Origin of the sequence: Micromonospora sp. WMMD967, from assembly GCF_029626165.1 — a bacterium.
GTDB lineage: Bacteria > Actinomycetota > Actinomycetes > Mycobacteriales > Micromonosporaceae > Micromonospora > Micromonospora taraxaci.
In genome coordinates this window covers 1660996-1775398 of record NZ_JARUBK010000001.1, presented here as the reverse complement: position 1 = coordinate 1775398, position 114403 = coordinate 1660996, and the positions used below count along the sequence as shown (strand labels likewise).

106 protein-coding genes, 1 tRNA gene and 2 pseudogenes (2 of these 109 running past the window's edge) are annotated in these 114403 nt (G+C 70.9%); 38 read left to right on the top strand and 71 right to left on the bottom strand.

Going from position 1 to position 114403, the window contains the following annotated elements; all coding sequences use genetic code 11:
- Positions 1-485: the 3' portion of an O-methyltransferase gene (locus O7631_RS08415; RefSeq protein WP_269683692.1), read on the top strand. The gene continues 166 nt to the left of window position 1, outside the view; only the last 485 of its 651 coding nucleotides appear in the window; its start codon lies off the left edge, out of view; it ends in the stop codon at positions 483-485.
- Between the two features lie 12 nt (positions 486-497).
- On the opposite strand, the gene O7631_RS08410 is transcribed toward O7631_RS08415, so the two are convergent.
- A complete protein-coding gene (locus O7631_RS08410) occupies positions 498-1952 on the bottom strand; it encodes a leucyl aminopeptidase family protein (protein WP_278143762.1) in 1455 nt (484 codons plus the stop codon).
- A 148-nt stretch (positions 1953-2100) separates the two neighbouring features.
- Positions 2101-2268 (bottom strand): DUF3117 domain-containing protein, encoded by a 168-nt coding sequence (locus O7631_RS08405; protein ID WP_007455245.1) that lies wholly within the window; start codon positions 2266-2268, stop codon positions 2101-2103.
- Positions 2269-2458: 190 nt separating this feature from the next.
- On the opposite strand from O7631_RS08405, the gene O7631_RS08400 reads away from it, so the two are divergent.
- Genes O7631_RS08400 through O7631_RS08385 form a run of 4 tightly spaced genes read left to right on the top strand, consistent with a single transcriptional unit; the run spans position 2459 to position 6687 of the window.
- Positions 2459-3277, top strand: a complete 819-nt coding sequence (locus O7631_RS08400; protein WP_278143761.1) for a PaaX family transcriptional regulator C-terminal domain-containing protein — start codon at positions 2459-2461, stop codon at positions 3275-3277.
- A 4-nt stretch (positions 3278-3281) separates the two neighbouring features.
- Positions 3282-4073, top strand: coding sequence for an enoyl-CoA hydratase-related protein (locus tag O7631_RS08395; protein ID WP_278143760.1), 792 nt, complete (start codon positions 3282-3284; stop codon positions 4071-4073).
- A 59-nt stretch (positions 4074-4132) separates the two neighbouring features.
- Complete coding sequence (locus O7631_RS08390) at positions 4133-5431, top strand: DUF1800 domain-containing protein (RefSeq protein ID WP_278143759.1); 1299 nt, start codon at positions 4133-4135, stop codon at positions 5429-5431.
- A 14-nt stretch (positions 5432-5445) separates the two neighbouring features.
- Positions 5446-6687 carry a DUF1501 domain-containing protein gene (locus O7631_RS08385; protein WP_278143758.1) on the top strand — a complete coding sequence of 414 codons (1242 nt, stop codon included), beginning with the start codon at positions 5446-5448 and terminating at the stop codon, positions 6685-6687.
- Here the strand turns inward: O7631_RS08385 and O7631_RS08380 are convergent.
- Together O7631_RS08380 and O7631_RS08375 are read right to left on the bottom strand one after the other, a co-directional pair.
- On the bottom strand, positions 6684-7307 hold the full coding sequence (locus O7631_RS08380; RefSeq protein ID WP_278143757.1) for a hypothetical protein: 624 nt from the start codon (positions 7305-7307) through the stop codon (positions 6684-6686). The genes O7631_RS08385 and O7631_RS08380 overlap by 4 nt on opposite strands.
- A gap of 13 nt (positions 7308-7320) precedes the next feature.
- Positions 7321-7902: a DNA-3-methyladenine glycosylase I gene (locus tag O7631_RS08375; RefSeq protein WP_278143756.1), complete on the bottom strand. Its 582-nt coding sequence runs from the start codon at positions 7900-7902 to the stop codon at positions 7321-7323.
- A 137-nt stretch (positions 7903-8039) separates the two neighbouring features.
- Between O7631_RS08375 and O7631_RS08370 the strand changes: the two genes are divergently transcribed.
- A complete protein-coding gene (locus O7631_RS08370) occupies positions 8040-8933 on the top strand; it encodes a sterol desaturase family protein (protein ID WP_278143755.1) in 894 nt (297 codons plus the stop codon).
- Here the strand turns inward: O7631_RS08370 and O7631_RS08365 are convergent.
- Both O7631_RS08365 and O7631_RS08360 read right to left on the bottom strand, forming a co-directional pair.
- Complete coding sequence (locus tag O7631_RS08365) at positions 8878-9375, bottom strand: SRPBCC family protein (protein ID WP_269681273.1); 498 nt, start codon at positions 9373-9375, stop codon at positions 8878-8880. The two genes, O7631_RS08370 and O7631_RS08365, sit on opposite strands and share 56 nt — an antisense overlap.
- On the bottom strand, positions 9372-9977 hold the full coding sequence (locus O7631_RS08360; protein WP_269681274.1) for a DivIVA domain-containing protein: 606 nt from the start codon (positions 9975-9977) through the stop codon (positions 9372-9374). Before O7631_RS08360 ends, O7631_RS08365 begins: the two co-directional genes overlap by 4 nt.
- A gap of 153 nt (positions 9978-10130) precedes the next feature.
- Here O7631_RS08360 and folP point away from each other — a divergent pair, with 153 nt between their 5' ends.
- On the top strand, positions 10131-11000 hold the full coding sequence (folP, locus tag O7631_RS08355) for a dihydropteroate synthase (RefSeq protein WP_278143754.1): 870 nt from the start codon (positions 10131-10133) through the stop codon (positions 10998-11000).
- A 67-nt stretch (positions 11001-11067) separates the two neighbouring features.
- On the opposite strand, the gene ndhC is transcribed toward folP, so the two are convergent.
- Positions 11068-11445, bottom strand: a complete 378-nt coding sequence (ndhC, locus tag O7631_RS08350) for an NADH-quinone oxidoreductase subunit A (protein WP_088986508.1) — start codon at positions 11443-11445, stop codon at positions 11068-11070.
- A gap of 130 nt (positions 11446-11575) precedes the next feature.
- On the opposite strand from ndhC, the gene O7631_RS08345 reads away from it, so the two are divergent.
- The 3 genes from O7631_RS08345 (at position 11576) to O7631_RS08335 (ending at position 16148) form a co-directional block, all read left to right on the top strand.
- On the top strand, positions 11576-12985 hold the full coding sequence (locus tag O7631_RS08345) for a hypothetical protein (RefSeq protein ID WP_278143753.1): 1410 nt from the start codon (positions 11576-11578) through the stop codon (positions 12983-12985).
- Positions 12986-13273: 288 nt separating this feature from the next.
- Positions 13274-15121 carry a 2-oxoacid:acceptor oxidoreductase subunit alpha gene (locus O7631_RS08340; protein ID WP_278143752.1) on the top strand — a complete coding sequence of 616 codons (1848 nt, stop codon included), beginning with the start codon at positions 13274-13276 and terminating at the stop codon, positions 15119-15121.
- Positions 15114-16148, top strand: a complete 1035-nt coding sequence (locus tag O7631_RS08335) for a 2-oxoacid:ferredoxin oxidoreductase subunit beta (protein WP_269681278.1) — start codon at positions 15114-15116, stop codon at positions 16146-16148. The genes O7631_RS08340 and O7631_RS08335 overlap by 8 nt, the downstream gene beginning before the upstream one ends.
- 69 nt (positions 16149-16217) lie before the next feature.
- On the opposite strand, the gene O7631_RS08330 is transcribed toward O7631_RS08335, so the two are convergent.
- A complete protein-coding gene (locus O7631_RS08330; protein WP_269681279.1) occupies positions 16218-16862 on the bottom strand; it encodes an NAD(P)H-dependent oxidoreductase in 645 nt (214 codons plus the stop codon).
- An 82-nt stretch (positions 16863-16944) separates the two neighbouring features.
- Between O7631_RS08330 and O7631_RS08325 the strand changes: the two genes are divergently transcribed.
- Positions 16945-17424 (top strand): MarR family winged helix-turn-helix transcriptional regulator, encoded by a 480-nt coding sequence (locus O7631_RS08325; protein ID WP_278143750.1) that lies wholly within the window; start codon positions 16945-16947, stop codon positions 17422-17424.
- A 46-nt stretch (positions 17425-17470) separates the two neighbouring features.
- Here the strand turns inward: O7631_RS08325 and O7631_RS08320 are convergent, their stop codons facing one another.
- Positions 17471-18484, bottom strand: coding sequence for a potassium channel family protein (locus O7631_RS08320; RefSeq protein WP_278143749.1), 1014 nt, complete (start codon positions 18482-18484; stop codon positions 17471-17473).
- Positions 18485-18660: 176 nt separating this feature from the next.
- Between O7631_RS08320 and O7631_RS08315 the strand changes: the two genes are divergently transcribed.
- The 4 genes from O7631_RS08315 to O7631_RS08300 all read left to right on the top strand — a co-directional run bounded on the left by O7631_RS08315 (position 18661) and on the right by O7631_RS08300 (position 21308).
- Positions 18661-19248 carry a helix-turn-helix transcriptional regulator gene (locus O7631_RS08315; RefSeq protein WP_278143748.1) on the top strand — a complete coding sequence of 196 codons (588 nt, stop codon included), beginning with the start codon at positions 18661-18663 and terminating at the stop codon, positions 19246-19248.
- A gap of 136 nt (positions 19249-19384) precedes the next feature.
- A complete protein-coding gene (locus O7631_RS08310) occupies positions 19385-19984 on the top strand; it encodes an ATP-dependent Clp protease proteolytic subunit (RefSeq protein ID WP_278143747.1) in 600 nt (199 codons plus the stop codon).
- Positions 19985-20068: 84 nt separating this feature from the next.
- On the top strand, positions 20069-20836 hold the full coding sequence (locus O7631_RS08305; RefSeq protein WP_278143746.1) for a hypothetical protein: 768 nt from the start codon (positions 20069-20071) through the stop codon (positions 20834-20836).
- Positions 20837-20957: 121 nt separating this feature from the next.
- Entirely contained in the window at positions 20958-21308 is a 351-nt protein-coding gene (locus tag O7631_RS08300) for a DoxX family protein (RefSeq protein ID WP_278143745.1), read from the top strand.
- 94 nt (positions 21309-21402) lie between these two features.
- On the opposite strand, the gene O7631_RS08295 is transcribed toward O7631_RS08300, so the two are convergent.
- The 9 genes and pseudogenes from O7631_RS08295 to O7631_RS08255 form a co-directional block, all read right to left on the bottom strand.
- Positions 21403-21475 (bottom strand) — tRNA-Arg (locus tag O7631_RS08295).
- A 451-nt stretch (positions 21476-21926) separates the two neighbouring features.
- The gene (locus O7631_RS08290) at positions 21927-22706 is read right to left on the bottom strand and encodes a GNAT family N-acetyltransferase (RefSeq protein ID WP_278143744.1); all 780 of its coding nucleotides are present in this window, start codon (positions 22704-22706) and stop codon (positions 21927-21929) included.
- 19 nt (positions 22707-22725) lie between these two features.
- On the bottom strand, positions 22726-24009 hold the full coding sequence (locus O7631_RS08285) for an MFS transporter (protein ID WP_278143743.1): 1284 nt from the start codon (positions 24007-24009) through the stop codon (positions 22726-22728).
- A gap of 105 nt (positions 24010-24114) precedes the next feature.
- A complete protein-coding gene (locus O7631_RS08280) occupies positions 24115-25692 on the bottom strand; it encodes an FAD-dependent monooxygenase (protein ID WP_278143742.1) in 1578 nt (525 codons plus the stop codon).
- A 65-nt stretch (positions 25693-25757) separates the two neighbouring features.
- On the bottom strand, positions 25758-27371 hold the full coding sequence (locus tag O7631_RS08275; protein ID WP_278143741.1) for a TlrC/CarA/OleB/SrmB family ABC-F type ribosomal protection protein: 1614 nt from the start codon (positions 27369-27371) through the stop codon (positions 25758-25760).
- Between the two features lie 170 nt (positions 27372-27541).
- Positions 27542-27796, bottom strand: coding sequence for a hypothetical protein (locus O7631_RS08270; RefSeq protein ID WP_278143740.1), 255 nt, complete (start codon positions 27794-27796; stop codon positions 27542-27544).
- Between the two features lie 11 nt (positions 27797-27807).
- A pseudogene (locus O7631_RS08265) lies at positions 27808-28287 on the bottom strand (ATP-binding cassette domain-containing protein); the annotation flags it as partial.
- On the bottom strand, positions 28284-28718 hold the full coding sequence (locus tag O7631_RS08260) for a hypothetical protein (protein WP_278143739.1): 435 nt from the start codon (positions 28716-28718) through the stop codon (positions 28284-28286). The gene O7631_RS08260 and the pseudogene O7631_RS08265, both read right to left, overlap by 4 nt.
- A gap of 194 nt (positions 28719-28912) precedes the next feature.
- Entirely contained in the window at positions 28913-29713 is an 801-nt protein-coding gene (locus O7631_RS08255; RefSeq protein ID WP_278143738.1) for a GNAT family N-acetyltransferase, read from the bottom strand.
- A gap of 100 nt (positions 29714-29813) precedes the next feature.
- Between O7631_RS08255 and O7631_RS08250 the strand changes: the two genes are divergently transcribed.
- Together O7631_RS08250 and O7631_RS33265 are read left to right on the top strand one after the other, a co-directional pair.
- The gene (locus O7631_RS08250; RefSeq protein ID WP_278143737.1) at positions 29814-30791 is read left to right on the top strand and encodes a LysR family transcriptional regulator; all 978 of its coding nucleotides are present in this window, start codon (positions 29814-29816) and stop codon (positions 30789-30791) included.
- Between the two features lie 156 nt (positions 30792-30947).
- A pseudogene (locus O7631_RS33265) lies at positions 30948-31202 on the top strand (hypothetical protein); the annotation flags it as partial.
- Here the strand turns inward: O7631_RS33265 and O7631_RS08245 are convergent.
- From O7631_RS08245 to O7631_RS08130, 24 genes are all read right to left on the bottom strand, one after another.
- Positions 31153-31320, bottom strand: a complete 168-nt coding sequence (locus tag O7631_RS08245; protein WP_278143736.1) for a hypothetical protein — start codon at positions 31318-31320, stop codon at positions 31153-31155. The pseudogene O7631_RS33265 and the gene O7631_RS08245 sit on opposite strands and share 50 nt — an antisense overlap.
- A 372-nt stretch (positions 31321-31692) precedes the next feature.
- Complete coding sequence (locus tag O7631_RS08240; RefSeq protein ID WP_278143735.1) at positions 31693-32571, bottom strand: hypothetical protein; 879 nt, start codon at positions 32569-32571, stop codon at positions 31693-31695.
- On the bottom strand, positions 32568-33842 hold the full coding sequence (locus O7631_RS08235) for a cytochrome P450 (protein ID WP_278143734.1): 1275 nt from the start codon (positions 33840-33842) through the stop codon (positions 32568-32570). The genes O7631_RS08240 and O7631_RS08235 overlap by 4 nt, the downstream gene beginning before the upstream one ends.
- A gap of 67 nt (positions 33843-33909) precedes the next feature.
- Complete coding sequence (locus O7631_RS08230; protein ID WP_278143733.1) at positions 33910-34992, bottom strand: ketoacyl-ACP synthase III family protein; 1083 nt, start codon at positions 34990-34992, stop codon at positions 33910-33912.
- Positions 34989-37727, bottom strand: coding sequence for a PEP/pyruvate-binding domain-containing protein (locus O7631_RS08225; RefSeq protein WP_278143732.1), 2739 nt, complete (start codon positions 37725-37727; stop codon positions 34989-34991). Before O7631_RS08225 ends, O7631_RS08230 begins: the two co-directional genes overlap by 4 nt.
- A gap of 3 nt (positions 37728-37730) precedes the next feature.
- A complete protein-coding gene (locus tag O7631_RS08220; RefSeq protein ID WP_278143731.1) occupies positions 37731-38372 on the bottom strand; it encodes an isoprenylcysteine carboxylmethyltransferase family protein in 642 nt (213 codons plus the stop codon).
- Positions 38369-39244, bottom strand: coding sequence for an AfsA-related hotdog domain-containing protein (locus O7631_RS08215; RefSeq protein ID WP_278143730.1), 876 nt, complete (start codon positions 39242-39244; stop codon positions 38369-38371). Before O7631_RS08215 ends, O7631_RS08220 begins: the two co-directional genes overlap by 4 nt.
- Positions 39241-39918: a nitroreductase family protein gene (locus O7631_RS08210; protein ID WP_278143729.1), complete on the bottom strand. Its 678-nt coding sequence runs from the start codon at positions 39916-39918 to the stop codon at positions 39241-39243. The genes O7631_RS08215 and O7631_RS08210 overlap by 4 nt, the downstream gene beginning before the upstream one ends.
- Positions 39919-39996: 78 nt before the next feature.
- The gene (locus O7631_RS08205; RefSeq protein WP_278143728.1) at positions 39997-41064 is read right to left on the bottom strand and encodes a hypothetical protein; all 1068 of its coding nucleotides are present in this window, start codon (positions 41062-41064) and stop codon (positions 39997-39999) included.
- Between the two features lie 187 nt (positions 41065-41251).
- A complete protein-coding gene (locus O7631_RS08200) occupies positions 41252-41863 on the bottom strand; it encodes an NAD(P)H-dependent oxidoreductase (RefSeq protein ID WP_278143727.1) in 612 nt (203 codons plus the stop codon).
- Positions 41864-41913: 50 nt separating this feature from the next.
- A complete protein-coding gene (locus O7631_RS08195; RefSeq protein WP_278143726.1) occupies positions 41914-42378 on the bottom strand; it encodes a nuclear transport factor 2 family protein in 465 nt (154 codons plus the stop codon).
- A gap of 26 nt (positions 42379-42404) precedes the next feature.
- Positions 42405-42611 carry an acyl-CoA carboxylase epsilon subunit gene (locus O7631_RS08190; protein ID WP_278143725.1) on the bottom strand — a complete coding sequence of 69 codons (207 nt, stop codon included), beginning with the start codon at positions 42609-42611 and terminating at the stop codon, positions 42405-42407.
- Between the two features lie 13 nt (positions 42612-42624).
- Positions 42625-44172: an acyl-CoA carboxylase subunit beta gene (locus O7631_RS08185; protein ID WP_278143724.1), complete on the bottom strand. Its 1548-nt coding sequence runs from the start codon at positions 44170-44172 to the stop codon at positions 42625-42627.
- Positions 44166-45086: an alpha/beta fold hydrolase gene (locus tag O7631_RS08180; protein WP_278143723.1), complete on the bottom strand. Its 921-nt coding sequence runs from the start codon at positions 45084-45086 to the stop codon at positions 44166-44168. Before O7631_RS08180 ends, O7631_RS08185 begins: the two co-directional genes overlap by 7 nt.
- Positions 45086-46582, bottom strand: coding sequence for an FAD-dependent monooxygenase (locus O7631_RS08175; RefSeq protein ID WP_278143722.1), 1497 nt, complete (start codon positions 46580-46582; stop codon positions 45086-45088). Before O7631_RS08175 ends, O7631_RS08180 begins: the two co-directional genes overlap by 1 nt.
- Positions 46583-46585: 3 nt before the next feature.
- Complete coding sequence (locus O7631_RS08170; RefSeq protein ID WP_278143721.1) at positions 46586-47263, bottom strand: antibiotic biosynthesis monooxygenase; 678 nt, start codon at positions 47261-47263, stop codon at positions 46586-46588.
- 7 nt (positions 47264-47270) lie between these two features.
- Positions 47271-48767 (bottom strand): FAD-dependent monooxygenase, encoded by a 1497-nt coding sequence (locus O7631_RS08165; RefSeq protein WP_278143720.1) that lies wholly within the window; start codon positions 48765-48767, stop codon positions 47271-47273.
- 2 nt (positions 48768-48769) lie between these two features.
- Entirely contained in the window at positions 48770-49714 is a 945-nt protein-coding gene (locus O7631_RS08160; protein ID WP_278143719.1) for an aromatase/cyclase, read from the bottom strand.
- A 49-nt stretch (positions 49715-49763) separates the two neighbouring features.
- Positions 49764-50549, bottom strand: coding sequence for a 3-oxoacyl-ACP reductase FabG (gene fabG / locus O7631_RS08155; protein ID WP_278143718.1), 786 nt, complete (start codon positions 50547-50549; stop codon positions 49764-49766).
- Positions 50546-50821, bottom strand: a complete 276-nt coding sequence (locus O7631_RS08150; RefSeq protein WP_278143717.1) for an acyl carrier protein — start codon at positions 50819-50821, stop codon at positions 50546-50548. Before O7631_RS08150 ends, fabG begins: the two co-directional genes overlap by 4 nt.
- 22 nt (positions 50822-50843) lie before the next feature.
- Positions 50844-52103 carry a ketosynthase chain-length factor gene (locus O7631_RS08145; protein WP_278147877.1) on the bottom strand — a complete coding sequence of 420 codons (1260 nt, stop codon included), beginning with the start codon at positions 52101-52103 and terminating at the stop codon, positions 50844-50846.
- Positions 52104-52123: 20 nt separating this feature from the next.
- Complete coding sequence (locus O7631_RS08140) at positions 52124-53395, bottom strand: beta-ketoacyl-[acyl-carrier-protein] synthase family protein (RefSeq protein WP_278143716.1); 1272 nt, start codon at positions 53393-53395, stop codon at positions 52124-52126.
- Positions 53392-53721: a TcmI family type II polyketide cyclase gene (locus O7631_RS08135; protein WP_278143715.1), complete on the bottom strand. Its 330-nt coding sequence runs from the start codon at positions 53719-53721 to the stop codon at positions 53392-53394. Before O7631_RS08135 ends, O7631_RS08140 begins: the two co-directional genes overlap by 4 nt.
- 64 nt (positions 53722-53785) lie before the next feature.
- Complete coding sequence (locus O7631_RS08130) at positions 53786-55540, bottom strand: biotin carboxylase N-terminal domain-containing protein (protein WP_278143714.1); 1755 nt, start codon at positions 55538-55540, stop codon at positions 53786-53788.
- Between the two features lie 594 nt (positions 55541-56134).
- Here O7631_RS08130 and O7631_RS08125 point away from each other — a divergent pair.
- Positions 56135-57526 carry a multicopper oxidase family protein gene (locus O7631_RS08125; protein WP_278143713.1) on the top strand — a complete coding sequence of 464 codons (1392 nt, stop codon included), beginning with the start codon at positions 56135-56137 and terminating at the stop codon, positions 57524-57526.
- 251 nt (positions 57527-57777) lie between these two features.
- Here the strand turns inward: O7631_RS08125 and O7631_RS08120 are convergent, their stop codons facing one another.
- Both O7631_RS08120 and O7631_RS08115 read right to left on the bottom strand, forming a co-directional pair.
- Positions 57778-58395, bottom strand: coding sequence for an NAD(P)H-dependent oxidoreductase (locus O7631_RS08120; RefSeq protein WP_278143712.1), 618 nt, complete (start codon positions 58393-58395; stop codon positions 57778-57780).
- A gap of 34 nt (positions 58396-58429) precedes the next feature.
- A complete protein-coding gene (locus O7631_RS08115) occupies positions 58430-58729 on the bottom strand; it encodes a hypothetical protein (RefSeq protein ID WP_278143711.1) in 300 nt (99 codons plus the stop codon).
- 159 nt (positions 58730-58888) lie between these two features.
- Here O7631_RS08115 and O7631_RS08110 point away from each other — a divergent pair, with 159 nt between their 5' ends.
- The 3 genes from O7631_RS08110 to O7631_RS08100 all read left to right on the top strand — a co-directional run bounded on the left by O7631_RS08110 (position 58889) and on the right by O7631_RS08100 (position 61733).
- Positions 58889-59737 (top strand): TetR/AcrR family transcriptional regulator, encoded by an 849-nt coding sequence (locus O7631_RS08110; protein WP_278143710.1) that lies wholly within the window; start codon positions 58889-58891, stop codon positions 59735-59737.
- Positions 59738-60086: 349 nt separating this feature from the next.
- Positions 60087-60827 (top strand): response regulator transcription factor, encoded by a 741-nt coding sequence (locus O7631_RS08105; protein WP_278143709.1) that lies wholly within the window; start codon positions 60087-60089, stop codon positions 60825-60827.
- Between the two features lie 87 nt (positions 60828-60914).
- The gene (locus O7631_RS08100) at positions 60915-61733 is read left to right on the top strand and encodes a M23 family metallopeptidase (RefSeq protein WP_278143708.1); all 819 of its coding nucleotides are present in this window, start codon (positions 60915-60917) and stop codon (positions 61731-61733) included.
- Between the two features lie 151 nt (positions 61734-61884).
- On the opposite strand, the gene O7631_RS08095 is transcribed toward O7631_RS08100, so the two are convergent.
- The 8 genes from O7631_RS08095 to O7631_RS08060 form a co-directional block, all read right to left on the bottom strand.
- Positions 61885-63228 carry a glycoside hydrolase family 6 protein gene (locus O7631_RS08095; protein WP_278143707.1) on the bottom strand — a complete coding sequence of 448 codons (1344 nt, stop codon included), beginning with the start codon at positions 63226-63228 and terminating at the stop codon, positions 61885-61887.
- A 208-nt stretch (positions 63229-63436) separates the two neighbouring features.
- Entirely contained in the window at positions 63437-64726 is a 1290-nt protein-coding gene (locus O7631_RS08090; protein WP_278143706.1) for a cellulose binding domain-containing protein, read from the bottom strand.
- Positions 64727-65064: 338 nt separating this feature from the next.
- The gene (locus O7631_RS08085; protein ID WP_278143705.1) at positions 65065-66210 is read right to left on the bottom strand and encodes an alanine racemase; all 1146 of its coding nucleotides are present in this window, start codon (positions 66208-66210) and stop codon (positions 65065-65067) included.
- Positions 66207-67805 carry an IucA/IucC family protein gene (locus tag O7631_RS08080; protein WP_278143704.1) on the bottom strand — a complete coding sequence of 533 codons (1599 nt, stop codon included), beginning with the start codon at positions 67803-67805 and terminating at the stop codon, positions 66207-66209. The genes O7631_RS08085 and O7631_RS08080 overlap by 4 nt, the downstream gene beginning before the upstream one ends.
- Positions 67802-69430 carry an IucA/IucC family siderophore biosynthesis protein gene (locus tag O7631_RS08075; RefSeq protein WP_278143703.1) on the bottom strand — a complete coding sequence of 543 codons (1629 nt, stop codon included), beginning with the start codon at positions 69428-69430 and terminating at the stop codon, positions 67802-67804. The genes O7631_RS08080 and O7631_RS08075 overlap by 4 nt, the downstream gene beginning before the upstream one ends.
- Positions 69427-70596, bottom strand: a complete 1170-nt coding sequence (locus O7631_RS08070) for a siderophore biosynthesis protein (protein ID WP_278143702.1) — start codon at positions 70594-70596, stop codon at positions 69427-69429. Before O7631_RS08070 ends, O7631_RS08075 begins: the two co-directional genes overlap by 4 nt.
- 28 nt (positions 70597-70624) lie before the next feature.
- Positions 70625-71881 (bottom strand): MFS transporter, encoded by a 1257-nt coding sequence (locus O7631_RS08065; protein ID WP_278143701.1) that lies wholly within the window; start codon positions 71879-71881, stop codon positions 70625-70627.
- Entirely contained in the window at positions 71878-72588 is a 711-nt protein-coding gene (locus tag O7631_RS08060) for a siderophore-interacting protein (RefSeq protein ID WP_278143700.1), read from the bottom strand. Before O7631_RS08060 ends, O7631_RS08065 begins: the two co-directional genes overlap by 4 nt.
- 83 nt (positions 72589-72671) lie before the next feature.
- Between O7631_RS08060 and O7631_RS08055 the strand changes: the two genes are divergently transcribed.
- Entirely contained in the window at positions 72672-73232 is a 561-nt protein-coding gene (locus O7631_RS08055) for a GNAT family N-acetyltransferase (RefSeq protein ID WP_278143699.1), read from the top strand.
- A gap of 19 nt (positions 73233-73251) precedes the next feature.
- On the opposite strand, the gene O7631_RS08050 is transcribed toward O7631_RS08055, so the two are convergent.
- Genes O7631_RS08050 through O7631_RS08040 form a run of 3 tightly spaced genes read right to left on the bottom strand, consistent with a single transcriptional unit; the run spans position 73252 to position 76511 of the window.
- Positions 73252-73953 carry a hypothetical protein gene (locus O7631_RS08050; protein ID WP_278143698.1) on the bottom strand — a complete coding sequence of 234 codons (702 nt, stop codon included), beginning with the start codon at positions 73951-73953 and terminating at the stop codon, positions 73252-73254.
- Complete coding sequence (locus O7631_RS08045; RefSeq protein WP_278143697.1) at positions 73954-74643, bottom strand: DUF305 domain-containing protein; 690 nt, start codon at positions 74641-74643, stop codon at positions 73954-73956.
- Positions 74640-76511, bottom strand: a complete 1872-nt coding sequence (locus O7631_RS08040; RefSeq protein WP_278143696.1) for a sigma-70 family RNA polymerase sigma factor — start codon at positions 76509-76511, stop codon at positions 74640-74642. Before O7631_RS08040 ends, O7631_RS08045 begins: the two co-directional genes overlap by 4 nt.
- Before the next feature lie 370 nt (positions 76512-76881).
- On the opposite strand from O7631_RS08040, the gene O7631_RS08035 reads away from it, so the two are divergent.
- The gene (locus tag O7631_RS08035) at positions 76882-77688 is read left to right on the top strand and encodes an RNA polymerase sigma factor SigF (protein ID WP_278143695.1); all 807 of its coding nucleotides are present in this window, start codon (positions 76882-76884) and stop codon (positions 77686-77688) included.
- 6 nt (positions 77689-77694) lie between these two features.
- Here O7631_RS08035 and O7631_RS08030 read toward each other — a convergent pair whose 3' ends face one another.
- The 5 genes from O7631_RS08030 to O7631_RS08010 form a co-directional block, all read right to left on the bottom strand.
- Entirely contained in the window at positions 77695-78762 is a 1068-nt protein-coding gene (locus tag O7631_RS08030) for a DUF2855 family protein (protein WP_278143693.1), read from the bottom strand.
- A gap of 68 nt (positions 78763-78830) precedes the next feature.
- On the bottom strand, positions 78831-80072 hold the full coding sequence (locus O7631_RS08025) for a PP2C family protein-serine/threonine phosphatase (RefSeq protein ID WP_278143692.1): 1242 nt from the start codon (positions 80070-80072) through the stop codon (positions 78831-78833).
- 133 nt (positions 80073-80205) lie between these two features.
- A complete protein-coding gene (locus O7631_RS08020; protein WP_278143691.1) occupies positions 80206-81237 on the bottom strand; it encodes a medium chain dehydrogenase/reductase family protein in 1032 nt (343 codons plus the stop codon).
- A gap of 90 nt (positions 81238-81327) precedes the next feature.
- On the bottom strand, positions 81328-81870 hold the full coding sequence (locus O7631_RS08015; protein WP_278143690.1) for a TetR/AcrR family transcriptional regulator: 543 nt from the start codon (positions 81868-81870) through the stop codon (positions 81328-81330).
- Positions 81871-81962: 92 nt separating this feature from the next.
- A complete protein-coding gene (locus O7631_RS08010) occupies positions 81963-82844 on the bottom strand; it encodes a helix-turn-helix transcriptional regulator (protein ID WP_278143689.1) in 882 nt (293 codons plus the stop codon).
- Positions 82845-82975: 131 nt separating this feature from the next.
- On the opposite strand from O7631_RS08010, the gene O7631_RS08005 reads away from it, so the two are divergent.
- Complete coding sequence (locus tag O7631_RS08005; RefSeq protein ID WP_278143688.1) at positions 82976-83842, top strand: oxidoreductase; 867 nt, start codon at positions 82976-82978, stop codon at positions 83840-83842.
- 171 nt (positions 83843-84013) lie between these two features.
- On the opposite strand, the gene O7631_RS08000 is transcribed toward O7631_RS08005, so the two are convergent.
- The gene (locus O7631_RS08000; RefSeq protein WP_278143687.1) at positions 84014-85558 is read right to left on the bottom strand and encodes an MFS transporter; all 1545 of its coding nucleotides are present in this window, start codon (positions 85556-85558) and stop codon (positions 84014-84016) included.
- Between the two features lie 104 nt (positions 85559-85662).
- Here O7631_RS08000 and O7631_RS07995 point away from each other — a divergent pair, with 104 nt between their 5' ends.
- Together O7631_RS07995 and O7631_RS07990 are read left to right on the top strand one after the other, a co-directional pair.
- Positions 85663-86142 (top strand): helix-turn-helix domain-containing protein, encoded by a 480-nt coding sequence (locus O7631_RS07995; protein WP_278143686.1) that lies wholly within the window; start codon positions 85663-85665, stop codon positions 86140-86142.
- 180 nt (positions 86143-86322) lie between these two features.
- Positions 86323-87573 carry an HNH endonuclease signature motif containing protein gene (locus tag O7631_RS07990; protein ID WP_278143685.1) on the top strand — a complete coding sequence of 417 codons (1251 nt, stop codon included), beginning with the start codon at positions 86323-86325 and terminating at the stop codon, positions 87571-87573.
- A gap of 75 nt (positions 87574-87648) precedes the next feature.
- On the opposite strand, the gene O7631_RS07985 is transcribed toward O7631_RS07990, so the two are convergent.
- On the bottom strand, positions 87649-88389 hold the full coding sequence (locus tag O7631_RS07985; protein WP_278143684.1) for a serine/threonine protein kinase: 741 nt from the start codon (positions 88387-88389) through the stop codon (positions 87649-87651).
- A gap of 242 nt (positions 88390-88631) precedes the next feature.
- Here O7631_RS07985 and O7631_RS07980 point away from each other — a divergent pair, with 242 nt between their 5' ends.
- Together O7631_RS07980 and O7631_RS07975 are read left to right on the top strand one after the other, a co-directional pair.
- Positions 88632-91646, top strand: coding sequence for a S8 family serine peptidase (locus O7631_RS07980; RefSeq protein WP_278143683.1), 3015 nt, complete (start codon positions 88632-88634; stop codon positions 91644-91646).
- Between the two features lie 96 nt (positions 91647-91742).
- On the top strand, positions 91743-94244 hold the full coding sequence (locus O7631_RS07975; RefSeq protein WP_278143682.1) for an AAA family ATPase: 2502 nt from the start codon (positions 91743-91745) through the stop codon (positions 94242-94244).
- 32 nt (positions 94245-94276) lie between these two features.
- Here the strand turns inward: O7631_RS07975 and O7631_RS07970 are convergent, their stop codons facing one another.
- The 6 genes from O7631_RS07970 to O7631_RS07945 form a co-directional block, all read right to left on the bottom strand.
- Positions 94277-94705: a hypothetical protein gene (locus tag O7631_RS07970; protein ID WP_278143681.1), complete on the bottom strand. Its 429-nt coding sequence runs from the start codon at positions 94703-94705 to the stop codon at positions 94277-94279.
- 144 nt (positions 94706-94849) lie between these two features.
- Positions 94850-97123: a glycoside hydrolase family 27 protein gene (locus O7631_RS07965; protein WP_278143680.1), complete on the bottom strand. Its 2274-nt coding sequence runs from the start codon at positions 97121-97123 to the stop codon at positions 94850-94852.
- A gap of 45 nt (positions 97124-97168) precedes the next feature.
- Positions 97169-99247 (bottom strand): alpha-galactosidase, encoded by a 2079-nt coding sequence (locus O7631_RS07960; protein ID WP_278143679.1) that lies wholly within the window; start codon positions 99245-99247, stop codon positions 97169-97171.
- Complete coding sequence (locus tag O7631_RS07955; RefSeq protein ID WP_278143678.1) at positions 99244-100065, bottom strand: carbohydrate ABC transporter permease; 822 nt, start codon at positions 100063-100065, stop codon at positions 99244-99246. Before O7631_RS07955 ends, O7631_RS07960 begins: the two co-directional genes overlap by 4 nt.
- Positions 100065-100979: a sugar ABC transporter permease gene (locus O7631_RS07950; RefSeq protein WP_278143677.1), complete on the bottom strand. Its 915-nt coding sequence runs from the start codon at positions 100977-100979 to the stop codon at positions 100065-100067. The genes O7631_RS07955 and O7631_RS07950 overlap by 1 nt, the downstream gene beginning before the upstream one ends.
- A gap of 1 nt (position 100980) precedes the next feature.
- Positions 100981-102276 carry an extracellular solute-binding protein gene (locus O7631_RS07945; protein ID WP_278143676.1) on the bottom strand — a complete coding sequence of 432 codons (1296 nt, stop codon included), beginning with the start codon at positions 102274-102276 and terminating at the stop codon, positions 100981-100983.
- A gap of 147 nt (positions 102277-102423) precedes the next feature.
- On the opposite strand from O7631_RS07945, the gene O7631_RS07940 reads away from it, so the two are divergent.
- From O7631_RS07940 to O7631_RS07905, 8 genes are all read left to right on the top strand, one after another.
- Positions 102424-103182 (top strand): SDR family oxidoreductase, encoded by a 759-nt coding sequence (locus O7631_RS07940; RefSeq protein WP_278143675.1) that lies wholly within the window; start codon positions 102424-102426, stop codon positions 103180-103182.
- Positions 103183-103217: 35 nt separating this feature from the next.
- Positions 103218-103928 carry a FadR/GntR family transcriptional regulator gene (locus tag O7631_RS07935; RefSeq protein WP_278143674.1) on the top strand — a complete coding sequence of 237 codons (711 nt, stop codon included), beginning with the start codon at positions 103218-103220 and terminating at the stop codon, positions 103926-103928.
- Entirely contained in the window at positions 103925-105070 is a 1146-nt protein-coding gene (dgoD, locus tag O7631_RS07930; RefSeq protein WP_278143673.1) for a galactonate dehydratase, read from the top strand. Before O7631_RS07935 ends, dgoD begins: the two co-directional genes overlap by 4 nt.
- Positions 105067-105903 carry a hypothetical protein gene (locus O7631_RS07925; protein WP_278143672.1) on the top strand — a complete coding sequence of 279 codons (837 nt, stop codon included), beginning with the start codon at positions 105067-105069 and terminating at the stop codon, positions 105901-105903. Before dgoD ends, O7631_RS07925 begins: the two co-directional genes overlap by 4 nt.
- Before the next feature lie 10 nt (positions 105904-105913).
- Positions 105914-106534, top strand: coding sequence for a bifunctional 4-hydroxy-2-oxoglutarate aldolase/2-dehydro-3-deoxy-phosphogluconate aldolase (locus O7631_RS07920; protein ID WP_278143671.1), 621 nt, complete (start codon positions 105914-105916; stop codon positions 106532-106534).
- Positions 106531-107472, top strand: coding sequence for a sugar kinase (locus tag O7631_RS07915; RefSeq protein ID WP_278143670.1), 942 nt, complete (start codon positions 106531-106533; stop codon positions 107470-107472). Before O7631_RS07920 ends, O7631_RS07915 begins: the two co-directional genes overlap by 4 nt.
- Before the next feature lie 60 nt (positions 107473-107532).
- Positions 107533-108414 (top strand): SMP-30/gluconolactonase/LRE family protein, encoded by an 882-nt coding sequence (locus O7631_RS07910; protein WP_278143669.1) that lies wholly within the window; start codon positions 107533-107535, stop codon positions 108412-108414.
- Positions 108415-108585: 171 nt separating this feature from the next.
- The gene (locus O7631_RS07905; protein WP_278143668.1) at positions 108586-109689 is read left to right on the top strand and encodes an L-dopachrome tautomerase-related protein; all 1104 of its coding nucleotides are present in this window, start codon (positions 108586-108588) and stop codon (positions 109687-109689) included.
- A 280-nt stretch (positions 109690-109969) separates the two neighbouring features.
- On the opposite strand, the gene O7631_RS07900 is transcribed toward O7631_RS07905, so the two are convergent.
- Complete coding sequence (locus O7631_RS07900) at positions 109970-110725, bottom strand: dienelactone hydrolase family protein (RefSeq protein ID WP_278143667.1); 756 nt, start codon at positions 110723-110725, stop codon at positions 109970-109972.
- 163 nt (positions 110726-110888) lie between these two features.
- Here O7631_RS07900 and O7631_RS07895 point away from each other — a divergent pair, with 163 nt between their 5' ends.
- Entirely contained in the window at positions 110889-111314 is a 426-nt protein-coding gene (locus tag O7631_RS07895) for a hypothetical protein (protein WP_278143666.1), read from the top strand.
- Positions 111315-111355: 41 nt separating this feature from the next.
- A complete protein-coding gene (locus O7631_RS07890; RefSeq protein WP_278143665.1) occupies positions 111356-111775 on the top strand; it encodes an SAV_915 family protein in 420 nt (139 codons plus the stop codon).
- Here O7631_RS07890 and O7631_RS07885 read toward each other — a convergent pair.
- Together O7631_RS07885 and O7631_RS07880 are read right to left on the bottom strand one after the other, a co-directional pair.
- Positions 111676-113685: an FAD-dependent oxidoreductase gene (locus tag O7631_RS07885; RefSeq protein WP_278143664.1), complete on the bottom strand. Its 2010-nt coding sequence runs from the start codon at positions 113683-113685 to the stop codon at positions 111676-111678. The two genes, O7631_RS07890 and O7631_RS07885, sit on opposite strands and share 100 nt — an antisense overlap.
- Positions 113686-113784: 99 nt before the next feature.
- Positions 113785-114403 carry the 3' portion of a response regulator gene (locus O7631_RS07880; RefSeq protein WP_145786085.1) on the bottom strand. Its footprint extends 62 nt past the window's final position, so the window shows 619 of its 681 coding nt (coding positions 63-681); its start codon lies off the right edge, out of view — the gene reads right to left on this strand; its stop codon occupies positions 113785-113787.

Here is a 114403-nt window from a genome sequence, read left to right as displayed (position 1 = left end):
CCGCCGGCAACGCACGCGCCGTGGTCGAGATCGGCACCGGCACGGGGGTGAGCGGGGTCTGGTTGCTGCGCGGCATGCGCGCGGACGGGGTGCTCACCACCATCGACGTGGAGGTGGAGCACCAGCGGATCGCCCGACGGATCTTCGCCGAGGCGGGTTTCGCCGCGGGTCGCACGCGCATCATCACCGGTCGCGCGCTCGACGTGCTGCCCCGGCTCGCCGACGGTGCGTACGACCTGGTGTTCGTGGACGCGGAGGCGACCGGTTTCCACGCCTGTGTGGAGGCGGCGTTGCGGCTGCTGCGGCCGGGTGGCGTGCTCGCGCTCAACGGTGTGCTCGCCAGCGGCCGGATCGGTGACCCGGCCGCTCGGGACGCGGAGACGGTGACGGTCCGCGAGACCATCAAGGCGGTCCGGGAGTCGGAGCACTGGATTCCCGCGCTGCTCCCGGTCGGGCATGGGCTGCTCGCCGCTGTGAAGTGCTGAGCGCCGGCCCGGTCAGTCGACGCTGGCCAGCCAGCGCAGCAGCCACCGGACGCCCCAGCCGGTCGCGCCTCGGCTGACCTCGGCGTGGTCGCCGTCGGCCCAGGACGGGGCCGACATGTCCAGGTGCAGCCATCGGTCCCGTAGTTCGCCGGTGAACTCCCGCAGGTAGAGCGCGGCCAGCACCGAACCGGCACCCTGGGCCGGGGCGCTGTAGAGGTCGGCGATCTCGCTGCCCAGGTATTCGGCGTAGTCGTTGTGCAGCGGCATCCGCCACGCCGACTCACCGGCCGCCTCGGCCGCGGCCAGCACGTCCGCGGCCAGTTGGTCGTTCTCGCTGTACAGGGCGCCGGTGCGCTTGCCGAGGGCCACGGCGTTGGCGCCGGTGAGCGTGGCGAGGTCGACCAGTAGGTCCGGCTTGAGCTGCTGCACCGCGTACGCCAACGCGTCGGCGAGGACCAGGCGGCCCTCGGCGTCGGAGTTGGTCGTCTCGCTCGTCGTGCCGCCGTAGTGGCGGATGACGTCGCCGGGCCGGAACGCCGCGCCGCTGACCATGTTCTCGGCGAGCGGGGCCAGCGTGGTGATCCGCACCGGCAGCCGCAGCTCGGCGGCTCCCAGGGTGGCGGCGACGACTGCGGCCGCGCCCGCCATGTCCTTGCGCATCAGCTTCATCGCCGGCACTGGCTTGATGGAGATGCCGCCGGTGTCGAAGGTGATGCCCTTGCCGACCAGCACCACGTGGGTGCGTGCGTCGGCCGGGTGCCAGTCCAGCTCGACGAGCCGGGGACCGCTGGCCGAGCCTCCGCCGACGGCGAGGATGCCACCGAAGCCCTCGGCGGCGAGTTCGGCCGGCCCACGGACCCGCAGCCGCAGGTCCGGAACATCGGCTGCGGCGGCGGCCACCTGGTCGGCGAACCACTGCGGGTTCTTCACCGAGGAGGGGGTGTTGGTCAGGTCACGGGCGAGACGCGTCATCGCCGCGGTGGTTCGGGCGGTGGCGACGGTGGTCTCGAACGCGGTCGGGTCGGCGAGCAGCAGGTCGACGCTGTCGAGCGTCGGTGCGGTGCCGGCCTCGGTCAAACGGAACCGGTACGGGGCGAGCAGCAGCCCTTCGGTGAACCCGCGGACTGCGGCGGGAGTCACCTCGACCGGCAGCGCGATGGTGATATGCGTCTCATCCATGGCGGCGCGAGCCAGTGCGGCGCCGGCCGTCCGCCAGGCCGCCTCGTCACCGTCACCGACGCCGAGCAGGAGCATCCGACCGGGGGTACGCCCGGGGCGCACCTGCGTGTGGATCTCGCCGGCCCGGCCGGTCAGTCGGGCCGCCGGCACCAGTGCGGCGGCCTCGTCGGCCGTGCCGTCCAGAGGCGTCACCGCGGTCGGAACGAGTTCGGCCGAATCGGCGGCACGAACGGGCAGGACGAGGACGTCGAGCCGGTCGGGCTCGGCGATCAGACGGATGGCGAGCACGCGGGACCGTACCTCCAGGAGAGTTTCGCGGAGCGGAGCCGAACCCGCCTGCCCGCGCGGATGAAGACCCTGAGCCACCGGCGGTACCGGTGGCCCAGGGTCAGAAAGAACGCTCCGGGCGGCCTGCGCCGCCCGGACCACTCCTCACTCAGCCGGCCGCTGCCTTCAACGCGTCACCAAGCGCGTTGGCCTCGTCGGGAGTCATCTCGACGACGAGCCGGCCACCGCCCTCCAGCGGGACCCGCATGACGATGCCCCGACCCTCCTTGGTGACTTCCAGCGGACCGTCGCCCGTCCGCGGCTTCATCGCCGCCATGTTGTCTCCCCTCAGACCTACACCAGGGTCGGTGGGTTGCCCCACAGCCACTTCGTCACGACCACCCGCAACGGTCACGGGGGCGTCGACCAACGATTTTCCCTGATGAACACCGCCGGACCCAAACCGGAGCAGCATTGATGTAACAGCATCTAGCTTATCTTGAGAAGGCCTGTCACAATGTGCGGTCATGCAGGCACGGTCGGCACTCTTCGACCTGTACGGCGACCACCTCCGTCCGAGGGGTGGCCGGGCACCGGTCGCTGCCCTGGTCAAGCTACTGGCACCGCTGGGAATCGCGCCGCCCGCCGTTCGCACCGCCGTGTCGCGGATGGTGCGCCAGGGCTGGCTCGAGCCTCTCCGGTTGGTCTCCGGGCCGGGATATTCGATCACACCGAAAGCAGCCCGACGACTCGACGAGGCGGCCGCCCGGATCTACCGGACCGGCCGGGTCACCTGGGACGGCCGGTTCGATCTGCTGGTGTTGGAGGCCCCCGGCTCCCGACGGGACCGGCAACGGCTCGCCTCCAATCTGAGCTTCCTCGGCTACGGCACGCTCGACGAGCAGACCTGGGTCGCCACCCGCCCCGCCGACGACGTGGACCTGCTCCTCGCCGAGGCCGGTATCCGGTTCGAGCGGTTCACCGCCGCGCACCACTCGGGCACCCCCGGCGCAATGGGTGTGGTCCGGCGGGCGTGGAACCTGGCCGAGATCGGTCGCGCCTACGAGCAGTTCGTCGCCGACCAACGCCCACTGCTCGCGGCGGTCACAGTGCGCAGCAGCGACGAGGAGGCGTACGCGACGCGGTTCCGACTCGTGCACGCGTGGCGTACGTTCCTCTTCCGGGACCCGCAACTGCCCCCGGCGCTGCTGCCGGAGCGCTGGCCCGGCACCGCCGCGGCCAGCTTCTTCGACCGGCACGCAACACGTCTGCGTCCGGCCGCCGACCGGTACGTCGAACAGTGCCTCGACGCCGGCAACCGCCTCGTACGACAGAAGGGTCGTTAGACACGTGACCGAACCGCTGCTGGTCGACCGGACCGACGCCGTCGTGACCCTCACGCTGAACCGGCCGAACGCGATGAACGCGCTCGACGTGCCGCTCAAGGAGGCGCTGCGCGACACCCTGGCGCAGTTGGAGACCGACCGGTCCTGCCGCGCCGTGGTGCTGGCCGGGGCGGGCGGGTCGTTCAGTGCCGGTCAGGACCTGCGCGAACACGTGGACACCCTGGAAAGCTCCGCGAACGACCCTCTGGGCACCGTGCGGGCGCACTACAACCCGATCGCCGCCCGGCTGGCCAACCTGCCCAAACCGGTGATCGCCGCGGTCCGTGGGATGGCCGCCGGGGCCGGCGCGTCGCTGGCGTTCCTGGCCGACATCCGCATCGGCGGCCCCACCACCAGCTTCCTGATGGCCTTCGCCAAGGTCGGCCTCGCCGCCGACACCGGCGCCTCCTGGACGCTGCCCCGACTGGTCGGCCACGCCAAGGCGGTGGAGCTGCTGATGCTGGCCGAGCCGGTCCGCGCCGAGGAGGCCTGCCGGCTCGGGCTGCTCAACCGGCTGACGGACGACGACGAGCAGGTGTTGCCGGCAGCTCAGGAGTTGGCCGCCCGCCTCGCCGCCGGCCCCACCGTCGCGTACGGGGCGATCAAGCGGCAGCTCTCCATCGCCGACGCCGGCACCCTCGCCGACGCCCTCGCGGCCGAGGCGCAGGCCCAGTCGATCTGCGGTGCCACCGCCGACCACCGAGCCTCCACGCTCGCCTTCGTCAGCAAGCAGAAACCGGTCTTCGAGGGACGCTGAACGCGATTCGGACGCCACCCTTACCGTCCTCGAACACGAGCCGCCTAGCGTCGGCCGTCATGAGCGATCGTGAAGCGGTGGCGCACCTGCTGCGCCGGGCCACCTTCGGGCCGACCGCCGACGAGGTGGACGCGGCAGAGCGGGCCGGGCCGGCAGCGGCGTTGGACCGCCTGCTCGACCCGGCACGGGACGACCGGGGAGCGGCGGCCACACCGCCGCCGACGCTGGCCCCGGACCCGTACGCCGCGCTGACCAAGGATTCCACCCGGGAGCAGCGGCAGAAGGCCAACGCCGAGCGCCGCGAGCAACTCCAGCAGGTCACCGGTTGGTGGCTGGACCGGATGGTGGCCGCCGAGGACGGGCTGACCGAGAAGCTGCTCTTCTTCTGGCACGGGCACTGGGCGACCAGCGCCCAGAAGGTCAAGTCCGCGCGGACGATGCTGGGTCAGTTGGACACCCTTCGTCGCCACGGGCGAGGGCCGCTGGGCCCACTGGTCGCCGCGATGGTGCGCGACCCCGCTCTGATCGTCTGGTTGGACGGGCAGAAGAACACCCGCAAGGCACCGAACGAGAACCTCGCCCGCGAGCTGATGGAGTTGTTCACCCTCGGCATCGGCAACTACACCGAGGCGGACGTGAAGGCCGGGGCGCGCGCCCTGACCGGTTGGACTGTCGACCGGCGGACCGGCGTGGCCCGCTTCGAGGCCAAGCGACACGACCCCGGCGAGAAGACCATCCTCGGGCAGAGCGGCCGGTTCGACGCGCCCGCGTACGCCGGGTTGCTCGCCGCCCAACCCGCGGCGGCGGCGTTCGTGGCCGGGCGGCTCTGGTTCCGCTACGCCGGCGGCGAGATCCCGGCACCGGACGGTCTGGCCGGCGCGGACACCGTGGCGACGATGCGCGCGATCTTCTCCTCACCGGCCTTCGCGCAGACCCGGGGCACGTTGGTCAAGCAGCCGGTGGAGTGGCTGGTGGGCGCGCTACGGCAGCTCGGCATCCGACCGAAGGAGCTGCCCGAGCAGCAGCGCAAGCAACTGATGAGTGGGCTGAACGCGCTGGACCAGGTGCCGCTGCGACCCCCGAGCGTGGGCGGCTGGCCGGCCGGCGCGGCCTGGTTGACCACCTCGTCGTTGCAGGCCCGGCTGCGGACGGCCGGGATGCTCGCCGCCGCCACTGCACCGACGGTGCTGGCCCGGCTGACCGCCGCACCGGCCGCCGGCCGGCCGGACGCGTTGGCCCGACTGCTGGTGGTCGACGGCTGGGGCCCGCGTACCCGGGCCGCGCTCACGCCCCTGGCCGACGAGCCCCGCAAACTGCTGGCCGCCGGTCTGGTCAGCCCCGAATACACAGTCAGCTGAGCGGAGGAGTCGACATGGACACGGTGACCCGACGCAGGTTCCTACTGACCAGTGGTGTGGTCGGCGCGGGCGCGCTGGCCGCCGGGGCCGGCGCGTACACGATGCGGGACCTGTTGGACACCAGCGGGGACCGCGATCCGCAGGCCCGCACGCTGGTGCTGGTGACCCTGTACGGCGGCAACGACGGGCTCAACACGGTCATCCCGTACGGCGACCCGGCCTACCGGGCGGCCCGCCCCGAGCTGGCGTACCCGGACGGGGAGGTACGGCGACTGGACGACGACTTCGGTCTCAACCCGGCGCTGGAGGGTCTGCACCAGCGCTGGTCGAAGGGTGGGCTGGCGATCGTGCGCGGGGTCGGCTACCCGAAGCCCGACCGCAGCCACTTCCGGTCGATGGACATCTGGCACACCGCGCAGCCGGACCGGCCGGGCAACACCGGGTGGCTGGGGCGTTGGCTGGACCGGGTCGGCGGCGACCCCCGGCTGGCGGTCTCCTTCGAACCGGCGCTGCCACCGCTGTTGGCCGGTGCGCAGAGCGCCGGCGCCGCGGTGCCCGTGACCGACCGGAAGACGGCCAAAGGGCTGCCGGCGCAGACGCTCACCGCGTTCGAGGCCGCCGAGCCGGGTGAGTCCGCGGCGCGAGCCCGGGCCGCCGCCTGCTTCGCCGACCTGCGATCGGTGGACGAGATGATCCGTGAGGTCCGCGACTCCGCCGATCCGGACCTGGCGGACCCGGACGGCGAGCAGGCCCCGGCGACCGCCACCGGCGGGGCGAAGACACCGCTGGACGCCCAACTGGACCTGGTCGCGCAGTGCGTCGAGGCGGGAGTGTCGACCCGGGTCTTCTCGGTGTCGCTCGGCGGCTTCGACACCCACGCCGACGAGAAACAGTTGCAGGCCGTCCTGCTCGGTCAGTTGGATCGGGCGTTGACCGGCTTCGCCGACCGGATGAGTCGCACCGAGGCGGGGCGGAAGGTGGTGGTGGCGGTGTACTCCGAGTTCGGCCGCCGCGTCCGGGCCAACGCCTCCGACGGCACCGACCACGGCACCGCCTCCGACGTGCTGCTGCTCGGCGCGGGCGTACGCGGGGGCTGGCACGGGGCACCGCCGAGCCTCACCGACCTCGACGACGGCGACCTGAAGTTCACCACCGACTTCCGGGACGTCTACGCCACGTTGCTCGAACGCGTGCTGGACACCGACCCGGGCCCGGTCCTCGCCGACTGGAAGGGACGGCTGGACAAACTCCTCTAGTCGTCCTCTTCCGGGTCCTGGTTGGCCTCGGCGCCCAGTACGAACGCCTGCATGGCCAGCTCGTCGCCGGCCGGTGACACGAAGGCCGGCAGTTCACGCGGGCCCAGCTCCTGCACGTAGGACCAGAACAGGCGGACCGCTTCGGCCGGCGAGCCGGCCTCGATCGGCAAATCGAGGCTGACCAGCCAGGTGCGGCGTGCCGTTGGCGGCCCGAGCTGGTCGGCCAGTGCCCGGAAGGCCGCCGGCTCCAGTGGGCTGACCGGCCCGTCGAGGGTCAGCAGCTCGGCCGGCACCGGCTCGTCGAAGGCCCGACGGGTGTACGACACGACGAGCTCCGCCGGCTCGACGCCGGACTGCGGGTCGTCCGGGTCTTCCCGGTGACGGCGAGCCGGGGCGGCGACCCGGCCGAGGGCCACCAGCCGGGGCGGAGCGTCGACCAGCACGGCCACCTGGTCCCCCGGGCCCGGCCCGGCGACGTCGGCCAGACCGGTCAGCTCCAACGTGTCGTGGTGCACGAGCCGCTCGGCTTCGTACCGCTCGGCGGGCAGCAGCACGGCCCAGGTGCCCACCCCGTCGGCTCGGCCGGATCCGTCGGCCCGGTAGGCGGTCTCGGTCGTCATGCCTGCCATCCCATCATGTCGCCGGTGGGAGGGTGACGTGACAGCCGACGATGTGATCGTCGACCATGCCGGTCGCCTGCATCAGGGCGTACGCCGTGGTCGGCCCGACGAACCGGAAGCCGCGCTTCTTGAGGGCCTTGGCCATCGCCGTCGATTCGGCGGTGATCGGCGCGAGCTCGGCGAACGAGGCGGGACGGGCCGGCCGGCGCTCCGGCGCGAAGGACCAGAGCAGGGCGGACAACCCCTCCGGCAGCTCCAGGGCGGCGCGGGCGTTGGCGATCGCCGCCTCGATCTTGGCCCGGTTGCGGACGATGCCGGCGTCGGCGAGCAGCCGGGTCACGTCGGCGTCGTCGTATGCGGCGACGGTCGGGATGTGGAACTCGTCGAAGGCCAGCCGGAACGCGGGGCGTTTCCGCAGGATGGTCAACCAGGACAACCCGGACTGGAACGCCTCCAGCGTCATCCGCTCGTAGAGCGCGTCGTCGCCGTGCAGCGGCCGGCCCCACTCGGTGTCGTGGTAGACGGCGTAGTCGGGGGTGCTCGACCCCCACGCGCAGCGAGCCAGCCCGTCGACACCGATCACCAGGTCCGTCACGTCGTACACGCTAGGGCATCGCACCGACACCCCATTGCCACCTGCCGCTCGGCTGCCTATGGTGCTTGTTACCGACCGGTAATTCGGGGTCGCCCAGCGGCGCGTCCCGACCGGCGACGGCGAGCGGAGGCCGCGCGATGAAGGAGTTCCCGGACGTCATCGCCTGGTCGATCCCGGCCTTCGTGCTGCTCATCGTGCTGGAGCGGGTCTCCTACCTGCTGCACCGCGACGACGACGAGGTCGGCTACGGCGGCGCCGACACCGCCACCAGCCTGGCGATGGGTCTGGGCAGCATCGTCACCGACCTGTTGTGGAAGGTGCCGATCGCCGCCGCGTACGCGCTGCTCTACGCGGTCACCCCGCTGCGGGTGGCCGAGATCTGGTGGACCTGGCCGGTGATCCTGCTCGCGCAGGACTTCTTCTACTACTGGTCACATCGCGGCCACCACGTGATCCGGATCCTCTGGGCCTCGCACGTGGTGCACCACTCGTCGGAGCGGTTCAACCTCTCCACCGCGCTGCGCCAGCCCTGGACCGGGCTGACCAGTTGGGTCTTCTACATCCCGCTGATCCTGGCCGGCGTACACCCGGCGGTGGTCGCGTTCTGCGGCTCGATCAACCTGCTCTACCAGTTCTGGATCCACACCGAGCGCATCGACCGGATGCCGCGCTGGTACGAGGCGGTGTTCAACACCCCGTCGCACCACCGGGTGCACCACGCCTCGCAGGGCGGCTACCTGGACCGCAACTTCGGCGGGATCCTGATCGTCTGGGACCGGCTCTTCGGCTCGTTCGCGCCGGAGCGGGAGCGCTGCGTGTACGGCCTCACCAAGAACGTGGGCAGCTACAACCCGGTCCGGGTGGCCTTCCACGAGTACGCCTCGATCGCCCGGGACCTCCGCGCCGCAGTGACGTGGCGGCATCGGGCGGGTTATCTCTTCCGAGCGCCGGGCTGGCAGCCGGCACCGGGCGTGGTCAGGGCAGCCGGCCCTGCTCGACCAGACGGGCGAACCTCTTCAGCGCCTGGGTGAGACCGATCTTGGAGCCGGGCCAGAGCAACGGCCAGGCCACCCGACCGGCCCGACCACCGGGCAGGTGGAACCATTCGTGCCAGACCACCTGGGTGCGGGCCCGACCCAGCTGCGTGCAGCGCAGCACACCGGGGCCGCGCAGCAACTGACCGTGGTGCACCACGCCTATCTCGTACGGTTCGTCGACGCGGACGACCCGCATCTCATCGCGCAGCGTGGCCCGGCCGAGCGCGGTCACCGCCTCGATCCGGCTGCCCTCGCGCCCGTCACCCTCGACCACGCGCACACGGGTGAACGGGATCCAGTCGGACTGGCGTTCCCAGGCGAGCAGCGCGGCGAAGACCTGCTCCGCCGGGGCGGCGACGATCACCGTGGCGGTCACCTCACCGGCGCCGGGTTGGGCCGCCTCCCGGAGATCGTCGACGCCTCCGGGGTCGGTCACGCCGTCTCCGACCGGACCACCGCGTCTCGCTGCCCGGCACCGTCGGCGGTCTGCTCACGATCTGCCGGCTCGCCGTCGCCCGACGCCACCGCCGGTGCCACGCCGTCGGAGTCCGCCGGCGACGAGGTGGCGGCGGGCAGCTCCGCCGCGCCGGCCGAGCCGACGGGCGCCGAACCGGAGCCGGCGTCGCCGTCCAGCGGCACATCCCCGTCCGGCTTCGCCGCGTCCGCGTCCGTCACCTTGCTGGCGGACTGCTCGCGGGCCTGACGCAGCGCGTCGGCGTCGTCGGTGCGACCTTCACGCAACGCGGTGACCTCCGCCTCCAGCACGCCGATCAGCTCCGACTTGTAGCCGATGTCGTAGGCGGCGCGGCGCATCGCCTGATCGACCTGCGCCATCCGGTACCCGCGCAACCCGGTGTCGAAACGGACCGCCCCCACGTCGGATTCGCGCAGCGGTCGTGTGCCGGGCAACGCCACGGCCTGCGAATCCGGTTCGACGGCGACCAGGCCGGGATCACGACCGCTGACCAGCACCGTCACGCCGAAGACGACCGCCGCGACAGTCAATGCCACGACCAGGAGGAGCAGAAGCTGACCCATGCACTGATCGTGGCACGGCAACCGGCCGGGAGCGACCCCGCCACCCGTCCCGATCATGATCCGTACCGACGCCCGCGCACGGTTCCCCTCCGACGACCGACTAGCGTCGGGTTCGGCCGCCGCGGCGACGGCGCGGACTCTCAGGAGGCGGGCATGGCGGGGGCGCTTCGACTGGGTGGGCGCACGTTCGCCCCCGGCGAGCTGGTCGTGATGGCGATCGTCAACCGCACACCCGACTCGTTCTTCGACCGGGGCGCCACCTTCGCCGCCGACAACGCGTTGCGCGCGGTCGAGCGGGCTGTGGACGAGGGCGCGGCCATCATCGACATCGGCGGCGTCAAGGCCGGGCCCGGCGATGACGTCGACGTCGCCGAGGAGATCCGACGCACCGTGGACACCATCGCCGCCGTCCGGGCCGCGTTTCCGGACGTGGTGATCTCCATCGACACCTGGCGCGCCGAGGTGGCGACGGAGGCCGTGGCCGCCGGCGCCGACCTGCTCAACGACACCTGGTCGGGTGCCGACCCGGCGCTGGCCCGGGTGGCCGCGCAGACCGGCGCGGGGCTGGTCTGCTCGCACGCCGGCGGCCTGGTGCCGCGGACCCGGCCGCACCGGGCGGCCTTCGACGACGTGGTCGCCGACGTGGTCGCGACGGTGACCGGGCTCGCCGAGCGCGCTGTCGCTGAGGGGGTACGCCCCGACGGGATCCTCGTCGACCCGGCACACGACTTCGGCAAGAACACCCGGCACTCCCTGGAGATCACCCGCCGGCTGGACGAGTTGACCGGGACCGGTTGGCCGGTGCTGGTGGCGCTCTCCAACAAGGACTTCGTCGGTGAGACGTTGGACCTGCCGGTGGCCGAGCGCCTGGAGGGGACGCTCGCCGCGACGGCGGTGTCGGCCTGGCTGGGCGCTCGGGTCTTCCGGGCCCACCAGGTCGGCCCGACCCGTCGGGTGCTGGACATGGTGGCCTCGATCCGGGGTGACCGGCCGCCGGCGACGACCCGCCGGGGCCTCGCCTGACCGGTCGTCGCCGTAACCGACAGCGAACGGTCGGGCCGACCGGCACGATCGCCGGAGGTCGCGACGCTCAGGTCCAGCGGAGGATGTTCCTGCGCCAGGCGTAGAGGATGCCGAGCGCGAGCACCGCCACGAACACCGCCATCTCCACCACCGTCACCAGACCGAAGCCCGGCCGGTCGAAGACCACCGCCCAGGGGAAGAGAAACACCGCCTCGACCGCGAACAGCACGTACAGGTACGCGTAGACGTAGTAGCGGATCTGCATCTGCGCCCAGTCCGCACCGACCGGGTCGAGCCCGCACTCGTAGCTGGCCCGCTTGCCCGGCGGATCGGCCGGACGTGCCGGACGTAACACCCGGTTGGCCGAGAACGCCGTAACGAAGAACAGGACGCTGGCGAGCAGCAAGAGCCCGAGCGTCGCGTACGAGCCCAGGTATCCGGTCACAGTTCGGGAGCCTACCGCCCGGCCGGAAGTGCCGTCCCAAACACGTTACGAATTTGTTTCCAGGTGGGACTAGTGCACCAAGGCAACTGTTACCGAATACTGGACCCCCACCCATGGCACCGGAGGACAGATGGCCCGCCTGAAGGCATCGCCCGGTCTCCGGGCCGAGGGGCGGCGTACCGCACCCTGGCTGGCGACCGCGCTCGCGCTCGGCCTACTCACGGCACTCGCCGTGGGACCGGCCTGGGCCAACGCGGCGACGCCGGACCCGGTGGCGGCCACCGGTCCGGTCAGCGAGCCCGAGGCCACCACGTCCGAGGAGCCGCCCCCGACCGAGGGGCCGACCGATCCGGTGCCGCCCGGACCGGCGCCGGAGACCACCGCCCCCGCTCCCGAGACGACCCCACCGGCACCGGTGACCACCGCCCCTGACCTGCCGCCGGCGCCGACGACCGCCGCACCCGGTCCGGGCGGACCGACCACGGGGGCGCCTCCCGTGCCGCCGGTGCCTCCGGTCCGCCCGCCCGCCTCCGGTCCGGTGCCGCCGCCGAGTCCACTGGGCGTCCAGGTCACCACCCAGGACGTCACCCTCCACGAGGCGTACTGGAACACGGCCAGCACTGCCACCACGTTGCAGGTCACCATCCACAACACCGGCACGACGGCGGAGCGGATCCGCCTCTCGTACCGGCTGCCGGCCGGGCTCTCCGACGCCGGGACGAAGGGCTGCACCGCCGCCGGTGCCGGCACGTACGGCTGCGGGGCCTGGACGGCCGAGGCGGGCGCGCGCTTCAGCGCGCTGATCCGCCTGCGGGTCGACGGCGACGCGTGGAGGCGGATGCCGCTCGCCGGTTCCGTCCAGGTCGTCGCCGACGCGCCGGGGCTGCCCGGCGAGGCGTCCGACGACCAGGGCTTCGCCGTGCTCTTCCCGCCCGGCCCGCCGGTGCCCGGGATCGCCCTCGCGGCCGACGAGGTGACGTTCGACATCAGCGGCGCCGCCAGCACCCTCGTGCTCCGGTTGGGCAACACCGGGTCGGTGGACGCCGCCGGACAGGTGGAGGTCGTCCTGCCGACCGGGGTGACGGTTCCGACTCCACCGGACGGCTGCGTGGCGGTCGACCCGACGCGGACCCGCTGCGACGCGGGCGTGGTGGCGGCGGGCCGGACCGCCGAGTTGCGGTTGCCGGTGGAGGCGACGCCGGAGGCCCAACGGGAAGCGCCGTTGTCCGGCGCGGTGATCGGTCAACTCGACCCGCGCAGTGGAGCGACCCGCCAGGTGCAGATGAGCTTCCGGATCACCGCGGCGGCAGCTCTGGCCACACCGGTGGTCTCGCCGCCCGCGCCGACCGGCTCCCAGGGCGTACTCCCGGGGGGTGCTGCCGGCGACAGAGGCGGGACGACCTCGGTGCAGCGCACCGCGATCATCCTGATCGTGGTCTCGGCGCTGCTGGTGGTGCTTGCCCTCACGCTGGCCACCACCTCGCTGCGGCGTCGGCTCAACGGCCCGGCACCCGGGCCGGCGCCCGAGCCGGTCGACTGATCGACGGGGGTGGCCCCGGCCGAGCGGGACATGGCCACCGAAGCGATCCGGTGGTGATCTGAATTACGGCGGCCGGGGCGTAAGCCCGCAAACTGGGTCAATACTCCATCGAGTCTGGTCCCAGTCGGCGGACCTCCGGGGATTGTTAGGGCTCCCTTAGAAGTAGGCTCTGAGGTGAGGTACGACAACGGCCGGACCAGCCTGGGGCGGTGCGGTGAGACGTTGCGTCGAGGAGGTTCCGTGGCCGGGCAAGGCGAGAGCCCCGCAGTCGCGAACGAAGGTGGCACAGTGACCAAGCAGATCCGTCAACTCGACCGGGTGGTCATCCGGTTCGCCGGTGACTCCGGCGACGGCATGCAGTTGACCGGCGACCGGTTCACCTCGGAGACGGCGCAGCTCGGCAACGACATCTCCACGCTGCCAAACTTCCCCGCCGAGATCCGAGCCCCCGCCGGCACCCTGCCCGGCGTGTCGAGCTTCCAGGTGCACTTCGCCGACTACGACATCCTCACCCCGGGCGACGCGCCCAACGTGCTGGTGGCGATGAACCCGGCGGCCCTCAAGGCCAACCTGGCCGACCTTCCGCGCGGCGCGGACATCATCGTCAACACCGACGAGTTCACCAAGCGCAACCTCGCCAAGGTCGGCTACCAGACCAGCCCTCTGGACGACGAGTCGCTGGCCGGCTACGTCGTGCACCCGGTGGCGCTGACCTCGATGACCGTCGGTGCGCTCGCCGCGTTCGCGGTGTCCAAGAAGGACGCCGAACGGTCGAAGAACATGTTCGCCCTCGGGTTGCTCTCCTGGATGTACTCCCGGCCCTACGAGTCGACGCTGCGCTTCCTGGAGCGCAAGTTCGCGTCCCGGCCGGAGCTGGTCGCGGCGAACGTCGCCGCCTTCAAGGCCGGTTGGAACTTCGGCGAGACCACCGAGGACTTCGCGGTCCGCTACGAGGTCAAGCCGGCCAAGATGCAGCCGGGCACGTATCGGAACATCACCGGCAACGCGGCGCTGTCGTTGGGGCTGGTCGCCGCCGGCGTCCGGTCCGGGCTGCCGGTCTTCCTCGGCGCGTACCCGATCACGCCCGCGTCGGACATCCTGCACGAGCTGAGCAAGCACAAGCGTTTCGGCGTCCTCACCGTGCAGGCCGAGGACGAGATCGCGGCGGTCGGCGCGGCGCTGGGCGCTTCGTACGGCGGTTCGCTCGGCGTGACCACCACCAGCGGCCCCGGCGTGGCGCTCAAGAGCGAGACGATCTCGCTGGCGGTGGCGCTGGAGCTGCCGCTGGTGATCGTCGACGTGCAGCGCGCCGGCCCGTCGACCGGCATGCCGACCAAGACCGAGCAGGCCGACCTCAACATGGCGCTGTTCGGTCGGCACGGCGAGGCGCCGGTGGCGGTCATCGCGCCCCGCTCACCGTCGGACTGCTTCTTCGCGGCGCTCGAGGCGGCCCGGATCGCCCTGACCTACCGCACGCCGGTGATCCTGCTGTCCGACAACTACGTCGCCAACGGCTCCGAGCCATGGCTGCTGCCCGACGTGGAGTCGCTGCCCGACCTGCGGGTCGAGTTCGCCACCAAACCCAACGGCGAGGACGGCAGCACCTTCCTGCCCTACCTGCGCGATCCGGAGACGCTGGCCCGCCCGTGGGCCATCCCCGGCACCCCGGGGCTGGAGCACCGGATCGGCGGTCTGGAGAAGGCCGACAAGACCGGGGACATCTCCTACGACCCGGCCAACCACGACTTCATGGTGCGCACCCGGGCCGCTCGGATCGAGACGATCCCGGTACCGGACATCGAGGTGGAGGACCCGGACGGCGACGCCCGGGTGCTGGTCCTCGGATGGGGCTCCACGTACGGGCCGATCGGCGCCGCCTGCCGCGGAGTACGCCAGCGCGGGCTGTCCGTCGCCCAGGCGCACCTACGGCACCTGGCCCCGATGCCGGCCAACCTCGGTGAGGTGCTGCGCTCGTACGACAAGGTGGTCATCCCGGAGATGAACCTGGGTCAGCTCGCCCACGTCATCCGGGCCCGCTACCTGGTCGACGCGATCAGCTACAACCAGGTCCGCGGTCTTCCGTTCACGGCCGCCGAGCTGGAGACGACGCTGGAAGAGGTCCTGAAGAATGTCTGAGCCCGTCGCCCTCAAGCTCACCGCCAAGGACTTCAAGTCCGACCAGGAGGTGCGCTGGTGCCCCGGCTGCGGTGACTACGCGATCCTGGCGGCCATCCAGCAGTTCATGCCGGAGCTGAACATCCCCCGGGAGCGCACCGTCTTCGTCTCGGGGATCGGCTGCTCGTCCCGCTTCCCGTACTACATGAACACGTACGGGATGCACTCGATCCACGGTCGGGCCCCGGCGATCGCGACCGGCCTGTCGGTGTCCCGGCCGGACCTGTCGGTCTGGGTGGTCACCGGCGACGGTGACGCGCTCTCCATCGGTGGCAACCACCTGATCCACGCCCTGCGGCGCAACGTCAACCTCAAGATCCTGCTGTTCAACAACCGGATCTACGGTCTGACCAAGGGTCAGTATTCTCCGACCTCCGAGGTCGGCAAGATCACCAAGTCGACCCCGGCCGGCTCGGCGGACGCGCCGTTCAACCCGCTCTCGCTCGCGCTCGGCGCGGAGGCCAGCTTCGTCGGCCGGACCATCGACTCCGACCGCAAGCACCTGCAGTCGGTGCTGCGGGCCGCCGCCGAGCACGAGGGTTCGGCGTTCGTGGAGATCTACCAGAACTGCAACATCTTCAACGACGGGGCGTTCGACCAGCTCAAGGACCCGTCCACCCGGGACGACTACCTGATCCGCCTGGAGCACGGGCAGCCGATCACCTTCGGGGCCGACGGGCGGTTCTGCGTGGTGCACCCGCCGGGCGGCTTCGGCCTGGAGGTCCGGGAGACCAGCTCGGTCAGCCCGGAGGAGATCGTCGTGCACGACGCGACGGTGACCGACCCCGCGTACGCGTTCGCGCTGTCCCGGCTGCCCGGACTGGACCTGCGCAACACCCCGATCGGGGTGTTCCGCTCGGTGGACCGGCCGTCCTACGACAGCGTGGTGCAGGGCCAGCTCGCGGCGGCCAAGGCCACTGTCACCGAGACACCCGAGCAGCAACTCGCTGGCCTGCTGGGCAGCGGCGACACCTGGACGATCCTCTGATCAGTCGTTCATGACGAGAGCGGCCGTCCCCGGTTCGGGGGCGGCCGCTCTCGTCATACCGACGCCTGCTCAGCGCTGGGCGGAGGCCGGCAGCCAGAGGTTGTCGATTTCCTTCTCGGCCGCCGCGAGGCTCGCCTCGTGCAGCGGGATCAGCTCGGCCATCGCCGGCACCGACGGCGCCAGGGTCAGCTCGGCGCTGATGAACCGTGGCTGCATGCCGGTCATGGACAGGCCGTGCGGGAGCCACGGCTCGGCGTGGTCCCAGCCGTTTCGTGGGGTGCCCTCGCCGTAGCCGCCACCCCGGGTGGCCAGCACCACGAACTCGCGGTCGCCGAGCAGGCCCTGCTGGGTCGTCGGGTCGTAGGCCAACCCGGGCACGATCAGGTGGTCGACCCAGGACTTGACGCTGCTGGGCGCGCCGAAGTTGTAGAGCGGAAGCCCGAGCAGCACCACGTCGGCCTGCTTGACCTCGTCGACCAGCCGCTCGCTGAGCTCCCAGGACTCGCGCTGCGCCGGGCTGTGCTGGTCCGGGGGCGTCATCCGAGCCAGACCACCATCCGCGTCCAGGTGCGGCAGCGGGTCCTTGCCCAGATCTCGGTAGGCCACAGTGCCGCCCGGGTGAGCCGCGCGCCAGTTGGCGACGGCGCGGGCGGTGAGCTTCCGGCTGACCGACCAGTCACCCCGAATGCTTGAGTCGATATGCAGCAGATGCATTATTCCTCCTCCAAGGATCGTCTGTGCAGCACCAACTATTTATAGCAGGCCGATGTTCCTGAGAGTCGGTAGACTGGGTCACATGTCCGCGCAGCCGCTCGACACCTCGGAGCACCGCTCGGGCGCACTCCTGGACCACCTGGCCCGGCGCATGCGGCTGCGGTCGGAGTCGGTGCTGGCACCGCTCGGGCTACGCCCCCGGCACCTGGTCGCGCTCACCGTGCTGCGCGCCGGCGGCGGCACCGGTCAACAGGCGCTCGCCACCATCCTGGAAATGGACAGCACCAACATCGTCGGGCTGCTCAACGACCTGGAGGCGAAGCAGCTGATCGAGCGGCGCCGCTCACCCGAGGACCGCCGCCGACATGTCGTCGAACTCACCGAAGACGGTGCGAAACGCCTCAGCGAGGCGGAATGCGCCCTCGCCAGCGCCGAGGACGAGGTGCTGGGGGCGCTGGGCCCCGACGAACGGGAGACGCTCTACGAGCTGCTCAGCCGGGCCTCCGCCGGCACGACGGTCAACTGCACCGAGACGATCTGCGCCGGGGACGAATCGCTCTGACCGCGGGCCGTCGAGGCCACCGCGACGCCAGGGCGGCGGATGACGATCAGGCGGTCGTGGCCGACTGGGGGCGGTCGTCGCGTACGTGCACCAGCATGTCGCCCGTCTCGATCACCGCACCCGCGCGATCGGCCAGGGTGACCACCTTGCCCCGGCGCACCAGGGCGATCACCAGTGAGTCCAGCTCACGAGGCGAGCGGCCCACCTCGTCCCGCTCCGCCGAGCGCATCGCCAGCGCCATGCCCTGCCCAGGAGTGAGCAGGTCCTCCACCACGTCGATCAGCGGCGGAGCCGAGGTGGACAGACCGAGCAGCCGCCCCGCGGTCGCCGAGGAGACGATCACGTGGTGCGCGCCACTCTGCTTGAGCAGCGGGGCGTTCTCCGCCTCCCGCGCTGCCGCGATGATCCGGACCTGCCCGGCCGTGAGCTGTCGAACCGTCAACGCGACCAGGACCGAGGCGTCGTCGCTGTCGGTCGCGATGATCACGGCCTTGGCGCTCTTGACGTGCGCCTCGTTCAACACCGACGAGCGGGTCGCCGAACCCTCGATGGCCACCAGACCGGCGGAGGTGGCCTGCCGCAGCGCGGTGGCGCTGCGCTCCACCACCACGATCCGAGAGCGGTCCAGACCGTTCTCCATCAGGGCGGAGACCGCGCTGCGCCCCTTGGTGCCGTAGCCGCAGATGATGACGTGGTCCTTCACGGCTCTCCTCCACCGCGACAGGCGACGGCCGGTCCGGTACTGCTCGGTCAAGACTTCCAGAGTGGTGCCGACCAGGATGATCAGGAAGATCACTCGGGCCGGGGTGATGAAGAGGACGTTCACCATTCGAGCCGACGGCGTGGCCGGCGTGATGTCCCCGTACCCGGTGGTCGAGAGCGACACGACCGCGTAGTAGAAGCAGTCGAGCAGGGTGAGGCCGTCCTCGTTGACATCGCGGTAGCCGTCCCGGCCGAGGTAGACCGCGGCGACCACGGCGAAGACCAGGCCCAGGGCAGCGGCGAGCCGTAGGCTCAGCGCGCTCAGTGGGCCCCGACGTTGCGCGGGGAAATGGATCACCGTCGAACCTGCTCCCCCGCCGTCGCCTGCACGCCCACAACATAGCGGGTACGACGCCAGCCGCACGTCCGGGTTGCGCCGGACGAAACAACGCGGTCCCGCATGGGTCGGCCCGGACCGCCGGGGACAGGCATGATGAGGGTGTTCCCGACGACGACCGCGAAAGTGAGGCCGGCATGTCGTTGCTGCGACGAGTCATCGGCGGAGTGTTGCGCCGACTACGCCAGAGTCAGGGCCGCACGTTGCGTGAGGTGGCCGCCGCCGCCGGGGTGTCGGTGCCCTACCTGTCCGAGGTTGAACGGGGGCGAAAGGAAGCCTCCTCGGAGGTGCTGGCGGCGATCTGCCGGGCGCTCGGCATCCAACTCTCCGACCTGCTCGAAGCCGCCCGCGACGACCTGCGCCGGGTCGAACGTCGCATCCCCGCCGGGCCCCGGGCCGCTCTGGGCCGGCTGGAGCAGGTGCCCGCCCCACGCAACGAGACCGGCCCCGCACTCCGCATCGGCTTCCAGCGCGGTGGGGCGACGCCACCCGTGGCCGCCGCTGGTGCCCCCGCACGGCAGCCGGCCGGACCGGTGCTGCGGCTGGGCGGGCCGATCCTGCACGTCGGCGGTCCAGCCGACCCCATCGGGTCGACCATCTCAGGAGCGGGGCTGCGAGTTCGACTGATCGCCTCCGCACCGGCCGGGCACCCCGGTCCGCGTACCTCCAAGATGCTGGCCTGCCGCCGGGCCCGGACCGGCCGGCGGCGGCTGACCCGGGCGTAGGCAGGCCGGGGTTCTGCCCTGAGCCGATCTGCCGCCGGCAGAATCCCTCGGCCGCGACCGCCGCCGGGCGCACGCTGGAGGAGCCGGTTCCCCGGGCGGTCCCGTCGCCCGCCGGCACGGCGGAGGGTGGCGGCACATGATCTGGTACGACACGACCATGCGGGACGGCGGACAGCCGTCCTTCGGGGATCAGGTGTACGAGCGGCTGCTGCGGGAGCGGATCGTGTTCCTCGGCACGGAGGTGACGGAGGAGTCGGCCAACCAGATCTGCGCGCAGATCCTGCTGCTCGCCGCCGAGGACGCCGACTCGGACATCTACCTCTACATCAACTCGCCGGGCGGTTCGGTGAGCGCGGGGATGGCGGTCTACGACACGATGCGCTACGTCCGCAACGACGTGGCCACGCTGGCGCTCGGGTTCGCCGGCTCGATGGGGCAGTTCCTGCTCTGCGCGGGCGCGGCGGGCAAGCGGTACGCGCTGCCACACTCGCGGATCATGATGCATCAGCCCTCCGGCGGGATGGGCGGCACCGCCTCCGACATCACCATCCAGGCGGAGAACATGCTGCACGTGAAGCGGACGATGCAGGAGTTGATCGCCCAACACAGTGGACGGACGCTCGACGAGATCCAGCGCGACTGGGACCGGGACCGGTGGTTCACCGCCGAGGAGGCGCGGGAGTACGGCCTCGTCGACCATGTGCTCAGCCGAGCCGAGCAGCTGACGACCGTCTGAATCCGGCACCTACCGCCCTGGCCTCGACGCGCGGCGGCTGCCGCTCGCGAAATCGGGTAGCGGCCGCCGGTTAGGGTCACGTCTATGCGTCGACTGATCCCAGCTATTTCGATTGCCCTCGCCGCGACCCTCGTCGCCGGCTGCAACACCAACTCCGGCACCCCCGCGGCATCAGGATCGTCCGCCGCGCCCAGCGCGTCCAAGCTGGAGCCGGTAGCCGCCATCCGGCAGGGCATGGACCGCAGCCTCGCCGGCACGCTCACCATGGACGCCTCGGTGAAGGCCGGCAACCAGTCGGTCACCATCACCGGAAAGATGGACACCGCCGCCCGCACCCTCCAGGCCACCGGCAAGGCCCCGGAACCGATCGAGGCACGGATCATCGGCGACACCGCCTACATCAAGTCGGACTCCGGCGACGGCGGGAAGCCGTGGATGAAGATCGACCTCACCAAGCTCAGGCCGAACAGCTCGCTGCGCCAGTCCTTCGACCTCAAGGCGCAGACCGGCCTCATCGGCGGCGTCGTCTCCGCGCAGGAGGTGGGCGGCGGCCGCTACACCGGCGTCGCCGACCTGGAGAAGGCCGCTGCCGCCGCCAACACGGACGGCGGAATGCGCGCCGGCCTCGAGTCGACCGCCAAGCTGGCGAAGGACGCGAAGGCGATCCCGTTCGAGGCGACAATCGACGCCGACGGTCGCCTCACCGCCCTCTCGTACACGATCGCCACGAAGACCCTCGGTGACCTCGTCACCGAGATGCGGATGAGCGACTTCGGCAGGCCCGTCACGGTGGAGGCACCTCCGGCCGGCGAGACCGAGGCCGCCGCCGAGGACATGTACAAGTTCCTCTGACCGATTGGCACTGTGGGCTGCGGGTACCCGCAGCCCGCAGTGTGTCGCAGGTCACGCCGAGGTACGTAACATCAGTGCGCGCCACCCCGTCCTTGAGGCAGACAGCCACAAGGGAGGGCACATGTTCGCCACGTACGTCACCGTCACCATCCTCGCCTCGGTCTTCACCGGCATCGCCGCCGTCACCTACCTGATGGGCCACGACTACCCGAAGGCCCAGGCGGACATGAAGCGGGTGCCGCACTCCTGGTTACCGAGGTTGGGCGCGGCGCTGGCCGCCGGCTCCCTGGGACTGCTGGCCGGGTTCGCCGTTCCACTCATCGGAACACTCGCCGCCGCCGGCCTTGTGCTGTACTTCGTCGGCGCGCTCGTCGCACACCTGCGGGTCGGCTCCCGCAAACTCGTGGGATGGGCGGTCTTCTTCGCCACGTCGATCGCCGCGCTGGCGGTGAACCTCGCCTACCACTGGTGATCCGGCACCGACATCAGCGCTGGGTGGCATACCACCGCAACGGTCGACGGGGCGAGTATCCGCTGGTCCGACGGCCATTAGCTGATCTTCGAGGTGCCCCCGGCAGGATTCGAACCTGCGACACACGGTTTAGGAAACCGATGCTCTATCCCCTGAGCTACGGGGGCGCGAGGGCCCAGTCTAGCGACCTGGGGGTTCACCTGGGGTGGCAGGGAGTGGCCCACGTTCACGCACGTTCCCCGGACCGCCGTTCTCCCAGCCCAGGACCACACGCCGAGCACACGAACCCTGGTTTGCGACCGGAGGTCGACCATGGTGACCCGCGTTGGCACCGGTTGGCCCGGGTTGGCCGGTGAACGGCACCGCCAGATGCTGCTCGATCATGGTGAAAAGGCCGGCTGAGCTGTTCGTCGAAACTGTCCCTGTCGACGGTGGCCTCCTCGATCATCGCCTCAGCACGGCGGTCCCCTTCGAGGCCATCGGCGGAGGATAGCGGACCGGCGTCGGGGTGCTCGGAGTTCGATGCGCGAGGATGCGGTGGCCGAGTTCGTCGATCTTCGCCGGGAGGTGGAGCGGCTACGGGCGAAGAACGCCCGGCTGGCGCGTCTGCTCATTACCTCAGACGCTCCGTCGCGAGGACGGCGTCAGGCACTTGCCCAGGCTGATGTCGTCGACGTAGGTGCCGTCGATGAGGAACTCGTCGGCGTGTCGGCCTTCGACGGCGTAACCGTGCTGTTCGTAGAGCCGGATGGCGCCGGTGTTGGTCCCCAGGACGCGCAGTCCGATTTTCTTCGCACCGTGTGAGCCGGCGAGACGTTCGGCGGCCGAGAGCAGGGCCGAAGCGATGCTCATACGACGGGCCTGCTCGGCCACCATCAAATTCCACAGGCCGAAAACGTGAGCCCCCTCCGGGAACGGCCCCGCCCGGTGGGTGCTCACGGTGCCGACTACCTGGCCGCCGAGCGCGGCGACCAGGTGCGTTTCGGGCCTCCGTCGTTCGTTGAAGTAGGCCGTTCGCTGCTCGGCGCGGGTGGAGGGTAGTTCCGACCCGACGGTCCACGCCGAACGGTCGAGGGTGAGGAGAGCGGCGTCGTCCTCGGTTGTGGCAGGTCGCACCAGGGGCAGCCAGTCGACGGTGAGCGGGTCCCTGGTCGCGAATCGCAGCAGGTGGCGGGTGATGGTGTCCGCCACCGCCGCGATGTCGTCCACCGCGCCGGCTCTGACGATCAGGTCGAGGTGGGCGGTCGAGGCCACGAGCAGGCAGCTGCCGACGCTGAACGTGATGGACCCGCGTTCCTCGTCGATTTCGGTGGGCACCTTGCGCCCCATGTGTGAGACCAGTTGCTTGAGATAGCGGTGGGGGCGGTCGGTGACGACGCGTGCGGTCGAGTAGAGCATCTGATGCCTTTCCGGCAGTTCAGGCAGCGATGACCGCGTCGGCGGGGCGGCTGTCCTGGATCTGGCTCTCCCGGTCGGAAGAGCCACGGAGCGCCGCCTCGACCCGGCGGTTGCTGGTCATGGTCGACGTGACGGCGGTCATGGCGAGGAGGAGGCCGGCGGCGGCGTAGAGCGGCGTGCGTACGTCGAAGGTGGTGGCCAGCCAGCCGCCGAGGATGGCCCCGATGGGGGCGGCGCACATGGCCAGCATGCGGGAGGTGGAGGTGACCCGACCCATCAGGTGGGCGGGGACGATCGCCTGCCGCAAGGAGGGTGCGAGCACCATCGTGGCGCCCATGCCGGTCCCGCAGACGGCGAGCGCGAGCCCGGCCACGTACGGGTTCGGTGCGGCGGCCAGGCCCAGGATGGCAAGCCCTTCGGCGGCGGCTGTGCAGGTCAGCGCGGTGCCGGTGCCGAGTCGTCGGCCAAGGTGTACGGCGATGCCCGCACCGAGCAGGCCGCCGGTGGCCTCCGCCGTGAGGAGCAGGCCAAAGCCGTACGTGTCGATGCCGAGGCGGTCGTGCGCGAAGATGGCGAGGACGGTGCCCACGGCGAGGAAGGCGATGTTCCCGACCGCCGGGCGGAGCGCAAGCCCGAGCAGCAACCGGTTCTGGAAGACGTACGACGCGCCGGCCCGCGCCTGCCGAAGCAGCGACTCGCGGGCCTCCGGCATGGGCCGGGACACGGCGGGCAGCGACCGTACGAGCAGTGCGGAGAGTGCGAACGACACCGCGTCGGCGAGCAGCGGAACCGCTCGCCCGAGCGCGAGCAGCGCACTGCCCGCGGGCGGGCCCGCGAAGCCGGACATGGCGGTCTGCGCGCCACGCAGGCGAGAGTTGGCTCGCTCCAGGAGTGCAGGGTCGCGGCCGAGCAGATCCGGCAGGTAGGCGCTGGCGGCGGTGTCGAAGAAGAGTCCACCGAGGCCGAGCAGGAAGGCGACGGCCGCGAGCAACGGAATACTCAGCACGTCGAACGCGGCCGCTGCGGCCGGTATCGCGAGCAGCACCGCACGCGCCGCGTCCGTGACCCACATCGTGCGTCGGCGGTCCCAGCGGTCCACCAGCGCACCGCCGAGCACCCCGAAGAACAGCCATGGCAGTGTCCCGGCGGCCGTGACGACGGCGAGCGCCATCGGGTCCCGCGTCACCAACAACGCGAGCAGCGGCAGCGCGGCGTGCGACACCCCGTCACCGAGCGAGGACACCGTCTGTGCAGCCCACAGCCGCCCGAACCCGACCGGCAACCTCCGCAGGTCAGAGGTCATCCGGCACCTCCCTCGACCCGCTCGCGCGGTGCCGGGTGGAACAGAGCGATTGGCGCCTGTAACCGCGCCCCCGCTGTCCCCGCACCTTCGGTGTCCGTAGCGCCTTCACGACGCCTGCCCGTCCGAGCAGCCGTACTCGACAGCCGGCACTTCCCCGCTCATCGGCGGTGTGCCGAACCAGTGGGAGAGCGCGTCTCGCAAGGTCGTCCCAGCGGTGGCGGTGGGTTCGTCGAGCGTCGCGGCCCAGGCGACGTGCCCGTCGGGGCGGATCAGGAGGGCGTCTGCTGGCCGGATGTCGGTCTTCGCGGTGCGGATGTCGACGCGAGCGACCCAGTCGCCGGCAATCTGGCGCAGCTCGGGGCGGTCGGCAAGGTCGAGGAAGACGGGCCGCGCGGTGTGCATGAGCTCCGCGACGCTGGTGATGCCCCGATCGGTGTGCAGGGTGAGGTCGGGTGCGAAGGCGCCGGTCAGAGGGTGGTGGCCGGCACCCGGCATCGGGTAGCGGACGTCGGCATGAGCGACGAGTGCTCCCATCCGGCGTAGCGCCGGCTCGTCGATGACCAGTTCCTGGAAGACCTGCCGGAGCGCTTCCGCGGCAGGGTCGTGTCCGCGCCTCAGTGCCGCCTGGGCTCGGGTCTGCAGCTGTGCACGTGCGCCGGCGAGGTGACGCTCGTCGTGGTACGTGTCCAGCAGGCCGGCCGGCGCCCAGCCGTGGATGTCGGCGCCCAGCTTCCAGGCGAGGTTGACCGTGTCGAGCATGCCGACGGTGAGTGCCGTACCGGTGGCGGGGAACAGGTGGGCTGCGTCGCCGGCCAGCATGATCCGCCCGTGGCGGTAGCGTTCGGCCTGCCGATCCTTGAACGTGTAGCGCGACAGCCGGATCGGTTCCCCCAGGGGGAGGTCCGCGCCGAGCACACGGCGAGCGCTCTCCGCGAGTTCGGTCAGGGTCAGCGGTTCGTCGTCGTCGTACTCGGTGGTTTCGTCCTCGGTGATTTGCATGAACAGGACGCCGGCGGTGATCGCGAACGCGAACACACCGCGGTCCGTCCGGGTGAATCCTGGGCGGATCCGGCCCAGCCCGGGAACGTCGATGTCGCCGTTGTCGAGCACCGTCACCGAGTCGGGCACGGTGACCTGACCCAGCCTGTTGACCTCCGGGTAAGTCACGCCGGGGAACGCGATCCCCGCGAGGTCGCGGATCCGGCTACGCGCGCCGTCGCAACCGACCAGGTATCGAGCGGTCACTCGGTCAGGCCCGTCCGGCCCACGCACGTCCGCAGTCACCGTGGCGTCGTCCTGGGTCACGTCGACCACGTCGTGTCCACGCCGGACGTCGGCGCCGAGTTCCCGCGCGCGTTCCTCGAGCAGTCGCTCGACCTCCCGCTGCGAAATGGGCATCGCCCGCATCGGCGGATCTGCCAGGTGCGTGAAGTCCAGGTGCATGGTGCCGAACGGAAATCGAGGGGCCACCTGAGGATTGCTGCTGGCCTCCTCGAATCGCGCCAGAATTCCCCGATGGCGTAGCAGGTCCAGGATCCGCCCGCCGAGGCCGCTGGCCTTCGGGATGTCTCCCGGCTGCGGGTGGCGCTCCAGCACCACCGTTCGGGCTCCGGCCAGGCGCAATTCCCCGGCCAACATCAAGCCCGCCGGACCGGCGCCCACGATGATTACGTCAGTCTCCATTACTCGCCATTCCCCTCTGAGGTTCTCTCTTGCTCGTGGCACCGCCGTCGTGGCAGGTGCCGGCGTCAGCCGGTCCGCTCGCTGAGTTGTTCCACGTGGCCGGCACGTAGCTGTAGGTGCGCGGCGGCGAACCGAGCCCGCATCCGACGGTCGTGGGTGACGACGACCACCGCGCCCGGGTAGTCGACCAGTGCCTGCTCCAACTCCTCGACCAGAGCAGGGCTGAGGTGATTGGTCGGCTCGTCCAGCAGCAGCAGGTCGACCGGCTTGCTGACCAGGCGGGCCACTTCGAGCCTGCGGAGTTGTCCGTACGACAAATCCCGCACCCGCAACCGCAGGTCAGTCGGCCGAAACAGGCCCAGCGACAGCAGTTCGTCCGGGTCACCAGCCGGCCCGCCGGCGAACGCTTCCAACACGGTCAGGTTCGGCGACCACGGCGTCATCTGCTGCCGCAGGTGACCGATCCGGCCCTGGGTGCGTACCGTTCCATGGTCCGGGCGCAGTTCTCCTGCCAGGACCCGGATGAGGGTGGACTTGCCCGCACCGTTGGGCCCGGTGACCAGAAGCCGGTCCGTACCGCCGATCCGCAGTGACGGCACGTACAGCCGGTCGGTGACGCGAACCTCGATGAGCTCGGCAACCGTCTCCGGGGCGTCCTTGTCGACGCCGGTGATGCTGGCCGAGAACACCAGCGGGTCGGGCGGCGGCGCGACGGGGTTTGCCGTGAGACGCTCGATGCGCTCCTTGGCGTTGCGGATGCGTCCCATCGCACCGTGATCACGGCCGCGGGCACGGAAGGCGCCGTGCCCGAACTTGGCCATCGGCGCCTTCCGCGGGATCGCTTCCAGACGGAACGCGTTGGCGGCAGCGAGCTTACGGTTACGGACCAGCTGGTGGCGCCAGTCTTCGTACTCCTGTAGCCGACGGCGGCGTTCGGCGGCCGTGGCGGTCAGGTACCCGTCGTAGCCGTCGCCGTGGCGTGTCACCGTGCCCTGACCGACGTCCAGGATCGTGTCGGTGACCCGGCTGAGGAACTCCCGGTCATGGGTGACCGCGACCAGTGTGCCGCGGTGCTGCCGCAGGCGCGCCTCCAGCCAGCCCACGGCCTGATCATCGAGGTCGTTGGTCGGCTCATCGAGCAATAGCAACTCCGGCTCGGAGGCCAGCGTGGCAGCCAGCGCCAACCGAGAGCGCTCCCCACCGGACAGGATGCCCAGCGCCCGCGTACGGTCCAGATTCGGCAGGCCGAGCCGGTGCAACGCCCTCTCAACCCGGGTGTCCGCCCCGTACCCGCCCCGTGCTTCGTAACGGGAGACCAGCCCGGCGTAGTGGTCCAGGCCGGCGACGAGCTCAGCCCTCGACAAACCGTCCAGTCCGGCCTCGGTGTGCATGATCAGCGACTCGAGCTCGCGGAGGTCGGCCAGGAAGAGGTCGATCGCGTCCTGGACCGAGGCATGTGGCGGCAGCGCCAGCGACTGGGCCAGGTAGCCGACCCCTCCCGGGGCGATCACCGTCAGGTCTCCGTTATCGGGTCGGTCCACTCCGGCGATCAGGCGTAACAGGGTCGACTTCCCGGCACCGTTGTCGCCGATGATGCCGACCTTCTCGCCCGGTTTGACGCTGAAGGACACGCCGGCCAGCACGGTGCGCTCGTCGTAGCGGCGGATGATGTCATGCAACGAGAGTTGCGACGCGAGCAAGACGCCCCCTGATCTGGCAGGTGGACAAGGACATGTTGGTGACGGCCGTTCGGCCGCGACAGCCGGGTGCCGACGGAGGGCTCTCGACCGGTTGCGGCGCCGCCTCGTTGGGCTACGTTCACCGAGGTGGCGCCGCACACCGGCCGGGCTCACGCCCGCTTCGTGAAGGCGGAACGCGCCCACAGGTAGCCGGCGAGGGCGATGGCCACGCGCCAGGCGACGACGACGGCCGCGTCGGTAGTGTCAGGCGACTTCGCCGACAGTCCTAGCGCGACCGTGAACCAGCCCGCCGCGAACGCGAGCAGAACGACGACACCACCCACGGCGAGCCAGTCGGTCAGGCCCGCCTCCGGGCTGAACCCCAGCAGGAAGGCCACTCCGACGAGCGCCGCAATGGCGATCACGTTGCGCCGTCGGCGACCAGGTCACGCACGATCGACCATGGTGCGGCGGCTGCGCGGGTCCAGCCCCCGTCGTCGGCTCGTCGAGGAAGATGATCCGCGGATCGCCGACCAGCGTCATCGCCAGGTCGAGCTTGCGCCGCATGCCACCGGAGTAGGTGGAGGTCGGCTTGTCCGCCGAGGCGGTCAGCTCGAACCGGTCCAGCAGGTCCGCGACGATCCGCGGGCCGCCGCCGGCGACCCTCCGGTTGAGGTCCACCATCAGCTGGAGGTTCTCTCGTCCGGTCAGTAGTTCGTCGACGGCCGCGAACTGGCCGGTGACGCCGATGGCCGCGCGGACCGCCCTGGCGTCGGTGGCAAGGTCGTGGCCGGCGACACGGACGGTGCCGCCGTCGGCCTGCACCGGCGTGGACGTCGAAGTCGATGCCGTCGAGGACGGTCTTGTCCTTGTACGCCTTGGGCAGGCCCGAGACCGAGATCGCCGGGATGGTCACGTGGTCACCTCCGGGTTTGCCGCAGCGGCATCGAGCGCTGCGATGATCTTGTTGGTCATGTCGGCGACGGTGGGAGCGGGTGCGCCCTGCCGGGTACGGACGGCCGCGTCGAGGGCGACGACGACGGTGCGGCGGAAGTTGTCCACCTCGGACGGGGCATGCTCGGCGAGCAGGCGCATTGCCTCGGTCAGGGCGGGCAACACGCGATCGGCGATCTGGGCCACCGAGCCGCCACTCAGGTCCATGCCCGTGGACTTCTCCGCGAGCACGTGCCCGACCAGGCCGGTTGCCGAGGCCAGGGCGATGGACCCATCGGTGGCGATCCTGTGGGGAGAGCCGCCGGCGGCTCCGGCGGCCGACAGCAGCGTGACCGCGCCGTACGCGGCCGTGCGAAGCGTGACTTTGTCCTGGGTGGAAAGGTTGACGGACACGGTGGTGAGCTCCTTGATGTTGACGTGGGCAGGTGGCGACCGGCGGGTGGCGGCCCGGGGTCACCGGGCGGGTCTCGGGCTCCCGACCGGGGCGGCCCACGTCCGGAGGCGGACAGGACCTTTCATGACGAACCTCTCTTCATCGGGCATGGGTCGGCCCGGACGTGCCACTGGATCGGAGTCAGGGCCGCCGGTTACGGCAGGGTGAGCTCGTAATGGAGACGCCGCCCGAATGGGCGGAAGCCCAGGTGTCGACGCAGGGCGACCAGGTCGGAGTCCCCGTCGGCAGTGCGGGTCTCGATCTCCTCGACGTGTGGATGGATCTCGCGTAGTCGGGTGAGCAGAGCGGCGTTGACCCACAGCCCCAGCCGCCGGCCGCGATGACCGACGAGCACGGCAGGGCCGTACTGGTGGGCGCGAACCTGTGGCAGTGCACCCGTCATCGCCACGACATAGGCGACCACCCCGCCGTCCGCCTCGGCGGCGCTCACCACCGCGGCACCGGGCCTGCTCGGATGCCGGAGCAGTTGCTCGACGCTGGTCGCGCCGCACGGATCCCCGGTCCAGTGACGCAGTCGGTATCCGGGGTGCTCGACATCGACCAACTCACCCAGCCAGGCATGGTGGACATCGCAGTAGGTGAGCAGTTCATGGCTCCCGGATCCGATGCGCCGAAATCCGTGCCGTTCACAGAATGACCGCGCGGCGGAACCCGGGCTGGTCTCCACGATCACCCGCCGGCCCACGGCGTGTGCGCCGACGGCGGCCAGCAGCCGCGATCCGATCCCTCGACGACGCCACTGCGGCTGCACGTACAGGTTCAGCTCGAGGGTGTCCGGCTGCGGGGCGGTCGGTGCCGGCAGCTCGTACTCGAACGGCATGACCGGACGCAGGTCGGCGACCCCGGCCACCGCACCGGGCGACGTTACAGCGTGCCAGCGTGGGGTGCCGAGATGATCCGGCGCTGCCACGATGTCGATCACGCTTTCGCTCATGCGTCCACCATCGTCCGGCAGCCCCGGCCGATCAACGCGGAAGATCGCATCGCCGCATTAGCCAGCGGTGATCGATCGCCGACGGGCCCGGCGACGGCCGGTGGTCCGCGCCACGCTCGCGCCGCCCGTTCTCGTCGCGGCCGTAGACTGCCCAGTTCCAGGCCACGATGATCGGAGACAGGGCCGTCCGGTGGAGCTGCGCGATATCGAGATCTTCCTGACACTGACCGAAGAGCTTCACTTCGGTCGTACTGCCGAGCGTCTGCACGTGTCCCAGTCGCGGGTCAGTCAGTCGATCAAACAGCAGGAACGCCGGATCGGCGGAGGCCTCTTCGAGCGTACGAGCCGTGCTGTTCGGCTCACCCCGCTCGGCGAGCGGCTGCGCGACCGTCTCCGCGCCGGCTACAGCGAGATCATCTCCGGCATCGAGGAGGCCACCGCCACCGCCCGCGGCCAAGCCGGCACGCTGACCATCGGCACAATGGCCACCCACTACCAGTCGGTCGAGGCCGTCCTCGACCTGTTCCGGCAGCGGCACCCGCAGTGCGAGCTGCGCCTGCGCGAGATCCTGCCGACCGACCCGCTCGGGCCGCTGCGGGCCGGTTCGGTCGACATCGGGATTCTCTGGCTGCCCATCCGCGAGCCCGACCTCACGGTCGGGCCGATCCTGCACCGGGAGGAGCTGGTGTTGGCGGTGGCCGCCGGTCATCCGCTGGCCGGCCGGGGCAGCGTGGAGCTTGAAGATCTCGGCGATCATCCGGTGGTCTACCCCGAGGGACCCATTCCGGACTACGTGTGGGAGGCGCACACCCCGTCCACGACCCCGGCGGGACGGCCCATCCGGCGCGGGCTGGCCATCGTCACCCTCGAGGAGGCCTTCCGAGCGATCGCCGGCGGCAGCGTCGTTTCCCCGATCGGATCGGACGTGGCAGCCACCCGGCAACGAGGCGACATCACCTTCCTGCCCATCACCGACGGACCGGTGCTGCACTACGCGCCGGTGTGGCGCAACGGCGGAGAGAATGCCCTGGTACGCGCCTTCGTTCAAGTCGTCACAAAGGCTCAGCAAACGACGTAGTCGGGCCTTGCGTCGTCCTTCCCACCGGCAGACCGTGACTGCGGCTCGACAAGCTTCTGACTGCCGCGCGCCACAGATTGGCCGGTGCGGGAGAACCCGCACGCCCGGGCATACGTGAAGTCAGCACGCTGGGCCTAGCTTGGCAGGCCGACTGGCATGGGCGGGTTCTCCGAGGATGAGCTGCACGCGGCTGTCTCCCGGTACGAGGCGACGCGGGCGGCTGCGTTGACTGAGCGGGACGAGCGGCTACGGGCGTTTCACACGGCCGGGTGGCGGCCGGTGGATCTGCAGCGGGTCACCGGATACAGCCGGGAAACGATCCGCCAGGCGCTACGACCGAAGGTCCGGCGGACGACCGACATCAGCCGGCCGCAACGCCCTTCTCGCCCTCGCGCAGCGCGCCGACCGTGGCTTCGACCCACGCATCTTCGCCGACGCCCTCGGACAAGCCACCCAGCTCGATCCCGACGACTTCGCTTAATACCTCGTCACCGGCCCCAGCGCTGGACGCCCACAAGGCCCACAACATTCCTGCTGATCTTCGGCAAGCGATCGCAGCGAGCCCGCGAAGCGACCGGCACGCAACGGCAGAAGACAGAAAGCCGCAGGTCATCGACCTGCGGACACCGGTGAACCGTCGGGTTAGGAAACCGACGCTCCATCCCCAGCGACCTGGGGTTCACCTGGGGTGGCAGGGAGTGGCCCACGTTCACCCACGTTCCCCGGACCGCCGTTCGCCCAGCCCAGGGCCACACCCGGAGCACACCAACCCCGGTTCGCGACCGGCGGTCGGCCGGGTGACCCGCGTTGGCGCCGGTTCACCCGGGTTGGCATCCGCTGGGGAGCACACACCGCAGGCCTGAGCGGGGATCGATGCGGCAGACCCGTCGCAGATGTCAGGTCATGCTCGCAGGCCGAGCACCAGATAGCTGGCGAAGCTGACGAGCAGGTACCAGCTGGCCGCACCGGGCGACCATCGGGACTCGCGAGCATGCCAGAAGCGCCATCCCGCCACCATCACCAGGGAAAGTGGCAACAGCACGGCCACCCACCAGTACCCTGATGGCCGCGTCACGCCGAGAAACAGCACGATCGAGGCGATCGGTGCGGCGACGGCGAGCGCGATGGTGCCGCCGAGACCGAATACGGCAACGTACGTCCGCTCGCCCGGCCGGGCTGCTCGAGTAATCTTCTTGGCGAATTCCAGGTGGACGGACGCGAGCACCACCACCGCGATCGCCACAGCGCCGAGCCGTCCTGGCGTCAGCCCGGTGCCCTGCAGGAAGCCGACGTAGAGATACAGGTGCAGCAGCAGTTGCACCGGGAAGCTCACCAGGAGGTTGAGCATCAGGTTGTCCGCCGACGGCCAACGCAGCCAGTGATGGACGGCGATCACCAGGGCGCCGTACGCGAGCTGTCCGGCCAGGACGAGCGCGGCGAGCGGGTTGCCGGCGTTGAGCACGGGCAGCAGCAGCGCACCGGCGGCGTACAGGACGCAGAGATCGGTTCGGCGCACCAGACCGGCGGCCAAGGGTCGGCTGGGGTGGAGGCGACGGTCGTAGTCGAGGTCTCGTATGTCGTCGAGGGCCCGCATCAGCAGCAGGTTCACCGCCAGCGTGACCGCCGCCACGGCGGTGCCGAGATCCGGGGCCCAGTGCGCGGCGCGGGGATCAATCGCGGCGAACAAGCCGGTCACCCCGTACGCCCAGGCCCCCGCGAACAGCAGCGACGGCACCGGCGGATAGCTCCCGGCCACGAACCGGGTCAGTCGCGTGATCATGCAGCGTCGCTCCGTCCGGACCATCGGACCGGCAGGGCCCAGACCCCCCGGATGAACATCTGGTCGCGCCATTGCAGGGCCGACTCCGGCACCGCCAACTCCAGCCCGGGCAGGCGGCGAAGGACCGCCGCCAAGCCCTCCTGCAGTTCCACCCGGGCGTGCGAGGCGCCGAGGCAGAGATGCCGCCCGTGGCCGAAACCGAGATGGGCGTTCGGGTCCCGGTCGGGCCGGAACTGGTCGGCGTCCGGGAAGGCGTCCCGATCGCGGTTGCCCGCGTCGGTGAGCGGGATGACGACCTGTCCAGCAGCGAGGACTCGGCCGGCCAGTTCCACGTCCTGCATGACGACGTGCGGCTGCCCGCCGGTGCCGACGAACCACACCCACCGCAGCAGCTCCTCGACAGCCGCCGGGATGAGGCTGGGCTCGCGGCGCAGCGTCGCCGTCAGCTCCGGCCGGCGCAACAGCGCCAGGATGCACATCGCCAGGTGGGACGCCGTGGTCTCGCCCCCCGCCATCAGCAACCCGGCGGCGAAGACCGTGATCTCCTCGGTGCTGAGCCGGTCTTGGGCCCGGGCGGCCAGCAATGCGGTCAGCAGGTCGGCACCGTCCGCCGCGACGGCGGTGGCGTCATCCGGTCGGCGCTCGGCCAGCCGGTCTCGGACGTAGCCGTACATCGTCTTCTGGGCGGCGGCGACCTCGTCGGGAGGAAACCGGCCGGCCGACATCATGATCGTCACCAGTGGCAGTAGCCGGTCCAGGTCGCCGAACGGAATCCCGAGCAGGTCACAGGTGACCCGGTACGCCAGCGGGGTGGTGAACTCGGCGACCAGGTCCACCGGCTCGTCCGCCGCCTCGACACGGTCCAGCAGCTCGTCCGCGATGGCGGCGATGCGCGGTCGCGCCTGCTCCGCCCGGCGGTGGGTGAACCAGGCCTGGACGGCGCGCCGGCGGCGGGCGTGCGTGGGACCATCGCTGGTCGCCAGCGCCAGGCTGGCGGACTGGCGGGCGAACAACGTGCCGCCCTGCCACGCCTCCCGGCTGAACCTGGGATCCGCCAGCACGGTGCGCACGTCGGCGTACCGGGTGACGAGCAGGACCTGCTGCCCGCCGGCCAGCCGCACCGGGACCAGCGGTTCCTCGTGCAACAGCGCCAGGCGCTCGGGCTCCAACGCGATGCCCGGAAGGTCCGGCAGGGGAAAGTGCGGGCAGCGGCCCGCGGGGATACCGCCGGGGCCGACGGTGACGGGCGCGAGTACCGGCTCGCGGGTCACGACGGTCGTCCGAGCATCGGCGGGCGGATGGCGCCGACCTCGGCCTCAGCCCACCACTGCGGAACCTTCACACCGTCTCCCTTCGAGACTCCGGACGCCCGGTGGCCCACTCCGGCAGGGAGAGGATCTCGACGACGGCCGCCGAGACCGACACCCCCACCCCGTTGCTGATCATGAGTACGTGGTCACCCGGCGCGACCTGGCGGGTGACCACCAGGTGGGTCAGTGCGGCGAAGTGGTCGTTGACCGACAAATGGCCGAGGTCACGGCCGAAAGCGAGCATGCCGCGCGCCGGGTCGATGCCGATCGGCGCGAGCACGCTGCGCAGATAGCCCTCGCCGCCCGCGAAGACGTGGGTTGCCCGGGCGATGTCGGCCGGGCTGATCCCCGCCTCGGCGATGGTCCGCAGGCCCAGTTCGGTCCGGGCCGAGCTGATCGCTTGTTTGGCCGCCAGCGCCGCCTTCGGGAAGCGGCGGGCGAAACTCAACTGCCGTCCGGCCACGTCCACCGGCCGGTCGAAGGTGAGCGCCGGCGGAAACAACGGGCCCTCAGGCCGGTTCATCTCCTCCAGTTCGGGCAGCGACACGGAGGCCATCGCCCGCACTCGGGCGAAGCCGTCGACGGTGGACAGCACGGCGGCGGTCGCGGCATCACCCATGATGGAACCGCGGCCGGGGTTGGCGCCCGAGGCGTACCGCCACCGGTCGAAGCGCGGCACACCGAAGTTGTCGGCCCCGGTGACCAACGCAGCGGTCCGGTGACCGGCGCAGAGGTACCCGTACGCCAACTCCAGCGCGGTCAGTGCCCCGTTGCAGCCCTGGCGCAGCTCGGCCGCCGGGATGCTGCCGCCCACCGTGTGCCGTAGTACGTACTGGTGCGGCGACCAGTAGTCGGGGCCCTGGTCACCGACCGAGGCGTGCAGCAGCAGAGCGATCTCGGCACGGTCGAGCCCGGACCGCGCCAGGGCCTGGTTCGCGGCGTCGACCGCCATGTCCGGGGCGGAGATCCGGCCGGCCACCGCCGCGCCCGTCCAGCCGCTGTTGCGCCACTCGTGCTCGTCGTACCAGCCGGCGGCGACGGCGTCCTCGGCCGCGACGGAGGCGGGCAGATAACTGGCCAGCCCGGCGAGGTACAGCTGCGGTGTCCTCACGGGGTCGCCCCGTCGGTGACGCCCGCCGGCACGCGAGCACCGGGTACGACCGGCTCGGCGGAGAGAAGCCGGACAGTCCCCGCAGCCCCGTCCAACTCCACCAGCGCACCGTCCGGGATGCGGGTGCTCGCGCCCGCGACGGCGACCACCGTCGGAATGCCCAACAGCCGGCCGGTGATCGCGGTGTGCGACACCATGCTGCCGCGTTCCACCACGATGCCCTTCGCCGCCATCATCAGCGGCAGCCACCCGGGGTCTGTCTCCCGCGCGACGAGGATCCGGTCCGCGCACGATTCGGGCGGCACCGCGGCATCCAACACCACCTTGGCGCGGGCCTGGACCCGGCCACTGCTGGAGGCCAGACCCCGCAGGGTGTCCCCCTCGGCGGCCACCGGCGTCGGCCCGGTGCCGGACCGGGCGACCAGCCCGGGACAAACCGGTACGCCCTTCGGCGTGGTGAAGTACGCCGGCGGTTCCGGACGGTCCGCCGCGACGGCAAGCTCCACCCTCCGTCGCGTCACCACGGCGCGCAGGTCGGCGTCCGCGACGGTGCCGTCGAAGGCGCCGAGTACCTCCTCGACCCGCAGGTGGGCCACGTCGTCGACGGTGTCCAGCAGATCCGCCTCGACGAGCGCGGCGGCGAGCCGCCACAACACGTCCCGGGAGAGCCCGTACAGCTGGCTGCGGCAGAACCGCGTGTCCTCCCGTGCGGTGAGAAAGAACCGCAGCACACCGAGGGTGGCGCGCAGCACCGCCCGCCGGGCCGGATTCGGGCAGGCGGAGCGCAACTCCTGCCGAGCCTCGTTCCGGGCCCGGCGCGCATCGGCGAGGCTGCCGGCGACGGTCAGTCCCTGGGTGACGAAAGGGCGGATCGTGGCCAGAGTCATCGCGGGGCGTTGCCGGGGAGTGGGCACCTCGAGCTTGAGGTCGTGCAGCGCCCGGTCCCCGTACGCGTCCAGGTGGCGGACGAAGGCGGACGCGACATCCGCGCCGTACCGGCCGGCCGTGATCTCTGCCCACACCTCGGGCTCCGGTCGTTGAAGCACCGCCATCCGCAGCTCCGGTACGGCGTTGACCAACTCCGCCAGGCCGATCGCCGACCGGACCGCGGCGAGGGTCCGGTTCGGCCGGCCACCCGCCACCAGGCGGGGCAGCAGCGCTTCCCCATCCGGCACCCAGCGCCGCAACAGCACTGTGGTGGCGCCCAGCGCCGCCAGGCCGAAGTAGCTGCTCACCATTGTGGTCCCCCACCGGCGTTCGACCTCGGCCCATATCTGGCGATAGCGGTCGATCAGCTCGTCCGGGGTACGGTCGGCGAGCCCGCCGGTCTCCACCACCAGCGCGTCCCACCAGCGCAGAAATGCCCGCAGCTCTGCCGGCTGGCGGGCGAGTAGCAGCGCCAGCCGTGGGGCGGCCCGCAGCACCTCCCGCCACGCCCGGCCTGGCGATTCGGGCGGCATCCCGGTCCGCTCGGTCAGCCCGAGCGAACGCTCCCACAGCGGGCGCATCAGCGCGAAGCCGGGAATCCGCCCGTGCAGCGCGAACCAGGCGTCGAGCCGGTAGAAGACCCGCCCCTCGAGGTAGCCCACCATCCGGCTCAGATGATGACGGTGCCTCCGCAGGGAGCGTTCCGGCACCCCCATCCGCCGGTAGAAGTCCGCGAAGCCCACCTGGTAGAAGACGCACGCCTGCGAGTACGTCAGGGCGCCGGTGAACCCTGGGAAGCTCTCCGTCAGGTTGTGGTTGGTCCACGGCACGGTTGCGTGGTCTGGCCGGACACCGTCGACGGCAGCAGTCGGAATGACCGCCGGTCGAGCCTGCACCAGGTGGACGCGCCCGTCGGCGGTGAGGGTGCCCTCGATGTCCTGGGGACCGCCGAAGAGGCCCTCCACCCGGGCGGCGAGGGCGCAGATCTCGTGCACCTCGACGTCGCTCAGCACCGGTGGCTCGGCCAGCCGGGCGGGGACCGGTAGGCCGACCGGACCGTTGTCGGGCCGCGCCGGGTCCAGCCCGACCATCGTGCGCTTGGTGACCGTGTCGGCGTGCACCGCGCCGGTCGCCCCGTCGACGAAGTAGTGCTCGATGTCGGCCTTCTCCTGCACGATGCCCTCGCCGATGCCGTGCGCGGCGGCGATCACCCGACGGTCCGTGCCGGTCCGCGGGTCGCGGGTGAAGGCCACGAACGAGCGGACACCGGGCACCATGCGCTGGACGCCGACCGCGATCCGCACGGCGGCCGGGTCGACCCCCCGATGCAGCCGGTACACGGTCGCCTCCGAGTTGTACGCCGAGGCCCAGCAGTCCACGACCCGGGTGATCAGGGCGGCCCGGTTGACGTACAGGAAGCTGTCGGACATGCCCGCGAACGGCTCCTGCGCGCCGTCCTCGCCGGTGCCGTCGGCGGCGGCCACCACGCAGGCCCGCACGGCGACGAGACCGTCCGGCCCGGCCAGGTCGTCGAACGCGGCGAGCAGCCGTTCCGCCAGGCTGGTCGGCACCCCGGCGGCGCGGACGCGGGCCCGGTTCGTCTCCGCCCACCTGAGCACCTCGGATGTCTCCGCGTCCGGGCCGGGGAACGGGGTCGGCGCCGGCACCACCGCACCGAACGCCTCCCCGGTCAGGCAGAAGAACCCGGGCACCTCGAGCCCGGCCCGACGCATCACGTCCTGTCGAGAGAACTTGAATCCCACCAGCGTGGGGTCGGCCAACGCCGGCCCGGAAAGGACGAGCCGCATCGCTCACCACACCCCGGGAACGAGGCGGGCACGGCCACCGGCGTACACGGGGTAACCGGGAACGGTGAACAGCACCCGCTCCTCGACCCGGATCCGCCACACGATCACCGCACCGAGCGCGATGAGGAGGAGCAGGCTCAGCGGATTGCCGAAGAAGACCACGAAGGCGGTATTGGCCAGCAGCATCCCGGTGTACGCCGGGTGCCGGGCGAACCGGTACGGCCCGGACGTGACAATCGAGTGGTCGCGGTATCGAACGACGTGGTGCGAGTAGAACCGGCCCAGGGTACGAATCGCCATCAGGCGCAGCACCACCGCGGCGACGAACACCACCGCCGGGACGGCCAGCCATGGCGACAGGTGCTCCCGGTGCACCGGCCCCAGGATCGCCGACACGCCGGTCCCGATCCTGGCCAGCGCGTACGGCAGCAGCGTGTGGTTCTCGGCGGCCAGCTCGTCGGGGTGACGCACCGTGATCCGGGCCTCGCTCAGGAGCCACAGGAGATACCCACCACCCATGGCCGCCGCAGCCAGGTGCACCGGCTCGTCCGGCCGGCGCAGGTGACCCCCGATCCCGATGACGAACGCCACGACGGCGGCCGGCAGGAGGAAGTGCAGGCAGGCGACGGTCATCCGCTGGGTCATGCGACGCCACCGGTGGCGCGTCGGTACCGGTCGTAGGCGTGCGCGCTCAGCATCTTGACGTGGAAGCGCAGCGTGCCCAGCACCGGGGCCCGATCGTCGGGACCGATCAGGTCGAAGTCACACCATGTCCGACCGGTTCCGAGCGGGCAGTTACGCCAGCGCAGAGCCAAACCGGACGTGTCCGGCAGGTCGATGGGCAGATCGGCGGTCACCCCCAGCCACATGATCTGGGTGTCCTGCGGCCAGCGACCCACCCGGTGCACCAGCAGTGTGCAGAACTGGCGGGCAGCCTCGATCAGGCATTCGACCGCATGGGTGTCGCCACCGCGGCCCGTCAGGGCATGCCCGGCCGGTGGCACCAGTACCGGAGCCCTCAACCCGTCGTCCGTCTGCTCGGGTTCACCGATCATGATGTTCTCCGCGCGGACCCGGTGCACCAGCAGCGCCTCCGCCGGCCGCGGGCGTAAGGGTGCCGCCGGTGGCATCGTGACGGTGCCTGCGGCTTCGAACGCGAACCAGCCGTCGGCCGCTACCGCCCCACCCTGCCGGACGTACACGTCGTACCGGCCGGCGCCGCCGACCACCTCCAGCTCCGGGGCGGGTGCGAGTTCACAGATGCGACGGAAGGTCAGCGCGGTACGCAGCCGGTGGGCAGCCGGACCTGCGGCACCGGCCCGGGCCAGATCCCACGCGGCGCAGAAGAGCAGCATTCCCGGCACATGATCGAGGGGATGATCGAAGAAGAACGGATCCGACGGGTCGACGCGCAGGTCGGCTGTCCACCGGTAGCCGTCGTCGTCGTGTCGCCGGACGGCGTCCAGTAGTGCGGCGCTGTCCGCAGCGGGCTGGACGATGGTGGAGGGATAGTTCATCTCGCACTCAGCCCTTCCTGCTCGGAACGCCCGCCATCGCTACGCGACCAGCGGTCCAGGTGCAGCACTGTTTCCAGTGGTCGACGACGGGCGGGACGGAACTCCGTGCCGATGGCGTGCGCGGTGGGGATCAGCGCCGCCTGGCGGATGTGATCCGGCAGGTCCAACACCGCCGACACTTCACGCTCGTACGCCAGATGCACTGTGGTCCAAGCGGTGCCGAGCCCTCGAGCGCGCGCAGCGAGCATGTAGCTCCACACTGCGGGCAACAGGGAACCCCAGAGGCTGGCCTGATTTCCCGTAGGTAGTTCCAGGGCTTCCAGTTCCAGACAAGGAATCACCAGGACCGGCACGTCGGCGATATGGTCGGCGAGGTGCCGAGCACTGCGGATGGTGGCAGCCGGATAGGGGTCGGGGTTCGCCTCGAACCGTTCCCGCCAGGCGCGGGCATACCAGAACCCCACTGCGGCACGTTGCCGCGGATCGGTGACGACGATCCAGTGCCACGGTTGCACGTTGGCCCGTGACGGCGCCTGCAACGCGATGCGCAGACATTCCTCAATCGTGCTCGAATCGACCGGGCGGGATAGATCGAGCCGATTGCGGACGGCCCTGGTAGTAGTGAGAAGCTGATCCGGCGCCAGCATGTACCCTCCGTCGTAGTTGACGCTCACAGAAGCAGTAGCGCCAGCTGATGGTCAGAACCGCAGATGAGTGGTCGGGTGGCGTGTCGACATCGGCCTGCCGATCATTCAGTGATGAGCAACCGACCCATCGTGAGAGGCAGTTCGGACCGTCTCGAAGTTGAACGCCTTGTCGCGAATGGTGACTGTCCACGAGACGCCCGCCGTGAGTTCCAACACGATGCTCGGCATATGCCACTCGTATCTCACCAGCACGCCCTGGTCCGCACTCACGTCCGAGCCGTCGTGCGCCGACACATTGCCGTAATTGTTGACGGCGAAGATTTCGGGCGTGGCACTCATCCACCCGATCCGGGTCCGGCCGGCCTCGATGAAGTCATCTCGCCGCTCGACGCCGGACAGCAGATCCATCTGCCGCCGCTCCTCGTCGCGATAGTAGTCGCGGATTTGGATGCCAGAGCTCTGCTCAACCACGTTTCGTGGCAACGGCAGGAACTGAAGCGAGTTACCCAGGGTCAGCTTGGGCGAGTAAAGACTGTTCTTGAGAACGAACATGTTCTTGCAGTCGCGCTTGATGAAGTCGGCCCTCATTTTGTCCAGGAAGGGTCCGATCTTGGCGGGTGAGGTACAGCTCTCGGCGAACTTGACGGGGAGTTTCTTGTCAGCGCCGGAGGGCGATTTCTCGACCGGCGGCATCAAGTCCGCCAGCTCATCTGGGCGGATCCCCAACTCTTTCAGGTTCTGTGCGATCTGGAAGGCGTCCTCCCGAGTTTTCAGGGTCTTCATCAGCGCCTGGTGGAAGCGGAAGACCTTGTATCCGTCCTGCAGCGGGAACGGCATGCACGTGAAGATCCCCTGCCGGTTCGGGTCGGAGCGGTAGGTCACCGAAGCGAGCAGGAAGCTGTCGTAGAAGTCTTCGTACCTCTCGGCGAGGAGCTCCTGGAAGGAGGAGAGGGGGAATTCCTCGGGAGTGTCGAAGGTCAGCTCGATCAGGTGACACTTCGCGAAGAACGGATTGCCTGAGAAGAAGTGCGTCACGGCCTGCTCGAACTCGGCGAGGTCGAAAGTCCTCTCGACCCGGTAGGTTGAGAGGGCCGGAAAGAACTGCGACGCGTTGATGATCGGGAAAGTGGTCAGGGAGAGCCTGAGCACCTTGTCGGCGAGCAAGACAGCCATCTCTTCACTTCCATTGACTGGTGGGCGGAGGGGAGCGCAGTCAGCTATTTCCTGCCAGAACGCAAGCGCTGGAACTGGTTCAGCGATCTGATTTCGAATCAGTGGTTCCACGCCGGTGGCGGGTCGCTGAACGGGCGGAGGGCTGATGCGACCGCGAGGCGCGGAACCGGGACCATTCGACAGCAAGTCAGTGCGCGGCGGCCTCGGCGCGCAGCGGCTTCAGGGCACCGGACCACGCGATCAGCTCGTCCAGCATCTTGTGCAGTGCCGGCTCGTGGTGTGGGCCGGGGGTCACGGTGCCCGGGTCGAGAGGGTTGGTGGGGTCGGAGAACGTGAAGTCGGTGAAGATCTGCAGACCGACCGCGGTCGCCACGTCGGCCACCTTCACCTCTGCCAGCGAGGTCCGCAGGTGCTCGACGGCGCGGACTCCGCCCTGAGTGCCATAGCTGACGAAACCGGCGGCCTTGTTCGACCACTCGTGGTAGAGGAAATCGATCGCGTTCTTCAGCGGAGCCGGCACGGAACGGTTGTATTCCGGGGTCACGAAGACGAAGGCATCGTAGGAAGCGATCGTCCGCGACCACTGGTGGGTGTGCTCGTTGCGGTACTGGCCGAACGCGGCCGGCATCGCCTCGTCGAGCAGCGGAAGACCGAACTCTGCGATGTCCACGATCTCGACGGCGGCGTCACCGGCTTTGATGGCCTCATGGCTGTTCGAGGCGTCTTGCACCCACTGGGCCACGTTGGCTCCGCGACGGCCGGGACGAGTGCTGCCGATGATGACGGCGATCTTGGTCATTTCCTACTCTTCTCAGTCAGGGGCTGAATGTGGCGGGACGGGCAGGGCAGTCAGGAGTGCCGCAAGTTCGGGTCGCCCGCCGCCCACACCAGGTCGAAGACGAAGCGACGGATCCGCCATCCGGCCGGGGTGCGCACCGCCACGGCCTCGTAGTGGCCGCCGATGTCGAAATGGGTCGCCGGCTCCGCGCCACGCTTCACGTGAACAGCGGTCAAATGGGCCCGGATGTCGGCGTGGTCACCGTCGAGCTCGATGGTGTAGTTGGAGCCGATGTGGTGCGTGGTCTCGAAGGTCTTGCGAGCCATCTGCTGAAAGGCGGCGAGGCCGTCGAAACCCTTGTACTCACCCATGGGGAAGGTGAGGTGGCAGTCGTCGGTGAAAACCGCACCGAACCAGTCGTCGTTGTGGCGATCCTTGTCGAGGTGCAGGACGTAGCGGTCGCACAGCTCGGTGATCGCGGCTCGGTCGCTGAGCTGTCGGACCTGGGCGGCAAGGGCGGTGATGTCGTCAGTCATGGATTCTTTCCGGTCGTCGAAAGTGGTCAGAAGCGCCAGGTGCGCGCGCCGCCGAACTGAACCGGCCGGTCGAAACGCCGCCACCGGGCCGTCGGGCGGGTCCCGTGGCCGCCATCGGCCGGGTCGGCCGGCGCGGTGCGGGTCAGCAGCACCGCCGCGAGCGCGGCAAGTTCCTCTGCTCCTGCGGCGCCGCGCTCCACCCGGATCACCTGTCGTGTCCCGTCGCCATCCATCGAGATGCCTCCCTCATTGCGGTGGATTCCCATGCTTGCGATGCGGCAGGTCGGCGTGCTTGGTGGCGAGCATGGCCACCGCCCGGCAGAGCACTGCCCGTGTCTCGCGCGGGTCGATCACTTCGTCGACCAGGCCCCGCTCGGCCGCGTAGTACGGATGCACCAGCGACTCCCGGTACTCCTCGATCCGGTCGCGCCGCACCGCGTCCGGGTCCTCCGCGGCCGCGATCTCCCGGCGGAACAGCACGTTCACCGCGCCCTCGGCACCCATGACAGCGATCTCGTTGCCCGGCCAGGCCAGGGCGAGGTCGGCGCCGGTGGACCGGGAGTCCATCACGATGTACGCGCCTCCGTACGCCTTGCGCAGCACCACGGAGATCCGCGGCACGGTCGCGTTGCAGTACGCGTAGAGCAGCTTGGCGCCGTGCCGGATGATCCCGTCGTGCTCCTGGGTCACCCCGGGAAGGAATCCCGGCACGTCGACCAGCGTGATCAGCGGGATGCTGAAGGCGTCGCAGAACTGCACGAAGCGCGCCGCCTTCTCGCTCGCCGCGATGTCCAGCACCCCGGCGAGCGCAGCTGGCTGGTTCGCGACCACGCCGACGCTGTGGCCGTCGAGCCGGGCCAGCGTGCAGACGATGTTCGGCGCCCAGGCGGCGTGCACCTCCATGTGCTCGCCGTCGTCCACGATCTCCTCGATCACCCCGCGGATGTCGTACGCCTGTCCGCCGTCGGCCGGCACCAGCTCCAGCACCGCGTCCAGGTTCCGGTCGGCCGGATCGTCGGTCGGCACCACCGGGGCCAGCTCGCGGTTGTTCGGCGGCAGCAGGGAGAGCAGGTACCGCACGTCGGCGAGGCAGCTCTCCTCGTCGTCGTGGACGAAGTGGGCCACACCGGAGAGGGACGCGTGGACGTCCGCACCGCCGAGCTCGTTCTGCGTGACCCGTTCCCCGGTGACCGCGTGCACTACGTCGGGCCCGGTGATGAACATCTGTGAGATGCCGCGGACCGCGAAGACGAAGTCGGTCAGGGCCGGCGAGTAGGCGGCGCCGCCCGCACAGGGGCCGAGCATCACCGAGATCTGCGGGATCACGCCGGAGGCTCTGGTGTTGCGCTGGAAGATCCCGCCGTACCCGGCGAGCGCGCTCACCCCCTCCTGAATCCGGGCACCGGCGCCGTCGTTGAGCGACACCAACGGCGCCCCGGCGGCCAGCGCCATGTCCATCAGCTTGTGGATCTTCTGCGCGTGGGCCTCGCCGAGCGCACCTCCGAAGACCCGGAAGTCGTGGGCGTAGACGAAGACGGGCCGGCCCTCGACCAGGCCCCACCCGGTGACCACGCCGTCGCCGTACGGTCGCTTCGCCTCCAGACCGAAACCGGTCGCGCGATGCCGCCGCAGCGACTCGATCTCGGTGAAGCTGCCCTTGTCGAGCAGGAGCGCGATCCGTTCGTGCGCGGTGAGCTTGCCCTTCGCGTGCTGCCGGGCGTCGGCGCCCGGATCGGGGCCGGCCCGAGCCACCGCTCGCAGTTCGTGCAATCGCTCCAGCGGATCGGTCAGCATGACGTCGGTACCCTCCTCACGTTGATGTCGAGACCGGCACGGCACTCCTCGGCGAACGCGAGGGCGCGCAGGTGGTACGCGCGCGCCGCCCAGCCGAGGCTGATGTTGTGGCCGGCATCCGGCTGGCGGTCCACCTCGACCCGGGGCGCGGCGCTCAGCCGGGCGGTCAGGTCGGCGATCGCCTCGCTGTCGTGCCGCCACCAGTACTCGTGCCCGGCGAAGGTCAGCCGCACCGGCACCCGGATCCGGGCCGCCAGGTCGGGGAAGATCTCCGGCCAGCGGGCCGCCTCGCGGCGCTCCCGGTCGGGCATCGGCGACACGAGCGACTCGCTCAGGCGGAAGGCGTTCGGCGGGTAGAGACCCAGCACTCCCCAGTTGCGCCGCCATGCGCCACCCCGTTCGGTGACGTCGTTGATGTCGGTGGCGTAGAGGTGGCCGCAGCCGGAGATGTCCAGCCCGAGCAGAGCCAGGCCGTCCGGGTCGGCCGCGCAGGTCAGGGCGAGCTTGCCACCGTACGAGTGGGCGAGCAGGAGCAGCCCGGCCCCAGTGCGGAACCGGCTCGCGAAGTCCCGCAGCCCGGCACGCAGGGTGGCCGCCTGGGCGGCGAGGGTCTGGCCGTCCGGCAGGGCGGCGGCGGACGCCCCGTAGCCGGGGCGGTCCACCGCCAGCACCGTCCAGCCGAGCCGGGCGCCCAGCGTGAGCAGCGACAGATCCGGATGGGCCTGCCCGTCGAAGTATCCGGCGCTCATCCCGCCGCCGTGCAACGCCACCACCGTGGCGCGTGGCCCCGTACCGGGTGTTCCGGCCGCGTCGCGATCCTCCGCCGGGTCGGCCTCGCTGAGGAGCGCGGAGAGGGTGACGCCGGCACCGTCCAGGGTGATTCGGCGTACTCGCGGGGACAGCGCCGGTGTCATCAGGACGCGTCCGTCCCCGGTACGCCGAACCAGCGGCGCAGCGCGGCCGGCAGCGAGCCGGGCGACTCCTCGCCGGGCGCACCGGCCCAGGCCACATAGCCGTCCGGACGGATCAGCACCGCGGTGGCGCCGGCCACCGGATCGTCGCCGTCGATCGGTGCCAGGGTGCCGGTCACGGTGATCACCCGGTCCTTCCAGCCGGCCGCGAGGTCCCGGACCGCCGGGTCGTCGCCGAGGTCGAGCAGGACACCCTGGGCGATACGCAGCAGGGCGGTAGTGCCGCTCCGGCCAGCCGGACCGAGCAGCTCCCGGTCGGCCATCCGGGCACCGGCCAGCCGATGACCGCCCGCTTCGCCGAGGTCGTATCGGACCGCCAGGTGGCTGACGATGCCGGCCAGGTGGCGCTTGACGTCGTCGTACTCGACCAGTTCGGTGAGCAGTTGGCGCAGCGGTGCCGCCGCGTCGCCGCCCAGGAAGACCATCCCCTGCGCCCGGGTGGTGGTCAGCAGCCGCTCACCAACCGGGTGCCGCTCCCCGTGGTACGTGTCCAGCAGGCCGTCCGGTGCGCTGCCACGGATCACCGCAGCGAGCTTCCAGCCCAGGTTCACGGCGTCCTGCACCCCGGTGCTCAAGCCCTGACCACCGGCGGGCAGGTGGATGTGCGCCGCGTCGCCGGCGAGGAGCACTCGCCCGCGCCGGTACTCGCTCGCCTGCCGGGTGGCATCGGTGAACGAACTGACCCAGTGCGCCGAGCCGCCGTGGATGTCCTCGCCGGTGATCCGCTGCCAGGCGTCGGCGACCTCCTGATAGGTGAGCGGGCGCTCGGTCGCGTCCCGTGGCGGCGTGCCGTGCGGGCAGACGATGATCCGGTCCACGCCCGGGCCGAGCGGTGCGGCCATCACCATTCCCTCGGGCAGGGTCTCGCCCAGGAACCGGGGCTTCAGCCCGCACCCGACCACGTCCGCGAGGTACATCTCCCGGGTGGCCGCGGTGCCCGGGAAGTCGAAGCCGGCCAGCTTGCGGACCGTGCTGTGCCCGCCGTCGCACCCGACCAGGTAGGCGGCCGTCAGCTCACGTACGCCGTCCGGCGTGTCCACGCTGACCCGTACGCCGGTGCCCTCGTCGGTCAGCTCGCGCAGCGCCCAGCCACGGCGGATGTCGGCGCCGGACTCGGCGGCCCACGACTCCAGCACCGCCTCGGTCTGCGACTGCGGGATCCCGCGGGCACCGAAGTGCCCACCGGGCAGCACTGTGTAGTCGAACTGCACGCCGCCGAAGTGCCCCATCGGGCTGGTCTCCAGGTCCCCGAACCGGGGCAGCAGACCGCGCTGGTCGAACGACTCCATCGCCCGCGCGGTGAAACCGAGCCCCCGCGACTGCCCGGTCGGTGTGGCAAGCCGTTCCAGGACGATCACCCGGGCTCCGCCGAGACGCAGCTCGCCGGCGAGCATCAGGCCGGTCGGTCCGGCCCCGACCACGATGACATCAGTCTCCACGGCTCAGCCCGCCGACCGGGTGTGCACAGCTCGGAACGTGTTGGCGAACCGCGACGTGGCCAGGGCCCGGGCCCGCACCCGCGCGGCGCGTACGTCCGACGGCCGCTGCTCCTCGGGCATGGTGTGGAACGCGTCGTAGAGCTCCTTGCTGTCCCACTGCGCGTAGTTGCAGACGACAGTGCCGTCCAGACCGCGCAGGTAGGTGTGCGAGCGGTAGCCGGGTACGTCGAAGAGCCACGGCTCCGGCTGCGCCACCGTCTCCAACAGCTCCTTCTGCTGCTCCGGGTCGACGCCGAGGACGATGAAGACGGTGTAGTCGTCCCGGTCCGGCGAAATCTCCACGACGTCGCCCCGGGACGGGTGCACCTGGCTGAACGCCACTTCGGTCTGCAGCAGCCGGGTGCTGGTCGCGATCTGGTCGAACAGCGGCACAGTCTTCTTTTTGAACTTCTCGCCGGCGTACCGGGCGCGCAGGTCCTCGACGCTGCGCCACTGGACGCAGTTGAGCGTGCCCGGGGTGTCCAGCCCCTCGTGGACGGTGGACGAGATCCAGCCCGGGTAGTCGGCCGTGTCGACGATCTTCTTCATCTCGTCGACGACCCGCTGCTGGCCCTCCGGTTCGGCTATCTCGAAGAGGTTGAATACGTTGACGAACCCGTCGTTCGGTGCGAGGAATGGCATGGTCGGACTACCTTTCAGACGAGGGAGAGGGTCGGGTACCGGCCGGGCCGAACCAGCGCCGCAGCGCAGCCCGCGGGTCGTCCGGGCCGGTGGCGCACCAGGCGACATGCCCGTCCGGCCGGATCAGGAGCGCGGCTGTGCCACCGAGCGGGCCGTCCGCCGGCGTCTCGGCGGTCACCGGGTCCACCCGGTCCGCCCACGCCTCGGCGAGCACCGTGAGTGCGCTGTTGAGCGCCGGATCGGCAAGCAGGAGAAGGACGCCGCGACCGGCGCGCAGCAGTTCGGCGGGGCGGGCCGGCGCCCCGGCGACGGTCAGCGGCACGTCCGCCACCCTCCGGCCGAGCAGCTCGTGGGCGCCCGGGGCGACGCCGAGGTCGTACCGGACGTCGACGCCGGAGATCGCGCCGGCCAGGTGCCGCCGGACGTCGTCGTAGCCGAGCAGTTCGCCGACGACCGCGCGCAGCGGCTCCACCTCGACGCCACCGAGCAGCAGCCGAGCCTGCGCCTCGATGTTCGCCAGCACCCGCCGGCCAACCGGATGCCGCTCGTCGTGGTAGGTGTCCAGCAGCTCCTGCGGGGCCTGCCCGAGCACCACCGCAGCCAGCTTCCAGCCCAGGTTCACCGCGTCCTGCAGGCCCAGGTTGAGCGCCTGCCCGCCAACCGGGAGCTGCCGGTGCGCCGCGTCACCGGCGAACAGCACCCGGCCGTGCCGGTAGTGGGTCAGCTGCCGGCTCGCGTCGCCGAACGAGTTCACCCAGAGTGGTGTGCCGGCAGAGATCTCCTCACCGGTGACCCGCCGCCACATCTCGGCGATCTCACCGAACTCGGGCGGCGTGGAGCGCTCGACGAACGTACGGCCGAACTCGTGCACCATCACCCGGGTTACGCCGCCGGGCTGCCGAGCCGCGATCGCGAGGCCGGCGGGCAGCCGCTCGAACCGCCGGTCCGGGATGTCGATGCCGGCCACGTCGGCGCGCAGCAGCTCGCGAACCGCGTCGTGCCCGGGGAACGCGGCCCCGGTCAGACGGCGGACCGTGCTCTCCTCGCCGTCGCAGCCGACCAGGTAGTCGCCGCGGACGGTGCGCGGCACGCCGTCCGGGCCGGTGACCGCCGCCTCGACCCCTTGCTCCGTCGTGGTCAGAGCGACCAGCTCGTACCCGCGCCGGATCCCGGCGCCGAGCGAGCCCGCCCACTTCTCCAGCAGCTCCTCGGTGCGGGCCTGCGGCACCTTCCACTGGCCCGGGTGGCTCCCGGGCAGGGTGAGATCCATCGGCAGCCCGCCGAAGTGCCCACGCGGCAGATTCGGCGGGCCGCCCAGCGGATCCAGCAGCCCTCGGCTGTCCAGGATCTCCATCGTGCGGGCGTGCAGTGTGGAGGCCCTGGACTCGGTGGTCACCGTGTGCCGCTGCTCCAGCAGCAGCACGTCCGCGCCGCCCAGGCGCAGCTCACCGGCGAGCATCAGCCCGACCGGGCCGCCGCCGACGACGATCACGGACGCTCGCACGGTCAGCGCCTCGCCTCGGCGTACGCCTTCGCGTGCTCCAGGGTGGCCCGGCTGTTCGTGCTCAGTGCGCCGCGCACGTACTCTCGGGCGTCGGCGACGGTCGCCTCCGGCCCCAGCACCGCCGCGATGTTCCCGGCGTTGAGCACCACGGTGTGCTGCGAGGTGGCCACGACACCGTCGCTGTCGTCGGCGAACGTCCAGATCCCGGTGTGCAGCGTCATCAGGGCGGGCAGGGTGACCTGCTTGTACGCGATCCGCCGGGGCGCGAACGTGACCCGGTACGACTTGGTGGTGTGGGTGGAGCCGTCCCGGGCCCGAGTGTCCATCTCCAGGGTCTGCAGGCCCGGCGTCTCCTCGGTGAAGCCGACCCGGGCCACGTGTGGCAGCCGCTCCGGCCACCGGTCCGCCTCGTTGATGAAGTCGTAGACGTCCTTGGCCGCACCGGCGATCCGCACCGAGTCCTCGAAGGAGAACGTCAGCTCCGTGTCGGCGTGCGCCAGCTCGACGGTGGTCTTCAGGGAGGCGAGTTCGGCGCGGGAGTTACGGTCCACCGCCTGGTCGATCCAGGCGAGTCCGGCGGGGTCATCGTCGACCGCCCGGTAGTCGTGCAACAGCCGGATCCGCGACGACGTCTCGGAGAGCGCCTCGATGATCCAGGTGCCACCCATCGCGGCGACCGGCGGTGCGGAGACCTCCTGCCGGAACGTCACGCGCAGGGCGTCCGGGTCCAGGGTGCGATGCGAGGTCCAGTTCTTCGCCTCGCCGTTCGCGGTGGCCCAGATTCGGATCCGTTCCTCGCGCTCACCCCGGCTCAGGTAGTCGACGAAGATCGTCGGGGGGAAGATCCGTGGCCAGTTCTCCACCTCGGCGATCAGGCGGTACACGGTCGGGGCCGGAGCCTCGACCGTTATCTCGTGCTCCACCTCACGCGATCCGGGTTCTGCCATGTGCTGCTCCTGCTCACTCGTGACGGGGTAGAAGGAAGGCGATCCGTGGTCAGAAGTTGCCCAGGCCGCCGCAGACGTTGAGGGCCTGCGCGGTGATCGACGCGGCGGTGTCCGAGGTCAGGTAACCGACCAACCCGGCGACCTCCTCCGGGGTGGAGTACCGGCCGAGCGGGATCTTCGCCTGGAACTTGGTGAGGATCGCGTCCTCGCTGGTGTCGTAGGCCTGCGCGTAGCCGGCGCGAACCCGCTGTGCCATCGGGGTCTCCACATATCCCGGGCAGACGGCGTTCACGGTGATGCCGGTCGGGGCCAACTCGTTGCCGAGCGCCTTGGTGAAGCCGACGACGCCGTGCTTCGACGCCGAGTAGGGCGCGCCGAGCACCACTCCCTGCTTGCCCGCGGTGGAGGCGATGTTGATGATCCGACCGCGGTCCTTGTGCCGCATGCCACCGGTGGTGAGCACCTCGCGGGTGACCAGGAAGACGCTGTTCAGGTTTGTGTTGATCACGTCGAACCAGAGCTCGTCGGCGATGTCCGCGGTCACCCCGCCACCACTGCGTCCGGCGTTGTTGACCAGCACGTCGACACTGCCGAACCGGTCCACCGCGGCCTGGACGAACGCCTTGACCTGCTCCGGCGAGCCGACGTCCACCGGGCCGCCGTCCACGTCGAGCCCTTCCTCCTGCAACTGCTTGACGGTGGCGGTGACGTTCTCCGCGGTGCGGGCACCGATGAAGACCCGGTGGCCGGTACCGGCCAGCAGCCGGGTCACCGCCAAGCCGATGCCGCTGGTGGCTCCGGTGACGACCGCGACCCGCGGTTCACCGGCGGTCATCGGGTCGGCTCCGTGGCCAGGTCGAGCAGGTCGTTGACCGTACCGACCAGGCTGCGCGGGGTGGAGCCGTCCAGGAGCAGGTCGTCGCCGAGCGCGACGCCGTACTCCCGCTCGATCCGGCCACCGGTCTCCAGCAGCGCCAGCGACTCGTAGCCGAGCTCCTGGAACGTGCGGTCCAGGATGTCGCCGTCCAGGTCCACCGCCTCGTCGGTGCCGGCCCCCTCGGTGAGAATCCTCTTCAGGTCGTCCAGGGTGAACTGGATGTCAGCCATGGCTGGCCTTTGTCCTTTCCGGTCAGTGAGCGTGGTCGCTGGTGCGGGTCAGCACCATCGCGGAGTTGAAGCCGCCCTGGCCCCGGGCCAGCACCAGTGCGGTGTCACAGGCGCCGGTTCGCGCCTCGGTGACCAGGTCCAGGTCGGCGTAGTCGGCCGCCGGGCGCACGTTCACGGTCGGCGGGATCAACCCTTCGGCCATTCCGAGAAGCGCGGTGGCCAGGTCCAGCGGGGCCGCACCGGAGTACAGCCGGCCGGTCATCGTCTTCGGCGCGGTGACCGGCACGCCACGCGGGCCGAAGACCGCGGTGATCGCGTCCGCCTCGGCCCGGTCCAGGTCGGCAAGGGCCGCGGCGTCGGCGAACACCACGTCCACATCGGCCGGGGCGAGACCGGCGTCGGCCAGCGCGATCTCGATCGCCCTGCGGAGGGCCGGTTCCTGGCCGCTGCCGGGTGCCGGGTCGAAGGTGGCGCCGTATCCGCGGATCTCGCCGTAGCTGCGCGCACCGCGCCGGCGGGCCGCCTCGGCGTCCTCCAGGATCAGGATCGCGCCACCCTCGCCCGGAACGTGGCCTGCCGCGTCACTGTCGAACGGCAGGTAGGCACGGTCCCGGTCGTCGCTGCCGCTGAGCCGCCCCCCGGCAAGCTGGGCGACCCAACCCCAGGGGCAGATCGAGGCGTCCACCGCGCCGGTGACGACCAGGCTGGTGCCCTTGCGGATCTGACGCCGAGCCTGGGCCACCGCATCCAGGCCACCCGCCTGGTCGCTGACCACGACGCCGCTCGGGCCCTTAATGTTGTTACGGATCGAGATCTGCCCGCTGTTGACGGCGTAGAACCAGGCGAACGACTGGTACGCGCTGACGTACTGGCTGCCCTTGCTCCAGAGGGCCTGCAACTCCCCCTGGCCGAACTCGAACCCGCCGGACGAACTCGCGGTGATCACACCCATGTCGAATTCCGGCAGGTCGCCCGGGCGTACCCCGGCGTCCGCGAGCGCCCAGTCAGTGGCCACCAGTGCGAGGCGGGTCATGTGGTCGGTCTGCGGCAGCAGCCGGCTCGGCAGATGATCCTTGGCGGTGAAGCCGGGCACTTCGCCGGCGAGGCGGGCGGGATAGCCCGTGGCGTCGAATCGGGTCACCGGACCGATCGCGGCGCGGCCCGCGCGGGTGGCCGCCCAGTGCTCGGCGGTACCGAGGCCGGTCGGGGCGACCACGCCCAGGCCGGTCACCACGACCGTGGAGCGTGAAGACGGACGCGCCGGGGCGCGGACCGAGCCGATCGGTTCGCTCGCGAGATCGGTCACGCCAGCGTCCTCTCCGGTCGTGCGAGCACCATCGCGCTCTGGAAGCCGCCGAAGCCGCTGCCGACCGTCAGCACCGTGTCGACCATCTGGTCTCGGGCGGTGATCGGTACGTAGTCCAGGTCACACTCCGGGTCGGGGGTGTGCAGGTTCGCGGTGGGCGGCACGACGCTGTGCTCCATGGCGAGCGCGCAGGCGGCGATCTCGATCGAACCGATCGCACCGAGCGAGTGCCCGACCATTGACTTGATCGAGCTCATCGGGGTCCGGTACGCGTGCTCACCGAGACTCCGCTTGACCGCCGCCGTCTCGTGCCGGTCGTTCTGCTTGGTGCCCGAGCCGTGCGCGTTGACGTAGTCGATCTCGTCAGGATTGATCCGCGCCTCGTCCAGTGCGACGCGGATCGCCTCCGCCATCTCCGCGCCGTCCGGTCGCAACCCGGTCATGTGATAGGCGTTGCTGCGGGTCGCGTAGCCGGCGACCTCGGCGTACAGGTGGGCCCCGCGTCGGCGGGCGGACTCCAACTCCTCCAGGACGAAGACAGCCGCGCCCTCGCCGAGCACGAATCCGTTGCGGGTGCCGTCGAACGGCCTGGAGGCCCGCTCCGGCTCGTCGTACCTTGGGGTGGTCGCCTTGATCGCGTCGAAGCAGGCCATCGTGATCGGCGAGATCGGCGCATCCGACGAGCCGGCCACCATGACGTCGGCGGAGCCCTCGCGGATCAGCTCGGCCGCGTACCCCACCGAGTCGATGCCGGAGGTGCAGCCGGTGGAGACGACAGTGTTGGGTCCCTGCGCGCCGACCGCCCAGGCGACCTCCGCCGAGAACGAGCTGGGGACCAAGTAGTTGTAGAGGTGCGGGACCGCGTACCGGTGGTCCACCAGGTGCAGTCGGCCGCCGTCGCTGACCACCCGGTACTCCTCGTCCAGGCCCATCGTGGCGCCGACCGCGCTACCCACCGTGACGCCGATCCGGTACGGGTCGTAGGAGTCCAGCACGATGCCGCTGTCGGCGACCGCGCTGCGGGCCGCCACCACGGCGAACTGCGCGGCGCGATCCATCCGGCGGATCTCCTGCGGGCTCAGGCCGTGCTCCTCGGGCGAGAAGTCGATCTCGGCGGCGACCCGGGACCGGAACGGCGCCGGGTCGAAGAAGGTGATGCCGCGCGTCGCCGTCCGCCCTTCGCTGAGCAGGTCCCAGAAGTGCTTGCGGCCGAGACCGCCGGGGGCGAGCACCTCGACACCCGTGATGACCACACGCCGGCCGGTCACGAGGAGGCCTCCCAGGAGTAGAACCGGGTGGCCATGGCGTCCGCCGGGGAGCGCCAGGTCGCCGGGTCGTACGCTTCGATGAACGGCTTGAGGTCCGCGCTGATCGCGACGAACCGGGGATCGGTCTTGGCGCCCTCGATCCGCTCTCCGCCGTCGTCCGAATCGAAGTCCTGCAGGTGGAAGTACAGCCCGCGGTAGGCGAAGAGCTGGCGGCGACGGGTGCCCATCAGGTGCGGCATCTCGGTCTCGTCGAAGCTACGGAACAGCTGGGCGACGTCGGCGCCCGCCGAGGGCTCCATGCGCGCCACGATCAGAGTGCTGTGCATGCGTCTCTTCCTTCTCATGAAGCCGACTTGATGGATCCGACATGGCCTGAGGCGCACGGAGATGTCAGTCCTTGATCTCGCAGACGACCGCGCCGGAACGGACCGCGACACCCACCGTCGTGACCAGGCCCTTGACCGTTCCGGTCTTGTGCGCGTGGAGCGGTTGCTCCATCTTCATCGCCTCCAGAACGACGATCAGATCGCCTTCCCGGACCTTCTGCCCGTCCTCGGCCGCGACTTTGACGATCGTTCCCTGCATCGGCGAGACCAGCGTGTCGCCGGTGACACCGCCGCCCCCGGCCCGGCCCGGCCGACGCTGGGGACGCCCGCCGCGCACCGCCTTGCGCGCCGAGGACGCGCCGCCCAGGGAGTGCGGAAGGGATACCTCCAACCGCCGGCCGCCGACCTCGACCACCACGGTCTCCCGGACGTCCTCCGCGGCCTCCGCGTCGACACCGGGCCCGGCATAGGCGTCGACCACGTTGCGGAAGTCGGTCTCGATCCACCGGGTGTGCACCGTGAACGGCGAGCCGGTGAACGCCGGGTCGGTGACCACCGCCCGATGGAACGGCAGCGCGGTGGCGAGCCCTTCGACCTGGAACTCGGCCAGTGCTCGACGGGCCCGCCGTAGCGCCTGCTCCCGGGTGGCCCCGGTGACGATCAGCTTGGCCAGCAGTGAGTCCCAGGCCGGCCCGATCACACTGCCCGGCTCGACCCCGGAGTCGAGCCGGACGCCCGGTCCGGTCGGTGGGGCGAAGACGCTGACCGTGCCCGGCGCCGGCAGGAAGTCGCGCCCGGGGTCCTCGCCGTTGATCCGGAACTCGATGGAGTGCCCTCGCGCCGGCGGGTCGTCGTAGCCGAGCGGCTCGCCGTCGGCGATCCGGAACATCTCGCCGACCAGGTCGATGCCGGTGATCTCCTCGGTGACCGGGTGCTCGACCTGCAGCCGGGTGTTGACCTCCAGGAACGAGATGGTGCCGTCCCTGCCGATGAGGAACTCACAGGTGCCGGCCCCGACATAGCCGGCTTCCCGGAGGATGTCCTTCGACGCCCGGTAGAGCTCGGCCCGCTGCGCCTCGGTCAGGAACGGCGCCGGGGCCTCTTCCACCAGCTTCTGGTGCCGGCGTTGCAACGAGCAGTCCCGGGTGGAGACGACCACCACGCTGCCGTACGCGTCCGCCAGGCACTGGGTCTCCACGTGCCGGGGCCTGTCCAGGTACCGCTCGACGAAGCATTCACCGTGGCCGAACGCGGCGACCGCCTCCCGCACCGCGGACTCGTACCGGTCCGGGATCTCCTCGATGGTGTGCGCGACCTTGAGGCCACGGCCGCCGCCGCCGAACGCGGCCTTGATCGCGACCGGCAGACCATGCTCGCGGGCGAACGCGACCACCTCGTCCGCGTTCGCCACCGGATCCGGGGTACCGGCTATCAACGGTGCACCGGCCCGCCGGGCGATGCGGCGGGCGGCCACCTTGTCACCGAGGTCCCGGATCGCCTGCGGTGGGGGGCCGATCCAGATCAGGCCGGCGTCCAGCACCGCCTGGGCGAAGTCAGCGTTCTCGGAGAGGAAGCCGTACCCCGGGTGGACCGCGTCCGCGCCGGACTCCCGGGCGGCGCCCAGCACCTTTTCGATGGCCAGGTAGCTCGTGGCCGGGGTGTCCCCGCCGAGCGCGTACGCCTCGTCGGCAACCCGTACGTGCGGGGTGTCCCGGTCCGGCTCGGCGTACACGGCCACGCTGATGATTCCGGCGTCCCGACAAGCACGCGCTACGCGCACCGCGATTTCGCCTCGATTGGCGATGAGTACCTTACGCACGACTGGCGGTCTCCTGATTCGCTAGGAATCTCGAAGGTTCGTCCCTCCACCTCCGTGAACCATCGTGGACGGCGCTCACCGCCATTGCAAGAATCTCGGATGCAACATCGAGTCAGCTTCCACAATTCCAGGCAGGAATCACACGGAATACCCAGAGAAACGTCAGGGGAATGCCAAAAGTGCAGCTCACCGATGGAGGGCATGGCCGCTGCCTCGTTCGCGGTCGGGTGTCGAGCGGCACGCACGGACCGACGACACGAGCAAGAGAAACAAGCTCTGACCAGGTACGATGGGATGGCAACGCCAGATCCGGTAGTGCACGAGCACCTCCCCGCCGCAGGCGACGAATCTCGCCGAAGACCCGAAACCAGACAGTCGTCGGGTCCGAGCGGGATCGGCGAAATCAGCAATCTCACCGCCTCGACAATGGTCGCCTCGGTGAACATCGGGAGAATGCCGTGGGCAGCGACGAAAGTCATTGACACAGCAGGACCACGGTCTATACAGTCTTCCCGTTCACGACCTAAACCGGGGGGTAGTTACGTGAAGAGACGCTCTGTGTTTATTGCCGGGGGAGCAGTTGTTGGTGGCGTATTGCTCGGCCGGCAGGCAGTGGCCCTGGCCGATTCGCCTGCGCGGCAGCCGGGGGGCGCTGTCGCGGGCGCGGAGGCGCCGAGCGCCACGCCGTTCCAGACCCCGATGCCGATGCCGCCGGTGGCGGTGCCGATCCGACGCGGTCCCTACTACGACGAGTACGAGATCAACGTGCAGCCGGCTCAGCTCGAGCTGGTGCCGGGCCTGATGACCGACGCACTCACCTTCGGCGGCGGCTGGGTCGGCCCGGTGATCCGGGGCCGCACCGGCCGTCCGGTGAAGGTGACCTTCCGCAACACTCTGGACGTGCACACCAACGTGCACCTGCACGGTGGCCACGTGGAGGCGGTCAACGACGGGCATCCGATGGACATGATCATGCCGGGGGATTCGCGGACCTACGACTACCCGAACAGCCAGCGCGGGGCCACGCTCTGGTACCACGACCACGTGCACAACGACGAGTCCGAGCACACCTACCGCGGGCTGCACGGCATCTACATCGTCGACGACCCGGCCGAGGCAAGCCTCCGGCTGCCGACCGGCGCGTACGACATTCCGATCATGCTCAGCGACGTGAAGATCGACTCCACCGGCGCGCTCATCTACGAGCCCCCGAAAGCGATCGAGCGCAATATCGTGCTGGTGAACGGCAAGGCAACGCCGTTCCTGCCGGTGGCCACCCGCAAATATCGGTTCCGGCTGATCAACGCGACGAACGAGGGCACCTACAAGCTGACCCTCGACAAGGCGACGATGTGGCAGATCGGCACCGACGGAGGGCTGCTGCCGGCACCCGTGGCCCGCCCCGAGATCGCCTTCGGCTCTGGTGAGCGGGTCGACGTGGTCGTCGACTTCACCGGACTTCCGAAGGGCTCCTCGGTGGTACTCAGCGACGCCGTCAAGGGCCCGATCATGCGCTTCGACGTGAACTTCACGGCCACGGACACCAGGGAGCTGCCCAAGAAGTTGCGTGATCTGCCCGCGCTGCCCGCTGCCACCGTGAAGCGCGACGTGCGCCTCTCATTCGATTTCAGCAACGGAATCCCGCCCCTCGCCCTGGTCAACGGCAAGCAGTTCGACGCCGACCGAGTCGACTTCACCATCAAGCGGGGCACCACCGAGATCTGGACTGTCTACAACGACGACACGGAGCCCAGCATCCTTCATACCTTTCACCTGCACATGACGCACTTCCGAGTGCTGAGCCGCAGCGGCGCGCCGATGACCGCGGACGATGTCGGGCTAAAGGACACGGTGCTGGTGCCGCCCGGATCCTCGGTGCGGCTACAGGCGACCTTCGCCAGGTACCTGGGCCGCTACCCCTACCACTGCCACTTCCTCGAGCACTCCAGCATCGGCATGATGGCCCAGATGGAAATCGTGCCCTGAGCCTGTCGGTCACCGAGCGCCTTCAAGCAGGTCGATTCTCACAGGTCGCCACCGGTGTCCGGGCCACCGCAACAGCGGTCGCCCGGGCACCGGCCTCGGGCGGCCTGTTCATGGACCGCGCCGCTGGACGGCCGCCGGCTGACAGGCCGGCCGAACCAGGAACTGACGGGCTTGACCCGTACCACTGCCGGCTGACCCGCTCGGTCGGGCAGCGGGCGCGTTGTCTCGCCACCGCCCGACCGCGCGTCGGCTCAGACGGACAGCGCCTCCGCGGGGGCACGCAACGGCTTGAGCGCCGCCGACCACGCGACGATCTCGTCGAGCATGGTGCCCAGGGCGGCGACGTTCTGTGGGCCGGGCGTGCAGGTTCCCGGGTCAGTGGGATCGGCCGGGTTGGTGAAAGTGAAGTCGACGAACATCGACAGGGCCACCTGGGTGCGCACGTCGGCGATCTTCACCTCGGCCATGACGTGGCGCAGATGCTCGACGGCGCGGGTGCCGCCGTGGATGCCGTAGCCGACGAACCCGGCGGCCTTGTGGTGCCACTCGGCGTAGAGGAAGTCGATCGCGTTCTTCAGCGCCGCGGGGAAGGAATGGTTGTACTCCGGGGTGACGAACACGAAACCGTCGAATCCCGCAACGGTGTCCGCCCAACGGCGGGTGTGGTCATGGGCGTAGCTGGCGAACGCGGCCGGGACCGGCTCGTCGAGCATCGGCAGGTCGAAGGCCGCCAGGTCGACAAGCTCGACGGCGGCTTGGCCGTCAACGACGGCGGGAAGTGCTGCGGCGGTGTCGGCGACCCAGTTGGCCACCGACTCGCCCCGGCGGCCGGGACGGGTGCTGCCGACGATGACGGCGATGCGGATCACGGAAGGTGTCTCCTTGCTGCAGTCGTGGGTGCGGTCAGCGGGGCGGGTAGGCGGCGACGGTCTCCAGGTTGGCGACCGTCGGCCCCTCGACACAGATGTGGTTGAGCTCGGCCCGGTAACGCTGGAAGGAGGCGAGCCGGTGGTGTGCGGCCTCACCCGGGCCCTGGTCGGACTCGATGACGGCCAGGAACTGGCCGGTGCCTTCCAGCTGGAAAGTCTCGTAGCGCAGCCCGGTCGGCCTGGTGCTTTCCAGGTCCGCGTAGGCGATGCGCAGCAACTCGATGCTGCGCTGTATGTGCTCCGGTTTGACCGTGTAACGGATCAGCACCCGCACGCCCAGCTCCTTCGATGTGCTTGAGAGCCACTTTCATCGGACAACCTGCATTTCGTAAGACAGCATGTCTTCCATAAGACGGTATGTCAAACGAATGCTAGGGTCGGGTTCATGCCCCCGACGCGGAAGTACGAGCAGCGACTACGCGCCCGGGCCGCCGTGGACACCAAGCGCCGCATCCTCGACGCGGTCTACCAGCAGCTCGTCGAGGCGCCGTCCGAACCGGTCAGCCTGGACAAGGTCGCCAAGCTTGCCGAGGTGGCCCGCTCGACGATCTACACGGTTTTCGGGTCCCGTGCGGGTCTGTTCGGCGCGCTCGGCATGGACCTACTCCATCGCGGCGGCTTCACCGACATGGTCCATGCCGTCCTGCAGCCCGACGCCCGGCAGGGCCTGCGCGACGGCATCCGCGGCAACGTGCACATGTACGCGGCCCACCGCGACGCCCTACGCACTCTGTTCTCCATGGCCGAGCTCGACGCCGACGCAGTCGGCGGGGCGGTCCAACGCCTGGAACAGGGCCGCGCCGAGGGCATGAACGACCTCGCTCGACGCCTGCACGAGCAGCACGCGCTGCGCGACGGCGCCACCGTCGGATATGCGGCAGACGTGTTGTGGCTCCTCACCAGCTTCGTCAGCTTCGACCTGTTGTTCACCGGCCGGAACCTGTCCGTCGACGCCGTCACCGCCAACCTGGTCGACACCGCCGAGCACGCCCTGTGCCGCCCTCTGCCGGAACACTCGTCGGCATCGCACCGTGCGCTAGCCGTCGGTCCGACCCCTGCCACGGTGACCCAACAGTCCTCCACCACCGTGGCGGCGCCGGTTCAGCCGGTCAGCGAGGACGCCGGCGTGCAGGGAGATGAACGGGCACGGCGACCAAACGGAAAGGCAGCCAAGGAAACTTGGAAGACATTCGGCCACAGGATGACCATCCCGAGGACTGATCACCTCACAACAGCAGGAAGTCGTGAATTCGACCGCATCGGGCAGGAAACCCAGCGGTAACATCCAGAGGATTAGATCCTGATGGCCCCGGCCCGTTGACATGTTCGGGCTTGACGTTCGACTCAGCGAATCGCCTGGTCAGCGAGCCCATAAGCCGGGTGACGCGACTTTAATCACACACACCAACCCTGGCGGCAATGCCCACTATCGAAGATCTTACATAGATAATCATTGCTGCCAACTGAAACACTCAAGCAGTTTCCCGGTAGCCCCTGAGACGTACCATCCGCAGGGGAGGTCCCACAGTTCGCGTAACACAGAATTTCTTTGACACTGTGGTGCGAGGGTTTGTAACTTTGACGCCACTTTGCGGCATTGACTATAGTTGATCTAGGTTTCGGGGGATGCCATGGACCAGCATATGACGGCCACAATGGAGCATGGCGGTTCGCCTGCGGCGGTGCTGACGGGGGGGCCCGGGGCGCTGGCGGCATCGTGGAACGTCCTGCTGGTGGAGAGCGACAGCCGTGAGATGGAGCAGCTCGCGAGCCGGCTGCGGCGGCACGGCCTTCAGGTGGAGTGCACTCAGAGCGGCGGTGTGGCGATCCGGATCTGCGAGAAGTTCGATCTCATCCTGCTGGAGATGGAGCTGCCCGACCTCGACGGTCTGGAGGTGTGCCGCGCGATCCGGGCCTGCGGCGATGTCCCGGTGATCGCCGTGACGTCCGGTGGCGCCGTGCTTGACCGAGTCCTGGCCCTGCACGCCGGCGCGGACGACTACGTCGCCAAACCGTACGCGTTCCGGGAGCTGACGGCCCGGATGGAGGCGGTGATGCGCCGGGCGCTGGGCCGACCTCGCGCAGCGCAAGTGATCTCGCACGGTCCGCTGCGGATCGACGTCGCACTGCGCAAGGTCAACCTCGGCGGCCGCGACCTCGACGTTACGCGCAAGGAGTTCGATCTACTCTGCCTGCTTGCCTCGAACCCGGACAAGGTGATGGCTCGGCAGCGGATCATGCAGCAGGTGTGGGGCAATTCGTGGTCGCGGCGCACGGTGGACACGCACGTGAGCAGCTTGCGGAGCAAGCTCGGCAGCAAGGACTGGATCGTGACGGTGCGTGGTGTCGGTTTCCGCTTCGGGCACCCCTGACCGATGGGGATCTGCTGTCACCATTCGGGATGGTGCCGCCGTCCTGAAACTCTTGCCCTTCATGGGAAGTGGCCTTAGGTTTCATCGATGATCCTCAACGAGGAGCCTCCCCGAAACGTCAGCCACGGCGGTCTGCGGCCCGAGGACCTCGGTGGCATCGCGTACCTGCGAGGGCTATCCAGGCGGGGCTTCCTCACGAGCGCCGCGTTGGCGGCGTCCGGGGTGTCGGCCGCCTTCGGTCTGCTGCCCGGCTCCGCCCAGGCTGCCGGCAGCTACCTGCGACCGTGCGGAAACGTCCGGATCTCCAGCTCGTGGCAAGATCACCGGAACCGGACGCCTCCGTCGGGTGAGCCGGGCACCGACTATGCGGTCGGGATCGGCACTCCTGTCCAGGCTGCGGCCAACGGCACGGTCCGGTACGTGAAGACCGACACCTCCACCGCGACCGGACGTGTCGTGGGGATGGCTCACGACGACGGCAACTACACCCGCCATCTGCACCTGTCCTCGATCACCGTCTCGACCGGTCAACGTGTGTCGCGGGGCCAGACGATCGCGTACTCCGGCGCCTCCGCGCACGGCAGCAACTCCGGTGTCGGGCCACACGTGCACACGAGCCTGTGGTTGAGCACCGGCAGTCCGACGAACTTCGGCGCGACAGTGGATTTCGAGACCTACGTCGGAGACGTCACCAACCCGAACCCGCCCGACCAGGAGGTAGACGACGTGTTCATCGCGAACGTGAGGGGCAACTGGTACCTGGTGGTCCCTCAGGGCACCAGCAAGCCGCGGGCAGTGGTCCTCGGTGGCGACAGCAACGCCGCCGCTTCCGGCATCCCCGTCCTGAACTTCAGCTGGGACCCGTCGATCAACGCACTCCGGGCAGCGGTCGACGGCATCGGCTGACCTGTTCGCCCCCGCGGTCGCACAGGTCCGGTCCCGGATCCGAAGCGGACGCATCGACGGCCTCGTGCATGGCCCCCGAGGCGGTTGGATACGGCAGCGGGCCCGGCGCGGAGAACCGTCCTCCGCGCCGGACCCGCCACACCGGTTGGGGTCAGGCAGTCACGCAGGTGGCCTGCGCACCCGGGCCGGTGCCGGTGCCCTGGAAGCCGAAGTTGGTCGACTGCCGGCCGAGGACACGTCCGTTGTAGCTCACGTTGCGGAACTGGACGGTTCCGCTGGTGCCACTGGCCTGGGCGTTCCAGGTGCCGGTGACCGCGGCGCCGCTGGGCAGCACGATGGTCACGGTCCAGCCGCTGATGTCCGACTGCCCGGCGGTGACCGTCACGCTCGCGGTGAACCCGCCGGCCCACTGGTTGATCGCCACGTTCGCGTAGCAGCCGTCACCGGCCGGCGGCGTCGGCGGGGTGGTGGTGGGCGGCGGGGTCGTGGAAGGCGGCGTGGTCGTTGGCGGGTTGGGCGCGCCGTTGGCCAGACTGAAGGCCAGGTCGGGCTGGAACGAACCGGCCGTGTAGCGGCAGCCGTCCGCCTCCCCCGGTGGCTTCACCCACAGGTACGCGTCGATGTTGGCGTCGCCGGTGTTCGTCGTCGGGTACTGCCCGATGCGTCGGTCGGTGTTGTCGTCGCCGCACCAGTCACCGCTGGCACCCCCGTTACGGCTGGTGTCGATGACCTGGCGCTTGCCCGAGATGCCCATGCCGTTGAGGGAGGAGATGACCGCCCGGCCGAAGTTCGCCTCACTGGAGGTGGAGTTGTAGTTCGACACGTTGCTGAAGAAGCCGTCGGCGTACTGCACGCCGGCCGCCCGGAGCCGGTTGGCCGTCTCACCCGCGCTGTTCCAGGTGGAGTGGCCGGCGTCGAGGTACACCTTGGCGTTGGGGTTCGCCGACTTGATGGTCCGGGTGGCCGTCGAGATCGCCTGGTTGCGCGCGGCGAGTTCGCTGCTGTTCAGGCACGTCAGCAGGGCGAGCGAGTCGGTCTCCAGGATGATCAGGACGGTCTGGTTGCCCAGTCCTCTGGCGAAGTTGGACACCCACGTCTGGTACTGGTTGAGGTCCGGCGCGCCACCCGCGCTGGCTCCGCCGCAGTCCCGGTTGGTGATCTCGTACACCGCCAGCACCGGGATCTGCTGTGCCGCGTTGGCGGCGCCGATGTGCTCGGAGACCTCGGCCTGCACCGTGGACGGGTTGAAGTTGGCGAACCAACGGGCCTGCGGCTGGCTCGCGATCTTGTCGCGGATGACTGCGGTACGCGAGTCGCCGGGGTTGGCGGCGACCCAGCGGACGACTGCCGAACTCGGATCGCGGTAGAGCGATCCGGACACCGTGCCGGCGGACGCGCCGCTGACGGCGAAGCAGACGCCTGCGGCCACGGTGCCCGCGATGGCCGCCACACTGATGGCCGCCGATCTGCTGCGAAGCGGGGAGAGGATAGCCACGACGTGTTTCCTCCTGATCACATTGACGTATCTAAGTTTGTGGGAGCGTTCCCATGGACGGTAGCGGAGGCGCGGGCCGCTGCCAAGGTGTGCAGACCTGCCGATGCGACAGACGCCGCGTCACGGGTCGCGGCTCGCGTACCCTCGTCGTTTCCGCACCTGTGGGGCCCGGAGCCACGCGGCTCCGGGCCCTCCTTCGTGCCCTCGCTCAGGAACTGGTGCAGGTGACGTTGCTGGGCGCGGTGGCGCCGTTGCCGGTGGCGGTGAATCCGAAGGTGGTTGACGCGTTCGGACCCACTGCGCCGTTGTAGGGGGCGTTCCGGACGGTGACGCTGCCGGTGGTGCCCGTGTTGACACCGCTCCACAGGCTGCTGATGGCCTGTCCGCTGGCCAGGGTCAGGCCCACGGTCCAGCCGTTCAGGGCCGCCGTGGAGTTGTTGGCCACCGTCACCTCGGCCTGGAAGCCGCCGGGCCAGGTGTTCAGCGCCCGGTAGGTGGCGGTGCAGGTGCCCGGCTCACCGGTGGGCGGCGGAGTCGTCGGCGGCGGAGTGGTCGGCGGCGGGTCGGTGGGCGGCGGCGTCGTCGGCGGGGTGGTCGACTCGAACTGGCTGAAGAACCTCCAGATCTCGCCCGAGGTCCACGTCCGGGAGTCGTTGGGGCTGCCCGACCCGTCGACCGGGCTGGGCGTGTGGTCGCCGTCGAACGCGGCCCACTGCACCGGATACCCGGCTCGGCAGCCGGAGTAGGCGGTGGTGATGTGCGTGAGGCTGCCCCGGCTCGGCTCGCGAGGGCTCTGCGCGGTGCAGCCGTTGTTCCGCACGAACGTGTCGCGCAGTTGCCGACCCTGCGAGATGTTCAGCACGCTGTCGTAGATGCCGTGGATGCCGAAGTAGGCGACGGGCTGTGTCCCGCCGTTGCAGCCGCTGAGGTTGGCACCGGAGATGACGGTGACCGCGCGGATGATCGTGGGCCGGGCACAGGCCACCGCGTAGCTCATGGCCCCGCCGTAGCTCCAGCCCAGGGCGAAGCGCTGGGTGGTGTCGACGCAGAGGTCGTTCTCGACCTGCTGACGGATGTCGTCGAAGAGGGTCAGGTCCCGACCGTTGGTGTTGGCCCAGCCGGCGTTGAGACCCTGCGGAGCGACGAAGATCGCGCTGTTGTTCGACAGCGGTTGCAACCCGTAGTAGCCGGCCGACGTGACGTTGTTCGCCGAGCCGTTCAACCAGTGGAAGCCGAAGATCAGTCGGTAGGGGCGGTTCCTGTCGTACCCGTCCGGGATCCGCAGGTTGTAGGTACGACTCTGCCCGCTGCTCTGGATCGTGCGCGTGCCGCTGGTCAGCGTGGGGGCCTTGCCGCAGCCGGCGGTCGCCGCAAGGGTGCCGTACGTCGAGGCCACCGCGGCCCCGCCGAGGCCACCGCTGAGCACTCCGCCGGTGGTGGCCGCGAGGAGAAGCGCCGCGGCCGCGATGGATGGGAAGAGGTGCCTACGTTTGAGCATTGCTTGGCTCCTTGCCGGTGGGCGTCTGGTGCTCGTGACTCGGCAGCGGCGCAGCGTGTGTGCGTCCGCCATCCGTCGGCGTCGGAGGGTCGCCCGTGGTGAGGCTTCGGAGCTGGGCGTGCGACCGGGCGGAATCGTCCGGCGATCAACCGCGGTCGCGTGACGTCGACGGGGCCCGGACTGGTCACCGACCGGAGAGGTGGCGGGAGAGACGTGCCCTCGGCCTGTCTTCGCCGGCTGTTGAGGTGACCGGGAGCGTGCCCTTCACTCCCGGGTGAAAGATAGCATGTTATCGATAACAGGCGGGACGGATCGGGCCCGTGAAAAGGGTTACGACGTCATGAGCAGCGCGGTCTGGTCACCCATTCCGCGGCCACCTTCTGCGGGTCGCCCGTCCGGAACAGCGGAGGCTCGTGCAGCAGGAAGTCGCGGTGGCTGATGTTCCAGGCGTACGCGCCGGCCATGGCGAAGGCCAGCACGTCGCCCACGCCGATCGGCCCGGCGGTGGCCGAGAAGGACAGCACGTCCTTCGGGGTGCAGAGCTGCCCGACGACGGTGACCGGCCCGCCGTCGGTACGCGGGCCGTCGACGTCGTGTCGTCGGTGCACGCTGAACGGCTGCGCGTGGCCCTTCGCCGCCGGGGTGCGCAGGTGGTGGGTCCCACCGGCCACCACCACGAACCATTCGCCGTAGGAGCGCTTCACGTCGACGACCTCGGTGAGGTAGGCCCCGCAGTAGGCGGTGACCGACCGGCCTGGCTCGATGCGCAGCCGCGCGTCCGGGTAGGTGTCGAGGATGTCCGCCAGTGCCCGGCCGTAGCCGACCCAGTCGAATCGGGCTGCCGGGTCGGCGTAGTCGACGGCCATGCCCCCGCCGACGTCGACCTCGGTGGCGCCGACCTCGGTGACGGCCCATCTGACGACGGCGGCGGCGACCGTGCCGGCGAGGGAGGCGTCCAGGCCGCTGGCCAGGTGGGCGTGGATTCCGCGTACGTGGATGCCGGCCGGCGGGCGGCGGGCGCACTCGATCGCGTCGGCCGGGTCCATGCCGAACGGGCTGGGTCCCCCGCCCATGACCAGGCTCGCGCCCGGCGCGGCGACCGGCAGGTTCACCCGCAGCAGCACCTGGGCCGAGGTGCCCGAGGCGGCGGCCAGCGCGCCGAGCCGCCGAAGCTCGGCGGGTGACTCGACGTGGATGCGGCGCACGTCGGCGGCGAGTGCGGCGGCGAGGTCCGCGTCGGTCTTGCCCGGCCCGGCGTACGCGGCGGGGGCCCGGCCCGGCAGCAGCTCGGCCAGCCTCCGAAGCTCGCCTCGGCTCGCGGCCTCGAACCCGTCGACGACCGGGGCGAGGGTACGCAGCACACCGGGATCCGGGTTGGCCTTGACCGCGTAGAGCAGTTCCACCTCCCGAGGCAGCGCCGCCCGGATGGCGCGGGCCTGGGTGGCCAGCGCGTCCAGGTCGTGAACGTAGACGGGTCGCGTCATCGTGGCCCGCCCATCGGATTCGGCACCGGCACGAAGGGCGCGGCTCGGTCCGCGTCACGCCGCCACCGGACCAGGAGGTTCGCCTTGGCGAGCAACGGCTCCCCGTTCAGCAGCGCGCGCAGCTCGGGTGGATCGTCGAGGTCGGTCGCCACCGCTTCGACGACGGTCCGTAGCTCCTGCCACAGCCGCCGTTCGATCCCGGGCCGCGCGTCGGCCAGTGCACCGCAGATGCCACCGAGGTGGTTCACGAACAGGCAGTAGACGATCCGGCGACGGGCGTCCCGAGATCCGTAACGGACCTGCTGTGGGACACCGTCGGGCCAGCCGACCAGCCGGTCGGCGTCGAGCTTCACCCCCTCCAGGTCACGCAACAGCATGCGGACCGGGCGGTGGTCGCGGTCGAGCACGACTACCACGTTCTGCAGGTGCGCCTCGTGCACGACGCCGTGGCGGAGCCAGCACCCCAGCACCGCCGGCACCAGCAACCCGAGGTACGCGCGCCACCATTCCACCGGGTCCGGTGTCACCAGCGGCGCGGCGGCCAACGCCGCCGCCAGCATCGGGGTGTCCCCGGGACGCAGGTGCGGGCGTAGGCCGGTGCGCAGGATCGTCCCGTACGCCTCGTCCGGGCCGGGAACGTCGACGGTGCGGTAGGCGGGTTCGGTGAGCAGCCCGACGCCAGCCGGCATCGGCACCCCTGCCAGCAGGTCGGTCAACGCCACCGCCCCGGTGAGTTCGTAGCGGGCGTTCTTGCGCAGGCAGTTGGTGATCCGCACGTGCAGGCTGGTCTTGACGAACAGGTCGGCCGTCGGGGCGTAGAGAGTGCGGACACTCGCCGTCGGTCGCACCGGCGTACCGGCCTCGCCCAGGTCGCGCAGACGCGGGTGCGTCGGCGGGAGCAGGGACAGCTGCCACGGATGCACCGGCAGGGCGCGGTGCCCGGCCGGGGTTCGCGGCGGATCGAGGGCGGCCACGAGCGCGTCGAACGGTCCGGCCCCGACGACAAGATCGTCGGGTACGGCGAGCCAGTGCAGCCGGAACGACGTCCGCAGCTCCGGCGCGTACGCCCGCCAGCGGTCGGGTTCGCCGCTGCGCCACTTCGGGGTGGGGTGGTGCGGGTGGCCGAAGACCAGCGACTGTTCGGAGTCGACGTACGCGTCGATGGCGGGCTCACCGGTGGGTTCCGGGTTCTCCGCCGGTCGGTCCGCGAGCAGCCGGGCGACGGTGTCCCGGCTGGCCTGGACCTGCTCCACGAACTCGTCGTTGACCAGGGCGGTACGGGTCGTGAGCTCGGCCGCGACCAGGCGCGCCAACCCGTCGGCGTCGAGGTCCGCCCACCGGCCGCTGTCGGTCGTCCGCTGCACCGGGCCGACGTAGCGGTGCGCCCCGAGAGGCGAGTGCCGCGCGACCTCGCAGCGCACAGTGACGTCGAGGTGCGGGAGCAGAAGGTGTGCGGCACCGTCGACCAGAGTGGGTGTGCTGTCCGGCGGGGCCAGCTCGCGGATCAGGCAGCCGAAGACGGCGTGCGCGGCGGCCAGGTCGGCGATCCGGCCGGTGTCGGTGGCCGGCCGGGAGCGCAGCTGGGCGCCCGTCATCGTGTCTCCCGGAGGTAGTTCGGGCCGGTACGCAGGTAGTACTTGTTGATGTCGGCGCAGCCGAGCCGCTGCTTGGGCAGCAGGGTGCCGGCGGTGAGCATCGCCTTGACGGGCAGGTGGGCGGCCCGCAGGACCCGCTCGGTGAAGGTTCGCGCCGCGGGCCCGTCACCCCACCGGTCGCGGGCGGCGGCGAGCCGGGGTGCCAGCGCCTCGGCGGGCGACGGCACGGGCAGCCCTCGGGCGGCCAGCGCGACCAGGGGCGCGGCGGCGGCCAGGTGCAGGGTGATGGTGACGAAGACGTCGGCCAGCTCCTGCGGGTCGCGCGCCCACATCCGGTCGTCGTCGAGGACGAGCCCGCCCGGGCCGCCGTGCCGCGCGTCGAGTCGGGCCCCGTCGTTGTCCTTGTAGAGCAGCCCGACGGTGCCGTCGGGGTGCACCAGCAGGTGGATGTTCTGCGGGTGCGCCTCCAGGGCGATCCCGTGCCGGAGCCAGAGGTGGACGTGCCAGTCGAGCAGCAGGTCCAGGTAGGACTCCAGCAGCGTCAGCGGCTGCTCGGGGCGGATTCGTTGGAGGACAGTTCCCGCGACCGGGTCGGTCGCGGCGAGGGCCGCGACCGGCACCACGTGCACGTCCGCCAGGTCGCGCGGGAATCGGCGCAGGAGGAAGCTGCGCCGCTCGTCCCCGTCGACGTGCGCCCAGGTGCCCTCGTCGGCGTGCCGGATCCGCCCGGCGAAGGTGGGTTCGGCGTCGGCGATCCGGTCGAGCAGCGCGGCGACGGCCGCGCCGTCCGCGAGTGAGCCAGGGCGCAGCGTGCGTCGGTTGCGGGCGCCGAGGCTCGCGGTCGGCAACGACAGCTTGAGATGCAGGTACGGGTCGCGGTCGAGCGCGACGGTCCGCATGGAGAGGGTGGGTCGTACGGTGATCGTCGGCAGGTCCGTCACCGGTAGCGCGTCACGTGTCGCCGTGATCGGATGCACCGGGATCAGGACCCGGTCCGGGCTCTGCGCGGGCGGCCACCAGGACGGGAGTTCGCCGCTGAGCCGGACGTCCTCGGCGGGGGCGGCGTGCCACCGCAGCGTGAGACGTGGGGCGTGTTCCGGGGCGTACCGGAGTAGTTCGTCGTCGTCGAGGCCGTGCCGGCACCGGTCGGTGGGGTAGACCGGGTGACCGTGGTGGGCGGCGAGCACGTCGTCCAGGAGCGCCGCCGGCAGACCGGTCGGGGTGACCGCACGGTCGGCGGCCACCTGGGCGAGCGCCCGTGGCCGGTTGCGGGCGGCGAGCCGCCGGGCCCGCAGGTCGGCGCGACACTCGACGCCGAAGTCCCGCCAGCCGGCCTCGGCGTCGGGACTGTCGCTCGGGGCGAGCAGCGTCAACAGCCCTTCCAGCGTATCCGTGCGCTGGGTGTGGCCGTCACTGTCGAGCAGCAGCACCAACGGCGCGGCACTGCGGAGGGCCTGCTGGAACCCGTCCGCCCGCACCGGAACGCGCAGCACTCCGGCAGGATGCGGCACCTGCCACCAGCCGGGGCCGTCCGGGCCGCCGGTGCTCAGCAGGCCGAGGTGGTCCTCGCGCAGCAGGGCATCGAGCACCCGGGCGAAGAGCTCCCGCTCGCAGTCGTCGGTCACGCGACGATGGTCCAGTGGAGGTCTCTGCGGAAGGCTGCCAGCGACCGCCGCACGGTGCCCTCGTCACCGCCGACGGCGTGCAGTACGGCGAGGTAGTCACGGTTCGTCCCGGTGTGGTCGGCGACGCGGCCCACCTCGCGCAGCGGATGGCAGGCCAGCCGGACGTCACCGTCCACGGCCTCCACCCGCCCCGGTGCGGTGACCAGGCGGCCGGGACGGTCCGCGCAGACGTACTCGACCTGGGCGTACCTGTCGACGGTGGCGGGCAGGTCGAGCGCGGCCAACGGCTCGCCGAGGTGCAAACGGATGACGTGCTCGAACAACGGCACGTCGAGCAGCTCGGCGAGGATCAGGTCCATCCGGTCGCCGATGAGCCGGTAGTTCACCTCGATCAGCCGGACCTGGCCGTCGGAGACGACGTACTCGGTGTGGCAGGCGCCGAATCCCGCCCCCAGCGCGTCGAGGCACGCCCGCAACCGGGCGCTCTCCCGCTCCGCCGGGGGCGACCAGGAAAGGCTCTCCTCGGTGAAGGTCGGCGGCGGCCCGAGGCCGGTACGCCAACCGCCCAGAGAGGCCAGCTCGTTGCCGTCGCCGAGGGTCTCGAAGGTCCGCAACTCGCCGGCGAGGTACTCCTCGACGATCAGGGCCACCTCCGGGCTCCGGCCACGGATCTCGGTGACCCGGGCGACCAGCTCGGCACTGTCGACGACCAGGTACGCGTCCTCGCTGGCCACCCCCGCGCGGGGCTTGACCACAGCCGGGAACATCCCGGCCGGCACCTCCGGCACGGCACCGGGATCGATGGTGACGGTGCGTACCAGGTCAAGCCCGGCAGCCGCGATCGCCCGGCGGGCCGCGGCCTTGTCCTTGCACAGACGGGCGGCGTCGGGGTCCTTGCCGGGCAGGCCGAGCTGGCGGGCGGCGATCGCGGTGGCCTCCTGGAGGTGGTCGCTATTGGACAGTAACGCCACCGGTCGGCTCGGTGCGGTCGCCGCGACCACCGCAGCCGGGTCACGGACCGCGCAGAGCGCCACCGGCACGTCCGCCGGCCACTCGGCGGGCCGGTCGGTCAGCACGGTGGCCGGGAGCCCGAGCGCCGACGCCGCCGGGAGGAGCCCCTCCACCACGGCGTCGGTGGGGTTGAGCGCGGTCAGGTACAGCCGCAACGACGCCTCCGTCGACCGCCGACGGTGGTCACGCCACGGCCTTCACACCGTCCGCCGTCGGCTGCTCCGCCGACTCGGGGGCGGCACCGGGAACGGGCGGAAACCGCCGCTGGTGGGCCAGACCGAGGACGACCCCGGCGACCACCAGCACGATGGCGGCGACCGCCACCGCCGGGTAGCCGACCCGGTCGGCGGCCGCGAGGCCGATGGACGCGGCCACGAACGAGCACACCAGACCGAACGACGACAGGACGGTGAAGTCGGTGCCGCCGGTGTCCGGGCGCGAGTAGTCCATGTTGACCGTGTAGAGCACCACGTTGGCGATCGTGTAGGCCACCATGAAACAGCAGAGCGCGGCGACCGTCGCGCCCAACGGAGCGCGACCGTTCATCAGCGGCAGCAGGAGCAGCGTCGACACCGTGAGGGCCGCGCCGCCGACCACGAGGACGCCGCCGCGCCCGAACCGTCCGATGCCCAGACCGGCGACCAGACCCGCGACGATGGCCGGCGCGCTGATCACCACCCCGGTGACGACGCCGATCCGGCCCAGCGACCATCCGGCGTCGACCAGGGCGGGCGTGACCAGTGCGTACGCCATCCCCGCCCCGACGTAGACGAGCGGCACCACCCCGAACGTCCACCACCGGCAGCCCGGCTGGCCGAACACCGACAGCAGCGCCCGGTAGGCGGTGCCGATCCCGGCCACCCGATCGGTGCGGGGTGGCTCCCGGAACCGCCAGACCACCAGCAGGCCGACCGCCGTCATCGCGGCCAGCAGGCCGATCGCCGGCACCCAGCCGAACTGGTCGTAGACCAGGACGCAGGCTCCGCCGCCGAGCAGGTTGCCGAGGTAGCTCGCGGCGACCTGGATCCCGTTACCGGTCCCCCGGCTCGACTCGGCGAGCATCCGGACCGCGACGGCGTCCACGGCGATGTCCTGCGTGGCGGAGAAGAAGACGTACGCGGCGCAGATCGCGACGATCGGGCCGAGCGCGTCGGCCGGGTCGGAGAACGGCAGCAGCGCCAGCAGAGCGAGCACCAGGGCGCTCTGGAGCACGAGCAGCCAGGACCGGTAGTGACCCCGGTGCCGCGATCCGTAGCGGTCCAGGATCGGCGCCCACAGGAACTTGACGGGCCAGATCAGGCCGACGATCTGCAGCAGGGCCAGGGTGTCCAGCGAGGTGCCGCCGTCGCGCAGGATGGCGGTCAGACCGACGGTGATGAAGCCGACCCCGAGGTACTGCGTGACGTACAGCGCGGTCAGCGTGCCGAGCCGGCCCTTCATGCCGCTTTCCAGTAGCCGAGGGAGGTCACCCGGTCCTTGTCGACTCCCAACGTCCGCCGGATGTGCCGGGTGATGCCACGGGTCGTCGCGGCCTCGCAGGCCACCCAGTAGTGCCCCTCGCCGCCGGTCGGCAGTGCCGCGCAGACCGTGTCGACGAGGTGTTGGCCCCCGTCACGCCGAGGGACCCAGGTGACGTCGTGGTGCGCTCGGGCGCGCGGCGCGAGAGCCTTCTCGCCGTCGTGGGCGTACTCCAGCCAGACCGTCGCCGGGATGTCGGCACCGGCGTCGAGCAGGCTGTTCACGGCGGGCAGGGACGCCGCGTCGCCGACGAGGTAGAGGTGCTCGGGCGCCGGGTCGGGCAGCTCGAACGCGCTGCCCTGGACCGTCGCGGTGATGGTGTCGCCGATCTGGGCGGTGGTGGCCCAGCGGGCGGCGCAGCCGTCGTGGATGGCGAATTCGAGTGTGAAGCGGCCGGTGACCGGGTCGGGGTCGACGAGTGTGTACGCCCGCTGGTGCGCCCGACCGTCGTTGTCGAACCACAGCCGGATCCACATGGTCGGGTGCACCCCGCACGCCTCCAGCAGGCCGCCGCCGTCGAGCAGCAGTCGCTGGTAGTGACCGTCGATCGACTCGGTGCCCAGCACGGTCAACCGAAAGTCCCGGCCGCCCATGGCCTTGAGGACCAGGGCCTCCCAGTTCCGTTTCACGCACCCCTCCAGGTAAGGTCATCCTTGGTTAGGGGAGGTTAACCTAAGTTGCGTCCTGGAAGGAACAGAGGACAGCGCCCGCGATGACGTACCTGGAGAAAGTCGCCGGTCTCGGCGAGCTGTCATTGGTGACCGTGGACCCCGACCGCCACGCCGCACTCCTGCACGGCTGGGTGACCCTTCCCCGTAACTCGTTCTGGGGCATGGGGTCACACACAGTGGACGAGGTGCGCGATATCTACGCCTTCGTGGACAGCCTGCCGACGCACCACGCGTACCTGATCATGGTCGATGCGGAGCCGGTCGGCCTCTTCCAGACCTACCAGCCCGAGGCGGACCCGGTCGGCGAGCGCTACCGCGTCCAGCCCGGCGACGTGGGCATGCACCTGCTGCTCAGCCCGGACCGACGCCTGGCCCGCGGCCTCACCAACGTCGTCGGCCCGGCCCTCGCCCGCTTCCTGTTCCGTGACCCGTCCGCCCAGCGGATCGTGGTCGAGCCGGACGTCCGCAACCACCTCGCGCTACGCCGACTGGAGATCGAGGGGTTCACCTTCGACTCGGAGATCGACATGCCTGACAAGCGGGCCCAGCTCGCGTTCCTGACGCGCGACCGGTTCGAGGCGGACCACCCCGCACCGGCCTGAGCACCCTCAGCGGCGGGCGTCAGCTGTTGGCGCTCCAGAAGCCGATCAGGGTCGCGGTCCACCAGCCCACCTGGGAGACGGTGGCCGCGACGACGCCGGCGAGCAGAGCCGACCAGGGCGGAGGGCCGTCCACGGCGGTGAGTCGGTCCCGGACACGACCGAGGAACAACCCGTTGACGCCCACCGCCAACACCGCGAGCAGCTTGACCCAGACCAGCCCGGACGACGTGTCCGGGCCCAGGGCCGCGCCGCTGACCAGGAGACCCACCAGACCCAGCCAGATGAGCAGGTGCACGCCGCGTGCGGCGGTCAGCACGTTCCCGAGCGACTCCCGGCGGAGCAGCCAGCGGAGGCTGATCCAGTCCACCGTCAGCACCGCGCCGAAGCCCACCACGAGGCAGGTCAGGTGGCAGAAGAGGGCGACCATCCGCCAACCCGGCGAGAGGCTGAGGTGCGGCGCGACAAGGATCGCGAACAACCACCCGGCACTCATCGTCAGGATCGAGGTGACGATCGCGCTCCGCCCGGCGGCGCGGCGATGACCACCCCGCCACCGCGCGGTCGGCCCCGAGGTCGCCGTCGTGACCGCACGCCGTGGCGAGGAGACCTGGGTACGGTGTGCCGCGCGCCGGGCTGGACGGACGACCGGCGACACCTCGGCACGGTGGGCCGCCGGTGGCACCCGGGTCGGGGTACGGACGACGGCGTGCAGGTCAGACACTCAGTCGACCCGCGGAGCGCCGGTCTGGCCGTCCAGAGCGCTCAGCTCGGTGGCCCGTGCCCGCTGGATCCGGCCGGCGAGCGCCTTCAGCTCGGGGCTACCGCCGGCGGTCTGCTCGCCCCGGCACAGCACCACCGTCTGCGCGAGGTGCGCCCGCAGCAGGGCAGCCGCCCGGGACGGCACCTCGGCGTCGGGCCTGGCTCGCAACTCGTCGAGACTGGCAGCGGTGACCATGCCGGGCATCTGGTGCCCCTCGTGGATGTTCAGCTCCGGAACGTTGCCTGCGGCGAGGATCCCGCGCAGGTCCCGCAACTCGGCCTGGTGCGCCTGCCGAAGGTCGTCGAGGAGGGCCCGCAGTGACGGGTCGGCCCCCGTCGGCCGGGTGTCGAGGTGGTCGATCAGCGCGAGCGCACCCTCGTTCATCGGGATCAGCAGCTGGATGAAGGCGTCGTCGGTGCCGTTGAGCACCACGGGCACGGTCGGCACGGCGGCGGGCGAGGCGGCCGCCGTCGGCGGAACGGCAGCCGACCGGTCCGCCGCTCGGTCGGCACTGCCCCAACCCTGGCTGAGGCCGACGGCCAGCGTCGTCGCGACCAGGGTCGCGACGACACCGACGATCCGCCAGACACGGCCGTCGACCCCGGAGCGTCCGGCGGTGACCGGCGACTCCACCGGCGCGGGCCCGCTCAACGGGCGGCCTGGAAGGCGCGGCCGACCGCTGTCGTCTGGGTTCCGCTGCTGAACAACCCGGACCGGTCCTTGTCCGTGGCCGGCAGGCCGAACCACGCGTAGCGCTGCACGTAGGTGAGCTGACCGAGCATGGCGGTGGCCGCCGTGAGGAAGGCCGCCTGCTGTTCCTGGCCGGGGAACTGCGCACCGCCGCCGTCGAAGCGGATCAGGGCGAACTCCGTCAGCCAGATCGGTTTGCGGTACCGCTGGTAGACGGCCTGGAGGTACTGCCGGAGCTGGTCGACCGCTGCGGCGGTCGCGAAGTCGGCACCGAACCAGTGCACGGTGATGAAGTCCACCCGGTGACCGCGGGCCTGGGCGCCGGTCATGAACCGGTCGAGCCAACCCTGCGGATCGGGCGCGCCGACGGCGACCGCCGGGCTGCCCAGTCTGCTGCCCGTCGCCATCAACTGCGGCCACAGGTCGAGTGCCTGCTCGACGGTCATGTTGGCCTGCTCGGGCATGTCCGGCTCGTTGAAGGTGAGCAGATCCGGCCCCGCCGCCTTCGCCCTGGCCAGTTCCGGGGCGGTGACGTTCTCCGCGCTGCGGATCATGGGCACGAACGTGACACCCCTCGGGGTGCTGATCCCCGGGTGCTGGGTGCCCCAGGTGTAGTACCAGCCGGCCTTCGAGGCCGCGAGCGCCTGGCTGGCCCCGGCGAAGTTCCACACTCCGACGCCCTTGCGAGCGGAGCTGACGGCCGGGGCGACCGGGGCCTTCGACGAGGGCCGCGCGCTCGGCGACGGAGCGACGCTCGGCGGGGCGGCGGCGGTCGGCGCCGCGGACGGCGGAGCGGCCCAGGATGGTGCGGACGGATCGTCCGGCAGGATCACGACCGCCATGGTGATGGCCAGGACGGCCGCGGCCACGCCCGCGGCCAGCGATGGGACGAGGCCACGGGGCCGGTTCATCGCGAGGTCGACGACACTGGGCCCGCCGCCCGCGTCGGAGGGTGGGGTCGGCCCGGCACCGGGTGCGGCTGTCGTACTCGGCGGCCCGACGACCTGCGCGGCGGCGGTCGGCGCGGCCGTGCCCGGGAAGTGGGCGGTGAGGCCCGCCGGCAGCGGCAGCATCGGCAGGCCGGCGAGCAACCTGTCGATCGGCAGCAGCGTGGAGCCGAGTTGCCCGCACACCGCGCAGTCACGGACGTGTCGGGCCAGTCGCTTGCGCCACAGCGGGCTGGGCGTGCCGTCCCATTCGGCGGTCACTGCCTGCAGGTCGGGGCAGCCCGGCCGGGCACGCAGCGCGCGTACGACGCCACGGGCGCTCTGGATCTGCTCCTTCATCCGGTGGATCCGCACCGCGACGTGCCCCGGTGACAGTCCGAGCGCGTCGGCGACCTCGTTACGGGCGATCTCGCCGGTCTCCTCCAGCCACCACAGCGACAGCAACTCCTGGTCGTCCGGGTCGAGCCAACGGGTCGCCTCGGCGACCTCCCGCCGCTGGTCGGTGAGGCCGAGCCGCAGGATGGTCATCCCAGCGAAGTCGGAGGCGGGGTCGGGCACGTTGTGGATGGCGTCCAGCCCGGCGTCGCGGTTGAGCGCGACGCGTCGGCGCTGTTCCCAGTCGCGCACCTGACGGATGGCGATCGCCACCAGCCACGATCGGTACGCCGCCGGGTCGTTGAGCGCGGGGAGGTACCTGATGACCCGTACCAACGTCTCCTGGACCACGTCGTCGACGTCGGCGTGACCGCGCAGCGCACGCCCGACGATGTTGTAGACCAGCGGTAGCGAGGCCGCGACGACGTCGTCGAGGGCGCGCTGGTCGCCCTGTCGGGCCGCGACGACCAACCCGGCATCGGGTAGTGCTCGACCGGCTGGCGACATCTGCGTCACTCCTCGTGTGCTCGTCCGCGCGGCGCCCACGCTGCGCGTTGACCGCCCTCAGGATCGGAGACTGGCAGCGTGGGGTCGGATTACAGAATTGTCGGTCCGCCGACGGGCCGAGGACCACCCAGGGCCGTGAGCAGCGGATCGATGGAGACCCGCTCGCAGGGGCATCGTACTTTCGGCTAGTAATTAATAGGTCTTTCGGGTAGCGTTCACGCCATCAAGTGAACGACATGACGCGGTGGTGAGGCCCGTGATCGTGCCTTACGACAGCGCACCCCCGCCCGCACGTGCGCCCCGGTGAGAACCGGTTCGGAGATCCTTTCCGGTCGACCCCGATCGACGGGCCTGCGGGAAGGACCAGCACATGTCCAGCATCGTCGGCACATCGACCAGCACCCTCCTCCGTCAGCGCGGCGGCGACCAGAGCCCGGACGACCTGCTGGCCACCATGGCGGCGACCCCGGCCGACGACCCTCGCCGCCCAGCCCTGCGGGACCACGTCATCGAGGCGTGGTTGCCGCTCGCCCGCCACCTGGCCCGCCGCTACGCCGGGCGAGGCGCCGCCGACGAGGACCTGACCCAGACCGCGTCGGTCGGGCTCATCAAGGCCGTCGACAACTTCGACCCCAGCCGGGGCATCGACTTCACCGGGTACGCCATCCCCACGATCATCGGCGAGATCAAGCGGTACTTCCGCGACCGCACCTGGGCAGTGCGCGTTCCCCGCCGCCTCCAGGAGCTACGTCTGTCGATCAGCGCGGCGAACAGCACGCTGACCCAGACCCTGGGCCGCTCGCCGACGGTGGCCGACATCGCGTCCTACCTCGACCTCTCCGAGGAGACCGTGCTGGAGGGGTTGGAGGGCGCCCGCGCCTACCGGGCCACGTCACTGTCCACCCCGATCGGGGTGGACGGCGACCGGGAACTCTCGGACACCCTCGGCGGCGACGACCACGAGTTCGACCTCGTCGAGATCCGGGTCGCCCTCGGCCCGGCCCTCGCCACGTTGCCGGAGCGGGAACGCGAGATCCTGAGCCTGCGCTTCCACGGCAACCTGACCCAGGCCCAGATCGCCGACCAGATCGGCGTCTCGCAGATGCACGTCTCCCGACTGATCAGTCGATCGCTGGCCACGCTGCGCCGCCACCTGTCCGACGACAGCGCCTCCTGAGATTGCTCAGAGTTGGACGACGCGGCCCACCCGCGGCGGCGTACGGCCCGCGAGCACGTCGAGCCACGCCTCGCGGAGGGCCTCCGGACCCACCCCCACCTGGACGTCGAGCCACCCGCCCACGACGGCGGTGAAGCGTTGCCAGGCCTCGGTGAACCGTCTGTCGAGACCGTCGCGGCCCCAGTCCTGGCTGCGCTTGCGCATCTGGACCGGCGCGAAGAACACCTCCTCGGCGGCGTCGGCGTTCGGTGTCTGGTTGGTGAGCCCTACCGCGATGTCCCGGACGAGCCGGTCGCCGAGGTGCCGGCGCAGGGCGGCACGGGTCGAAGGCGCGCCGGACAGATCGAGGTAGACGGTCGGGACGGCGTCGACAGCGTCGATGTCGTCGTACGAGACGACGTCGTCGTAGCAGCCCAGCGACCGGGTGAAGGCGAGGTTGCCGGGCGACGTGAGCCCGACCAGGCGCGGCCCGCGACCGCGCAGCTCGAACGCGGCGGCGTACGCGGTCTTGCTCGACGCCGACGACACGAGCAGTGACTCGGCACCGTAGAAGTCGTTGTCGACGACCTGGTCGGCCAGCATGAACGAGGTGAAGAACAGCGGCCGGAACAGGATCAGCAGGTCTTCCTGGTCGGGCCGGTACGCCGGGTCCCCGCTGGTCGACCGGTACGCGTTGTACGGCGACGGCAACTCGGCCCGGTGCGGGCTGACGTCGCGGAAGCCGGAGACGTCCACCCGGTCGGGACGTACCAGCAGGTGACCCGCGGGTGGCAGGTATCCGTAGACCCGCTGCCCCACCTCGACGCCGGGAACCGTCGAGTCGACCACCTCGGCGAAACCCCAGAGCGGCGGCAGGCCCCACTGCGGCCCGAGCCCACGGGGAGACGGCGGGAAGAACTCCCAGTAGCGCATCGCGTCGCCGAGCACCGCGTAGGTCACGTTGTTGGCGGTGACTCCGACGCGATCCACCCGCAGTACGGCTTCGCCGTCGGCCGCGACCGGCGCGGCACCGTCGACGAGCGTGGTCTGCCCGAGGTCGTCACGCGTCACCGCGAAGGTCCATGAGTCGGCCATGAGGTGACGCTAGACACGACCACGAAGGGAGACAAGTGCACTGCGAGTGCAAAATCCCACTCGCTCGGTCAGGAGCGTTCGGCGGCCAGGTCGCGCAGGTGCGCCAACGGTAGGTGCGGCGGTCGCCACTCCACGAAGAGAGCCGTGGCGTCGTCCTCCAGCGTGTCGTCCTGGTATCCGACGACGGCGCGTACCAGCCGACGCATCGTCTCCGGGCTGGGCAACTGGTCGTTCAGGGCCCGATTGACGAAGTCGACCAGCCGGTCCAGCCCGAACTGCTCCCCGTCGGCGCTGCGCGCATCGGTGATGCCGTCGGTGTAGCCGAGGATGCGGTCGCCCGGGTGCAGGTCCTCCACGTGCACCCTCGGACGACGGGGTGAGAGGTGGCCCAGGCCGAGCGGCAGCGCGGTCGGCCCCGGAAGCTCGCGAATGGCCTTGCCGTCGCGCAACAGCATCGCGCCGGGGTGACCTGCGTTGATCATGCTCAGGCGGCCCGTCCGGCGGTCCAGCTCGGCGAGCAACCCGGTCGCGAAGAAGTTCGGGTGCTCGGATCGCACCCACCTGTCGATGCTGATCGCCGTGTCCACCAGGCCGAGGCCACTCCGGCGGGCGTTGCGGTACGCGCTGACGACGAGTGAGGCGAGCGTGCTCGCCTTGATGCCGTGCCCACACGTGTCGAAGAGCCCGACGCTGAGCACGTCGTCGTTCAGCGCGTAGTCGAAGATGTCGCCGCCGACGTCGTAACACGGTTCGAGGATGGCGGTGATCACCAGGTCGTCGGTCGCGAAGGTCAGCGGCGGGAGCAGGCCCCACACGATCTCGGCTGCCACCTGCATCGGGAGACGGCGCCGCATCCGCTCGACCACGTCACCGTAGAGCCGGCGGTTGACCAGGATCTGAGCGACGTTGACCGCCACCTCCCACGCGGGGCCGTCCATCGTATCGGTGGCGGCCTCCGGCGAGACGATCTCCAGCACACCCATCCGCTCGCACCCGAGCAACAGGGGGACCCAGATCCGATCGGGGTTGTCGGGCGCGCGCTGGATGTCGAGGGTGGTGAAGGCCCGGCCGGCGAGGGTCGTCTCGACCGACTGCTCGGCTCGGACCAGACCGTTGCCGAGCAGGGGCACGAGGAGAGACTGCGTGTAGTCGGCCAGATAGATGACGATCTCACTGGCGTTGATGGAGGGAGCTGCCCGGGCGACCAGCTGGGACAGCTCGTCCGGCCCACCTCGGGGCGCGTTGAGCTGCAGCCAACGCACCACTTCGCCGACGTCGGCCACGCCCACCTCCCCCGTGTCGTACCCCACCGTAGGAGCACGGTGGCGTCCCTGTCACCGGCGGTCGACCCGGTCGCGGCGAACAGCGCGACAGCCCGTCGCCTGCCGACAGTAGCCGTGGCGGCGCGGGCTGCCGCACCAGCGCCCTCGACAGGCACTCGGGTCAGGGTTCGAGCACCACCTTGCCGGCCCGGCTGCGGGTCTCGGCGAACACCAGTGCGCTGGAGACCTCGCCGAGCGGGTACCGGGCGGCGATCTGCGGCACGATCACTCCCTGCCGCAGCAGGTCGAGCACGATGCCGAGGTCGCCGCGCAGACGACGCCGGAACGAGGCGCGTCGAGTGAGGCTGCCGGCCCAGAAGTTGTAAAAGCCGGCCCGGTGGCCGTTCGGCAACGCGTTCCAGGTGTAGAGGCGGGTCAGCAGCTTCACGAAGACCCACAGCACCGACTGGCCGGTGCCCACCGCGGCGGCGTTGCCGTAGACGACCAGCTTGCCGCCGGGGGCGAGCAGGCCGTAGGAAGTGCGGACACCGGGCCCGGCGACCGGGTCGAAGACCGCGTCGACGCCGCCCAGCGACAACTCACGGACCCGTGCGGCCAGGTCCGGATCGCGGTAGTCGAGTGGTTCGACGCCGAGGTCGCGCAGGTCTGCGTGGTGCCGCGCGGCGGCGGTGCCGATGACCCGCAGGCCGAGGTGGCGGCCGAGTTGGACGAGCACGGTTCCGACGCCACCGTTCGCGCCGTGCACGAGGATGGTCTGCCCGGCCCGCAGGTCTGCGCCGCGCAGCATCTGCCAGGCGGTCACCCCGTTGACCACCACGGTCTCGGCCTCGGCGGGATCGAGATCCACCGGTACGGGGGTCAGGACGTCGACGTCGACGAGCGCGTGGGTGGCCCAGGCGCCGGTCTTGGTGACCGCCGCCACCCGGGTGCCGACCAGTGAGTCGTCACCTCCGGGGCCGACGGCCCGGATCGTGCCGACGAGGTCGTAGCCGGGAACGAACGGGAACTTCGGCTGGCCGGGGTAGAGGGCCCGGCGCATCTGCTGCTCGGCGAACGAGATGCCGGTGGCCTCGACCTGGACGAGGGCCTGCCCCCGAGCAGGTACGGGCATGGCGCGTCGGTGCAGCTGGAGCCCGTCAGGCTCGACCACGCCGGGCAGCACCACTTCGGTGATCGTCGTGTCGGTGGTCATCGGCTTCTCCTCTTGTTTGTAAGTGTGCACTCACACACTTCTGAAATCCGAAAAACGGGCCGCCAGCGCGGCCCACTGTCGAGCGTCGGATCAGGGGTGACGGATGCCGGCGGTCAGAGCGCGAGCCCACGGCTCCGGCACCTGCTCCAAACCTGCGGTCACGATCAGGTGGCAGAGCTGCCCGTACGCGAAGAACTGCTGCACCTGCGCGTCGCTGGCACCGGCCCGGTCCTGCACGAAGGTCGCGACCCGGCGGTAGCCGGCGCGGACCGCCTCGGCGATCTCGGGGATGTCCGTGACGGCCTGCGCCTGGACCTGGAAGAGCAGCAGATCTCGGTCGGCGATCAGCTCGGCGTAGGCACCGCCCATCGCGTCGAGCACCTCCTCCGGGCTGCCACCCGCGGCGCGCTCCGCCCCCGCCTCGATCGCCGTGGCGATCCGTTCGAAGCACGCACCGGCAGCCGCCACGAACAACCCGAGCTTGCCGGAGAAGAGCCGGAACACGTACGCCTCGGAGATGCCCGCGGCGGCGGCCACGGCGGTGACCGGCGTGGCGTGGAAGCCGGTGCGCGCGAACGCCGACACGGCGGCGTTCAGGACGGTGACCCGGCGGGCCTCGGCGGTCGATCGCATGTTTGTAAGTGTGCACTCACAAACAACGACTCGTCAAGCCCGTGCTCAGGCGCGTTGCGCAGGAGCGGCCGGGGTGTCCTCGACGGCCGCGCTCACTCCAGCGGGTAGAGACGGGCCGGATCGCCGGGCCGGAGGCTGTCCGGGACGTCGTCGGCCCTGCTGGCGGCGATCGAGCCGAGCAGGGCCAACGAGCGCGCCGACTCCGTACCGGGCTCGGCGTGGTAGATCACCAGCAGCTGCCCGTCGGCGCCGGCGACCGCCAACTTGTCGCAGTACAGGTCGAGGTCCCCCACCTCCGGATGGTGGAGTCGGCTGACCACGCCCTCGCGGCGACGTACCTCGTGGCGTGCCCACAACCGGCGAAAGCACTCACTCTTGATCGACAACTCCCCCACCAGCGCGGCCAGCCGCGGGTCGTCCGCGTCTCCGGCCGAGTCGGCACGCATCTGCCCCACCACGCTCTGCATCGCCTGCCGCCAGTCCCGGAACAGGTTCTGCTCGGCCTCGTCCAGGAACACCGCGCGGAGCCGGTTGGCCCCCGGGGCGAGATTCGGCGACAGCGCCCTCGCCATCGGGTTCGAGGCCAAGATGTCGAGATAGCGGTTCTGCACGAACGCCGGCATGGAAAGCTGCCGCACCAGGTGCAGGATGCTGGCCGGCACCCGCTCGGCGGACGGCCGGGCCGCCCGACGCGAACGCACCCGGGTCAGCCCGATCATGTACGCGGTCGCCTCCGGCTCCAACCGCAGCACCCCGGCGAGCGCATCGAGCACCTGCACCGAGGGGTGCCTTTCGCGCCCCTGCTCCAACCGCAGGTAGTAGTCGGCGCTGATGCCCGCCAGCATCGCCACCTCCTCGCGCCGCAGCCCCGGCACCCGACGCAGACCCACGCCCGGACCGAGCCCGACATCCTCGGGTCGAATCTGCTCCCGACGGGCACGCAGGAAGTCGCCGAGCTGGTTGGTCGCGTCCATGTCCTCGACGGTAGGCCGCTTCGCCGACCGGTGACTGGTCGTGTCACTACCAGGAACAACTCGCCCTGCCGGCCGAACGGCCGCCGACGCACAGTCGCAGCTATCCACTGCGATGACGGATCGAGGACGACATGAGCGAGAACCTTCCCGGCGGCCCGCTGACCCTGGCCGACGGCCTCACAGTGAGCCGGATGGGTTACGGGGCGATGCAGTTGGCCGGCCCCGGGGTCTTCGGCCCTCCCCGCGACCGTGAGCAGGCGCTCGCGGTGCTCCGTGAGGCCGTCGACCTGGGTGTCCGGCACATCGACACGAGCGACTTCTACGGCCCGGTGGTGGTCAACGAACTGATCCGGGAGGCGCTGCACCCGTACCCCGAAGATCTGCACCTGGTCACCAAGGTCGGCGCGCGGCGCGGCGACGACGGCTCCTGGATCCCGGCCCTGGAGCCGGCGGACCTGAAGGTCCAGGTCCAGAACAACCTCCGGCACCTCGGCCTGGACGTCCTCGACGTCGTCAACCTGCGGGTGGGCATGTCGGAGAGCACCACTGACGCGCCCCTCGGTGAGCAGTTCGCCGCGCTGGCGGAACTACGGCAGCAGGGCCTGATCCGGCACCTCGGGCTCAGCGGCGTCACGCTGAACCAGCTCACCGAGGCCCAGGCCATCGCACCGGTGGTGACTGTGCAGAACCTCTACAACCTCGCCAACCGCCGGGATGACGCCCTGGTCGACAGGTGCGCGGCGGAGAACATCGCGTTCGCTGCGTTCTTTCCGCTCGGTGGGTTCACGCCGTTGCAGTCCGACACGCTCGACGGCGTTGCCGCCCGAGTGGGTGCCTCGCCGCAGCAGGTCGCCCTGGCCTGGCTGCTCCAGCGCTCCCCGACCACCGTGCTGATCCCCGGCACGTCGAGCGTGGCGCACCTGCGGGAGAACATCGCCGCCGCCGATCTGAAGCTGCCGGCCGACGCGATCGAGGAACTGGACGCGGTCGCCGCCTAGCCGGTTCTAGGGCCTGTTTCATAAGGGCGGTCGAGCCGAGGCGGAGTCCGGGCGGCCATCCGGCAAGGCGCGGTTTCGTCCGGATACCGGTGTTGTATCCGGACGAAACCGCAACGCCGCCGGGCGTCGTCCGGGCCCGCCGCAGGCCGGCCAGTTCTTATGAAACAGGCCCTAGTGTTCGTGGGGCCGGTTGCGGATCACGGCGAGCGCGAGCACGGCGGTCACCAGGAAGACGATGCCGTTGATCCGCAGGCCCGCCTGGACACCAGAAATCAGCGCCTCGGCCAGCGCCGACCGGACCGGATCGGGCAGTGGCTGGTCGCCGGTGGCGCCAGCGGCCACCGCCGCCTGCACGGCCGTCCGGGTCGGCTCACCCACCTGGTGGGCGGCGAGCCGGTCCGGGAGGTCGGCCAGCATCGTGGTGGTGAGCAGCGTCCCCAGCAGCGACGAGCCGATCACCGAGCCCACCTGGCGGGCGGCGTTGACCGCGCCGGAGGCCATGCCCGCCTGAGCGGGTGCGACGCTGGCCAACGCCGCCGCCGTGGCCGGGGCCACCACCAGCGCGCTGGCTGCGCCGAACAGCGCGAGCAGTGGCCAACGCTGGCCGAACGAGGTCGTCGGACCCTGAGCGGCCAGCCCGAAGCTGGCCACGGCACCGAGGACGAGACCGGCGGTGAGGGGCGCCTTGAATCCGGTACGGCGGATCAGCCGCCCGGCGCCGAAGGCCGCAGCCGCGTAGACGCCGAACAGCGCCAGCATCCGCCAGCCGGTGTCCAGCGGGCTGAGTGCCTGCGCACGCTCGTGGAACAGGACCAGCAGGATGGCCACGCCCGTGAAGCCGAACAACGACACCGCGGCGACGACCATGACGGCGCTGAACGAACCGGACCGGAACAGCCGTACGTCGAGCATCGGCGCGCTGGTGCGCAACTCGACCAGCACGAACCCGACGAGCGCCACGGCCGCCACCACCCAGGCGGCCACCATCGCCGGGCTGGTGTAGCCGTCCTTGCCGCCCTGGATCATCGCGTAGACGGCGGCGGCTATGGCGACGGTGCCGAGCAGCAGGCCGGGTACGTCGAGTCGGGCGGCACTCGGCCGGGACTCCGCCACTCCGATGGCGGCGACGACGAGCGTGACCACACCCAGCACGATCGTCGACAGGTAGACGCTGTGCCACTGGTAGTGCTGCAGCAGCGCGCCGGCGATGAGCGGGCCGACCGCGAGGCCGATGCCGGAAGCCGCGGACCACGCGGTGATGACCTCGGTTCGCCGGTGCGGGTCGGTGAAGGTCGCGCCGAGGATCGCGAGGCTGTTGGGCAGGATCAGGGCCCCGCCGAGGCCGGCGACCAACTGCCCGACGATCACCCAGGCAGCGGTGGGGGCACCGGCCACCACGGCGCCGCCAACGATCATGGCGATGACGCCGGTGCCGAACATGCGCCGCCGTCCGTAGCGGTTGCCCAGCGTGGCGGCGGACAGCACCATGCTCGCCACGACGAGGGTGTAGGCGCTGGGGATCCAGATCACGGTGGTGGGGTCGATCCGAAGGTCACGCTGGATGGTCGTCAGGGCGGAAACGGTCGCGGTGATCTGCAGGAACGTGATCATCGCGCCCAGACACGTGGCGATCAGGGTCATCGTGCGAGAGCCGCGGAGCGACGGCCGCGCGATGGCTGGCGTGGCCGCGATCGGGGCCGTGGTGTTGGTGGTCACTGGCGTCCTCGGTGCTGGTCGGGCTGACTTGCATCTGCATAAGCCAGCAGCGTCCCAGTGAAGCACCTGGCTAGTGCCGACGCAAGTCAGGTAGGCTGAACCACATGGAAGACCTACGGGAAGATCGCGACTCCTGGTCGACTGCGAACTGCTCGGTGGCCCGGGCGATGGACATCGTGGGCAGCAGGTCGACCGTCCTGATCATGCGTGAGGCACTGCTCGGCACACGCCGCTTCGACGACTTCGTCCGGCGGGTCGGCGTGGGCGAGCCCGCCATGGCCGCCCGCCTCAAGGAGATGGTCGCCGCCAACCTGCTCGAACGGATCCCCTACCGGGAGCCGGGGCAGCGCACCCGCCACGAGTACCAACTTACCCGCAAGGGCCGCGAACTCCTGCCCGTGATCACCGCACTGCGCAACTGGGGCGACACCTGGGCCGCCGACGAGGCCGGTCCGTCCGTCACCTCCACCCACCACGACTGTGGAGAGCCGATACGCGCGGTGCTCCGCTGCGCAGCAGGGCACGAGGTGGAAAGCAGCGACATCGACGTCAACGCCGGACCCGGAGCAATCCGACGCGTCTGACGCGGCGGCCCACCCTGCGGCGGCCATCAGGGTGAGCGACGCCCCGGCCTCCGCCAGCAGTCCCAGCCGCGCGACTGCTACCAGTAGGCAACCAATCGGGCGGCCGCCGCCTCGACCACTGCCACCACGCATCGATCTTGACGACTGAGTTTTGTCGTACACCTGTTCTAGTCTCTGGTCATGGTCGAGGAGTTGGCGCAGGCAGACGACGCGGTCGCTGCCTGCGTCGACGCCGCCGCCTGGTCCCTGCCGGAGCACGACCTGATCGCCGCGCTCGACGCCGCGCACCGCCTTCAGCAACGCCTCGCCGCCGTCACCCTGACCCTGGTCCGCGAGATCGACGGCCGCGGCACCGCCCGCGCCCACGGCGCCTCCACCACCGCCGTGTGGCTACGCGAACGCCTGCGCATGACCGTTCCTGCCGCCCGCCGCCTGGTCGACCTCGCCACCGCCCTGGACACCGGCCACCCTGGCATCCGGCACGCGCTGGCCGATGGTGCCATCAGCCTGGACCAGGCCCGCGTCATCGCCGACACTGCCACCACCGTGCACAGGACAGCTGATGCCGAAACCGCCGACAAGGCGGTCGGCGTGCTCGTCGAGTGGGCGGGGCAGTTCGACCCCACCATGCTGCGTCGCATGGGCACCCGGATCCTCGACCACGTCGCCCCCGACCTCGCCGACGCCGCCGCAGCAGCCGCCCTCGCCGCCGACGACGCCCGCGCCACCCGCGACCGACACCTCACCCTCTCCACGCAAACCGACGGTCGCCTGCGACTCACCGGCATCCTCGACGCCGAGACCGCCGGCCTGCTGCGCGCCGCCATCGACCCACTCACCGCACCCACCGGCCCAGACGACACACGATCGTCCGGGCAACGCCGCCACGACGCCCTCGCCGACATCTGCCGACTCGCCCTCCGCACCGGCGAGCTGCCCGACAACGGCGGCGACCCCGCCCAGATCGTCGTCACCACCAGCTACGACGCCCTGACCCAGCAACTGGGCTCCGGCGCGCTCGACGTCGGCCTGCAGCTCACCCCCGACACCGTGCGCCGGCTGGCCTGCGACGCTGCCATCCTGCCCGCCGTCCTCGGCGGCGCCGGCCAGGTCCTCGACGTCGGTCGACAACGCCGACTCCTCACCGGCCCAATGCGAAGGGCGCTGGTGCTACGCGACGGCGGATGCGCCTTTCCCGGCTGCGACCGCCCACCCCGCTGGTGCGCCGCCCACCACATCCGCCACTGGGCCGACGGCGGCCCCACCAACCTCACCAACTCCGTCCTGCTCTGCGGCCACCACCACCGACACATCCACCACAGCAAGTGGACAATCCGCCTCGGCGACGACGGCAAACCGGAGTTCGTGCCACCGGCCTGGCTCGACCCCGACCAACTTCCCCGCCGCAACCACTACCACCGACGGACGTAGGCCGCTCGGCGACCGCCGGAGCCCCGAGACCGACGGCCAGCTCGGCAGGCCAGCGCAGCCGCACAGTCGAGGGCGTCAGGATGCCCTCGAGCGCCAGGCGCGGACCAGTGCTGGCACGTCGGCGTAACGAGCGGTGGGCATCTCTCTGGTTGCCCGTTCCACGACCCGGCGCTGCTCGCTGTTGCCCCGCCAGCCCTTCGCAGAGTCGAGAAGGTGGTGCAGGGTGCGGCCGAGCAGGTGCACTGTGGTCCGCTCGTCGATCACCGCGCCACTGACGAACTCCTCCGGCGCCATGTAGCGGCGAGAGCCGGGAAGGCGGTCAGCGTCGAGCACGAACGGCCCGGGCCGGTACTCGTCGAGGTCGATCAGGCGCATCCGACCGGTGGAGAAGTCGTACAGGAAGCAGCCGTCGTAGAGGTCGACAGCGACGAACCCGGCGGCGCTGACGGCGAGATGGGCGTCGAGGATCGCGTCGAGCGCCGCCTCCACCTGTGACACTGGCAGTTGCTGGAAACGGGCCAGCCCTCTGCGGTCGGCACCGTGGGCCGTGGCGTGGTTCAGGACGTCACCGTCGTACCAGGGGTAGACGAGCGTCGGACCGGCCGGCCCGTGGGTTGTCCGCACTGGACGAACGATCACCGGGTGGCGGATCGCGGCGTGCACCGCACAGGCACGGTCCAGCGACGCGCGGCCCGTGGCCGTGGTGGCTGTCTTGACGAACCAGCGCTGGCCCGCCTCTTCGACGCCGTAGGAGCGACACCCGGAGCCTTGGGCATCGAAGACGACGAAGGCCGCCTCGATCGACGGCACTGACATCCGACGCATCCCCACCGCGAATCAGCTCCCAAATGACGCGCAAAGTACCCGTTGTGTTACGAGATTGTTTCCGACGTTACGGCCAGGTTGCGGGTGCTTCTCGATGATCGTTACCGCTCCTAGGTTTCGGCCACCGTCATCAGTCGTGGCGGCCGGCACCGAACGTGGAGGCAAACGACGTGCCACAAACGAACGCACATCGGACCGGACGGGCCAGGCGCGGGGTCAGCATGCTGGCTGCCGTGGCGCTGACCGCAGCCGGCCTGACCAGTCTGCCCGACAGCGCCGCGGCCGCACCGACGAACAGCGGACCGACCGCCCGTTACCTCGTCCAGCTCGACGAGGAGCCGCTGGCCACGTACACCGGTGGTGTTCCGGGCATCGCGGCGACCAAGCCCACCGACGGCGCGAAGCTGAACCGCACATCGGGCAGCGCGAAGGCGTACCGCGATCACCTGCGCCAGCAGCGCACGTCCGTGCTGGACCGCGTCGGCGTGCCGGCCGAGCGCACCCGCGTCACCATGGAGACCGCCTTCAACGGCTTCGCCGCCGACCTGACCGGGCCGCAGGCCGCCCGGCTACGGGCCACGCGCGGTGTGCGGGCGGTGTACGAGAGCCGGAAGGTGCACGCGGCCACCTCACACACCCCTGACTACCTGGGCCTGACCGGCAAGGGCGGGGTGTGGAAGAAGGAGTTCGGCGGGGACTCCCGTGCGGGCGAGGGCGTCATCATCGGGGTCATCGACAGCGGCTACTGGCCGGAGAGCGCGAGTTTCGCGCCGCTGCCCAGCCCTCGCCCCGACCAGGCGATCATCGACGCCAAGTGGAAGGGCACCTGCGACGTCGGTGTCGAGGCGCCTGTCACCTGCAACAACAAGGTGATCGGTGCCCGCTGGTACAACGACAGCGGCATCGCCGAGGCCTTCCCGGACGACTACTCCTCGCCCCGCGACCGCAACGGTCACGGCACCCACACCGCCAGCACCGCGGCCGGCATCCACGGCGTACGGGCGACGTCGGGCACCCAGGACCTCGGGATGATCTCCGGCATGGCGCCGGCTGCCCGGCTCGCGATCTACAAGGCGCTGTACGACAACGGTGCCGGTGGCGCGACCGGAACCGACATCGACATCGTGCACGCCATCGACGACGCGGTCGCCGACGGTGTCGACGTGATCAACTACTCGATCGGTGACGACACCGAGCAGTTCGGCGCCGTGGACGCGACGTTCTTCAACGCCGCCGCCGCCGGGGTGTTCGTCGCCGCCGCCGCGGGAAACTCCGGACCGTTCGCCAACACCGTCGACAACTCGACGCCCTGGCTGACCACTGTGGCCGCGAGCACCACCGACCGGCAGAACACCCGCAAGCTCACCCTCGGCAACGGCACGACCATCGCCGGCGTGGGCATGGGCGAGACCGGTGTCGGCCCGGCCCGACTGGTCTTCGCGAAGGACAGCGCGCTCGACCCCGACGGCGCCTACGGTGCCGGCCTCTGCGCCGACGACACGTTGGACCCGGCCAAGGTGAAGGGCGCGATCGTGCTCTGCGTACGCGGGGAGATCCCCCGCACCGACAAGAGCATCGAGGTGGCGCGGGCCGGCGGGGTCGGCATGGTGCTCTACAACGAGGAACTGAACTCCCTCAACGCCGACGTGCAGACGGTGCCGACGGTGCACATCAACGAGGTCGACCTGGCCACCGTCACCGCGTACGTCGCCACTGGCAACGCCACGGCCACCATCTCACCGAGCAGGCTGGAGACCGTCGAGGCCCCCGCCGTAGCGGCGTTCTCCTCGGCGGGCCCGTCGAACCTGAACGCCGGTGAACTCCTCAAGCCGGACATCAGCGCGCCTGGTCAGGACATCGTTGCCGCATTCTCCCCGTCCATCGGCGGCAACGACTTCGCCCTGGAGTCGGGCACCTCGATGGCGGCGCCGCACATCGCCGGTATCGCCGCGCTGCTGCTCGCCAAGCACCCCGGATGGTCGCCGGCCGCGGTCCGCTCGGCGCTGATGACCAGCGCCGTCGACAAGACCGACAAGGGCAACCCGATCAAGATCGGTACGTACGACGCGACCCCGCTGAACTACGGTGCCGGGCAGGTGGAGCCGGGCAGCGCCTTCGACCCGGGCCTGGTCTACGACTCCAACCAGCAGGACTGGATCAAGTACCTCTGCGGGGTGTCCGCCGACCGGGGCAGCGACTACGGGCTCGGCGACCTGGAGGGCTGCGACACGATCGGCGCGATCGACACCGCCCAGCTCAACTACCCGTCCATCTCGCTGGGTCGGATGGTGGGCAAGCAGAGTGTGACCCGCACGGTCACCAACGTCAGCGACAAGACCAGCACCTACACCTCGTCGGTGCAGGCCCCGCCGGGCTACAAGGTCACTGTCACGCCGGCGAAGATGAAGATCCGTCCCGGCCACAGCGGCCGCTTCACGGTCGAGGTCACCAACACCGGCGGCGCGTTCGACACCTGGGCCGACGGCTCGCTGACCTGGCGCGACCAGTTCAAGCACGAGGTACGCAGCCCGCTGGTCGTGCACAACTCCGGACTGGTGACCCCCGACGCCATCACCGGCAAGGGCACCTTCGGTAGCGTCCGGATCCCCGCCGAGGTCGGCTACAAGGGTCAGCTGATCTCCCAGGTCTCCGGCCTGACCTCGGGTACGAGCACCGCGGTGACCCTGAAGGGTGACGGGCCGAGCTGGGACTGGAGCACGTCGAACAACCTGCCGGTGCCGCTGCCCGCGTCGATCAGCAGGACCACCCTGCACGTACCGGCCGGCACCCGCAGCCCGGAGATCCACGTGACGTCGGCACGACCCACCTGCTCCCACATCGACTGGGAGGACGAGGAGGGCGTGATGGAGTGCACGGAGTTCAGCCTCAACGTCTACGACACGTCGGGGAAGTTCGTCACCGCCACGGCCAGCACCCGGATCGGCGCCAAGGTCAGCCTGCCGGACGGTGCCGGTGACTACATCGTGGTGGTGGAGCAGGAGTTCACCGAGAACATCAAGGACGGTGCGAACGCGTACACCATCACCAGCTACCTGCCGGGGGCGCCCGGCACGTCCACCGGCCGGTTCACCGTCGACCCGAAGCAGCGCTCCGTGCAACCGGGCGCGACGGCGAACCTGACAATGCGCTGGGTCGACCTCGCCCCGGGGCAGCGCTACGTGGGTGTGGTGGAGTTCCGCAACGGTGACGGCTCGCTGAAGACCGTGCCCGTCACCATCCAGTCCTGACCGCTCCCCCACCCGGCGGACCGGCGTGTGACCCAGGTCACCGCCGGTCCGCCGGATCATCGGCGCCATCCGCAGAGGTGATCTGCTCGGCGCACGGTGATCGACGGCGACGATGACAAGACGCGGGGCGGCGGGGGCCCAACTCCCGTCCGCCCCGAACGTCTGCGTGGACCCGTCGAGTTCGTCGGCCGGACGGCCGAACTGGCCCAGCTCCGCCGGCTCGCCGAAGCCCCACCGTGCCTGATCCTGCTGGAGGGTGAACCCGGGATCGGCAAGAGCCGGTTGGTCGCCGAACTGCTCACCGGACTTCCCGGGCACCACGTGGTCGGCGAGTGCGACGACGTACCGGAACCCTTCCCGCTCGGCGTACTCCTGGACGCGATCCGGGGCAGCGCCGACCGGCTCGGTGCGGTGAGCCCAGTCGCCGGTGCTCTCGCGCCCCTGCTCCCCGAACTGGCCGACGTACTTCCGGCCGCGCCGCCCCCGTTGACCGATCCGGCGGCCGAACGACACCGGCTGATCCGGGCCGTCGCCTCGGTGCTCGCCGCGCTGAGCCCCGCCACGCTGCTCCTCGAAGACCTGCACTGGGCCGACCCGGCGACCTGCGAGTTCCTCGGCTACCTGGCCACCCACCCGGTGGACGGGCTGGCCGTGGTGCTGACCGCCCGCACGGCGGCGCCCGGAGGCAGTACGCCCATCCACGACGCGTTGGCCCGGACCCCACCGTGGAGCGTCACCCGGGTTCCGCTCGGTCCACTGGACGCCGACGACGTACGCCGACTGGCCGCCCGGACCCTGCGGCTCGACGACCCTCCGCAGCAGCTCACCGCCACTCTGCTCGACCGGACCGCGGGCATCCCGTTCGTGGTGGAGGAGGTGCTGCGTACGCTCGCCGAGCGCGGCGGTGACCCGTTGGCGGACGACAGCGTCCCGTTCGTCCTGCGCGACGTGCTGCTCTGGCGGCTGCGCCCGCTCGACGAGGGCACCCGGGAGGTGCTCGGGGCCGCCGCGGTGCTGGGGATGGCACCGGACCAGCGCATTCTCGCCTCGGCACTCAACCTGGACCGGGTGACTGTCGGCTCGGCGATGACCGCCGCCCACCGGGCGGGACTGCTGCACGACGGCGGGGACGGTCTGCGGTTCCGTCACGACCTGGCCCGACAGGTGGTGTACGACCTGGTCCCCCGGCCGAATCGGGAGTGGCTGCACCTGCGGGTCGCACGGGTGCTGGAACAGGAGTTACCGAGGCCCGTCGCCCAACTGGCGCACCACTACCGGTTGGCCGGCAGCGGGGCTGACTTCGTCCGCAACGCGGAGGCTGCCGCCGACCTGGCCACCGAACGCGGCGACGACGCGACCGCCGCCAGCTTCCTGCTGCAGACCATGGACGTCGCCGAGCTTCCCCGACCGGTGCGGGTTCGGCTCGCCGCGAAGCTGGGTCGGTCGGCCATCGACGGGCTCAGCCAGGCGGAGGCGATCCCGGTGCTGGAGCGGCTGCTCGCCGACCGACGGCTGCCGCCCGGCGCCCGGGGCGAACTGGGCCTGGTGCTCGGGCGCATGCTGCGTCAACAGGGCGAGGCACTGCGGGGGTACACCGAGATCGAGCGGGCCGTGCCGTACCTGCGCGCACCGCGCCGCAAGGCCCCGGCGCTCGCGGTGCTGGCGGCCCCGGACACCGTCGTCGGCCGGCACGTCGACGACCACCTGGCCAGGTGTACGGAGGCGGAGAGCGCCGCGACGGCCAGCGGCGACCCGGCGGCACACCTCGCGGCCCGGATCGCCCGAGCGTCGCTGCTGCTGGAGCTGGGCGACCCGGCAGCCTGGTCGATCATCACCGAGCTGCGCGCGTCCGCCGAGCTGGCCGACCGACCCAGGGAGCACGCCCGAGCCTGCCTGAACTGGGCGCAGGGCGCGTTGCACGCCGGGCATCCGGAGCAGGCCGAGACGCTCCTGGCCGCCGGTCGGGCGTTGGTCGACGAGACCGGGTACGAGCGGCTGACCGCCCTGGTGGAGGCGACCGAGTTGTCGCTGAGCCGGGCCGCCGGGAGGTTCGACGGGCTGGCCGAGCGGCTCACCCGGCTGGTCACCACGGCCGAACGGATGCCGGTCACCCTGCTGGACGCGCGCGCCGAACTGGCCACCGTGCTGGCGCTCACCGCCATCGCCGGACGAGCTGGCAGCACCGGGGGGCACGACAGCAGCACCCAGGGTTGCGCCGGGCTCGGCGACAGCGGCAGAGGTCGCGACGAGGTGGAGTCGGCCGAGCGGGCGCTGCGTGAGGTGGTCGCCGACGCCCGCCGGGTGGGCGCGGTCTGGCCGCTGGTGCAGGCACTCTCGGCGCTGGCCCGACTGACCGTGGTCGGGCGACCGGACGAGGCGGTCCGGCACGCGACGGAGGCGCTATCAGTGGTGCGCGGCAAGGGCATCCTGGCGTGGGCTGCCGACGCGGTGCTGGTGCTGGCCGAGGCCGCAGCCGCGGCGGGTGAACCGGCCCGGGCCGCGGCGGCCGTCGCCGAACTGGAAGCCGGGATCGCCGGCCGTGACACGCCATTGGCCCGGGCCGCCCTGGGTCGATGCCGCGACCTCGTCCCGGCCTGAGCCGGCGCCGCGCACCAGCGGTCTACCCGGTGTCAGCGGACGATCCGCACCACCTGTTCAGCTCGGCCGTACTCACAGTTCGCGCCGGGGCAGGCGGAGAGCCACACCAGCAGCAGCGCCTCGCCGGTACGGAACGGAACACCAGCGACATCGGCCGGGAAGAGCGCCCACAACGGTTGGGGCTGGCCGGTGCAGGTCCAGCCGCCGGGATGCGGCTCGGACGCGTAGGCGATGCGGTTGCCGACGGCCTGGGTGATCGTGGCAGTCAGCAGGCTGCCGTAGGAGCCCTCGTCACAGGTCACCTGGTAGTCCAGACGCACACCGGCGCCCTTGGCCACCAGGGTCACTGAGTTGATCTCCAGGGTGGGGGTGGCGGCGGCCGCCGGTGCGGCGCCGACGAGCGCGAGCATTGGCAGTACGAGTGCCAGCGTCAATGCGGTCAAGCGGCGGGTGCGTGGCATCGCATGTCCTCCGTCCCCGGTGGCCCCACCCGCCCGGGGTGGACGGAGGGTGACCGCCTCCCATCATCGACCTCCGTCACTGGCCGGTCAACGCCCCGAGGTGGCGAGCCGCCGCGACCTGGTCGACGGCCCGCCACCCGCGGATCAGAGGACGACCTGGTGTACGCGGTTGTCCACCCCGCGTACCGCCAGCCAGGCACTGCCGTTGGCACCGGCGGCGGCGCCGGGCGCACCCCGGAACGCGTCGGTGGCGAACTCACCACGTTGGAACCAGCCGCCCCAGGCGCCGTCGGTCATGTTGCGCTGCCACAGCCGGTTGTCGGCGGCCAGCGAGAACAGGTAGACCCGGCCAGAGGTGGCGAGCAGGGTCGGACTGCCGTTGGTGGTGCCGCCCAGGTTGGTCCAGGCCGACCAGGTGGTGCCGGTGCGGCTGCTCCACCACACCTCGTCGGTGCGGCTGCGGACCGCCACGTGCAGGACGCCGGCGTCGTCGACGACAGCGCTGGGCCGGCCGTAGAACGGCCGGTTCTCCGGTGCTCCGACGCCGGTCCAGCCGGTGCTCGGGGTACGCGTCCAGAGCTGGCCGTCGGCACCACGACCGACGAGCGTCCACTGGGTCGGGCTGGTCCAGGCCACCGTCGGCGCATCGGTCAACGTGCCACCGAGGCTGCGCCACGGTCCCCACGTGCCGGCGGTGTAGCTGCGCTGCCAGGCCGCGTTGTCGGTGCCGCGGACGAAGACGTCGAGCCGTCCACCGGCGGAGGCGTACGCCGCTGGCTGGCCGAGGATCCGGCCGCCGACCGGGCCACCGAGTGAGGTCCAGTTCCTTCCCCACGTCGTACCGGTGCGGGTGTTGACGGCCAGCGCGCCGGAAGCATCACGCACGAAGGCGGTGGCGTGCGTGTCGTCGACCCGGACCAGCGCCGGGCTGGCGCTCGCGGTGCCGCCGAGGTCGACGCCGGCGACCTGGTCGGTGCCGGTCAGGCCGAGCATGGCCACCCCGTGTGCCGGCACCTCGACGGTGTACGAGCCGGTGAACGGCTGGACTCCGGCGGTGTCGGGCTGGGCGTCCACGTCGGCGCGGGACCAGAGGTCACGGACGCGGACCGCGCCACCGAGCGCGACGTCGGCGAAGTTCACAGTGACCCGCTGGGCGCTGTCGTGGCGGTTGAGCAGCGCGACGGCCCGTTTGCCGGAGCCGTTCAGCACCTTGCTCCAGACCTGCGCGTTGGTGCCGGTGTCGGCGACCTTGACGCCCTGTCGGACAAACCGATCCTGGTCCACGGCGATGATCTCCGGGTTGGTCAACGCCGAGATCATCTCCTTCGGCAGGCCACGCGGGTCGGAGCCGATCACCAGCGGCGCCGCCATGATGGCCCACATGCCGAGCTGCGTCTTGGACTCGTCAAGGCTCAACTCGTACCCGCCGTCGGGCAGTGGGCGCATCGGCAGCAGGTAATCCGGGTCGTTGTAGTGCCCCGGCCCGGTGGCCGCCGGGTGGTACGCGTTGACGTCCATGTTGCGCAGCACCCACGGGTACGCCCACTGCGGGGTCGGGTCCGTGAGCCCCACGTCGGTGTACGTGCGCCAGGAGTCGGCGATGGTGGGCGCGTACGTGTAGCTCCAGGTGGAGAGCTGTTCCGGGGTGTACGGGCCGCCACCCCAGTCGGAGCTGACCGGGTTGCAGATGTTGAGCAGCATCGGGCGCGGTGACTGGCGTACCGCCTCGGCGAGCTCACGGAAGGTGGCCTCCGGGTCGAGGCCGGCAGCTCGACCGCAGAGCCAGTCGGCCTTGAGCGCGTCGAAGCCCCAGCCGGCGAACTGGTTGACGTCGGCCTGGTAGTGGCCGTTGCTGCCCAGCCCGCACTGCCCCGGCAGATAGGGGCCGGCGTCGGTGTAGATGCCGGCTTTCATCCCCTTGCTGTGGATGTACGCGGCCAGCGCGGCCATCCCGCCGGGGAAGCGGGCCGGGTCGGCGACGAGCTGGCCGGCTTCGTTGCGGGGGGTGGGCGCGGCCCAGTTGCCGTCGATCCAGACGTAGGTGTAGCCGGCGTCGCGGAGGCCACTGTGGACCATGAAGTCGGTGACGGACCGTACTTCGGCCTCGGTGGGGTCGCCACCGAGGCCGAAGTAGGTGTTCCAGCCCTGGTAGGGCGTCGGGGCGAGACCGCTGTTGAAGTAGGTGGGCGCGCCCTGGTCCTCCGCGCCGGTGTCGGCCGGGGCGTGGCCGGGGCGACCCGGGCCGGAAGCGACCGGCGGCGGGCCTGCGGGGGGCCGGCCGGCCACCGGCGGACCGGCGGGAGAGGTGCCGGCTGGCGGTGGGGTCGGCTGCGGTGGGCCGGCCATCGCCGGCGTGGGGCTGACCAGCCCCAGGCCGAGGACGGCCAGGGTGGCGGTCAGTGGTCGGTTCAGGCGCATGGAGGTACTCCTGTCCCTCGGGGGTGGGGTGGTGGTGCTCCGGCCTCAGTCGCGGGTCAGCACGATGAGGTCGGCGTCATGGGTCGGGCTCCACTGCACGGGAAGGCCTACCGCCGCGAGGTGGCTGCCGGAGTAGGCCTGGTCGCCGTGCCGGTAGCGGGCGGTCGGGTCGAGGCCGCGCAGCGGCAGCCGCACCGGGCGGGACGGCAGCAGACCGGTGCCGTCGAGGCGGCCGGTGTGCCAGGTGAGGACGACCACCCGACGCTCGTCGGGGGCCGTGTACTGCACCGCGCAGCGGGTCTGGTCGGGGCCGCCGATGAGGTGCACCTCGCCGTGCGTGACGACGCCCCGGATCTCCTTGTAGCGGGCGATCCAGTCGGCCGCCTCGGCCCGCTCGTCGGGGGTCCAGGCGCGGACGTCCGCGCCGACGCCGAGCACACCGGCCATCGCGAGGACGAACCGGAACGCGAGCGATCGCGGTCGGGGATCGAACAGACCGGGCGCGTCGGTGACCCAGGAGCTCAGCAGGTGCGGTGCGTTGGCGTGCAGGAAGCCGTACTGGATGGCGAGTCGGTCCAGGGGACCGGTGTTGTCGCTGGGCCAGAAGACGTCGGCCCGGGCGGCCATCGCCAGGTCGGTGCGCGCGCCACCGCCGGCGCAGGCCTCGATCAGCACGCCGGGGTGGTCCCGGCGCAACCGCTCGTAGATGCGGTGCAGGTTGGCGACGTGCGCGCCGTCCAGGTCGAGCGGAGCGATCCCGCCGGGACGGCCCGGCTCGGTACGTGGCCGGTTGAAGTCCCACTTCAGGTAGTCGATGTCGTACCGGCGTAGCAGACGGTCGACAGTGGAGTGGACGAACTCGGCGACCTCGGGCCGGCCCAGGTCGAGCAGGTACTGGTTGCGGACCGGGGTGATGGGTCGACCGTCGACGGAGTAGACCCAGTCCGGGTGCTCGGCGTAGAGGGTCGACTTCGGGTTCACGCACTCCGGCTCGACCCAGAGCCCGAAGTTCAGCCCGAGCGCGCGCACGTCGGCGATGAACGCGTCGAACCCGGCCGGGAACTTCGCCGGGTCGGGCGTCCAGTCACCGAGTCCGGCGGTGTCGTCGTTGCGGCCGACGAACCAGCCGTCGTCCACCACGAACGTCTCCACGCCCAGCTCGGCGGCGATCCGGGCCAGCGCGAGCTGACTCTGCGCCTCGACGGCGAAGTAGGTGGCCTCCCAGGAGTTGTAGAGCACCGGACGCGGGGTGAGCCGTTCCCCGGCGAGCAACCGCTGGTGGGTGTGCCAGATCCGGGCCAGCCCGCCCAGACCGTCGGGGCTGTACGCGCCGGTGACCACCGGCAGGGTCAGCGACTCGCCGGACGTCAGCTCCAACGGGCCGTCGACGAGGTGACGGCCGGCCCGGACCCGGGTCAGGCCACCGGTGTCGCGCTCCGCGCTGATCTCCCAGGACCCGGTCCACGCCAAACCCACCCCCCACGCCGAGCCGGCCGGGTCCGCGGTGTCCCGCACGGCCAGCCAGGGCACGTGCAGATGGCCCGGTACGCCCTGGGAGCTGCCGATGCTGAACGTGCCGTGACCCAACTCCACGTGGGAGAGCTGGAACTCCTGCGCCCACTGCCCCCACTGGTGACTGAGCAGCGCGCCGTGCGGCGTCGGTACGCAGAACCCGGCCGATCCGGCCCGGACCACCCGCAGCGCGTCGGTGCCGTCGTTGGTCAGCTCGACCCACCGCTGCACCACGTCGGTGCCGGCGGGCACGCGGTAGTGCACCGCGGCGCGCAGCCCGGTGACCGGGTCGGCGAAGTCGACGGCCAGCTCCCGCTGGTCGGCGTCGACGCGCTCGCCGGCGTGGACGAAGCCCACCCGGCGCTGCCCGTTCGAGGTCTCGATCACCAGGTCGGCGCCGGTGAACGGGCGGTCGGCGTCGGTGGCGTACTCGACGGGGGCCGCGTCGCCGGCGGTGAGGAACGGCACCGGGCCGTCGTAGGCAACCGGCGACGGCCCGTCCGAGACGCCGTGGGGGCCCCACGCGACAAGCTCCAACCAGCGACCGTGCGCCGGCACTGTCACCGTGTACTCGGTGTGCGCGCCGCGCAGCGTCCACCGCTGCCCGGTCACTTGACCGCTCCCAGCGCCAGGCCCGAGACGAAGTGCCGCTGGAAGCGCAGGAAGACCGCGACGGTGGGTACGGCCGCGATGACAGTACCGGCGGCGATGACGTTCCAGGACGAGACGAACTGCCCCTGAAGGGCGAGGAGCGCCGGGGTGACCGGCATGTTGTCGTCCGTTCGCAGCACGGTGATCGCCCACAGGAGGTCGTTGAAGATCCAGGTGAAGGAGAGCGCCCCCAGGGCGGCCAGCGCGGGCCGGGTCAGCGGCAGCATCACCTTCGTGAAGATCTGCGCCGTGCCGGCGCCGTCGATGGTGGCCGCTTCCTGAATCTCGCCCGGCAGGTCCCGCATGAAGCCGTGCAGGACGAACGTGTAGAAGCCGAGGCCGAAACCGACCTGCACCGTGATCAGCGCCCAGAGCGTGTCGTACAGGCCGGTCAGCTCGCTGAACTTGGCCACCGGGATGAGCAGGATCTGTGGTGGCAGCAGGTTGCCGGCGAGCATCAGCAGCAGGATGGTCCGCCGGCCGGGGATCCGGAAGCGGCTCAGCGCGAACGCGGCCATCGCGGCCAACCCGAGGCTCAACGCCACCGACGGGATGGTGACCAGCATGCTGTTGACCAGGGCACGCAGCTCACCGCCGTCGGTCCACGCCTGCCGGTAGGTGTCCAGCGTGAACGACTGGGGCAGGCTGCCCACGCCGTGCGCGGCGATGTCGTCGAACGACCGGGTGGACATCACCACCACCCAGAGCACCGGACCCAGCCAGAGCATCGAGAGCAGGATCATGCCGGTGTGGAAGGCCCCGGTACGGAGCTTGTTCATCACGCTTCCTCCCGGAACGCGCGGACCAGGTAGCCGAGGATGACGGCCAGCGCGAGCACGAAGATCACGACGGCGATGGCGGAGGCGTAACCCAGCCGCAGACTCTGGAACGCGGTCGAGTACATGTAGGTGCTGAGCAGTTCCGACGAGTGGTACGGGCCGCCCTTGGTCAGCGACCAGACGATGTCGAACGAGCGCAGCGAGTCGATCACGATGACCGACAGCACGACCGCGTTCACCCCCTTGAGCTGGGGAATCGTGACGTGCCGCAGCCGTTGCCAGGAGTTGGCGCCGTCCATCCGGGCGGCCTCGTGCAGCGCCGGGTCGATGGCCTTGAGTCCGGCCAGGAACAGCACCATCACGTACCCGATCTGCCGCCACAGGGCGGGCAGGATCACCGCGTACAGGGCGGTCTGTGGGTCGGCCAGCCAGGGCCGGATCAGGTGCTCCAGGCCGACGGCCCGCAGCAGCGTGTCGGCGATGCCGTCGGGTTGATAGAAGACCCGCCAGACCAGCGCCGTCACCACCAGCGAGAACACCACAGGCGTGAACAGCGCGGCCCGGTAGAAGCCGACCCCGCGCCGCTCCTTCTGGAGAACCAGCGCCATGCCGAACCCGCCCAGGACGGAGAGACCGCCGAAGAGCACCAGCCAGATCACCGTGTTGACCAGCGCGCCCCGGAAGGTGGCGTCACCGGCCAACTCGACGTAGTTGTCCGCGCCGACGAAGGTCGGCGGCGACATCCCGTCCCAGCGGGTGAGCGAGAACCAGAAGCCCTGCAATGCGGGCCAGAACACCCAGATGCTCTCGACCGCGAACGGCACGAGGACGAACGCCACCAGCAGCGGCGACAGTCGAGCCGACCGTCGCCGCCGGGTGGGGGTGACCGAAGTCGTGGAGATCGTTGCTGTCACGTCAGCCCTTGAAGACCTTCTCGGCGCCGGCCTGCCACTCGCGCAGGATCGCGTCGATCTGGTCCGGCTTGTCGATGAACTTGGTCAGCGCGGTGTCCGCGGTCGGCTGGAGCGCGTCGCTGGAGTCCCGGTTGAAGAACTGGGTCAGCTCCTTGGCCTCGCCGAGCATCGCCTTGCCCTTGGCCACCAGCGGCGAGTCGGACGCCTTGGCGTTGGGGTTGGCCGGCAGCACGATGCCGGAGCTGGCCTTGACGTACGCCTCCTGGGCCTCGACCCCGGAGAGGTAGGTCAGCAGGGCTTTGGTGCCGGTCGGGTTGGCGGTCTTCGCGCTGGCGAAGAAGCCGTCGGTCGGGGCCTCCTCGGCCAGCGGCACCGCGGGGTCGATGATCGGGAACCGGAAGAAGTCCAGGTCACCGAGGGCGTCCTTCGGTGCCGCGTCGGCGAAGAAGGTGCCGATCAGGAACATGCCGGTCTTACCGGCCAGCAGCGCGGTGGTCGCCTCCTGGAACGGATACGCCTTGCCCTTGGGATCGAAGTAGGGCAGGGCCTCGCGCCAGCGGGTGAAGACAGCCTTGACCCTGGGGTCGTCGAAGCGCTGCTTGCCGGCGAGCAGCTCGCGGTGGAACGGCGCCCCGTTGATCCGGATGTTCAGGTAGTCGAACCAGGCCGAGGCCACCCACGGGGTGTCGCCGAGGCCGATGCCGATCGGCGGGATGCCCTTGCTCTTCAGCGTCTCGCACAGCGCCAGGAAGTCGGCCCAGGTCTTCGGCTCCTGCACGCCCCACTTGGCGAAGTTGGACTTGCGGTAGAAGAAGCCCCACCAGTAGTTGTTCATCGGCACGAAGACCTGCTTGCCGCTGGCGGCGGTGGAGAGGGTGCGCAGCGACTCGGGGTAGTCGCCCATCGACTTCCAGACGTCGGAGACATCCAGCAACAGGTCCCTGCTGGCGTAGTCGTTGGCGACGGAGCCCGCGTACCAGGTGTAGAGATCCGGCGGGTTGGCCGACGTCAGGTAGGTCGGGAGCTGGGTCCGGAAGGTCTCCGAGGCGATCGTGTTGAGGCTCGCCGTGCCCTTGCCCTGCGCGTTGAAGGTCTCGATCAGCTTCTCCATCGCTGCCTTGGCCTGCGGCGAGGAGAGGTTGGACTGGATGGTGACCGCGCCGGAGCCGCCGCTCGTCGTCGGCCCGCTGGCGGAGCTGGCGCACGCGCTGAGGAACGAGCTGGCGCCGAGTGCACCCAGGCCGGCGAGCCCTAGGTGACCAAGGAATCGCCGGCGACCGGGGTCGAAGTCGCTCACGGAGGTATCCCTTCCTCTACGACACGGAGCGTCACCGCGCGATGTGTCGTCCATGTGAATGCTGTGACCAGAAGGTTGCATCGGCCGTTGGCGACTGTCAAGATATCTTCGTAATTAATGATTAGATGAGACCAAGGTGAGGGTCAGGTGGATCAGCCTATGCGCCGACTTGAGGGCAAGAACGCGCTGGTCACCGGCGCTATGGGTGGAATAGGTGCCGCCATCGCCCGGCGGCTGGCCGCCGAGGGAGCCGCTGTCGCGCTCCTCGACGTGCACGATCCGGCTCCGCTGGCCGACGAGCTGACCACCTCCGGCTACCGAGCACTGTCCGTAATGGGCAGTGTCAGCGAGGAGGACGACTGGGCGGCTGCGGTGTCGGCCGTTCGAGCGGGCCTCGGCCCGATCGACATCCTGGTCAGCACCGCGTACGCCGTGCGGGTCGCTCCGGCGCACGAAACCAGCCGACAGTCCTGGGACCACCAGCTCGGCGTCAGCCTCACCGGCTCCTTCCTCGGCGTCCGCGCCTGCCTGGACGACCTGCGCGCCCGCTCCGGCGCGGTGGTGCTGATCTCCTCGGTGCACGCGCTGGTCGGGCTGCCCGGCCGGCCCGCGTACGCCGCCGCCAAGGGCGGCCTGGTCGCACTCGGCCGCCAGCTCGCCGTGGAGTACGGCCCGCAGGTGCGCGTCAACACCGTGCTGCCCGGGCCGATCCTCACCGCCGCCTGGGACGACGTCTCCGAAGAGGACCGTCGGCAGAGTGTCGCGGAGACCGTGGCGAAGCGCTTCGGCACCCCGGACGAGGTGGCCTCGACAGTCGCCTTCCTCGCCTCACCGGACGCCGCCTACATCACCGGCGCGAGCCTCGTGGTGGACGGTGGCTGGACAGCGGTGAAAGCCTCGGCCTGAGACATCGATACCGACCAGCGAAAAGGCCAGGAGCATTGGCACAGTACGCCCGCCGCGGCATCCACGGACAAACCGTCGAAGCGATCGCCCGCCGCATCCTCACCGGTGAGATCCCCGCCGGAGCGACCCTCAACATCGTCGCGTTGCAGGAGGAGTTCGACGTCAGCCTCACGGCGCTCCGCGAGGCGCTGAAGGTCCTCACCGCCAAGGGCATCGTGGACGCCCGGCAGAAGCGTGGCACCTTCGTCCGGCCTCGCTCCGACTGGAACCTGCTCGACGGTGACGTGATCCGCTGGCAGTTCGCCGAGGGCACCGACCAGCGGCTCCTCGACCAACTACACGAGGTACGCGCCATCATCGAGCCGGCCGCCGCGCGGCTGGCCGCGACCCGTGCCACCGGAGACGACCTGGCCGCCCTCGACCGGGCGCTGGTCGAGATGGGCGAGGCCAACGGAGATCCCACCGCCGCCATCGCCGCCGACCTCGCCTTCCATCGTGCGCTGCTCACCGCCACCCACAACGAGCTGCTGGAACGCATGGAGGTGGTGATGGAGACCGGGCTGGCCGAGCGGGACCGGCTGGTGCACGGCGGCGCCCCCCACGACGACCCGGTGCCCAGCCACCGAGCTGTCGTCGACGCGCTGCGCAGCCGGGACGAGACGGCGGCCGAGGCCGCCATGCGTGAGTTGCTGGACAAGGCCGTCCGCGACGTCGAAAAGGCACGGGGACAGAGGGGCAGTCAGTGAAGATCGAGCGGATCGAGACCTTCCTCGTCGCGCCACGGTGGTTGTTCTGCCGGGTGGAGACCGACGAGGGCCTGGTCGGGTGGGGTGAACCGGTGGTGGAGGGCCGCGCAGAGGTGGTGCGCAGCGCCGTCGAGGTGCTCTCCGAGTACCTGATCGGCGCCGACCCGCTCCGCATCGAGCAGCACTGGCAGATCCTCACCAAGGGCGGCTTCTACCGGGGTGGCCCGATCCTCTCCAGCGCTGTCGCCGGCCTGGACCAGGCGCTCTGGGACATCGCCGGGCAGGCGTACGGGGCACCGGTGCACGCTCTGCTCGGCGGTGCCGTCCGCGACCGGGTGCGGGTCTACTCCTGGATCGGCGGAGACGAGCCCGACGAGATCGCCGACGCCGCGGCCGCCCAGGTCGCCGCCGGCCTGACCGGAATCAAGATGAACGCGTCCGGGCGGCTGTCGGCCATCCCCACCTCCGCCGAGGTGGACGCCGTCGTCGGCCGGGTCGCCGCCGCCCGCGAGGTGCTCGGCCCCGACCGGGACATCGCGCTGGACTTCCACGGCCGGGCCGGATTGGCCGCGGTACGCCGGATCCTGCCCGAGCTGGCCCCCCTGCGCCCGTTCTTCGTGGAGGAGCCGGTCCTGCCCGACCAGGCCCACCACCTGCGCGACATCGTCGCCAGCACGCCCATCCCGGTGGCCACCGGCGAACGGCTCTACGGCCGTCACGAGTTCCTCGGACCGTTGCAGGCCGGGGTCACCGTGATCCAGCCGGACCTGTCGCACGCCGGTGGGATCTCCGAGGTCCGCCGGATCGCCGCGCTGGCCGAGACGTACGGCGCGCTGCTCGCCCCGCACTGCCCGCTCGGCCCGATCTCCCTGGCCGCCAGCCTCCAGGTGGCCTTCGCGACGCCGAACTTCCTGATCCAGGAGCAGAGCATCGGCATCCACTACAACGTCGGTTCGGAGCTGCTGGACTACGTGGTCGACCCGGAGCCGTTCCGGTTCGTCGACGGGCACATCGCCCGCTTCGACCGGCCCGGGTTGGGCATCACAGTGGACGAGGCGGCGGTCCGCAAGGCCGCCGAGACCCCGCACGCCTGGCGCAACCCGGTCTGGCAGCACGCCGACGGGTCGTTCGCGGAATGGTGACAACCACGACGGCGGTGCCGCTGCGGGTGGCGTACGACGCCGCGCACGGCAGTCGGTGGACCAGCCTGCACGGCGGCGGCCGGGAGTGGCTGTGGCGGGGCCCGGAGCCTGGCCGCCACGGGGTACGCCCCGACGACCCGTTCGTCGACGCCGGTGGTCTGGAGGAGTGCCTGCCCACAGTGCGCGGTCGACCCGACCACGGTGAGGTGTGGTCCCGCCCCTGGCGCACCGCCGGGCCCGGCACCGTGGTCATCCAGCGCCCGACGTTCGTCCTGACCCGTCGCATCGCCGATGACAGCGGTGTGGTGGTGGCCGACTACCGACTGACCGCCGACCCGGGGTACCGCTTCGTCTGGGCCGCACACGCCCTGCTCGGCCTCTCACCCGACGCACGCCTCGTCGCGCCCGTCGGCAGACCGACCCGGCTTCATCCGGAGGCCGCCGCGCTGCTGCCACCAGGCACCTGGCCGGGGGACTCCCCGTGGCTCACCGGGCCGTGGCCATCCCCCGCCGGCCTCACACTGGACACCCTCGGAGCCGACGACGGCACGGCCATCGGCGCCGTGCTGCTCGACTGCCCCCGGGTCCAGGTGGTCGACGACGCCGACCGGCTGACAGTGGAGCTGGAGTGCGACGGGCAACCCCGCAGCACCGCCCTCTGGCGCAACCTGGCCGGCTGGCCGGCCGTCGCCCCGTACCGCAGCATCGGGGTCGAGCCGATGCTCGGCGCCGCCTTCGACCTGGCCGACGCCGGACCGGCCGACGCTGCTGTCGTACCCGCCACCGGTGAGGTCGCCTGGCGACTCACCATCTCCGCCCACCGTATCCACTGAGGACACCGCGATGAACCTGCTCGACGAGCTGCGTACCCACCGGTTGCTGGCCATCGTCCGCGGCCCGGACCCGGCGGCGGCGCTCAGCGCCGTGCTCACCCTGGCCGACAGCGGCGTCGCGCTGGTCGAGGTCTCGCTCACCAGCGCCGACGCGCTCGACGTCATCCGGCGTGCCCGGGTCGCCCTCGGGCCCGACTACGCCCTGGGTGCGGGCACCGTGCTCAGCGCCGAGGACGCCCGGGCCGCGGCCGACGCGGGCGCCGGTTTCCTGGTCACTCCGGCGCTCGCGCCGAGCCTCGCCGAAGGCTGCCGGCTCGGGCTGCCGGTTCTCGCCGGTGCGCTCACGCCCACCGAGGTGGTGCAGGCCACCAGCGGCGGGGCCACGGCGATCAAGCTCTTCCCGGCCTCCCTCGGCGGGCCCGACTACCTCGGCGCGCTGCGCGACCCGTTCCCCGGCGCCGCGTTCGTACCCGTCGGTGGGGTCGATGCCGAGGGCGCACGACGCTACCTGGACCGGGGCGCGCTCGCGGTCGGGGTCGGTTCCCCCCTGCTCGGCGACGCCGTCCGCGGCGGCGACCCGGCGGCGCTGCGCGAGCGCGCCACCTCCTTCCGCGCGGCGGTGCGGCGATGACCGACGTGCTCACGCTCGGCGAGACGATGGCGGCGTTCCGCACCACCGGCCCACTGCGGCTGGGCGGCACCGCCGGGATCTCCGTCGCCGGGTCCGAGTCGAACGTGGCGATCGGGCTGGCCCGGCTCGGCCACCGGGCGGCCTGGGTCGGCGTCACCGGCGCCGACGAGCCCGGTGAGCTGGTCCGCCGTACGCTGCGCGCCGAGGGCGTCGACCTGAGCTGGTCCCGGGTCGACCCGACCGCTCCGACCGGGCTGATCCTCTTCGAGAACCGGGTCGCCGACATCAACCGGGTCACCTACCACCGCACCGGGTCGGCCGGCTCCCGGCTGCGCCCGGCCGACGTGACCCGGGCATTCGACGCGCAGGGGTCGCCGCCCCGGCTGCTGCACGTCACCGGCATCACCTGCGCGCTCGGCGTCGACCCGTACCAGGCGGTGGTGGAGGCCGTGCGACGAGCCCGCGCGGCCGGTAGCACCGTCTGCCTGGACGTCAACCACCGGCAGCGGCTCTGGTCGGTCGCCGAGGCCGCCACCGCGCTGCGGCCGCTGCTGCCCTCGATCGACCTGGTGGTCGCCTCCGACGACGAGCTGGCCGTGCTGACCGACGCCTCCGACCCGGTCACGGCGTTGCTCTCCGCGGGGGTGACCGAGGTCGTCGTCAAGCACGGTGCGGGTGGGGCGACCAGCCACAGCACGGCCGGCGCACTGCACCGTCCAGCTCGGACGGTGCCGGTGGTGGACACCGTCGGCGCGGGCGACGCCTTCGTGGCCGGGCTGCTCTCCGGGTGGCTCGACGGCGTCGACGCCCCGGCCCGACTGGACCGGGCCGTCACCACCGGGGCGTTCGCGGTGGCGACCGCTGGCGACTGGGAGGGCCTGCCCGACCGGGCGGAGCTGACGCTGCTGGACCACGAGCCGGGCGGTACGGTCCGCTGACCGGGTGACGGGCGGTCGGGCCCGCCCGCCGCCGCCCCGCAGATCGTTTGGAGGAGCGAGATGGAGCTGACCGAGCCGACCGTCTGGAGCACCGACCGGCTGGAGTTGGGCGAAGGGCTGCGTTGGGTCGACGATCGCCTGGTCCTCGTCGATCTGCTGGCCGGACGCCTGCTGGAGACCGACGGCGACGCCCCCGCCCCACTGCGGGAGGTACGCCGTCTCGACGTTCCGCTCGGCGCGGTCGCCCCGGTGGCCGGCCGGCCCGGTGACTGGCTGGCCGCCGCCGGAACCGGCCTCACGGTGCTGCCCGCCGCCGGCGACCCCCGGCCGGTCGCCGACCTGGTCGCCGACGCACCCGAGCCCACCCGGATGAACGACGCGGTCGCCGACCCGCACGGCCACTTCTGGGCCGGCAGCATGACGTACGCGGCGGTGCCCGGCGAGGGCACGCTGTTCCGGCTCACCCCCGGCGCGGCGCCGGTGACCGCGGTGACCGGACTGACCATCCCGAACGGGCCGGCGTTCGACGCCACCGGCACCACCATGTACCTCGCCGACACGCCGCGCGGCGAGATCGACCGGTTCACCGTCGACCCGGCGACCGGGGAGCTGAGCGGGCGGGAGCCGTTCGTTCGGCTGCCCACCGCCGACGGCGGCCCGGACGGCATGACCGTCGACGCCGCCGGTCACCTCTGGATCGCGCTGTGGGGCGGTTCGGCGGTACGTCGCTACCGGCCGGACGGGACCCTGGAGCAGGAGATCCGGCTGCCGGCGAAGCAGCCCGCCGGCATCTGCCTGGGCGGCCCCGACCTGCGCCGACTCTTCATCGGCACCGCCCGCGTGGGGTTGACCACGCCCGGCCCGGAGGACGGAGCGCTGCTCGCCGTGGACGTCCCCGTCCCCGGTCTGCCGGCCGCCAGGGCCGCCGCGCCGGTGACCTGACCGGGACCCGGACCGGCCCGTCCTCCCGGCTCACCGCCCCCTCCCGGCCCGTCCTCCCGGCTTCGCTGGCCGGCCACGCATATCGGACGTCCGGGCGGGAATAGCAGCAGTGGAGCAGGGCATCCGGCGGATCGGCAGGGGGCGGGCGATGAGCATCGTGGGGCGGGCGTCATGAGTGGGCCGGTCGGCGACGAGCCGATTGGCGAGTTGGAACTGGTGCACACCTTCACCGGCCCGATGCCGACCGGAGTGAGCGTCTCGCACTCCGGTCGGATCTTCGTCAACTTCCCCAAGTGGGGCGACGAGGTGCCGGCCACCGTCGTCGAACTGCGCGACGGTCAGGAGGTGCCCTACCCCGACCAGGCGTGGAACGACCCGTCCGGCGACGACGACGCGGGCGCGTTCGTGTCGGTGCAGAGCATCGTGGTCGACCCGGCCGACCGGCTCTGGGTGCTGGACACCGGCAGCCCGATGTTCCAGCCGACCAAGCCGGGTGGCCCGAAACTGGTCCGGGTCGACCTGGACACCGACACGGTCGCCCAGGTGATCACCTTCCCGGCCGACGTGGCACTGCCGACGACGTACCTCAACGACGTCCGCTTCGACCTGCGCCGCGGCGAGTCCGGCGTCGCGTACATCACCGACTCGGCCGACTCCGGGCCGAACGGGATCATCGTGGTGGACCTGGCCAGCGGGGCTTCCTGGCGGCGGCTGCACGACCACCCCTCCACCAAGGCGGAGCCGTTGACGACGTTCCGCCCGGTGGTCGAGGGTCGGCCGTTCCTCGAACGGCCGGCGGACGGGCCGCCGAAGCCGGTGGGGATGGGCTCCGACGGCATCGCGATCTCCGCCGACGGCAGCCGGCTCCACTACTGCCCGCTGGCGTCCCGACGCTGGTACAGCGTCTCCACGGAGGCGTTGGCCGACCCGGGCGTCACCCAGGAGGCAGCCGCCGCGACGGTTGTCGACGAGGGCGACAAGGGCACCGCGTCGGACGGCTTGGAGAGCGACGACGCGGGCCGGCTCTACCTCACCTCGTACGAGCACAACGCGGTGTTGCGCCGACTGCCGGACGGTGAGTACGAGACGCTGGTCCACGATCCGCGGCTGCTCTGGCCGGACACCATGTCGGTGGCCGTCGACGGGCACCTCTACGTCACGGCCAACCAACTGCACCGGCAACCGCAGTACCAGCGCGGTCAGGACCTGCGACGCAAGCCGTACGCGCTGTTTCGCACCCGCATCGACGCCGGCCCGGTGCTGCTACGCCGCTGAGCACCCACCACCCGGCGCACCGCGCCCATCCTGGCACCGCGCCCCGCCGGGGCACCGCGCCCACCGCGCCACATGGGCACCGCGCCCACCGCGCCACATGGGCACCGCGCCCACCGCGCCACATGGGCACCGCGCCCACCGCACCACATGGGCACCGCGCCCACCATGATCATGATCAGGTGATGAAAAGTAGGTCTCCGGATCGTTTCCGACCTACTTTTCATCACTTGATCACTGCACCGTAGGGAGCCGCCGGCCGTCAGGCGGCGGGCCGCAGTCGTCAGGCGGCGGGCAGGACGCGGTGCAGGAGGTCGAAGAGGGCGACCCAGTGCCGTTCGGTGGCCTTCTCGTCGTACATCGGGGTGTCGGCCATCGTGTAACCGTGGTGCGCGCCCTCGTACACCTCGGAGCGGTAGCGCACCCCGGCGGCGTCGAGCGCCTTCTCCAACGTGGCGATCTGCTCGGGTGTCATCGACTGGTCGGCGTCGGCGTGCCCGAAGTACACCTCGCCGGTGATCGAGCCGACGCCCAGGTGCGGGCTGTCCGGCCCGTCGGTGACGATCCGCCCACCGTGGAAGCTCGCGGCGGCCGCGATGCGGTCCGGGTGCGCCTCGATCGCCCGCAACGCGTTCGTGCCGCCCATGCAGTAACCGGTGATCGCGACCGGGCCCGGCCGGACGTCGTCCCGAGCGGCCAGGAAGTCCAGGTAGGCGGCGGTGTCCCGGCTGATCACCTCGGGGGTCAGCGCGCCGATCAGCGGCATGATCTGCTCGAACAGGGCGCCGCGCTGGTCCGGGTCACCGAGCCGGGACAGGTCGAACAGGGGTGCCCGGCCGGCCCGGTAGAACAGGTGGGGAGTCAGCACCAGGTAGCCCTGGGCGGCGATCCGCTCCGCCATCTCCACCAGGCGGGGCCGCGGCCCGAAGGCGTCCATGAACAGCAGCACCGCCGGGAACGGTCCGTCGCCGTCCGGTCGGGTCAGTGACGCGTCCGCGATCCCGTCGCCGGTCGGGATGTCCACCGTCGTCGTCTGCACCACGCCTCCTCGTACGCCGATCTTGGTCTGTCCAGAACGCTACTCGTCGTGTCGGCGTGCCCGGCGGGCAGCCGTGTGAACGCGGCGTCAAGAAAAGGCGGTGGCCCGTGGAAACGGCGTATCGGCGGGCGCTTCGAGGTCGTCCGGTGGCGACGATGGGTTCATGAGTCCTTGGCGGATGACACGCTGGGAACGCGGAGACCTGTCACCCGGCGCCGACTGCGACAGCGGTGAGCCCGCGACCAGCGCGGACGGGCCGCAGCGGCGGCACGAGGCGCTGGTCAGCGTGCGGCTCGGCCGGTCCGCGCCCGGCAGTCACCTGGTGGAGTACCTGCGGCGCGAACAGTGCGCCGTCGACGCGTGGTGGATCGCCGCCGACGTCGACGCGGTGATCCGTCTCGCCGCCGACAGCGTCACGGTGCTGCACCGCGCTGTGGCCGACCTGCGCCTGCGGGCCGGGGTGGAGGTGGCGGAGGCCAACTACATCCTGCGCGCGCTCGACCTGAGCGTGCCGGCGGATGCGCCGTCCTGGGCGCGGGCAGCGACGATCCGCCGCTTCGCCCGCGACCTCGAACGATTCAGCCGATGACCGCTACCCCGGCACCACGTGTGGAAAGGACAAACCCGACGATGGACGAGGGCCCGATAATCTACGCCGTTCCGGTGCGCGACCTGCCGGGACGGATGGTGCGGACGGTTCGCACCGGCCGCTCACCGCAGGGGCAACGGGTGGGAATCGCCTTCACCCGGCCCGAGCTGCTGGTAACCGCGATGGGCACGGATCAGCCGTGGGAGGAGCTCTGCGAGTCGGCGCTGCGCGGCATGTTGCGGCCGCTCGGCATCGATGTGATCCAGGTCGACCCGTTGCTGGTGGCACCACCGCTGGACCCGAGGCCGGCCGCCCGGCCCGAGACCGCCGCCCGGCCCGAGACCGCCGCCCGCCTGGCCGGTCAGGCGCGGACGAAGCGCACCGCGTCGGCGATCACGTGGCCGTTGGTGTCCTCGGTGCGGATCAGCACGCTCCCGTCGGTGCCCGCCGTGAACGGGTAGGTGCCCAGCGACACCCACTGGCCCCCGGACTGCCGCTGGTCGACGGTCCGGGTGGTCAGCCCGCCGGAGTACGCGATGTCCACCGGCACGTTGCTCGCCCGGTTGGGGTCGGCGGTCCAGCGCAGGTGCACGGTCCACGATCCGGAGGTGGGCAGTGTCGGGCGGAACCGCAGTCGGTTGACGCCCTTGGCGGTGTTGCCGTCGTGTTCGTAGTCCGGGCCGTAGTAGCCGCCGATGCTGGTGCTGCGCAGCCACGTACCGGCCCGGGTGATTCCGCTGGCCGCCGCGTTGTCCAGGATCACCTCGCTCGTCGACCCCCATTCGAGCACCGCGCCGTCCTGACGCAGCCGCGTCTGGAGGGCGGGCACGGAGACGGCCTGCACGGCGACGTTCCCGGCGAGCGCCAGCGACGCGGCCGTGGCGGCGGCCTGCCCGAGGATCATGAACACCGGTTCCATCCGGATCGACCCGTACGCGATGTGGCTCGCCGACAGGCAGACCGGCACCAGCAGGTTGGCGCACTGCGCCTGGTGCGGCACGATCGCCCGGTAGCTCACCGGGTACGGCGCGGGCACGCTGATCTGCACGTCCCCCTCGTTGCGGACCTTCCCGTCGACCACCACCCGCTGACAGTTGTGCGAGTCCATCGTGTAGCTGGCCAGACCCACCGAGTCGGTGGCGCGTACCCGGCCCCGGCAGTCGGCCTCGGTCATCACGTACGCGGAGACCATCCGGCGGGCCTCACGGATGTAGAGCAGCGGCGGCCAGCCGCCGGTGCCGGTGAACTCGTCGACCGGCAGACCCCAGCGGGCGGTCGACTCCCGCACCGACGCGGGCAGCCGTGAATCGTTGGCCAGGAACCACATCATCCCCTGCTGGTAGCTGCGGTGCTCGGCGATGATGCTCTCCCGGACGGCCCAACTCGCCGTCGGGTACGCGTGGTTGAAGCCGATGTGGTCGGTGGAGACCGCGCCGTTGTTGTTGGAATCGGTCTTCCCACCACCGATCGAGTGGGTGGTGAAGTACGGCCCGGTGTAGCCCGCCTGGATGTGGCGCAGCAGCAGCTCGTACCGGATCGGGTCGTAGTCGGACGGCCGGCCGAACGGAATCCGGTTGGCCGCCTGGGTGAGGCACATCCGGAAGCAGTACGCCTGGATCCGGTCGTCGCCGCTGCCCGGCGGGGCGAGCGGGGTGGCGGAGATGCCCGGAAGCAGACCACTCGCCGGCGAGCCGGCCGTCACGTACGGGTCGACGGGGTAGACGAACTGGTGTGTGTTACGGGACTGCACCCCGTTGATCGTCTCGCCGTAGGTGTCGTTGGACTCCCGCCCGACGGTGAACCCCACCCCGGCCATGGCCAGCAGGTCACCCTCGTAGGTGGCGTCGACGAACACCCCGCCGGAGTAGACCGAGCCGTCCTCGGTGCGCAGCTCGGTGATCCGGTTGCCGCTGCGGCCGAGGCTGGCCAGCCGGGCGTCGACGACCACCGGAACGCCCGCCTCGGCCAGCATCTCCGCGAAGACGGCGGTGGCGACGCGCGGTTCGAAGGTCATCCGCAGCGGGGACGTCGGCGTGAGGGTTCCGCCGTGGTACTTCACGTACACCCGGCGGTAGAACTCGGCGGCCAGCCCGCCGATGGACGCCTGGACCCCGGTGTCGGTGGCGCCCAGCCCGGCGGTGCTCAGCCCGCCGACGTGGCTGGTGGGCTCGACCACGACGGCGGTGTGGCCGAGTCGGCGCATGGTGATCGCGGCGGCCAGCCCACCGGAGGTGGCGCCGTAGACGACCAGGTCGGCGGTCGTGACGGCGGCTCGGGCGGGACCGGCCCGGAACGGGTCGGAGAGACCGGCCAGGACGAGACCGGCACCGCCGGCGGTCAGCAGTCGACGGCGGGACAGGGGCACTGACACGGCGCACTCCCAGGGGGTAACCGGAGGGGACGGTTACAGAAGCACGCCGCTGCCACTGCTAGCGAAATTCTTCAATGTCCGCTGACGGGTGTCAACGGGTCAGGGGCGGTAGCGGTAGCCCATTCCCGGTTCGGTGATGAGGTGCCGGGGGCGGGCCGGGTCGTCCTCCAGCTTGCGCCGCAGCTGGGCCAGGTACTGCCGCAGGTAGTTGGTCTCGTTCTGGTATTCCGGCCCCCACACGTCCTGGAGGAGTTGCCGCTGGCTGACCAGCTTGCCGGGGTGACGCAGCAGCTTCTCCAGCACGCTCCACTGGGTGGGGGTCAGCTTCACCTCGGTGCCGTCGTCACGCCGCACACTGTGGTCGGCCAGGTCGACGGTGTGCTGGCCGATCCGCAGCGCCGGCACCGACTCGCTGGGCGCGCCGAGCCGGCGGGTGACGGCACGGATGCGGGCCAGCAGCTCCTCCACCCCGAACGGCTTCGTGACGTAGTCGTCGGCACCGGCGTCGAGCGCCGCCACCTTGTCCTCGCTGCCGGCCCGGCCGGAGAGCACGATGATCGGCACGGCGGTCCATCCGCGCAGGCCGCGGATCACCTCCACCCCGTCGATATCGGGCAGGCCGAGGTCGAGCACCACCAGGTCGGGTGGATGACTGGCGGCGGCCTTCAACGCGGCGGCCCCGGTCGCGGCGACGTCCACGTCGTACCGGCGGGCGCGC

Bases quoted from the DNA above. Each gene is read 5' to 3' on its own strand.
- O7631_RS08400 (WP_278143761.1), top strand. From the start codon at position 2,459: ATGCAGGCACGGTCGGCACTCTTCGACCTGTACGGCGACCACCTCCGT.
- O7631_RS07985 (WP_278143684.1), bottom strand. From the start codon at position 88,389: ATGTCAGTGCCGTCGATCGAGGCGGCCTTCGTCGTCTTCGATGCCCAA.
- O7631_RS07920 (WP_278143671.1), top strand. From the start codon at position 105,914: ATGAACCTGCTCGACGAGCTGCGTACCCACCGGTTGCTGGCCATCGTC.
- O7631_RS08240 (WP_278143735.1), bottom strand. From the start codon at position 32,571: ATGATCACGCGACTGACCCGGTTCGTGGCCGGGAGCTATCCGCCGGTG.
- O7631_RS08035 (WP_278143695.1), top strand. From the start codon at position 76,882: ATGTCCAGCATCGTCGGCACATCGACCAGCACCCTCCTCCGTCAGCGC.
- O7631_RS08135 (WP_278143715.1), bottom strand. From the start codon at position 53,721: ATGCACAGCACTCTGATCGTGGCGCGCATGGAGCCCTCGGCGGGCGCC.
- O7631_RS08010 (WP_278143689.1), bottom strand. From the start codon at position 82,844: ATGGACGCGACCAACCAGCTCGGCGACTTCCTGCGTGCCCGTCGGGAG.
- O7631_RS08015 (WP_278143690.1), bottom strand. From the start codon at position 81,870: ATGCGATCGACCGCCGAGGCCCGCCGGGTCACCGTCCTGAACGCCGCC.
- O7631_RS08405 (WP_007455245.1), bottom strand. From the start codon at position 2,268: ATGGCGGCGATGAAGCCGCGGACGGGCGACGGTCCGCTGGAAGTCACC.
- O7631_RS07995 (WP_278143686.1), top strand. From the start codon at position 85,663: ATGGAAGACCTACGGGAAGATCGCGACTCCTGGTCGACTGCGAACTGC.
- O7631_RS08030 (WP_278143693.1), bottom strand. From the start codon at position 78,762: ATGGCCGACTCATGGACCTTCGCGGTGACGCGTGACGACCTCGGGCAG.
- O7631_RS08315 (WP_278143748.1), top strand. From the start codon at position 18,661: ATGTCGTTGCTGCGACGAGTCATCGGCGGAGTGTTGCGCCGACTACGC.
- O7631_RS08305 (WP_278143746.1), top strand. From the start codon at position 20,069: ATGCGTCGACTGATCCCAGCTATTTCGATTGCCCTCGCCGCGACCCTC.
- O7631_RS07905 (WP_278143668.1), top strand. From the start codon at position 108,586: ATGAGTGGGCCGGTCGGCGACGAGCCGATTGGCGAGTTGGAACTGGTG.
- O7631_RS08100 (WP_278143708.1), top strand. From the start codon at position 60,915: ATGATCCTCAACGAGGAGCCTCCCCGAAACGTCAGCCACGGCGGTCTG.
- O7631_RS08160 (WP_278143719.1), bottom strand. From the start codon at position 49,714: ATGGCAGAACCCGGATCGCGTGAGGTGGAGCACGAGATAACGGTCGAG.
- O7631_RS08380 (WP_278143757.1), bottom strand. From the start codon at position 7,307: ATGACGACCGAGACCGCCTACCGGGCCGACGGATCCGGCCGAGCCGAC.
- O7631_RS08040 (WP_278143696.1), bottom strand. From the start codon at position 76,511: ATGTCGCCAGCCGGTCGAGCACTACCCGATGCCGGGTTGGTCGTCGCG.
- O7631_RS07895 (WP_278143666.1), top strand. From the start codon at position 110,889: ATGAGTCCTTGGCGGATGACACGCTGGGAACGCGGAGACCTGTCACCC.
- O7631_RS08190 (WP_278143725.1), bottom strand. From the start codon at position 42,611: ATGGATGGCGACGGGACACGACAGGTGATCCGGGTGGAGCGCGGCGCC.
- O7631_RS08245 (WP_278143736.1), bottom strand. From the start codon at position 31,320: ATGTTGTGGGCCTTGTGGGCGTCCAGCGCTGGGGCCGGTGACGAGGTA.
- O7631_RS08370 (WP_278143755.1), top strand. From the start codon at position 8,040: ATGAAGGAGTTCCCGGACGTCATCGCCTGGTCGATCCCGGCCTTCGTG.
- O7631_RS07890 (WP_278143665.1), top strand. From the start codon at position 111,356: ATGGACGAGGGCCCGATAATCTACGCCGTTCCGGTGCGCGACCTGCCG.
- O7631_RS08055 (WP_278143699.1), top strand. From the start codon at position 72,672: ATGACGTACCTGGAGAAAGTCGCCGGTCTCGGCGAGCTGTCATTGGTG.
- O7631_RS08080 (WP_278143704.1), bottom strand. From the start codon at position 67,805: ATGACGGGCGCCCAGCTGCGCTCCCGGCCGGCCACCGACACCGGCCGG.
- O7631_RS08310 (WP_278143747.1), top strand. From the start codon at position 19,385: ATGATCTGGTACGACACGACCATGCGGGACGGCGGACAGCCGTCCTTC.
- O7631_RS08385 (WP_278143758.1), top strand. From the start codon at position 5,446: ATGGACACGGTGACCCGACGCAGGTTCCTACTGACCAGTGGTGTGGTC.
- O7631_RS08290 (WP_278143744.1), bottom strand. From the start codon at position 22,706: ATGCTCTACTCGACCGCACGCGTCGTCACCGACCGCCCCCACCGCTAT.
- O7631_RS08200 (WP_278143727.1), bottom strand. From the start codon at position 41,863: ATGACCAAGATCGCCGTCATCATCGGCAGCACTCGTCCCGGCCGTCGC.
- O7631_RS08220 (WP_278143731.1), bottom strand. From the start codon at position 38,372: ATGACCCAGCGGATGACCGTCGCCTGCCTGCACTTCCTCCTGCCGGCC.
- O7631_RS08065 (WP_278143701.1), bottom strand. From the start codon at position 71,881: ATGAAGGGCCGGCTCGGCACGCTGACCGCGCTGTACGTCACGCAGTAC.
- O7631_RS08325 (WP_278143750.1), top strand. From the start codon at position 16,945: ATGTCCGCGCAGCCGCTCGACACCTCGGAGCACCGCTCGGGCGCACTC.
- O7631_RS08215 (WP_278143730.1), bottom strand. From the start codon at position 39,244: ATGAACTATCCCTCCACCATCGTCCAGCCCGCTGCGGACAGCGCCGCA.
- O7631_RS08005 (WP_278143688.1), top strand. From the start codon at position 82,976: ATGAGCGAGAACCTTCCCGGCGGCCCGCTGACCCTGGCCGACGGCCTC.
- O7631_RS08300 (WP_278143745.1), top strand. From the start codon at position 20,958: ATGTTCGCCACGTACGTCACCGTCACCATCCTCGCCTCGGTCTTCACC.
- O7631_RS08255 (WP_278143738.1), bottom strand. From the start codon at position 29,713: ATGAGCGAAAGCGTGATCGACATCGTGGCAGCGCCGGATCATCTCGGC.
- O7631_RS08020 (WP_278143691.1), bottom strand. From the start codon at position 81,237: ATGACCACCGACACGACGATCACCGAAGTGGTGCTGCCCGGCGTGGTC.
- O7631_RS08105 (WP_278143709.1), top strand. From the start codon at position 60,087: ATGGACCAGCATATGACGGCCACAATGGAGCATGGCGGTTCGCCTGCG.
- O7631_RS07955 (WP_278143678.1), bottom strand. From the start codon at position 100,065: ATGAACAAGCTCCGTACCGGGGCCTTCCACACCGGCATGATCCTGCTC.
- O7631_RS07910 (WP_278143669.1), top strand. From the start codon at position 107,533: ATGGAGCTGACCGAGCCGACCGTCTGGAGCACCGACCGGCTGGAGTTG.
- O7631_RS08195 (WP_278143726.1), bottom strand. From the start codon at position 42,378: ATGACTGACGACATCACCGCCCTTGCCGCCCAGGTCCGACAGCTCAGC.
- O7631_RS08180 (WP_278143723.1), bottom strand. From the start codon at position 45,086: ATGACACCGGCGCTGTCCCCGCGAGTACGCCGAATCACCCTGGACGGT.
- fabG (WP_278143718.1), bottom strand. From the start codon at position 50,549: ATGACCGCCGGTGAACCGCGGGTCGCGGTCGTCACCGGAGCCACCAGC.
- O7631_RS08170 (WP_278143721.1), bottom strand. From the start codon at position 47,263: ATGCCATTCCTCGCACCGAACGACGGGTTCGTCAACGTATTCAACCTC.
- O7631_RS08360 (WP_269681274.1), bottom strand. From the start codon at position 9,977: ATGGGTCAGCTTCTGCTCCTCCTGGTCGTGGCATTGACTGTCGCGGCG.
- O7631_RS07915 (WP_278143670.1), top strand. From the start codon at position 106,531: ATGACCGACGTGCTCACGCTCGGCGAGACGATGGCGGCGTTCCGCACC.
- O7631_RS08085 (WP_278143705.1), bottom strand. From the start codon at position 66,210: ATGACGCGACCCGTCTACGTTCACGACCTGGACGCGCTGGCCACCCAG.
- O7631_RS08205 (WP_278143728.1), bottom strand. From the start codon at position 41,064: ATGGCTGTCTTGCTCGCCGACAAGGTGCTCAGGCTCTCCCTGACCACT.
- O7631_RS08185 (WP_278143724.1), bottom strand. From the start codon at position 44,172: ATGCTGACCGATCCGCTGGAGCGATTGCACGAACTGCGAGCGGTGGCT.
- O7631_RS08390 (WP_278143759.1), top strand. From the start codon at position 4,133: ATGAGCGATCGTGAAGCGGTGGCGCACCTGCTGCGCCGGGCCACCTTC.
- O7631_RS08225 (WP_278143732.1), bottom strand. From the start codon at position 37,727: ATGCGGCTCGTCCTTTCCGGGCCGGCGTTGGCCGACCCCACGCTGGTG.
- folP (WP_278143754.1), top strand. From the start codon at position 10,131: ATGGCGGGGGCGCTTCGACTGGGTGGGCGCACGTTCGCCCCCGGCGAG.
- O7631_RS08090 (WP_278143706.1), bottom strand. From the start codon at position 64,726: ATGCTCAAACGTAGGCACCTCTTCCCATCCATCGCGGCCGCGGCGCTT.
- O7631_RS08330 (WP_269681279.1), bottom strand. From the start codon at position 16,862: ATGCATCTGCTGCATATCGACTCAAGCATTCGGGGTGACTGGTCGGTC.
- O7631_RS07965 (WP_278143680.1), bottom strand. From the start codon at position 97,123: ATGCGCCTGAACCGACCACTGACCGCCACCCTGGCCGTCCTCGGCCTG.
- O7631_RS08285 (WP_278143743.1), bottom strand. From the start codon at position 24,009: ATGACCTCTGACCTGCGGAGGTTGCCGGTCGGGTTCGGGCGGCTGTGG.
- O7631_RS08345 (WP_278143753.1), top strand. From the start codon at position 11,576: ATGGCCCGCCTGAAGGCATCGCCCGGTCTCCGGGCCGAGGGGCGGCGT.
- O7631_RS08280 (WP_278143742.1), bottom strand. From the start codon at position 25,692: ATGGAGACTGACGTAATCATCGTGGGCGCCGGTCCGGCGGGCTTGATG.
- O7631_RS08150 (WP_278143717.1), bottom strand. From the start codon at position 50,821: ATGGCTGACATCCAGTTCACCCTGGACGACCTGAAGAGGATTCTCACC.
- O7631_RS07990 (WP_278143685.1), top strand. From the start codon at position 86,323: ATGGTCGAGGAGTTGGCGCAGGCAGACGACGCGGTCGCTGCCTGCGTC.
- O7631_RS07970 (WP_278143681.1), bottom strand. From the start codon at position 94,705: ATGCCACGCACCCGCCGCTTGACCGCATTGACGCTGGCACTCGTACTG.
- O7631_RS08335 (WP_269681278.1), top strand. From the start codon at position 15,114: ATGTCTGAGCCCGTCGCCCTCAAGCTCACCGCCAAGGACTTCAAGTCC.